The organism is Achromobacter insuavis (genome assembly GCF_902859645.1).
GTDB classification, from domain to species: domain Bacteria; phylum Pseudomonadota; class Gammaproteobacteria; order Burkholderiales; family Burkholderiaceae_B; genus Achromobacter; species Achromobacter insuavis.
The window spans coordinates 115,344-226,740 of record NZ_CADIJR010000001.1 but is presented as its reverse complement, the minus strand read 5'-3'; the positions used below and the strand labels follow the sequence as shown (position 1 = coordinate 226,740).

At 67.6% G+C, this 111,397-nt stretch carries 108 protein-coding genes, 4 tRNA genes and 1 riboswitch (1 of these 113 running past the window's edge); of the genes, 63 read left to right on the top strand and 49 right to left on the bottom strand.

All coding sequences use genetic code 11. The features are described 5' to 3' along the window. The 9 genes from H0523_RS01045 to H0523_RS01005 form a co-directional block, all read left to right on the top strand. Window positions 1–193: the end of an amino acid deaminase gene (locus H0523_RS01045; RefSeq protein ID WP_054433050.1), read on the top strand. 1,079 nt of this gene lie to the left of the window's left edge; only the last 193 of its 1,272 coding nucleotides appear in the window; its start codon lies beyond the left edge, outside the window; its stop codon occupies window positions 191–193. A gap of 143 nt (window positions 194–336) precedes the next feature. Then, on the top strand, window positions 337–1,896 hold the full coding sequence (locus H0523_RS01040; protein WP_054433048.1) for an ABC transporter substrate-binding protein: 1,560 nt from the start codon (window positions 337–339) through the stop codon (window positions 1,894–1,896). Between the two features lie 84 nt (window positions 1,897–1,980). Continuing rightward, entirely contained in the window at window positions 1,981–2,922 is a 942-nt protein-coding gene (locus tag H0523_RS01035) for an ABC transporter permease (protein ID WP_054433046.1), read from the top strand. Window positions 2,923–3,042: 120 nt separating this feature from the next. Then, a complete protein-coding gene (locus H0523_RS01030) occupies window positions 3,043–3,912 on the top strand; it encodes an ABC transporter permease (RefSeq protein WP_054433045.1) in 870 nt (289 codons plus the stop codon). Window positions 3,913–3,914: 2 nt separating this feature from the next. After that, on the top strand, window positions 3,915–4,922 hold the full coding sequence (locus H0523_RS01025; RefSeq protein WP_054433042.1) for an ABC transporter ATP-binding protein: 1,008 nt from the start codon (window positions 3,915–3,917) through the stop codon (window positions 4,920–4,922). Further along, window positions 4,919–5,920: an ABC transporter ATP-binding protein gene (locus H0523_RS01020; protein WP_054433040.1), complete on the top strand. Its 1,002-nt coding sequence runs from the start codon at window positions 4,919–4,921 to the stop codon at window positions 5,918–5,920. The genes H0523_RS01025 and H0523_RS01020 overlap by 4 nt, the downstream gene beginning before the upstream one ends. 31 nt (window positions 5,921–5,951) lie before the next feature. Further along, complete coding sequence (locus H0523_RS01015) at window positions 5,952–6,824, top strand: MurR/RpiR family transcriptional regulator (RefSeq protein ID WP_054433037.1); 873 nt, start codon at window positions 5,952–5,954, stop codon at window positions 6,822–6,824. Between the two features lie 14 nt (window positions 6,825–6,838). Further along, on the top strand, window positions 6,839–8,320 hold the full coding sequence (locus H0523_RS01010) for an N-acyl-D-amino-acid deacylase family protein (RefSeq protein WP_054433035.1): 1,482 nt from the start codon (window positions 6,839–6,841) through the stop codon (window positions 8,318–8,320). Window position 8,321: 1 nt separating this feature from the next. Next, entirely contained in the window at window positions 8,322–8,756 is a 435-nt protein-coding gene (locus H0523_RS01005; protein ID WP_054433033.1) for a RidA family protein, read from the top strand. 440 nt (window positions 8,757–9,196) lie between these two features. Here the strand turns inward: H0523_RS01005 and lolA are convergent, their stop codons facing one another. Both lolA and H0523_RS00995 read right to left on the bottom strand, forming a co-directional pair. Next, complete coding sequence (lolA, locus tag H0523_RS01000; RefSeq protein WP_054433031.1) at window positions 9,197–9,832, bottom strand: outer membrane lipoprotein chaperone LolA; 636 nt, start codon at window positions 9,830–9,832, stop codon at window positions 9,197–9,199. Next, entirely contained in the window at window positions 9,832–12,210 is a 2,379-nt protein-coding gene (locus H0523_RS00995; protein WP_156350367.1) for a DNA translocase FtsK, read from the bottom strand. The genes lolA and H0523_RS00995 overlap by 1 nt, the downstream gene beginning before the upstream one ends. Window positions 12,211–12,252: 42 nt before the next feature. Between H0523_RS00995 and trxB the strand changes: the two genes are divergently transcribed. From trxB to H0523_RS00980, 3 genes are read left to right on the top strand one after another with little or no spacing between them, the layout of a single operon-like run. Continuing rightward, the gene (gene trxB, locus H0523_RS00990; RefSeq protein ID WP_054433026.1) at window positions 12,253–13,212 is read left to right on the top strand and encodes a thioredoxin-disulfide reductase; all 960 of its coding nucleotides are present in this window, start codon (window positions 12,253–12,255) and stop codon (window positions 13,210–13,212) included. Further along, window positions 13,199–13,885, top strand: coding sequence for a Smr/MutS family protein (locus tag H0523_RS00985; RefSeq protein ID WP_054433024.1), 687 nt, complete (start codon window positions 13,199–13,201; stop codon window positions 13,883–13,885). Before trxB ends, H0523_RS00985 begins: the two co-directional genes overlap by 14 nt. Beyond that, window positions 13,882–14,211 (top strand): DMT family transporter, encoded by a 330-nt coding sequence (locus H0523_RS00980; RefSeq protein ID WP_054433023.1) that lies wholly within the window; start codon window positions 13,882–13,884, stop codon window positions 14,209–14,211. Before H0523_RS00985 ends, H0523_RS00980 begins: the two co-directional genes overlap by 4 nt. Window positions 14,212–14,283: 72 nt before the next feature. Here H0523_RS00980 and H0523_RS00975 read toward each other — a convergent pair whose 3' ends face one another. Both H0523_RS00975 and H0523_RS00970 read right to left on the bottom strand, forming a co-directional pair. Further along, window positions 14,284–16,377, bottom strand: coding sequence for a sodium:solute symporter family protein (locus H0523_RS00975; protein ID WP_054433021.1), 2,094 nt, complete (start codon window positions 16,375–16,377; stop codon window positions 14,284–14,286). Further along, entirely contained in the window at window positions 16,377–16,652 is a 276-nt protein-coding gene (locus H0523_RS00970) for a DUF4212 domain-containing protein (RefSeq protein WP_054433018.1), read from the bottom strand. The genes H0523_RS00975 and H0523_RS00970 overlap by 1 nt, the downstream gene beginning before the upstream one ends. A 738-nt stretch (window positions 16,653–17,390) precedes the next feature. On the opposite strand from H0523_RS00970, the gene kdpF reads away from it, so the two are divergent. From kdpF to dapA, 9 genes are all read left to right on the top strand, one after another. Further along, window positions 17,391–17,480 carry a K(+)-transporting ATPase subunit F gene (kdpF, locus tag H0523_RS00965; RefSeq protein ID WP_035360036.1) on the top strand — a complete coding sequence of 30 codons (90 nt, stop codon included), beginning with the start codon at window positions 17,391–17,393 and terminating at the stop codon, window positions 17,478–17,480. Beyond that, window positions 17,480–19,276, top strand: a complete 1,797-nt coding sequence (gene kdpA / locus H0523_RS00960) for a potassium-transporting ATPase subunit KdpA (RefSeq protein ID WP_054433015.1) — start codon at window positions 17,480–17,482, stop codon at window positions 19,274–19,276. The genes kdpF and kdpA overlap by 1 nt, the downstream gene beginning before the upstream one ends. Window positions 19,277–19,298: 22 nt before the next feature. Next, a complete protein-coding gene (gene kdpB, locus H0523_RS00955) occupies window positions 19,299–21,458 on the top strand; it encodes a potassium-transporting ATPase subunit KdpB (RefSeq protein ID WP_054433013.1) in 2,160 nt (719 codons plus the stop codon). 30 nt (window positions 21,459–21,488) lie between these two features. Further along, complete coding sequence (kdpC, locus tag H0523_RS00950) at window positions 21,489–22,097, top strand: potassium-transporting ATPase subunit KdpC (RefSeq protein WP_054433009.1); 609 nt, start codon at window positions 21,489–21,491, stop codon at window positions 22,095–22,097. A gap of 51 nt (window positions 22,098–22,148) precedes the next feature. Further along, complete coding sequence (locus tag H0523_RS00945) at window positions 22,149–24,935, top strand: DUF4118 domain-containing protein (protein ID WP_054433007.1); 2,787 nt, start codon at window positions 22,149–22,151, stop codon at window positions 24,933–24,935. A gap of 9 nt (window positions 24,936–24,944) precedes the next feature. Further along, on the top strand, window positions 24,945–25,637 hold the full coding sequence (gene kdpE, locus H0523_RS00940; protein WP_054419958.1) for a two-component system response regulator KdpE: 693 nt from the start codon (window positions 24,945–24,947) through the stop codon (window positions 25,635–25,637). Window positions 25,638–25,755: 118 nt separating this feature from the next. Next, entirely contained in the window at window positions 25,756–26,517 is a 762-nt protein-coding gene (locus tag H0523_RS00935; RefSeq protein ID WP_054433001.1) for a TorF family putative porin, read from the top strand. 221 nt (window positions 26,518–26,738) lie between these two features. Further along, entirely contained in the window at window positions 26,739–26,984 is a 246-nt protein-coding gene (locus H0523_RS00930) for a hypothetical protein (RefSeq protein WP_054433090.1), read from the top strand. 2 nt (window positions 26,985–26,986) lie between these two features. Next, window positions 26,987–27,886, top strand: a complete 900-nt coding sequence (gene dapA, locus H0523_RS00925) for a 4-hydroxy-tetrahydrodipicolinate synthase (RefSeq protein WP_054432997.1) — start codon at window positions 26,987–26,989, stop codon at window positions 27,884–27,886. Here the strand turns inward: dapA and H0523_RS00920 are convergent. The 4 genes from H0523_RS00920 to icd all read right to left on the bottom strand — a co-directional run bounded on the left by H0523_RS00920 (window position 27,864) and on the right by icd (window position 33,550). Next, the gene (locus tag H0523_RS00920; protein ID WP_054432995.1) at window positions 27,864–29,408 is read right to left on the bottom strand and encodes a methyl-accepting chemotaxis protein; all 1,545 of its coding nucleotides are present in this window, start codon (window positions 29,406–29,408) and stop codon (window positions 27,864–27,866) included. The two genes, dapA and H0523_RS00920, sit on opposite strands and share 23 nt — an antisense overlap. A gap of 246 nt (window positions 29,409–29,654) precedes the next feature. Then, window positions 29,655–30,926 (bottom strand): O-antigen ligase family protein, encoded by a 1,272-nt coding sequence (locus H0523_RS00915; RefSeq protein WP_054433089.1) that lies wholly within the window; start codon window positions 30,924–30,926, stop codon window positions 29,655–29,657. 130 nt (window positions 30,927–31,056) lie between these two features. Further along, on the bottom strand, window positions 31,057–32,034 hold the full coding sequence (locus tag H0523_RS00910; RefSeq protein WP_054432993.1) for a glycosyltransferase family 9 protein: 978 nt from the start codon (window positions 32,032–32,034) through the stop codon (window positions 31,057–31,059). A gap of 259 nt (window positions 32,035–32,293) precedes the next feature. After that, the gene (icd, locus tag H0523_RS00905) at window positions 32,294–33,550 is read right to left on the bottom strand and encodes an NADP-dependent isocitrate dehydrogenase (protein ID WP_006393232.1); all 1,257 of its coding nucleotides are present in this window, start codon (window positions 33,548–33,550) and stop codon (window positions 32,294–32,296) included. 205 nt (window positions 33,551–33,755) lie between these two features. Here icd and H0523_RS00900 point away from each other — a divergent pair, with 205 nt between their 5' ends. Continuing rightward, the gene (locus H0523_RS00900) at window positions 33,756–34,181 is read left to right on the top strand and encodes a DUF1841 family protein (RefSeq protein WP_054432991.1); all 426 of its coding nucleotides are present in this window, start codon (window positions 33,756–33,758) and stop codon (window positions 34,179–34,181) included. A gap of 77 nt (window positions 34,182–34,258) precedes the next feature. On the opposite strand, the gene H0523_RS00895 is transcribed toward H0523_RS00900, so the two are convergent. Both H0523_RS00895 and H0523_RS00890 read right to left on the bottom strand, forming a co-directional pair. Beyond that, a complete protein-coding gene (locus H0523_RS00895) occupies window positions 34,259–34,621 on the bottom strand; it encodes a c-type cytochrome (protein ID WP_006393230.1) in 363 nt (120 codons plus the stop codon). A 14-nt stretch (window positions 34,622–34,635) separates the two neighbouring features. Continuing rightward, window positions 34,636–34,989 carry a c-type cytochrome gene (locus H0523_RS00890; protein WP_035360031.1) on the bottom strand — a complete coding sequence of 118 codons (354 nt, stop codon included), beginning with the start codon at window positions 34,987–34,989 and terminating at the stop codon, window positions 34,636–34,638. Window positions 34,990–35,167: 178 nt separating this feature from the next. On the opposite strand from H0523_RS00890, the gene H0523_RS00885 reads away from it, so the two are divergent. Both H0523_RS00885 and H0523_RS00880 read left to right on the top strand, forming a co-directional pair. Beyond that, window positions 35,168–36,049, top strand: coding sequence for an AAA family ATPase (locus H0523_RS00885; RefSeq protein ID WP_054432989.1), 882 nt, complete (start codon window positions 35,168–35,170; stop codon window positions 36,047–36,049). A 22-nt stretch (window positions 36,050–36,071) separates the two neighbouring features. Continuing rightward, window positions 36,072–37,244 (top strand): vWA domain-containing protein, encoded by a 1,173-nt coding sequence (locus tag H0523_RS00880; protein ID WP_054432987.1) that lies wholly within the window; start codon window positions 36,072–36,074, stop codon window positions 37,242–37,244. Window positions 37,245–37,285: 41 nt separating this feature from the next. Here the strand turns inward: H0523_RS00880 and H0523_RS00875 are convergent, their stop codons facing one another. The 3 genes from H0523_RS00875 to H0523_RS00865 form a co-directional block, all read right to left on the bottom strand. After that, window positions 37,286–37,843 (bottom strand): GNAT family N-acetyltransferase, encoded by a 558-nt coding sequence (locus H0523_RS00875; protein WP_054432984.1) that lies wholly within the window; start codon window positions 37,841–37,843, stop codon window positions 37,286–37,288. 92 nt (window positions 37,844–37,935) lie between these two features. After that, window positions 37,936–38,316: a hypothetical protein gene (locus H0523_RS00870; RefSeq protein WP_006393225.1), complete on the bottom strand. Its 381-nt coding sequence runs from the start codon at window positions 38,314–38,316 to the stop codon at window positions 37,936–37,938. Between the two features lie 294 nt (window positions 38,317–38,610). Beyond that, on the bottom strand, window positions 38,611–39,210 hold the full coding sequence (locus H0523_RS00865; RefSeq protein ID WP_054432982.1) for a GNAT family N-acetyltransferase: 600 nt from the start codon (window positions 39,208–39,210) through the stop codon (window positions 38,611–38,613). Window positions 39,211–39,321: 111 nt separating this feature from the next. Between H0523_RS00865 and H0523_RS00860 the strand changes: the two genes are divergently transcribed. Both H0523_RS00860 and H0523_RS00855 read left to right on the top strand, forming a co-directional pair. After that, window positions 39,322–42,075, top strand: coding sequence for a M16 family metallopeptidase (locus H0523_RS00860; protein WP_054432981.1), 2,754 nt, complete (start codon window positions 39,322–39,324; stop codon window positions 42,073–42,075). 290 nt (window positions 42,076–42,365) lie between these two features. Then, window positions 42,366–42,752 carry a DUF4148 domain-containing protein gene (locus tag H0523_RS00855; RefSeq protein ID WP_054432978.1) on the top strand — a complete coding sequence of 129 codons (387 nt, stop codon included), beginning with the start codon at window positions 42,366–42,368 and terminating at the stop codon, window positions 42,750–42,752. Window positions 42,753–43,085: 333 nt separating this feature from the next. On the opposite strand, the gene dnaJ is transcribed toward H0523_RS00855, so the two are convergent. From dnaJ to hrcA, 8 genes are all read right to left on the bottom strand, one after another. Continuing rightward, on the bottom strand, window positions 43,086–44,216 hold the full coding sequence (gene dnaJ / locus H0523_RS00850; protein WP_054432976.1) for a molecular chaperone DnaJ: 1,131 nt from the start codon (window positions 44,214–44,216) through the stop codon (window positions 43,086–43,088). 109 nt (window positions 44,217–44,325) lie between these two features. After that, the gene (gene dnaK / locus H0523_RS00845; protein ID WP_006393220.1) at window positions 44,326–46,251 is read right to left on the bottom strand and encodes a molecular chaperone DnaK; all 1,926 of its coding nucleotides are present in this window, start codon (window positions 46,249–46,251) and stop codon (window positions 44,326–44,328) included. An 81-nt stretch (window positions 46,252–46,332) separates the two neighbouring features. Then, a complete protein-coding gene (locus H0523_RS00840; RefSeq protein ID WP_054432974.1) occupies window positions 46,333–46,737 on the bottom strand; it encodes a thioredoxin family protein in 405 nt (134 codons plus the stop codon). A gap of 14 nt (window positions 46,738–46,751) precedes the next feature. Next, window positions 46,752–47,309 (bottom strand): nucleotide exchange factor GrpE, encoded by a 558-nt coding sequence (gene grpE, locus H0523_RS00835; RefSeq protein WP_054432973.1) that lies wholly within the window; start codon window positions 47,307–47,309, stop codon window positions 46,752–46,754. A gap of 59 nt (window positions 47,310–47,368) precedes the next feature. Further along, a complete protein-coding gene (locus H0523_RS00830) occupies window positions 47,369–47,518 on the bottom strand; it encodes a hypothetical protein (protein ID WP_156333329.1) in 150 nt (49 codons plus the stop codon). A 10-nt stretch (window positions 47,519–47,528) separates the two neighbouring features. Beyond that, entirely contained in the window at window positions 47,529–47,762 is a 234-nt protein-coding gene (locus H0523_RS00825; RefSeq protein WP_054432971.1) for a hypothetical protein, read from the bottom strand. Between the two features lie 12 nt (window positions 47,763–47,774). Beyond that, window positions 47,775–48,866 carry a ferrochelatase gene (hemH, locus tag H0523_RS00820; protein WP_054432969.1) on the bottom strand — a complete coding sequence of 364 codons (1,092 nt, stop codon included), beginning with the start codon at window positions 48,864–48,866 and terminating at the stop codon, window positions 47,775–47,777. Window positions 48,867–48,911: 45 nt separating this feature from the next. After that, window positions 48,912–49,916: a heat-inducible transcriptional repressor HrcA gene (hrcA, locus tag H0523_RS00815; RefSeq protein ID WP_006393215.1), complete on the bottom strand. Its 1,005-nt coding sequence runs from the start codon at window positions 49,914–49,916 to the stop codon at window positions 48,912–48,914. Between the two features lie 130 nt (window positions 49,917–50,046). On the opposite strand from hrcA, the gene H0523_RS00810 reads away from it, so the two are divergent. Both H0523_RS00810 and recN read left to right on the top strand, forming a co-directional pair. Beyond that, window positions 50,047–50,946: an NAD kinase gene (locus H0523_RS00810; RefSeq protein WP_054432966.1), complete on the top strand. Its 900-nt coding sequence runs from the start codon at window positions 50,047–50,049 to the stop codon at window positions 50,944–50,946. Between the two features lie 13 nt (window positions 50,947–50,959). Then, the gene (gene recN / locus H0523_RS00805) at window positions 50,960–52,621 is read left to right on the top strand and encodes a DNA repair protein RecN (RefSeq protein ID WP_054432964.1); all 1,662 of its coding nucleotides are present in this window, start codon (window positions 50,960–50,962) and stop codon (window positions 52,619–52,621) included. A 222-nt stretch (window positions 52,622–52,843) separates the two neighbouring features. On the opposite strand, the gene fur is transcribed toward recN, so the two are convergent. Then, window positions 52,844–53,263, bottom strand: coding sequence for a ferric iron uptake transcriptional regulator (fur, locus tag H0523_RS00800; protein ID WP_006223539.1), 420 nt, complete (start codon window positions 53,261–53,263; stop codon window positions 52,844–52,846). Between the two features lie 156 nt (window positions 53,264–53,419). Here fur and H0523_RS00795 point away from each other — a divergent pair, with 156 nt between their 5' ends. Next, window positions 53,420–53,956 carry an outer membrane protein assembly factor BamE gene (locus H0523_RS00795; protein WP_054432962.1) on the top strand — a complete coding sequence of 179 codons (537 nt, stop codon included), beginning with the start codon at window positions 53,420–53,422 and terminating at the stop codon, window positions 53,954–53,956. Window positions 53,957–53,972: 16 nt separating this feature from the next. Beyond that, complete coding sequence (gene dapB / locus H0523_RS00790; protein WP_054432960.1) at window positions 53,973–54,764, top strand: 4-hydroxy-tetrahydrodipicolinate reductase; 792 nt, start codon at window positions 53,973–53,975, stop codon at window positions 54,762–54,764. Between the two features lie 59 nt (window positions 54,765–54,823). On the opposite strand, the gene murB is transcribed toward dapB, so the two are convergent. After that, window positions 54,824–55,858: a UDP-N-acetylmuramate dehydrogenase gene (gene murB, locus H0523_RS00785; RefSeq protein ID WP_054432959.1), complete on the bottom strand. Its 1,035-nt coding sequence runs from the start codon at window positions 55,856–55,858 to the stop codon at window positions 54,824–54,826. A gap of 284 nt (window positions 55,859–56,142) precedes the next feature. Between murB and H0523_RS00780 the strand changes: the two genes are divergently transcribed. Next, a tRNA-Gly gene (locus tag H0523_RS00780) sits at window positions 56,143–56,218 on the top strand. Window positions 56,219–56,333: 115 nt separating this feature from the next. Then, the gene (locus H0523_RS00775) at window positions 56,334–56,666 is read left to right on the top strand and encodes an immunity protein Imm33 domain-containing protein (RefSeq protein WP_054432957.1); all 333 of its coding nucleotides are present in this window, start codon (window positions 56,334–56,336) and stop codon (window positions 56,664–56,666) included. Here H0523_RS00775 and H0523_RS00770 read toward each other — a convergent pair. Together H0523_RS00770 and H0523_RS00765 are read right to left on the bottom strand one after the other, a co-directional pair. Continuing rightward, window positions 56,663–57,343 carry an FMN-dependent NADH-azoreductase gene (locus H0523_RS00770; RefSeq protein WP_054432956.1) on the bottom strand — a complete coding sequence of 227 codons (681 nt, stop codon included), beginning with the start codon at window positions 57,341–57,343 and terminating at the stop codon, window positions 56,663–56,665. The genes H0523_RS00775 and H0523_RS00770 overlap by 4 nt on opposite strands. Next, complete coding sequence (locus tag H0523_RS00765) at window positions 57,340–57,786, bottom strand: GNAT family N-acetyltransferase (protein ID WP_054432954.1); 447 nt, start codon at window positions 57,784–57,786, stop codon at window positions 57,340–57,342. Before H0523_RS00765 ends, H0523_RS00770 begins: the two co-directional genes overlap by 4 nt. A gap of 110 nt (window positions 57,787–57,896) precedes the next feature. Between H0523_RS00765 and pdxR the strand changes: the two genes are divergently transcribed. Next, entirely contained in the window at window positions 57,897–59,312 is a 1,416-nt protein-coding gene (gene pdxR, locus H0523_RS00760; protein WP_054432952.1) for a MocR-like pyridoxine biosynthesis transcription factor PdxR, read from the top strand. A gap of 54 nt (window positions 59,313–59,366) precedes the next feature. Here the strand turns inward: pdxR and H0523_RS00755 are convergent, their stop codons facing one another. Continuing rightward, entirely contained in the window at window positions 59,367–59,846 is a 480-nt protein-coding gene (locus H0523_RS00755) for a carboxymuconolactone decarboxylase family protein (protein WP_054432950.1), read from the bottom strand. Between the two features lie 231 nt (window positions 59,847–60,077). Here H0523_RS00755 and H0523_RS00750 point away from each other — a divergent pair. From H0523_RS00750 to H0523_RS00730, 5 genes are all read left to right on the top strand, one after another. Then, window positions 60,078–60,153: transfer RNA gene (locus H0523_RS00750), tRNA-Gly, on the top strand. A 382-nt stretch (window positions 60,154–60,535) separates the two neighbouring features. Next, window positions 60,536–60,611: transfer RNA gene (locus H0523_RS00745), tRNA-Gly, on the top strand. A gap of 54 nt (window positions 60,612–60,665) precedes the next feature. Next, window positions 60,666–60,739: transfer RNA gene (locus tag H0523_RS00740), tRNA-Cys, on the top strand. Window positions 60,740–60,831: 92 nt separating this feature from the next. Continuing rightward, window positions 60,832–61,170 (top strand): hypothetical protein, encoded by a 339-nt coding sequence (locus tag H0523_RS00735; protein WP_054433088.1) that lies wholly within the window; start codon window positions 60,832–60,834, stop codon window positions 61,168–61,170. A 2-nt stretch (window positions 61,171–61,172) separates the two neighbouring features. Continuing rightward, window positions 61,173–61,763 carry a DUF2946 family protein gene (locus H0523_RS00730; protein ID WP_054432948.1) on the top strand — a complete coding sequence of 197 codons (591 nt, stop codon included), beginning with the start codon at window positions 61,173–61,175 and terminating at the stop codon, window positions 61,761–61,763. A 47-nt stretch (window positions 61,764–61,810) separates the two neighbouring features. On the opposite strand, the gene H0523_RS00725 is transcribed toward H0523_RS00730, so the two are convergent. Both H0523_RS00725 and H0523_RS00720 read right to left on the bottom strand, forming a co-directional pair. Then, on the bottom strand, window positions 61,811–62,263 hold the full coding sequence (locus tag H0523_RS00725; protein WP_156333330.1) for a nuclear transport factor 2 family protein: 453 nt from the start codon (window positions 62,261–62,263) through the stop codon (window positions 61,811–61,813). Between the two features lie 97 nt (window positions 62,264–62,360). Next, window positions 62,361–62,762 (bottom strand): DoxX family protein, encoded by a 402-nt coding sequence (locus tag H0523_RS00720; RefSeq protein WP_054433086.1) that lies wholly within the window; start codon window positions 62,760–62,762, stop codon window positions 62,361–62,363. Window positions 62,763–62,885: 123 nt separating this feature from the next. Here H0523_RS00720 and H0523_RS00715 point away from each other — a divergent pair, with 123 nt between their 5' ends. The 5 genes from H0523_RS00715 (at window position 62,886) to H0523_RS00695 (ending at window position 67,124) form a co-directional block, all read left to right on the top strand. Next, complete coding sequence (locus H0523_RS00715; RefSeq protein WP_054432946.1) at window positions 62,886–63,818, top strand: LysR family transcriptional regulator; 933 nt, start codon at window positions 62,886–62,888, stop codon at window positions 63,816–63,818. 10 nt (window positions 63,819–63,828) lie between these two features. Continuing rightward, on the top strand, window positions 63,829–64,410 hold the full coding sequence (locus H0523_RS00710; RefSeq protein ID WP_054432945.1) for an NUDIX hydrolase: 582 nt from the start codon (window positions 63,829–63,831) through the stop codon (window positions 64,408–64,410). Next, the gene (gene aat / locus H0523_RS00705) at window positions 64,407–65,156 is read left to right on the top strand and encodes a leucyl/phenylalanyl-tRNA--protein transferase (protein ID WP_054432943.1); all 750 of its coding nucleotides are present in this window, start codon (window positions 64,407–64,409) and stop codon (window positions 65,154–65,156) included. The genes H0523_RS00710 and aat overlap by 4 nt, the downstream gene beginning before the upstream one ends. Before the next feature lie 113 nt (window positions 65,157–65,269). Beyond that, on the top strand, window positions 65,270–66,019 hold the full coding sequence (locus H0523_RS00700) for an arginyltransferase (protein ID WP_054432941.1): 750 nt from the start codon (window positions 65,270–65,272) through the stop codon (window positions 66,017–66,019). 58 nt (window positions 66,020–66,077) lie between these two features. Continuing rightward, window positions 66,078–67,124 (top strand): quinone-dependent dihydroorotate dehydrogenase, encoded by a 1,047-nt coding sequence (locus tag H0523_RS00695; RefSeq protein ID WP_054432939.1) that lies wholly within the window; start codon window positions 66,078–66,080, stop codon window positions 67,122–67,124. A gap of 206 nt (window positions 67,125–67,330) precedes the next feature. Here H0523_RS00695 and phaP read toward each other — a convergent pair whose 3' ends face one another. Beyond that, complete coding sequence (phaP, locus tag H0523_RS00690) at window positions 67,331–67,909, bottom strand: TIGR01841 family phasin (protein WP_054432936.1); 579 nt, start codon at window positions 67,907–67,909, stop codon at window positions 67,331–67,333. A gap of 383 nt (window positions 67,910–68,292) precedes the next feature. On the opposite strand from phaP, the gene H0523_RS00685 reads away from it, so the two are divergent. Continuing rightward, the gene (locus H0523_RS00685; RefSeq protein ID WP_006393194.1) at window positions 68,293–69,270 is read left to right on the top strand and encodes a tripartite tricarboxylate transporter substrate binding protein BugD; all 978 of its coding nucleotides are present in this window, start codon (window positions 68,293–68,295) and stop codon (window positions 69,268–69,270) included. A gap of 132 nt (window positions 69,271–69,402) precedes the next feature. Here H0523_RS00685 and H0523_RS00680 read toward each other — a convergent pair whose 3' ends face one another. The 3 genes from H0523_RS00680 to H0523_RS00670 form a co-directional block, all read right to left on the bottom strand. Further along, on the bottom strand, window positions 69,403–70,266 hold the full coding sequence (locus H0523_RS00680; RefSeq protein ID WP_006393193.1) for an IclR family transcriptional regulator: 864 nt from the start codon (window positions 70,264–70,266) through the stop codon (window positions 69,403–69,405). 158 nt (window positions 70,267–70,424) lie between these two features. Further along, window positions 70,425–71,237, bottom strand: coding sequence for a competence/damage-inducible protein A (locus H0523_RS00675; RefSeq protein WP_054432935.1), 813 nt, complete (start codon window positions 71,235–71,237; stop codon window positions 70,425–70,427). Between the two features lie 46 nt (window positions 71,238–71,283). Beyond that, window positions 71,284–72,087 carry an EI24 domain-containing protein gene (locus H0523_RS00670; protein ID WP_054432933.1) on the bottom strand — a complete coding sequence of 268 codons (804 nt, stop codon included), beginning with the start codon at window positions 72,085–72,087 and terminating at the stop codon, window positions 71,284–71,286. A 63-nt stretch (window positions 72,088–72,150) separates the two neighbouring features. Between H0523_RS00670 and H0523_RS00665 the strand changes: the two genes are divergently transcribed. Next, window positions 72,151–72,534, top strand: a complete 384-nt coding sequence (locus H0523_RS00665) for a thioredoxin family protein (protein WP_054432930.1) — start codon at window positions 72,151–72,153, stop codon at window positions 72,532–72,534. 57 nt (window positions 72,535–72,591) lie between these two features. Here H0523_RS00665 and H0523_RS00660 read toward each other — a convergent pair whose 3' ends face one another. Continuing rightward, on the bottom strand, window positions 72,592–73,368 hold the full coding sequence (locus H0523_RS00660) for an IclR family transcriptional regulator (RefSeq protein WP_054432929.1): 777 nt from the start codon (window positions 73,366–73,368) through the stop codon (window positions 72,592–72,594). 174 nt (window positions 73,369–73,542) lie between these two features. Between H0523_RS00660 and H0523_RS00655 the strand changes: the two genes are divergently transcribed. From H0523_RS00655 to H0523_RS00645, 3 genes are read left to right on the top strand one after another with little or no spacing between them, the layout of a single operon-like run. After that, on the top strand, window positions 73,543–74,448 hold the full coding sequence (locus H0523_RS00655; RefSeq protein ID WP_054432926.1) for a polysaccharide deacetylase family protein: 906 nt from the start codon (window positions 73,543–73,545) through the stop codon (window positions 74,446–74,448). Between the two features lie 13 nt (window positions 74,449–74,461). Next, a complete protein-coding gene (locus H0523_RS00650; RefSeq protein WP_054432925.1) occupies window positions 74,462–75,460 on the top strand; it encodes an asparaginase in 999 nt (332 codons plus the stop codon). Between the two features lie 28 nt (window positions 75,461–75,488). Next, a complete protein-coding gene (locus H0523_RS00645) occupies window positions 75,489–76,709 on the top strand; it encodes an MFS transporter (RefSeq protein WP_231689868.1) in 1,221 nt (406 codons plus the stop codon). Between the two features lie 100 nt (window positions 76,710–76,809). Here the strand turns inward: H0523_RS00645 and H0523_RS00640 are convergent, their stop codons facing one another. Both H0523_RS00640 and H0523_RS00635 read right to left on the bottom strand, forming a co-directional pair. Then, a complete protein-coding gene (locus H0523_RS00640; RefSeq protein ID WP_156330720.1) occupies window positions 76,810–78,270 on the bottom strand; it encodes a DEAD/DEAH box helicase in 1,461 nt (486 codons plus the stop codon). A gap of 243 nt (window positions 78,271–78,513) precedes the next feature. Then, the gene (locus H0523_RS00635; RefSeq protein ID WP_054432923.1) at window positions 78,514–79,467 is read right to left on the bottom strand and encodes a helix-turn-helix transcriptional regulator; all 954 of its coding nucleotides are present in this window, start codon (window positions 79,465–79,467) and stop codon (window positions 78,514–78,516) included. Between the two features lie 128 nt (window positions 79,468–79,595). Here H0523_RS00635 and H0523_RS00630 point away from each other — a divergent pair, with 128 nt between their 5' ends. Genes H0523_RS00630 through H0523_RS00620 form a run of 3 tightly spaced genes read left to right on the top strand, consistent with a single transcriptional unit; the run spans window position 79,596 to window position 84,097 of the window. After that, the gene (locus H0523_RS00630; protein ID WP_054432922.1) at window positions 79,596–81,671 is read left to right on the top strand and encodes a TonB-dependent receptor; all 2,076 of its coding nucleotides are present in this window, start codon (window positions 79,596–79,598) and stop codon (window positions 81,669–81,671) included. A 10-nt stretch (window positions 81,672–81,681) separates the two neighbouring features. Next, the gene (locus H0523_RS00625; RefSeq protein ID WP_054432920.1) at window positions 81,682–82,938 is read left to right on the top strand and encodes an MFS transporter; all 1,257 of its coding nucleotides are present in this window, start codon (window positions 81,682–81,684) and stop codon (window positions 82,936–82,938) included. After that, window positions 82,931–84,097: an FAD-dependent monooxygenase gene (locus H0523_RS00620; RefSeq protein WP_054432918.1), complete on the top strand. Its 1,167-nt coding sequence runs from the start codon at window positions 82,931–82,933 to the stop codon at window positions 84,095–84,097. Before H0523_RS00625 ends, H0523_RS00620 begins: the two co-directional genes overlap by 8 nt. 6 nt (window positions 84,098–84,103) lie before the next feature. On the opposite strand, the gene H0523_RS00615 is transcribed toward H0523_RS00620, so the two are convergent. Both H0523_RS00615 and H0523_RS00610 read right to left on the bottom strand, forming a co-directional pair. Then, window positions 84,104–84,439 carry an AzlD domain-containing protein gene (locus H0523_RS00615; RefSeq protein ID WP_054432916.1) on the bottom strand — a complete coding sequence of 112 codons (336 nt, stop codon included), beginning with the start codon at window positions 84,437–84,439 and terminating at the stop codon, window positions 84,104–84,106. Then, window positions 84,436–85,185, bottom strand: a complete 750-nt coding sequence (locus tag H0523_RS00610; RefSeq protein WP_054432915.1) for an AzlC family ABC transporter permease — start codon at window positions 85,183–85,185, stop codon at window positions 84,436–84,438. Before H0523_RS00610 ends, H0523_RS00615 begins: the two co-directional genes overlap by 4 nt. Window positions 85,186–85,371: 186 nt before the next feature. On the opposite strand from H0523_RS00610, the gene H0523_RS00605 reads away from it, so the two are divergent. The 4 genes from H0523_RS00605 (at window position 85,372) to H0523_RS00590 (ending at window position 88,154) form a co-directional block, all read left to right on the top strand. Beyond that, window positions 85,372–86,292 (top strand): branched-chain amino acid transaminase, encoded by a 921-nt coding sequence (locus H0523_RS00605; RefSeq protein WP_054432913.1) that lies wholly within the window; start codon window positions 85,372–85,374, stop codon window positions 86,290–86,292. 79 nt (window positions 86,293–86,371) lie between these two features. Continuing rightward, on the top strand, window positions 86,372–86,584 hold the full coding sequence (locus H0523_RS00600; protein WP_054432911.1) for a zinc-finger domain-containing protein: 213 nt from the start codon (window positions 86,372–86,374) through the stop codon (window positions 86,582–86,584). A gap of 34 nt (window positions 86,585–86,618) precedes the next feature. Further along, window positions 86,619–87,041 carry a YybH family protein gene (locus H0523_RS00595; protein ID WP_006393176.1) on the top strand — a complete coding sequence of 141 codons (423 nt, stop codon included), beginning with the start codon at window positions 86,619–86,621 and terminating at the stop codon, window positions 87,039–87,041. Between the two features lie 12 nt (window positions 87,042–87,053). Further along, window positions 87,054–88,154, top strand: a complete 1,101-nt coding sequence (locus H0523_RS00590; RefSeq protein WP_054432908.1) for a YheT family hydrolase — start codon at window positions 87,054–87,056, stop codon at window positions 88,152–88,154. A 33-nt stretch (window positions 88,155–88,187) separates the two neighbouring features. On the opposite strand, the gene H0523_RS00585 is transcribed toward H0523_RS00590, so the two are convergent. Further along, window positions 88,188–89,711, bottom strand: coding sequence for a M48 family metalloprotease (locus H0523_RS00585; protein WP_054432906.1), 1,524 nt, complete (start codon window positions 89,709–89,711; stop codon window positions 88,188–88,190). A 58-nt stretch (window positions 89,712–89,769) separates the two neighbouring features. Here H0523_RS00585 and galU point away from each other — a divergent pair, with 58 nt between their 5' ends. Continuing rightward, entirely contained in the window at window positions 89,770–90,621 is an 852-nt protein-coding gene (galU, locus tag H0523_RS00580) for a UTP--glucose-1-phosphate uridylyltransferase GalU (RefSeq protein WP_006393172.1), read from the top strand. Between the two features lie 74 nt (window positions 90,622–90,695). Here the strand turns inward: galU and H0523_RS00575 are convergent, their stop codons facing one another. The 5 genes from H0523_RS00575 to H0523_RS00555 all read right to left on the bottom strand — a co-directional run bounded on the left by H0523_RS00575 (window position 90,696) and on the right by H0523_RS00555 (window position 97,886). Beyond that, complete coding sequence (locus H0523_RS00575; RefSeq protein ID WP_156350364.1) at window positions 90,696–91,568, bottom strand: cytochrome c oxidase assembly protein; 873 nt, start codon at window positions 91,566–91,568, stop codon at window positions 90,696–90,698. A 98-nt stretch (window positions 91,569–91,666) separates the two neighbouring features. After that, the gene (locus H0523_RS00570; RefSeq protein ID WP_054432905.1) at window positions 91,667–92,773 is read right to left on the bottom strand and encodes a porin; all 1,107 of its coding nucleotides are present in this window, start codon (window positions 92,771–92,773) and stop codon (window positions 91,667–91,669) included. A gap of 92 nt (window positions 92,774–92,865) precedes the next feature. After that, complete coding sequence (mgtA, locus tag H0523_RS00565) at window positions 92,866–95,673, bottom strand: magnesium-translocating P-type ATPase (protein WP_054432901.1); 2,808 nt, start codon at window positions 95,671–95,673, stop codon at window positions 92,866–92,868. Between the two features lie 420 nt (window positions 95,674–96,093). Further along, window positions 96,094–96,426, bottom strand: a complete 333-nt coding sequence (locus H0523_RS00560; protein WP_054432900.1) for a hypothetical protein — start codon at window positions 96,424–96,426, stop codon at window positions 96,094–96,096. 455 nt (window positions 96,427–96,881) lie between these two features. Next, entirely contained in the window at window positions 96,882–97,886 is a 1,005-nt protein-coding gene (locus H0523_RS00555) for a sodium:calcium antiporter (protein WP_054432898.1), read from the bottom strand. A gap of 78 nt (window positions 97,887–97,964) precedes the next feature. After that, window positions 97,965–98,120: riboswitch (yybP-ykoY riboswitch) on the bottom strand. 143 nt (window positions 98,121–98,263) lie between these two features. Between H0523_RS00555 and H0523_RS00550 the strand changes: the two genes are divergently transcribed. After that, window positions 98,264–99,607, top strand: a complete 1,344-nt coding sequence (locus H0523_RS00550) for an aminopeptidase P N-terminal domain-containing protein (protein WP_054432897.1) — start codon at window positions 98,264–98,266, stop codon at window positions 99,605–99,607. A gap of 58 nt (window positions 99,608–99,665) precedes the next feature. Here H0523_RS00550 and H0523_RS00545 read toward each other — a convergent pair whose 3' ends face one another. Further along, on the bottom strand, window positions 99,666–100,130 hold the full coding sequence (locus H0523_RS00545; protein WP_054432896.1) for a TM2 domain-containing protein: 465 nt from the start codon (window positions 100,128–100,130) through the stop codon (window positions 99,666–99,668). Between the two features lie 79 nt (window positions 100,131–100,209). Between H0523_RS00545 and H0523_RS00540 the strand changes: the two genes are divergently transcribed. From H0523_RS00540 to ruvA, 6 genes are all read left to right on the top strand, one after another. Then, window positions 100,210–101,379 carry a UbiH/UbiF/VisC/COQ6 family ubiquinone biosynthesis hydroxylase gene (locus H0523_RS00540; RefSeq protein ID WP_054432895.1) on the top strand — a complete coding sequence of 390 codons (1,170 nt, stop codon included), beginning with the start codon at window positions 100,210–100,212 and terminating at the stop codon, window positions 101,377–101,379. Window positions 101,380–101,461: 82 nt separating this feature from the next. Beyond that, complete coding sequence (gene dusB, locus H0523_RS00535; protein WP_054432894.1) at window positions 101,462–102,487, top strand: tRNA dihydrouridine synthase DusB; 1,026 nt, start codon at window positions 101,462–101,464, stop codon at window positions 102,485–102,487. A gap of 36 nt (window positions 102,488–102,523) precedes the next feature. Further along, entirely contained in the window at window positions 102,524–102,763 is a 240-nt protein-coding gene (locus H0523_RS00530; RefSeq protein ID WP_006217670.1) for a helix-turn-helix domain-containing protein, read from the top strand. 103 nt (window positions 102,764–102,866) lie between these two features. Next, window positions 102,867–104,456, top strand: coding sequence for a bifunctional phosphoribosylaminoimidazolecarboxamide formyltransferase/IMP cyclohydrolase (gene purH, locus H0523_RS00525; RefSeq protein WP_054432893.1), 1,590 nt, complete (start codon window positions 102,867–102,869; stop codon window positions 104,454–104,456). Then, complete coding sequence (gene ruvC / locus H0523_RS00520; protein WP_054432892.1) at window positions 104,456–105,004, top strand: crossover junction endodeoxyribonuclease RuvC; 549 nt, start codon at window positions 104,456–104,458, stop codon at window positions 105,002–105,004. Before purH ends, ruvC begins: the two co-directional genes overlap by 1 nt. Before the next feature lie 91 nt (window positions 105,005–105,095). Beyond that, window positions 105,096–105,668, top strand: a complete 573-nt coding sequence (ruvA, locus tag H0523_RS00515) for a Holliday junction branch migration protein RuvA (protein WP_006393160.1) — start codon at window positions 105,096–105,098, stop codon at window positions 105,666–105,668. Window positions 105,669–105,718: 50 nt separating this feature from the next. On the opposite strand, the gene H0523_RS00510 is transcribed toward ruvA, so the two are convergent. The 5 genes from H0523_RS00510 to H0523_RS00490 form a co-directional block, all read right to left on the bottom strand. Next, the gene (locus H0523_RS00510) at window positions 105,719–106,639 is read right to left on the bottom strand and encodes a complex I NDUFA9 subunit family protein (RefSeq protein WP_054432891.1); all 921 of its coding nucleotides are present in this window, start codon (window positions 106,637–106,639) and stop codon (window positions 105,719–105,721) included. A 113-nt stretch (window positions 106,640–106,752) separates the two neighbouring features. Next, the gene (locus tag H0523_RS00505) at window positions 106,753–107,718 is read right to left on the bottom strand and encodes a threo-3-hydroxy-L-aspartate ammonia-lyase (RefSeq protein ID WP_054432890.1); all 966 of its coding nucleotides are present in this window, start codon (window positions 107,716–107,718) and stop codon (window positions 106,753–106,755) included. Window positions 107,719–107,753: 35 nt separating this feature from the next. Then, window positions 107,754–108,827, bottom strand: coding sequence for a Holliday junction branch migration DNA helicase RuvB (gene ruvB, locus H0523_RS00500; RefSeq protein ID WP_054432889.1), 1,074 nt, complete (start codon window positions 108,825–108,827; stop codon window positions 107,754–107,756). Window positions 108,828–108,923: 96 nt separating this feature from the next. Next, window positions 108,924–110,492, bottom strand: coding sequence for a sensor histidine kinase (locus H0523_RS00495; RefSeq protein WP_054432888.1), 1,569 nt, complete (start codon window positions 110,490–110,492; stop codon window positions 108,924–108,926). After that, on the bottom strand, window positions 110,492–111,193 hold the full coding sequence (locus H0523_RS00490; RefSeq protein ID WP_006393155.1) for a response regulator: 702 nt from the start codon (window positions 111,191–111,193) through the stop codon (window positions 110,492–110,494). The genes H0523_RS00495 and H0523_RS00490 overlap by 1 nt, the downstream gene beginning before the upstream one ends. Between the last annotated feature and the right edge of the window lie 204 nt (window positions 111,194–111,397).

Below are 111,397 nucleotides of genomic sequence, written 5' to 3'. Positions count from 1 at the left end.
GGCGCACTGGAAACTCACCGCCATGATGGACCAGCACGCCTTCATGCAGATCGGCGACGCGGACGACATCCAGGTCGGCGACATGATCGCTTTCGACATCTCCCACCCCTGCCTGACGTTCGACAAGTGGCGCCAGGTGCTGCTGGTGGACGAGCAGTACCGCGTCATCGACGTGGCCGACACCTTCTTCTGACCGCCGCACCCGCGCGCCCCGCGCGCGGCTCCCTTGCGATACGAACAAGCCCCACGTCCCGGGGGGGCAAGACAGCACTCGGGCACCCGGCGCCTTTTCCGAATTACGCGACAACCTGTTTTTGACCCTCTGGAGAGAGAATCATGAACTTCCGTACCTCCCGGCGAGGCGGTGGGCTGAAGAGCCTGCTCGCGGCCGGCGCAATTGGCTTGACCGCATTGTCGACCCCCGCCCTCTGTGCCACGCCGGTCAAGGGAGGCACGATTTCCGTCGCCACCATCGGCGAGCCGCCGACGCTCGACCCGATGAGCAGCACCGCCGACCTGGTGGGCATCCTGACCCAGCACTTCTTCGAAACGCTGTACACCTTCGACGCCAAGTGGAACCTGACGCCGCTGCTGGCCGACAAGATGCCGGATGTGACGCCGGACGGCCTGGTCTACACCATCGCGCTGCGCCAGGGCATCACCTTCCATGACGGCTCCAAGATGGATTCGTCGGACGTGCTGGCCTCGCTCAAGCGCTGGACCGAGACCGCCACGCGCGGCAAGATGGCCGCCAAGGTCATCGCCAACATCGAGGCCCCCGACGCCAACACCATCCGCATCACGCTCAAGCAGCCCTACGCGCCGCTGACCGCGCTGCTGGCCATGAACAACGCCGCCGCCGTGATCATGCCCAAGGGCAAGATTGCCCCGGTGCTGACCGAGATCGTCGGCACCGGCCCCTACCAGCTCAAGGCGCGCGTGCCGGACCAGTACATCCAGCTGACCCGTTTCGAGGGCTACAAGCAGCGCGAAGGCGAGCCCGACGGCTACGGCGGCGCGCGCAAGCAATACCTGGACGAGATCCGCTTCGTGCCGGTCGGCAACGCCAACACCCGCTCCGAAGCCGCCGCCGCGGGCCAGTTCGATTACGTCGACTCGCTGCCGGTGGAAGCGCTCGACAAGCTCAAGGGCGGCCGCTCCGACCCGGTGATGCTCAAGCCCTTCGGCTGGCCGCGCCTGGTGCTCAACACCAAGCAGGGCATCATGTCCAACCTGGCGGTGCGCCAGGCCGTGCAGCTGGCGCTGAACGAAGAGGACATGCTGTACGCCGCCTTCGGCAACAAGGACTTCTACAAGCTCAACGGCGACCTCTATCCGGAAGGCTACCCGTGGGCCACGTCGCTGGGCGGCAAGGTCTACAACAAGGGCGACGCCGCCGCGGCCAAGAAGCTGCTGGACAGCGCCAACGTGGCCGACAAGAAGATCCGCATCCTGACCAGCCAGCAGTACGAGTTCCACTACAAGATGGCGCTGGTGGCCGCGGAATACCTGAAGGCCGCCGGCTTCACGGTGGACATGCAGGTGGTGGACTGGGCCACGCTGACGCAGCGCCGCCAGGATCCGGCCGTGTGGGACATCTTCATCACCCACAGCGTGTTCCTGCCCGAGCCCGCGCTGATCGACTTCCCGTCCAAGGACGCGCCGGGCTGGTGGGACACGCCGCGCCGCGCGCAGGTGATGGATGCCTTCAACCAGGCCCGCACCCAGGAAGAGCGCGTCAAGCGCTGGGCCGACGTGCAGCAGGCCGTGTATGACGAAGTGCCGTTCGTGAAGGTCGGCGACTTCAATGCGCAGGCCGCCCGTTCGCCGTCGCTGCAAGGCGTCAAGCCGGCACCGTGGCCGTTCTTCTGGAACGCCTGGAAGGCGCCGAAGTAAGCCGCGCCGCGGGGCGGGCCGAGCCGGCCTGCCCCGCCGCCATCCCAGCGCCCGCGTCGGCGCGCCGATCTTTAGGATGCCACTGTGTTGCGTTATCTCTTGAACCGGCTGGTCGGGCTGGTGGCCGTGATGTTCATCGTCGCGACCATCGTGTTCGTCATCATCCGCGTCACGCCCGGCAACCCCGCCGCCGTGATGCTCGGCCCCCAGGCCAGCCAGGCCGACATCGCCGCGCTGGAACACCAGCTAGGGCTGGATCGCCCCCTGCCCGTGCAATACGTGTCATGGCTGGGCAAGCTGGCGCAGGGCGACCTGGGCCAATCCATCTTCATGAACAAGCCGGTGCTGGCGGCGCTGGCCGACCGCGCCGAGCCGACCCTGCTGCTGACGCTGATGTCGCTGTTCATCGCCACGCTGATCGCGTTGCCGGTGGGCATCCTGTCGGCGGTCAAGCGCGGCACCACGCTGGACCAGTCGGTGCTGTCGTTCTCGATGTTCACCTCCAGCGTGCCGAGCTTCTGGCTGGGCCTGCTGCTGATGCAGCTGTTCTCCGTCAAGCTGGGCTGGCTGCCGGTGTCGGGCTATGGCGGCCCGGACGCCTCGTTCGCCACGCGCGTGTCGCACCTGATCCTGCCGGCGGTGGTGCTGGGGCTGGTGAACTCGGCGCTGATCACCCGCTTCATCCGCGCCAGCATGCTGGACGTGCTGCGCGACGACTATGTGCGCACCGCGCGCGCCAAGGGCCTGACCGAGACCCGCGTGATCCTGAAGCACGCCGTGCGCAACGCGCTGATCCCGATCCTGACGGTGCTGGGCCTGACCACCGCCCTGCTGATCAGCGGCGCCGTCGTCACCGAGACCGTGTTCGGCCTGCCGGGCGTGGGCAGCCTGGTGGTGTCGGCCGTGCTGCGCCGCGACTATCCCGTCATCCAGGGCGCCCTGCTGATCATCGCGGCCATCTACGTGCTCATCAACCTGTTCATCGATCTGCTGTACCTGCTGGTCGATCCGCGCGTCCGTTACTGATGATGAACCCACCCTCGACGCGCCTTCGGCGCCTCCCCCTCAAGGAGGCGCCGCGGGCGGCCCGGCAAAGCCGGCTCCGCGGTGGCCCCGCTTGGAAGTGTTGCGAACGAAACGACCGAAATGACTAATCCAACTACCGTTAACGCCGGCGCGGACCGCTGGCAGGTGTTGCGCCTGCTGGTGTCCCGCAAGACCGTGCTGATCAGCCTGATCGTGCTGATCGTGCTGGTGGCCGCGGCGCTGCTGGCGCCCTGGGTCAGCCCCTACGACCCGTTCAAGCTGTCCATCATGAACCGCCTCAAGGCGCCCGGCGCCGTGCACTGGTTCGGCACCGACGACTTCGGCCGCGACGTGTTCAGCCGCGTCATCTATGGCGGCCGGCTGTCGCTGCTGGTCGGCTTCTCGGTGGTGATCGTGTCCAGCGTGCTGGGCATCGCGCTGGGGCTGATCGCCGGCTTCTTCCGCTCGGCCGACAAGTTCGTGTCGCGCCTGATCGACGCCATGATGGCCTTCCCCGACATCCTGCTGGCGATCTCGCTGGTGGCCGCGCTGGGGCCGTCGCTGGTGAACGTGGTGATCGCGCTGGGCATCGTCTACACGCCGCGCCTGGCCCGCATCGTGCGCGCCTCGACCCTGGTGATCCGCGAGCTGCCGTTCGTCGAGGCCGCCCGCGCGCTGGGCGTGTCGACCTGGCGCATCGTCACCGTGCACGTGCTGCGCAACCTGCTGTCGCCGATCCTGGTGCAGGGCACCTTCATCTTCGCCTACGCGATCCTGGCCGAAGCCGGCCTGTCGTTCCTCGGCGTGGGCGTCTCGCCCGACATCCCCACCTGGGGCACCATGATCAACGCCGGCCAGCAATACATGGGCTCGGCCGACTGGATCATGATCTTCCCTGGCATCGCCATCGTCCTGTCGGTGCTGTCGCTGCAACTGGTCGGCGACGGCCTGCGCGACGTGCTCGATCCGCGCCTGCGCAAGGAGCTGTAATCATGACCGCAAGCACCCGAGACATCGTGCTGTCGGTGGAAGGCCTGAAGACCTGGTTCCACAGCCGCGACGGCGTCGCCAAATCGGTCGACGGCGTCACCTTCGACCTGGCCCGCGGCGAAACGCTGGCCATCGTCGGCGAATCCGGCTCCGGCAAGTCCGTCACCAGCCTGTCCATCATGGGCCTGCTGCCCAAGCCGGCCGGCCGCATCGAAGCGGGCAAGATCCGTTTCCGCGACCGCCGCGGCCAGGAACACGACCTGGCCCACGCCTCGCCGGCCACGCTGCGCCGCATCCGCGGCGCCGAGATCGCCATGATCTTCCAGGAGCCGATGACCAGCCTGAACCCGCTGTACACGGTGGGCGACCAGATCGCCGAGGCCGTGCTGCAGCACGAGGGCGGCTCGCACGCGGCGGCCATGAAACGCGCCCGCGACATGCTCGACCGCGTCGAGATCCCTGCGGCCGACCGGCGCGTCAACGAGTATCCGCACCAGATGTCCGGCGGCATGCGCCAGCGCGTCATGATCGCCCTGGCGCTGGCCTGCAATCCGGCCGTGCTGATCGCCGACGAACCCACCACCGCGCTGGACGTGACGGTGCAGGCCCAGATCCTGGACCTGCTGCGCCGGCTGCAGGCCGAGATGAACATGAGCATCCTGTTCATCACCCACAACCTGGGCGTGGTGGCCGAGATCGCGCATCGCGTGGCGGTGATGTACGCCGGCCGCGTGGTCGAGGACGCCGGCGTCTACGACCTGTTCGAAAAGCCCACCCATCCTTACACCCGCGGCCTGCTGTCCTGTCTGCCGACCGCGGCGCTGCTGGCCTCGGGCGAGCGCCTGCGCGCCATCCCGGGCAACGTGCCGAGCGTGCTGTCGCTGCCGGCCGGCTGCACCTTCGCGCCGCGCTGCGCGCAGGCCGACGACAGCTGCCGCCGCGACGTGCCCGAACTGGTGGCGGTGCAGGACCAGCACCGCGCCCGCTGCATCAAGGTGACCCCGCTATGACCGCAAGCCCCCAACCCGCGCGCGCCGCCGAGCCGCTGGTGCGCATCGAGGACCTGAAGGTCCACTTCCCCACCTCGCAGGCGCGCAACGCGCCGGTGGTGCGGGCGGTGGACGGGGTCAGCTTCGACGTGCCGCGCAACACCATCGTCGGCCTGGTGGGCGAGTCCGGTTCCGGCAAGACCACCACCGGCCGCGCCCTGCTGCGCCTGTTCGCGCCCACCGCCGGCCGCCTGCTGTTCGACGGCCAGGACCTCACCAAACTGTCCGAGAAAGAGATGCTGCCGTGGCGCCGCCGCATGCAGATCGTGTTCCAGGACCCCTACGCCAGCCTCAACCCGCGCATGACGGTGGCCGAGATCCTGGGCGAGGCGCTCGACACCCATCGACTCGCGCAGCACCGCCGCGAGGCCCGTATCGGCGAACTGCTGGAACGCGTCGGCCTGAACGCCGATCACAGCCGCCGTTATCCGCACGAGTTCTCGGGCGGCCAGCGCCAGCGCATCGGCATCGCCCGCGCCCTGGCGGTCGAGCCCGACTTCATCGTGGCCGACGAACCGGTCTCGGCGCTGGACGTGTCGGTGCAGGCGCAGGTGCTGAACCTGCTGCAGGACTTGCAGCGCGACCTGGGCCTGACCATGCTGTTCGTGGCGCACGACCTGGCCGTGGTCGACTACCTGTGCGACGAGGTGGTGGTGATGTACCTGGGCCGCGTCATGGAACGCGGCCCGACCAGCGAGGTCTACGCGCGGCCGCGCCATCCCTATACCCGCGCGCTGCTGTCGGCCGCGCCGGTGCCGGATCCGCGCGCGCCGCGTTCGCGTATCCTGCTCAAGGGCGACATCCCCAGCCCGGTCAACCCGCCGTCGGGTTGCGTCTTCCGCACCCGCTGCCCGCACGCCATCGATGCCTGCGCCACGACCGAGGCGCGCGACGTCAACGTCGGCCCGGGCCATTTCGCGGCCTGTTCGCGCCTCGGCGATCCCGAACTGGCCGCGTAGCGCCCCGCCCGCATCGATCCAGGAACACCACATGAACATCATCCGCGACATCGTCTTCCAGATACGCAGCCGCCGGGACGACCTGAGCGTGACCGAGCGCAAGGTCGCCGACGCCATCCTGGACAACATCATCTGGAGCGCCAGCGCCACCGTGGACCAGCTGGCGGCCAAGGCCGGCGTCAGCATCGCCACCATCTCGCGCTTTGCCCGCACCGTGGGCTGCGACGACACCCGCGACCTGAAGATGAAGCTGGCGCAGGCCAGCACCGTGGGCAGCCGCTTCCTGGACCAGGGCACGCCGGCCGAGGAAAGCACGTTCTACGCGCGCATCTACGCCGACATCGAAAGCACGCTGCGCGCCCACCTGCCGACCTTCACCGAGCCGCTGTTCGAGGCCGCCGCCGCCATCGTCGACGGCGCCCGCATGGTCTACGTGTTCGGCATGGGCGGCGCCTCGGCCGTGCTGGCGCAGGAAGTGCAATCGCGCCTGGTGCGCCTGGGCTATCCGATCGCGGTCTACAGCGACGCCGTGCTGCTGCGCATGGTGGCCGCCACGCTCGACGAGCGCGATGCCGTGGTGATCCTGTCGGCCTCGGGCCTGACGCCCGAAATCGTCGGCGCGGCGCGCATCGTCAAGCAGTACCGCGCCCGCATCGTCGCCGTCACCGACGCCACCTCGGAACTGGCCAAGCTGGCCGACGTGGTGCTGCCGATCCGCACCGACGAAACCGACTTCATCTACAAGCCCTCGGCCTCGCGCTACGCCATGATGCTGGCGATCGACCTGCTGTCGACCGAGCTGGCGATGCTGAACCAAGAAGAGAACCGCGAACGCCTGCGCCGCATCAAGCTGGCGCTGGACGAACACCGCGGCGGCCCCAACCGGCTGCCGCTGGGCGACTGAACCTGGAAATCAAGATGTACGACACCCTCATCGGCAATGTCCGCGTGCTCGACGGCTCGGGCGGCGCCGAATACACCGCCGACGTCGCGCTCTCCGGCGGCCGCATCGCGGCGATCGGCGACCTGTCCGGCCAGCCGGCGGGGCAGATCATCAACGGCGCCGGCCTGGCGCTCGCGCCCGGCTTCATCGACGTCCACACCCACGACGACACCAACGTCATCCGCACCCCCGGCATGCTGCCCAAGCTGTCGCAGGGCGTGACCACGGTGGTGGTGGGCAACTGCGGCATCAGCGCCTCGCCGGTCTCGCTGCGCGGCGAGCCGCCCGACCCGATGAACCTGCTGGGCCAGCGCGACGACTTCGCCTACCCGACCTTCGCCGACTACACCCGCGCCATCGAGGCCGCGCATCCCGCCGTGAACGTGGCCGCGCTGGTCGGCCACACCGCCCTGCGCAACAACCACATGGACCGCCTCGACCGCAGTGCCACGCGCGACGAGGTGCTGGCCATGCGCGAGCAGCTGCGCGAAGCCCTGGCCCATGGCGCCATCGGCCTGAGCACCGGCCTGGCCTACGGCTCGGCGATCGAGGCCGACACCGCCGAGGTCAAGCTGCTGGCCGAAGTCCTGGACGAATTCGGCGCGCTCTACACCACCCACCTGCGCTCGGAATTCGCCGCCATCCTGGAAGCCATGCAGGAAGCCTTCGACATCGCCCTGCACGCCCGCGTGCCGGTGGTGGTGTCGCACCTGAAGTGCGCCGGCGCCGGCAACTGGGGCCGCACCAAGGAAGTGCTGTTCAAGCTGGAGAACGCCGGCCGCATGCAGCACGTGGGCTGCGACTGCTATCCGTACTCGGCCAGCTCGTCCACGCTCGACCTCAAGCAGGTCACCGACGAATTCGACATCGACATCACCTGGTCGGTGCCGCACCCCGAACAGGCCCGCCGCAAACTGTCCGCCATCGCCGCCGACTGGGGCGTGACGCTACTGGAAGCGGCGAAGCGCCTGCAACCGGCCGGCGCCGTGTACCACAACATGCACGAGGACGACGTGCGCCGCGTGCTGTCGAACCGGCTCACCATGGTCGGCTCCGACGGCCTGCCCAACGATCCCATGCCGCACCCGCGCCTGTGGGGCGCCTTCCCGCGCGTGCTCGGCCACTACAGCCGCGACGTCGGCCTGTTCCCGCTGCCCGAGGCCGTCCACAAGATGACCGGCCTGTCCGCCGCCCGCTTCGGCCTGGCCGAACGCGGCCTGGTGCGCACGGGCTTCCACGCCGACCTGGTGCTGTTCGACCCCGCCACCGTCATCGACCGCGCCACCTTCGCCGCCCCCGTCCAGACCGCCGCCGGCATCGAGGCCGTCTGGGTCAACGGCGTCCTGTCCTACCGCCACGGCCAACCCACCGGCGACCGCGCCGGCCGCTGGCTGCCCCGCAACGGCGACCTGCGCGCCAGCTTCGCCGCCTCCACCCCCGCCCTCCAGGAGCCCTGACATGAGCAGCACCACCCCCACCGCCGACAACAACGGCATCACCCGCTACGGCGTCGCCGGCGGCACCGGCCAAGGCGGCTCCCACATGCCCTTCGCCCGCGCCGTCGCCGCCGACGGCTGGCTCTACGTCTCGGGCCAGGTCCCGATGGAAAACGGCGAAGTCATCGAAGGCGGCACCGTCGCCCAGTCCCACAAGGCCATCCAGCAGGTCCTCGCGATCCTCAAGGAAGCCGGCTACGGCCCCGAACACGTCGTCCGCTGCGGCGTCTGGCTCGACGACGCCCGCGACTTCCCCTCGTTCAACAAGGTCTTCAAGGAATACTTCGGCGCAAATCCCCCCGCCCGCGCCTGCGTGCAGTCGCCGCTGATGGTGGATGCGAAAGTAGAAATCGACTGCGTGGCCTATAAACGCCCCCACGCCGCGCTCACTGCGTGAGCTAGCTGGCCCCCCAAGGGGGCTGCCCGGCCTTCGGACGGCCGGGCGTCCCTCCTGGCACCAGCCATCCGCTGCGCGCTTCAGGTAACACCGCCCACACCTCGCCGCAAGCGCGCAGCGACCAGCATCACGACGCAAGACGCCACGTATGCAAAAAAAGGCCGCCCGGGCGGCCTTTTTTTGCGGGCAACGCAAACCTCTCTCATCCCCCTGCGATCCAGCAGCGCCGCATTTCTCGAAACCCGTAGCCCGGCGCGGGGCGCGCAGGCGGTGAGCGCGCCGTCGATGCGCCCGAGGGAATCTGAAGGCAGTCGCCGCAGGCGACAACGAAGATGACAAAGGGAAAGTCCGGAGCGAACGCTCCGGACCGCAATCGTTGGCGCGCTCACCGCCTGCGCGCCCCGTGCCGGGCGGCCTACGAAGCAAACACCACCGCCCAACTACATCTTGACAACATCCACGCCCTTAGGCGCCACAAACCGAAACTCCCCCTCCCCAAGCTTGGGATTGGGAACGATCCCGGAAAGATCCACCCGCGTCGTCTGCCCGAACGAATCCAGCAGCTCCACCCGCACCGGCAGATTGTCCTTCATGCCGATATCCACCCGGGAGAACCCCGCATCCGCCGTGCGCGGCTTCGCCCGCAGCCAATCGATGCCATCCTTGGACGGCAACGCCGACACATCGAACGATTGCTCCAGCGACCCCGACCCGAACAGGATCGCCGCCGGCGACGTCCCGATGGCGGCATCCACCTTGCGCTCGGTCACCTGCGCCAGGTCCGGATCGAACTGGAACACCTGCTTGCCGTCCGAGATCACCAGCTGCTCGTAGGGCTTCTGCACCGCCCACTTGAACTTGCCCGGCCGCTGGAACGAGAACACGCCCGTCTGCGCCGGCTGCGTGCGCCCCTGCGTATTGACGGTGTATTGGGAAAACGCGCCCGTCGCCGCCGTCACCGACCCCACGAACGCGCGCAACTGTTCCTGCGCGCTGGCGGCCATCGCCGCGGCCGGCGTCAACGCCGGGACCAGGCAGAAGGCCAGGCCGGCGGCCAGGCCACGAAACGTCTTCATCATGCTTCCTCTCGAGCGGCGGCGGGCACCAGGATCTCCCGGTTGCCATTGGACTGCATCGCCGACACGATACCCGATTGCTCCATCTGTTCCAGTAACCGCGCCGCACGGTTGTAACCAATGCGCAGGTGGCGCTGCACCAGCGAGATCGAGGCGCGGCGATGCTTGAGCACCACCTCGCAGGCCTGGTCGTACATCGGGTCCGACTCGGCGTCGCCGCCGATGCCGGTGACGCTGCTGGCGCCTTCGCCGCCGTCGCCGTCCAGCCCGCCTTCCAGCAGGCCCTCGACATAGTTCGGCTCGCCCTGCGCCTTCAGGCTTTCGACCACGCGGTGCACTTCGTCATCGCTGACGAAGGCGCCGTGCACGCGCACCGGCAGGCCGGTGCCCGGCGGCATGTAGAGCATGTCGCCCTGGCCCAGCAGGGTCTCCGCGCCCATCTGGTCGAGAATGGTGCGCGAGTCGATCTTGGACGACACCTGGAAGGCGATGCGGGTCGGGATGTTGGCCTTGATCAGGCCGGTGATGACGTCGACGCTGGGACGCTGCGTCGCCAGGATCAGGTGAATGCCGGCCGCGCGCGCCTTCTGCGCCAGGCGGGCGATCAGTTCTTCGATCTTCTTGCCCACCACCATCATCAGGTCGGCCAGCTCGTCGATGACCACCACGATGGTGGGCAGCGGCGACAGCGGCTCGGGCTGGTCGTGCGTCAGCGAGAACGGATTCGGGATCGGTTCCTCGCGCTTGATGGCGTCGCGGATCTTGGTGTTGTAGCCGGCCAGGTTGCGCACGCCCATCTTGCTCATCAGGCGGTAGCGCTTCTCCATTTCGCCCACGCACCAGTTCAGCGCATTGGCGGCATGGCGCATGTCCGTGACCACCGGCGCCAGCAGGTGCGGAATGCCTTCGTAGACGCTCATTTCGAGCATCTTCGGGTCGATCAGGATCAGGCGGGTGTGCGAGGCGTCGGCCTTGTACAGCAGCGACAGGATCATGGCGTTGATCCCGACCGACTTGCCCGATCCGGTGGTGCCCGCCACCAGCAGGTGCGGCATCTTGGCCAGGTCGGCCACCACCGGGTTGCCGGCGATGTCCTTGCCCAGCGCCATGGTCACCACCGAATGGCTGGCGTGATAGGTCTGCGACCCCAGGATCTCGGACAGCTTCACCACCTGGCGGCGCGGGTTGGGCAGTTCCAGGCCCATCAGGTTCTTGCCCGGAATGGTTTCCACCACCCGGATGCTGACCAGGCTGAGCGCGCGCGCCAGGTCCTTGGCCAGGTTGACGATCTGGCTGCCCTTGACGCCGGTGGCCGGCTCGATTTCGTAACGCGTGATGACCGGGCCGGCCTGCGCCGCCACCACGGTGACGGACACGCCGAAGTCGGCCAGTTTCTTTTCGATCAGGCGCGAGGTGAATTCGATGGTCTCGGCCGACACGGTTTCCTGGTTGGCCAGGGGCGGATCCAGCAGGCTGATGGCCGGCAGGTCGCCCTCGCCGCCCGGCGGCGGGGCGAAGAACAGCGATTGCTGCTTTTCCTTTTCGACGCGTTCGGACTTGGGCACCACGGTGATCGCCGGCTCGATGCGCACCGGTTGTTCATGCACCAGCTTTTCCTGCTTGGCCACCACCTGCTCGGTGCGCACGGCCTTGGCCACCTCGCCGACCTTGCGGTCTTCGCGCGCGGCGTAGGAATTGCGCACCCGGCGCACCAGGCCTTCGAGCCAGGAGCCGACGCGCTCGGCCACGGTCAGCCACGAGAACGAGAAGAACAGGCTCAGGCCGATCGCCAGCATCACCAGGAAGGCCAGCGTGCTGCCGGTGAAACCGATGCTGCGGCCCATCAGGTCGGCCAGGGTGTGGCCGATGACGCCGCCGGCGCCGCTGGCGCTTTCCGAGGCGCCCGGCAGGTGGGTGCCGCGGCTGGCCAGACGCAGGGCTTCCATGCCCAGCGAGCCGATCAGCAGCAGGAAGAAGCCGATGCCCTCTTCCCAGTGGACGCGCGGCAACACTTCCGGCTGCTTACCATTGGTAACGCGAAGATGGCTGGCGAGGCGGCGGTAACCCGCCCGCACCCGGTGCAGCAGCAGGATGACCCACCACCAGGCGGAGAAACCGAACAGGTACAGCAGGATGTCCGCCAGGTAGGCGCCGAGGGTTCCGCCCCTGTTATGGATGGTCCCGGCGGGGACGGAATGGGACCAGCCCGGGTCGGCGGCGCTCCAGGTGGCCAGCACCAGCGTGAGCCAGGCGGCCAGGGCGGCGAAGAGGATCCAGCGGGCTTCGCGCAGCAACGCGGAGATACGCGTCTGCAGCGGCGAAGGCCCGTTGCGGGTGTTGCGCGAAGCGCGCGGAGAAGCAGTCGAGATACGCGGCATGCGGCTCATTATAATTGGGCGTTAACCTAAAGATACCCGCCCATGTCCACGCCTACGCACGCTAAAGTTTTGATACTCGGATCCGGCCCCGCCGGTTACACGGCGGCCGTCTATGCGGCACGCGCCAATCTGAGCCCCGTCCTTGTTACAGGTTTGGCCCAAGGCGGCCAGCTGATGACCACCACGGACGTCGACAACTGGCCGGCCGACGCCGATGGCGTGCAGGGTCCGGACCTGATGCAGCGCTTCCAGAAGCACGCCGAGCGCTTCAACACCGAAATGCTGTTCGACCACATCGCCAAGGTCGACCTGTCCAAGCGTCCGTTCACCCTGACCGGCGACACCGGCAAGGTCTACACCTGCGACGCCCTGATCATCGCCACCGGCGCCTCGGCCAAGTACCTGGGCCTGCCGTCCGAAGAGGCCTTCATGGGCCGCGGCGTGTCCGGTTGCGCCACCTGCGACGGCTTCTTCTACCGCAACCAGGACGTGGTCGTGGTCGGCGGCGGCAACACCGCCGTCGAGGAAGCCCTGTACCTGTCCAACATCTGCCGCAAGGTCACCCTGATCCACCGCCGCGACAAGTTCCGCGCCGAGCCGATCCTGGTCGACAAGCTGATGAGCAAGGTCGAGAACGGCAACATGGAACTGAAGGTGTTCCATACGCTGGAAGAAGTGCTGGGCGACGACAGCGGCGTCACCGGCGTGCGCGTGCGCCACGTCGACACCGGCGCCACCGAAGACCTGAAGGTCACCGGCGCCTTCATCGCCATCGGCCACCAGCCCAACACCGAGATCTTCCAGGGCCAGCTCGAAATGAAGGACGGCTACATCGTCACCAAGAGCGGCCTGTCCGGCATGGCCACCATGACCTCGGTCCCGGGCGTGTTCGCCGCCGGCGACGTGCAGGACCACGTCTACCGCCAGGCCATCACCAGCGCCGGCACGGGCTGCATGGCCGCCCTGGACGCACAACGGTGGCTGGAGAATGCGGGGCAATAAGGTCGGCGCGGCCGACCTGAAACGCCTCAAGAAAGACCTGCAGGCCGAGCAAGAGCGCGCCGCCCTCGCCCAGCGGGTGGCGGCGCTGAAGAAAACCGCGCCGGCGCCCGGCGCGGACACCGATCCGGCCGACGACATGGCCGCGTTCCGGCGCACCATGCAGTCGGTCAAGCCGATCAAGCAGGCCGCGCGCGTCGAGCACAAGCCGGCGCCGCAGCCGGCCCCGGCGCTGCGCCGCGCCAACGCGCTGGGCGAAACGTCCACGCGCGCGGATGTGGGCGTCTCGGACAGCGGCGAAATCACGCACCTGCTGTCCGAAGGCGGCACGGCCTTCGTGCGCAGCGACGCCGCGCCCGACACCGCGCGCAACCTGCGCCGCGGCCAGTGGCGCGCCGGCGCCGAACTCGACCTGCACGGCCTGCGCGTGGAGCAGGCGCGCCACGCCATGCTGTCGTTCCTGGACGAGTGCCAGGAACACGGCATCCGCTGCGTGCGCATCGTGCACGGCAAGGGCTACGGCTCGGAAGGACTGGAGCCGGTGCTCAAGGACAAGGCCCGCACCTGGCTGGTGCAGAAGACTGAAGTCCTGGCGTTTTCCGAGGCGCCCGAGCGCGAAGGCGGCGCCGGCGCCCTGCTGGTGCTGCTGCGCCAATCCGAGGGATCGCGCAAATGAAGTGGCTCTACCTGGGCATCGCCATCATCGCCGAGATCTTCGCCACCAGCGCCCTGAAAAGCTCCGACGGCTTTTCGCGCCTGCTGCCGTCGGTCGTGACGGTGTTCGGCTACATGATCTCGTTCTACTTCCTGTCGCTGACGCTGCGCGAGGTGCCGGTCGGCATCGCCTACGCCATCTGGTCGGGCGTGGGCATCGTGCTGATCTCCATCGTCGGCGCGTTGTTCTTCAAGCAGCACCTGGACACCCCCGCGCTGATCGGCATCGGCCTGATCATCGCCGGCGTGGTGGTCATGAACGTCTTCTCGAAGTCCGTGTCGCACTGAGCCGTCCCGGGCGCAAGCCCGGGTCCGGCCGCCGCCGGCGCGTGTCCGGGCCGCCCGGCGCCCCCGCCACGCTCAGGCCGTGCCGTTTTCCGCGGGCGGCTTCGGCGCGCCCGGATGGCGCAGGTAGTCCACCAGCGCCAACGTGGCGCGGTCGGGCGGCGGCGTCAGCAGCGACACCACGATGATCGTCAGGAACGCCACCGGCGCGCCGAACACCCCGGCCGCGATCGGCTGGATGCCCCACCACAGGTCCACCGGCTGGGTCCGCGAGATCCCCAGCACCCATTCCCGCAGCCACGGATGCGTGTGTGTCATGTAGGCAAACGTCACCAGCAGGCCCGCCGCCATGCCGAGCGTGGCGCCCCACTTGTTGGCGCGGCGCCAGAACACGCCCATCACCAGCGCCGGGAAGAACGACGAGGCCGCGAACGAGAACGCCGCCGACACCATGAAAAGGATGTCGGCCGGCTTGCGCGCCGCCACCCAGGCCGCGCCGAACGCCACCACCAGCAGCAGGATCTTGGACACCATCACCCGCCGCGCCGCCGACATGCGCGGCGACACCATCCGGTACCACATGTCGTGCGACAGCGAATTGGACAGGGTCAACAGCAGGCCATCGGCGGTGGACAGCGCCGCCGCCAGGCCGCCCGCCGCCACCAGCCCGGAGATCACATAGGGCAAGCCGCCGATCTCGGGCATGGCCAGCACCACCACGTCCGCGCCGATGCTGATCTCGCTGAGCTGCACCACGCCATCGCGGTTGATGTCGGTGACGTCCAGCAGATTGCTGTCGACCGCGCTCCAGGCATGCACCCAGTTCGGCAGGCTGAGGAAATTCGACCCCACCACCTGCGTGTAGACCTCGTACTTCACCAGCAGCGCCAGCGCCGGCGCCATGAAATACAGCAGCAGGATGAACAGCAGCGACCAGCACACCGAGCGGCGCGCCTCGATCACCGACGAGGTGGTGTATGAACGCATCAGGATGTGCGGCATGCCCGCGGTGCCCAGCATCAGGCACAGCACCAGCGCCAGGAAATTGATGCGCATGTTGCGCCGTTCCTCCGGATCTTCAGATGGAAAGGGCTCGGCATGCGGGGTCAGCGGCGCGGCGCGCGCCTCGAAGGTGGCCTTGGCCTGAGACCAGGCGATCCTGGCCTCCTCCACATTGGGCGGAAAGGCCGCCAGTTCGCGTTCGACCGAACGGATCTCGACCATCGGCGCGTCGCCGGCGTTGAGCTGGGCCAGGCGGCTGCGCAGCTTGTCCTTTTCCAGCGCCCAGGACTCGGGCAGGTCGCGCACCCGCTGCGCCATCTCGTCGGCGCGCTCCTGCCACAGGCGGCGCACCTCGATCTCGGCCGGATCGTTCTGCAGGTAGACCTCTTTTTCGGTCACCTGCTGCAGCACCGCGCCGGCCGACAGCTGCGGCACCGGCATGTCGGTGTGCTTGATCGACAGCCACACCACCGGCACCAGGTAGGCGATGACCAGGATGATGTACTGCCCCACCTGGGTCCAGGTGACGGCGCGCATGCCGCCCAGGAACGAACAGACCAGCATGCCGCCCAGGGCCACGAAGATGCCCAGCTCGAACGAAATGCCGGTCATGCGCGTGGTGATGATGCCCACGCCGTAGATCTGCGCCACCAGGTAGGTGAACGAACAGAGGATGGCGCAGGCCACGCCCGCCAGCCGCGGCAGGTTGCCGCCGTAGCGCGCCCCCATGAAATCGGGAATGGTGTATTGGCCGAAGCGGCGCAGGTACGGCGCCAGCAGCATCGCCACCAGCACGTAGCCGCCGGTCCAGCCCATGATGTAGGCCAGTCCGCCGTAGCCCGTCAGGTACAGCGTGCCGGCGACGCCGATGAAGGAAGCCACCGACATCCAGTCCGCGGCGGTGGCCATGCCGTTGTAGAAGGCCGGCACCCGCCGGCCGGCCACGTAGTATTCGACCTGGTCCGAGGTGCGGCAGACGATGCCGATGCCCGCGTACAGGCTGACCGTGACCAACAGGAACACGTAGCCGATCCAGTTGCGCGGCAGGCCCAGGATCTCGGCCAGCGCCATCAACAGGATCATCAGCGCGAAGCCGGCCGTGTACAGCACGTAGATGCGGCGCAGCCGGATGCTGAATTGCTGCGGGGTATCTCCGCCGAACGGCATCAGGCGTCCCCCTTGGCCTCTTCCGAGCGCTGGTCGGCGCGGTTCATGATCCGCGCATAGATGCCGATGATGATGAGATAGGCCAGCGGCGCGCCGTAGGCCGCCATCCAGAACGAGAACGGCCAGCCGATGAAGTCGAACGACAGGCTGCGGGCGAAATAGGATGGAACGAAGGTCAACGTCGCCCAGACGACCAGCAGCAACACGATCAGCCGCACATTGCGGCGCCAGTAGCGCGTGGGGACGGGTTTGGAGGAAACGCGGGATTCCGGCATAGCTAGCGTGAGCGAAACCTGGGGAATATCGCGAAACGCGGCGCTGGAAAAAACCCTGGCGTGCGGAATACGGGCTTTTTATGCGACAACGGCCGGCACTGCCTGGTGCCAGCCGTTGTGCGTTTTGCTTTTCTTGAGTACTGCTACTTTTTTATGTACCGGTGCCGCCGGTAATTGCCCATGCAGGGCTTTGTCTCCTCACCTGCATGGGAAGAGATTCTGCACCAGATGCGGGAATGCCACACTAGGGGAATGCCCTAATTCGGCGCATTCATTTACATATTCCATGCACCACAGTAGTGCATCTTGGCGTCTCTGTTCTAAATATTGGGATTTTTTCGACCCAAACCCGCTTTCCGGAGGCTGCCGGCGGGCCCGATTTTGAGCCAGCCTCAACTCCCCCCGGCCCCGCCGCCCGCTTCCGGGCACTCGCGCCGCGCCATCGCGGCGCATCCGCAGACCGGATGATGCCAGCGCGTCTTTACGTTCCGTTTACACCCCCCCGCCAAAGCTATACCCCGTTTTTACCCCCTGCTCCGTAACCTGCCGGTGTCCTGATTGGTCACTTCGCCCGCGCGGTCCGCATCCCCTTTTGCCGCCCGGGCCCGTCGTTCGAAGGGAGCCCGCTCCCGGGAGGAAAAACGTGGATGCCATCTATATCGCGATCTTCGCCGTCATGGCCGGGCTGACCTACGCCCTGGTCTCGTTCTGCGAAGCCTTGTCCTCGGGAGAGCAACCATGAGCTGGCTCTACTGGCTGAGCGGCATCACGTCCGCGCTGCTGTTCGTGTACCTGCTGGTCGCCCTGTTCAAACCGGAGAAGTTCTGATGACTGCCGAATTCGTCGGACTGCTGGTCGTGTACCTGGTGGTCCTGCTCGCGATCGCGCCCTTTCTGGGGCGCTATATCCGCATCGCCATGGAAAACGGGCAATCCCGGCTGACCGCCTGGGGCCGCCCGCTGGAACGTGGCATCTACCGGCTGGCGGGCATCGACCCGCAGGCTGAAATGGGCTGGAAGCGCTATGCGCTGGCCGTGCTCGCCTTCAACATCCTGGGCATCGTGGCGGTCTACGCGCTGCAACGCCTGCAGGGCCTGCTGCCGCTGAACCCGGCCGGCATGGGCGCCGTCTCGCCCGATTCCTCGCTCAACACCGCCATCAGCTTCGTGGCCAACACCAACTGGCAGGGCTACGGCGGCGAATCGACGATGAGCTACCTGACGCAGATGCTGGCGCTGACGGTGCAGAACTTCGTCTCGGCCGCCACCGGCATCGCGGTGCTGTTCGCGCTGATCCGCGGGCTGGCGCGCCATTGCTCGGCCACGGTGGGCAACTTCTGGGCCGACATGGTGCGCAGCACGCTGTACGTGCTGCTGCCGCTGTCGCTGGTGCTGGCGCTGGCGCTGGTCAGCCAGGGCGTGATCCAGAACGTCAGCCCCTACCAGGACGTGCAGACGGTCGAAGCCCTGCATTACGACCAGCCGCGCGTGGATGCCCAGGGGCAGCCGGTGCTGGACGCCAAGGGCCAGCCCGTGACCGACCCCGCGGTCACCCAGACGCAGACGCTGGCCATGGGCCCGGTCGCCTCGCAGGAAGCGATCAAGATGCTGGGCACCAACGGCGGCGGCTTCTTCAACGCCAACTCCGCGCATCCCTATGAAAACCCGACGGCCCTGTCGAACTTCCTGGAGATGCTGGCGATCCTGGTGATCCCGGCGGCGCTGTGCTTCACCTTCGGCGAGATGGTCGGCAACCGGCGCCAGGGCATCGCCATCCTGGCGGCCATGACGCTGCTGTTCGCCGTGTTCGCCTTGAGCACCGCCTATTTCGAGCAGCAGCCCAATCCGATGACCGCCCAGACCGGCGTCGACAGCGCCATGAGCGCGCTCTCGCCGGGCGGCAACATGGAGGGCAAGGAGACCCGCTTCGGCATCGCCGCCACTTCGCTGTTCGCCACCATCACCACGGCGGCCTCGTGCGGCGCGGTCAACGGCATGCACGATTCGCTGAGCGCCATGGGCGGACTGTCGCCGATGCTGCTGATGCAGCTGGGCGAAGTGGTCTACGGCGGGGTCGGCTCCGGCCTCTACGGCATGCTGGCGTTCGCCATCCTGGGCGTCTTCATCGCCGGGCTGATGATCGGCCGCACGCCCGAGTACCTGGGCAAGAAGATCGAGGCCTACGACATGAAGATGGTCTCGATCGTGATCCTGGCGACGCCGCTGCTGGTGCTGGGCGGCACCGCGCTGGCGGTGTCGGTGACGGCCGGCCAGGCCGGCGTGCTGAACCCCGGCATCCACGGCTTCTCCGAGATCCTGTACGCCCTGTCCTCGGCCGCCAACAACAACGGCAGCGCCTTCGCCGGCCTGTCCGCCAACACGCCCTTCTACAACGTGTTGCTGGGCATCGCCATGTGGTTCGGCCGCTTCGCCGTCATCATCGCGGTGCTGGCGATGGCCGGATCGCTGGCGGCCAAGCGCCGCCTGCCCGCCGGGCCCGGCAGCATGCCGACCACCGGTCCCCTCTTCGTGGTGCTGCTGATCGGCGCGGTCCTGCTGGTAGGCGCCCTGACTTATGTGCCCGCGCTGGCCCTGGGCCCGGTCGCGGAACACCTGCAACCCTGAATGCAACAGGCTAGGAAAGAAAATGGCCAAGATTGATATGCCAACCCAAGGCGCCGGCGGCGGCGCCGCCCGCGCGCCGTCGGCCGCGCCGCTCGAACGCAAGTTCGGCATGTGGTCGGGCGCGCTGGTCGGCCCCGCGCTGCTGGACAGCCTGCGCAAGCTCTCGCCCGCCGCGCAACTCAAGAACCCCGTGATGTTCGTGGTCTACGTGGGCAGCATCCTGACCACGATCCTGTGGATCATGGCGTTGCGCGGCCAGGCCGAGGCGCCCGCGGGCTTCATCCTCGCGATCTCCGTGTGGCTCTGGTTCACGGTGCTGTTCGCCAACTTCGCCGAAGCGCTGGCCGAGGGCCGCGGCAAGCAGCAGGCCGCGACCCTGCGCGGCCTGCGCACCACCATCGATGCGCGCCTGCTCAAGGGTTTCCGCGATGAGGATGCCGCCCGCGCCGAACCGGCGCTGTGGCGCAACCAGGCCGTCAAGCAGGCCTCCGGGCTGCTGCGCCGCAATGACGTGGTGCTGGTGGAAGCCGGCGAAACCATCCCGGGCGACGGCCAGGTCATCGCCGGCGTCGCCTCGGTGGACGAAAGCGCCATCACCGGTGAATCGGCGCCGGTCATCCGCGAATCGGGCGGCGACTTCTCGTCCGTCACCGGCGGCACCCGGGTGCTGTCCGACTGGATCTTCGTGCGCATCGCCGCCGATCCGGGCGAGAGCTTCCTGGACCGCATGATCGCCATGGTCGAAGGCGCCAAGCGCCAGAAGACGCCCAACGAGCTGGCGCTGACGATCCTGCTGGTCGGCCTGACGGTGGTGTTCCTGCTGGTGGTCGCGACGCTGATGCCGTTCTCGATCTATTCGGTCACGGCCGCCGGCGGCGGCACCGCCGTCACCGTCACGGTGCTGGTGGCGCTGCTGGTCTGCCTGATCCCCACCACCATTGGCGGCCTGCTGTCGGCCATCGGCGTGGCGGGCATGAGCCGCATGATGGGCGCCAACGTCATCGCCACCTCGGGCCGCGCGGTGGAAGCCGCCGGCGACGTCGACGTGCTGCTGCTGGACAAGACCGGCACCATCACCTTCGGCAACCGCCAGGCCTCGACCTTCCTGCCCGCGCCCGGCGTAGCGCCGCGCGAACTGGCGGACGCGGCGCGCCTGGCCTCGCTGGCCGACGAAACGCCCGAAGGCCGCAGCATCGTGGCGCTGGCCGACAAGGCCATCCACGCGCCGGCCGTGCGCGCCGCCGATGCCGAGTACGTGCCCTTCACCGCGCAGACCCGCATGAGCGGCGTCAACCTGAAAGACCGCATGATCCGCAAGGGCGCGGTCGACGCGGTGCGCGCCTGGCTGGCCGAGCAGGACGCCACCGTGCCCGAACAGGTGCTGCGCCTGGCCGAGGACGTGGCGCGTCGCGGCAGCACGCCGCTGATGGTCAGCGACGGCAACCGCGCGCTGGGCGTGGTCGAGCTCAAGGACATCGTCAAGCCCGACATCCAGTCGCGCTTCGCCGAGCTGCGCCGCATGGGCATCAAGACGGTGATGATCACCGGCGACAACAAGCTCACCGCCGCCTCCATCGCCGCCGAAGCGGGCGTCGACGACTTCCTCGCGGAAGCCACGCCGGAAGCCAAGCTCAAGCTGATCCGCGCCTACCAGAGCGAAGGCCGCCTGGTGGCGATGACCGGCGACGGCACCAACGACGCGCCGGCGCTGGCGCAGGCCGACGTCGCGGTGGCGATGAATTCGGGCACCCAGGCCGCCAAGGAGGCGGGCAACATGGTGGACCTGGATTCCAACCCCACCAAGCTCATCGAGATCGTCGAGATCGGCAAGCAGATGCTGATGACGCGCGGCGCGCTCACCACCTTCAGCATCGCCAACGACGTGGCCAAGTACTTCGCCATCATCCCGGCGGCGTTCGCCACGGTGTATCCGCAGCTGAACGTGCTGAACATCATGGGCCTGTCCACGCCGGCCTCGGCCATCCTGTCGGCCGTGATCTTCAACGCGCTCATCATCATCGTGCTGATCCCGCTGGCGCTCAAGGGCGTGCGCTACCGCCCGCTGGGCGCCTCGATCCTGCTGCGCCGCAATCTGCTGATCTATGGACTGGGCGGCCTGCTGGTGCCGTTCGCCGGCATCAAGCTGGTCGACATGGTGCTGGCCGCCCTGGGCTGGGTCTGACCCGCGCCCGTCACTGGAAAGGAACTCATCATGAAACAAGCTCTTCCCCTGCCGCGCCAAGGCGGCATCCTGCGCCCCGCCCTGGTCGTGTTCGCCGCCCTGTCGCTGGTGACCGGCCTGGCCTACCCCTTCCTGACCACCGGCATCGCCGCCGCCGTGTTCCCGCACGAAGCGTCGGGTTCGCTGATCCGCCAGGGCGACAAGGTGGTCGGCTCGGAATGGATCGGCCAGTCGTTCAGCGCCCCGCAGTACTTCTGGGGCCGGCCGTCGGCCACCTCGCCGATGCCGTACAACGGCGCCAACTCCGGCGGCTCCAACCTGGGTCCGCGCAATCCGGCGCTGGCCGAGGCCGTCCAGGCGCGCATCGCCACCCTCAAGGCCGCCGATCCGGACAATCCCACGCCGGTGCCGGTGGACCTGGTCACCGCCTCGGGCAGCGGCCTGGATCCGCACATCAGCCCCGCCGCCGCGGCCTATCAGGCCGCGCGCGTGGCCCGCGCCCGCCATCTGCCGCGCGACAAGGTCGACGCCCTGATCGAAGCCAACACCTCCAAGCCCTGGCTGGGCGTGCTGGGCGACCCGGTCGTCAACGTGCTCAAGCTCAATCTGGCGCTGGACCAGCTGGCGCCGCTGAAATGACACGCCGGCGTATAGTATTGCCAGCCGTTCCCCCACTTCACTTGCGCGTTCATGGCTGACAATGCTGACGAGCGTCCCGATCCGGACGCGCTCTTGAAAGACCTCGACGATGCCGCGCGCCAGGCGGTGCGCGGCAAGTTGCGGGTCTACTTCGGCTCGTCCGCCGGCGTCGGCAAGACCTACGCCATGCTGGTGGCCGCCCGCGCCCACGCCGCGCAAGGCGCCCGCGTGCTGGCCGGCATCGTAGAAACGCACGGCCGGCGCGAGACCGCCGCCCTGCTCGAAGGCCTGGCGGTCCTGCCGCTCAAGGACGTCGCCTACCGCGGCCACGCGCTCAAGGAATTCGACCTGGACGGCGCGCTGGCCGCCCACCCCGACCTGGTGCTGGTCGACGAACTGGCGCATTCCAACGCGCCCGGCTCGCGCCACGCCAAGCGCTGGCAGGACATCCAGGAACTGCTGGCGGCCGGCATCGACGTCTGGACCACGCTCAACGTGCAGCACCTGGACAGCCTCAACGAGGCCGTCGGCAGCATCACCGGCGTGCGGGTCTGGGAAACCGTGCCTGACGAAGTCTTCGACGCGGCCGACGAAGTCATCCTGGTGGACCTGTCGGCCGACGAACTGCTGCGCCGCCTGCGCGAGGGCAAGGTCTACCTGCCCGAGCAGGCGCGCCACGCCACCCGCAACTTCTTCCGCAAGGGCAACCTGATCGCGCTGCGCGAACTGGCGCTGCGCCGCACCGCCGACCACGTCGACGACGACGTGCAGGCCTATCGCCGCGACCGCGCCATCGAGCCGGTCTGGCGCACGCGCGAAGCGGTGGTGGCCTGCATCGGCCCGGACGCCGACGCCGAATACGTCATCCGCAGCGCCCACCGCCTCAGCCAGCAGCTGGAATGCGACCTGCACGTGGTCACCATCGACGTGCCGCGCGCCGCGCCGCCGCCGCAGGCCGAACAGGAACGGCTGCAGCGCAGCCTGGCGCTGGCCGACTCGCTCGGCGCGCGCTGCGAGACCCTGGCCGGCGGCGACATGGTCGACGCGGTGGTGCGCTACGTGCGCCGCCACAACATCACCAAGGCCATCGTCGGCCGTACCCGCGCCAGCGGCCTGCAGCGTCTGCGCCTGTCGCTGTCGGCGCTGCTGACCGCGGCCATCAGCCCCGGCTGGCTGTGGCGCCGCCACAGCTTCGCCGACATGCTGGCCGCCGGCTGCCCCGAAATCGACATCATCCGCCTGGGCGCGCCGCCGCTGCCCGCCGCCAGCGTGCCGGGCCGCGATCCGCTCACGCTGGGCCGCCGCGGCCGCCTGAACGGCGACGAGCGCAGCCCGCTGGCGCTGGGCGGCTACGCCTGGGCGCTGTGCTATTGCGCGCTGGCCACCGCGCTGTCGGCGCTGGCGTTCCCGGCGCTGCACCAGACCAACATCGTCATGCTGTTCCTGCTGGCGGTGGTGGCCGTGGCGCTGCGCCATGGCCGCGGCCCGGCCGCGCTGGCCTCGATCGTCAGCGTGGGGCTGTTCGATTTTTTCTTCGTGCAGCCGCTGGCCTCGTTCGCCGTGTCGGACGTGCAATACCTGCTGACCTTCGGCGTGCTGCTGGCCGTGGGCCTGCTGATCGGCCAGCTCACCGCCGGCCTGCGGCTGCAGGCCCAGGCCTCGGTCAAGCGCGAGGCCGATGCGCGCAGCCTGTATGAATTCGCGCGCGAGCTGTCGTCGGCGCTCCTGCCCGAGCAGATCGTCGCGTCCGCCGGCGCCTTCGTGCACGCCACCTTCGGCTCGCGCTGCGCGCTCTACATCCTCGGCCTGGACGACCGCCTCAAGCTGGCCTCGCCCGCCGCCGACGACATGCCGCCGCTGGAGTCGGCGCTGGCCCAATGGGTCTACGACCACGGCCAGCCGGCCGGCGCCGGCACCGCCACGCTGTCCAACAGCGACCTGCTGTACCTGCCGCTGAAGGCGCCGATGCGCACCCGCGGCGTGCTGGCGCTGGCGGCGCCGCGCCGCAGCCTGTTCTCGCAACCCGACTCGCGCCGCCAGATCGAGGCCTACGCCACGCTCATCGCCATCGCCCTGGAGCGCCTGCATTACGTCGAAGTGGCGCAGCAGGCGCTGGTCAGCATGGAATCCGAAAAGCTGCGCAACTCGCTGCTGGCCGCGGTCTCGCACGACCTGCGCACGCCGCTCACCAGCCTGGTCGGCATGACCGACACGCTGATGCGGCGCCAGGACGCGCTGCCGGCCGACATCCAGGACACCATCCGCGCCATGCGCGACCAGGCGCAGCGCATGCACGCGCTGGTCGCCAACCTGCTCGACATGGCGCGCCTGCAGAGCCGCGACACGCCGCTGCGGCTGGAATGGCAGTCGATCGAGGAACTGGTCGGCGCCTCGCTGGCCGCCATGCGCGAACCGCTGGCGGCGCACCAGGTCGCGGTCGACAGCCTGTCCGGGCTGCCGCTGGTCGAATGCGATGGCGTGCTGATCGAGCGGGTGCTGTGCAACCTGCTGGAAAATGCCGCCAAGTACACCCCGGCCGGCAGCGTCATCCGCCTGCACGCCGCGGCGCAGGACGGCGAGCTGCGCGTCGCGGTGTGCGACAACGGCCCCGGCGTCGCGCCCGGCGCCGAGCGCCGCATCTTCGAGAAATTCACCCGCGGCGAACGCGAATCCGCCACCCCCGGCGTCGGCCTCGGCCTGGCCGTGTGCGAGGCCATCGTCAGCGCGCACCACGGCCGCATCTGGGTCGAGCACGCGCCGGGCCAGCCCAGCGGCGCGCAATTCGTCTTCACGCTGCCCCTGGGTACGCCGCCCCCGATCCACCCCGAAATCGCCTGAGTCCATCGCATGTTCGACTTTCAGCCCACCGTCCTCATCATCGAGGACGACGCCAATATCCGCCGCTTCGTGCGCCAGGCCCTGGAGAGCGAAGGCTGCGCCGTGTTCGAAGCCGACACCGTCAAGCGCGGCCTGATCGAGGCCGGCACCCGTCAGCCCGACGCCGTGGTGCTGGACCTGGGCCTGCCGGACGAGGACGGCATGACCCTGATCCGCGAACTGCGCGGCTGGACCGAAGTGCCGGTGCTGGTGCTGTCGGCGCGCACGGCCGAGGCCGACAAGGTGGCGGCGCTGGACGCCGGCGCCGACGACTACCTGACCAAGCCGTTCGGCGTCAGCGAACTGCTGGCGCGGCTGCGCGTGCTGCTGCGGCGCCATGCCCGCGGCGGCGCCGGCAGCGCCGCCGAGATCAGCTTCGGCGACGTGCGCGTGGACTTCGCCAAGCGCGTGGTCGAACGCGGCGGCCAGCACGTGCACCTGACCGCCATGGAATACCGCCTGCTGGCCGCGCTGCTGGCCCATCGCGGCAAGGTCATGACCCACCGCGAACTGCTGCGCGAGGTCTGGGGCCCGTCGCACGTGGAAAGCAACCACTACCTGCGCATCTACATGGGCCACCTGCGGCAGAAGCTCGAGGCCGATCCGGCGCAACCGGTCTACCTGCTGACCGAGATCGGCGTGGGCTACCGCTTCGCGGGCTGAAGGCAGGCGCGGCATGCCGCGCCATTGATGCGCCTTTTACGCGGGCCGCGCGAGTCTTGTCTCGCCGTTTATGCCGCTTCTCCTATTGTGGCGATCCCGTCCAACACAGGAGAATTCCATGTCCCGCAACACCCTGGCCGCGCTCGCGCTGTTCGCCCTTGCCACCCCCGTGCACGCCGCCGATGCGCCCGCCGCCGGTGAGCCGGCTCCCGAGTACTCGCTGACCGCCAACGTCACGCTGGCCAGCCAGTACCGCTACCGCGGCCTGATGCAGACCAACAACCAGCCCGCGATCCAGGGCGGCTTCGATTTCACGCACGCCAGCGGCCTGTACCTGGGCAACTGGAACTCCAGCATCAGCTGGCTCAACGACGGCAACAGCAAGGTCTCGGCGCCGGTGGAGATGGACTTCTACGGCGGCTACAAGGGCAACCTGGCGCCGAACGTGCCGTTCGACCTGGGCGTGCTGCAGTACTACTATCCCGGCGACTACCCGTCGGGCTACACCAGCCCCGACACCACCGAGCTGTATGCCGGCCTGGGCTACGGCCCGGTGCTATTCAAGTACTCGATCGCCATGACCAACCTGTTCGGCTTCGCCGACAGCAAGTACAGCCAGTATTTCGATCTGAGCGGCAACTTCGACACTGGGTTCTGGGGCCTGACGGTCAACGCCCACGTCGGCCGCCAGACGGTCCGCAACGTCACCGACGGCGCCTACACCGACTGGAAACTGGGATTGACCAAGGACTTCGGCCAGGGCCTGGCGGTCTCGATCGCCTATATCGACACCAATGCCGACCGCGCCGTCTACACCAACAGCCGCGGCCGCTACATGGGCCGCGCCACCGGCCTGCTGTCGCTGACCAAGACGTTCTGAGCGCGTCCGGGCGTTGACGCGCTTTTTACGCGCCGCGCCCGCATTTATCGGCAGGTTTTACGGCCCGCTTTCTATAGTGGAATCGTCATCAACCAACCGGATACGCGCAAGCCCACCCCCCGGCTGCGCCCCCCCCGACCGCCATGATTCCCCGCCAAGAACGCAGCACGTACGCCTCGTTTGACCGCTCCGCGCCGGCCCCCGCGCCGCAGCCCGCGGAAATGGTTTCCCTGACCGTCAGGATCGACACGCTGGACGCCCTGAAGGTGCGGTTGGCCCTGCACCGCGAACTGGGCGAACGCATCGGCGTCTACGTGCTGTCGGTGGATCACGCGCATGGCCAGAGCATCCTGCAGCTGCATTGCGACCGCGGCCAGGTCGACGCCCTGATGCACGCGGTGATGTGCGGACTGCCCCAGGCCGAGTTCGGCCCGCTGCGCCCCGCCGCCGCCATCACGGTGCAGTGACCATGGATACCCCGCTCCCCCCCGCTTTCGACGGCCTCTGGCTGCCGATGGTCACGCCGATGCGCGGCGGCTATGTCGATTGCGAGGCCGCCCAGGCGCTGGCGCGCTACTACCGCAACGCCGGCGTGGCCGGCCTGGTGCTGTTCGGCTCCACCGGCGAAGGCAACCTGCTCTCCATTCCCGAGAAGATCGAGATGATCGAGGCCATCCGCCGCGATCCGCACGCCCTGCCGCTGGTGTTCGGCGCGGGCGGCGTCGACACGCGCGGCGTGGCCGCCGCCATCCGCCGCCTGGACAAGTACGCGCCCGCCGGCTACCTGGTGCCCCCGCCCTACTACCTGGGCCCGTCGCAGCAGGGCATCCTGTGGCATTACCGGCAGATCGCCTGGGCCACCGAGCGTCCCATCATTCTCTACAACATTCCCAAGCGGGCCGGCGTCACCATGACGGTCGAAACCATGGAATCGCTGGCGCTGCTGCCCAATTTCCACGCCGTCAAGGAATGCAATCCACCGGTGCTGATGGCGCTGAATGCGCGCGGACACCTGGCGGCCCTCTGCGGCGAGGACATGGCGCTGCTCGACCATTTCCTGGCGGGCGGGCGCGGCGCCATTCCGGCGGCCGCCCACCTGTTCCCCGAACGCTTCGTCGAAGTGATGCAGCTGGCGCGCGACGGCCACGCCGAAGCGGCGCGCGAATTGTTCGAGCCGCTGCGCGGCCTGATCCGCGTGCTGTTCGCCGAACCCAACCCGGCGCCGATCAAGCGCGCGCTGGCCCTGCAAGGCCTGATCGCCGACGAACTGCGCCTGCCCATGACCAGCGCCAGCCGCGAGCTGACCCCGCGCCTGCAGCGGGCCATGAGCGTGGTGCAGGGCTCGCCTAGTAGGCTGCAGACAGCTTGAACACCGCCACCGCGCGCGCCAGGTCGTCGGCCTGATCGTGCAAGGTGGCGGCCGACGCCGCGAACTCCTCGACCAGCGCCGCATTCTGCTGCGTCACGCTGTCCAGGTGCGTCACCGCCTGGTTGATCTGTTCGATGCCGACGCTCTGCTCGGACGAGGCGGTGGCGATCTCGCCCATCAGCGGCGCGCTACTCGCCGCCGACTGCAGCACGCTGCTCATGGTGGCGCTGGCCTGCTCGACCCGCTGGCTGCCGCGTTCGACCGAATCCGACGACGCCTCGATCAGCGTCTTGATTTCCTTGGCGGCGGTGGCCGAGCGCTGCGCCAGCGCCCGCACCTCGCCCGCCACCACCGCGAACCCGCGCCCCTGCTCGCCGGCGCGCGCGGCCTCCACCGCGGCATTGAGCGCCAGGATGTTGGTCTGGAACGCGATTTCGTCGATCAGTCGGATGATCTCGTCGATCCGCTGCGAGCTCTGCGAGATCTCGCGCATCGCGTCGATCGCGTGCTGCGTTTCTTCGCTGCCCTGCCGCGCCAGTTGCGCCGACTGGCCGGCCAGCGAACTGACCTCGCGCACGTGGTCGGCGCTCTGCTTGGCGGTGGCCGTGATCTGCTCGACGCTGGCCGCGGTCTGCTCCAGCGCGGCCGCCTGTTTCTCGGTGCGGTCGTGCAGGTCCATGCTGCCCGCGGCGATCTGGCGCGAAGCCGCCGCGATCGAACCGGTGGAGTGCACGATGGTGCGCACCGCCACGTCCAGCCGTTCCTGCATCAAGGCCATGGCGTCGAACAGCCGGCCGATCTCGCCGCGATGGTGGCGCGAGATGATGCTGGACAGATCGCCTTGCGCCACCCGCTCACAGACCGCCACCGCCTCGTCCAGCGGACGGATGATGTGGGAACGGAAGAACCGCAGCGCCGCCGCCAGCAGCGCCACCAGCAGCGCCAGCGTCACGCCGCCCTGGCGCCACAGCGTCGCGCGAAAAGCCGCATCGACGTCGTCCACGTACAGGCCGGTGAACATCAGCCACCCCCATTCCGGGTCGTAGACGGCGTAGCTGGCCTTGGGCAGCGCCTCTTCGGCCCCCGGCCGCGGAAAGTGATACTGGACGAAGCCGCCGCCCGCCTTGCCCTGCGCGTAGAGATTCTCGAAGATCGGCAGACCGTCACTGTCCGTGACCGCGCGCACATTGGTGCCGGTCATCTTGGCGTCGGGATGCACCAGCAGCGTATAGCTGTCGTCGAACACGCCGACATAGCCGTCCGCGCCATAGCGCAGCTGCGCCAGGCGCTGCGCCACGTTACGCTTGGCCTGCTCGGGCGACAGGTGCTCGTCGAGGGCGCGCTGCTTGCCATTGCGCACGATGCCGGCGGCCAGGTCCAGCACATTGCGCAGTTCCGTCTTGCGCTCTGCCAGCATCTCGGCGCGCCGTTCCCAGGCATCCCATCCCCCCAAGGCCAGCACCGCGACCCCGATCGCGAGCACGAACCACAGCAGCTCCCTGCGCAAGCTTGAATTCTTCATAGACCCTCTTTCTCCATGCCCACCCGCATCCGAAACCAAAGACGGCGAAATGTGACGATTTATCTATTGCGTCTGATCAGAATAAGGGGGAGCGACAGGGTTTTCACCGACGAGAGGGGCCGGGCTTGATCTACGTCAAGCCCGGCAAGCATTTGGATGCGCCACGCGCGCGCGAAAAAAAAGCAAGGCCGCCGGGGCCTTGCTTTTCAGGATGACGGCGCGGCCGCGACGGGCCGTCCGGATCCGCTATCGTTTCGCCGCGAGGCGCTGCTGCGCCAGCCCGGTGCGGGCCGAGGTCAAGGCATACAGCACCACCACCGTCAACGCATAGATCGGCACGCTGCGCATGTTGCGGAACATCATTTCCGACAGGCTGAAGACGAAGTAGCCCAGGCAGAACAGCATGCCGATCTGCGAGCCCACGTGCACCACGGGGTCGTCGCTGGCGGAACGGCGCCAGAAGACCGCGGCGGGGATCAGGTACAGCGCCAGGATGCTGAGCAGCCCCAGGAGGCCATAACCCGCCAGCGCCCCGAGCATGTCATTGTGGGGTTCGCCGTAATCGGTCGAGACCAGCTCGGTCACGATGCCCTGCTTCTGCAGCTTGACCAGTTCCGGCCGGAAGTTGGGCACGCCCACCCCCACCAGCGGGCTTTCCCTGAACATCAGCCAGGAGGCCTTCCAGAGCTGGATGCGAATGCCCACCGAGGTGTCACGGTCATGCTGCTCATAGCGGCTCACGTCCGACACCATGTTCTTCCAGCGGCTTTCCTTGCTGTTCCAGGACAGCACTGCCCCCACCGCCATCACCACGACCAAGGCCGCCACGAAGATGAGCTTGGTACGGCGTTGCCACTGCCGTTTGGTCAACAGGTAGACCAGGCCGAACACCAGCAGAAGCGCCCAGCTGCTGCGCGTCTGTGAAACCCAGACGCCATACAGGCTGACCGGCACCGCGGCGATCTTGAGGGCGGCTTCCAGCCTGGGCCAGGGCGACAAGCGCCAGGGCAGCGTCAGCAAGGAGGCGAAGCCAAACAAGATCGTCAAGTCGGCGAATGCCACCGCGTTGTAGCGGCCGCCATACTCGGACACCGCGCCACGGCCCAGGCTGGGTTCGTAGATGATGTACACCAGCATGAGCGACCCGGCAAAAGCGCCGAACAACAGGCTCCACTGCACTTGCTGCAACCAGTTGCGGGGCACGCGCAACAGCATCCAACAGACGGGCACCGCGAGGGCGAAACGCAGCAGCTTTTCAATTTCGGAAGAGCTCCAGACGCCCAGGTAGCTGCTGCTGATCAGCATCGCGATGAGCGGCGCCATCAGCGCCACGGCCATCGCCGACATCTCCTTCAGCGCGAAAGGTTCCCGGTGCTGGACAAGATTGGCCGCCATTGCCACCAGCGCGATCAATGCAGTCAGGTAGAGGATGGCGGGCCCCCCCACGGCACTGGTCAGTGCCAAGGCGGGGATCAGCAGTGTCAGGAACGCGACACCGCGCAGGCATGGAATGGACATCATGGGATTCAGTTCGGCCTTTGGCAGGACCAGTGATACTTTAGGGGAGAGAATTGGCGGACGCGGCAGGCTATGACACGTTATGCGGATCCGGCAGGCCATCCCGCGAAACCGTCGCGCAGGGTCGGAGTCAAGAACGGACGACCTTTGCAGCCGCCATGGATTTTTTGTAGTCCCGCGTCAGGCTTTCAAACGCCGACATGACGCTGCCCGGCCGCAGCCACTCGCGCCACAGGCGGTCACGCCAGCGGCCTCCGGGAATATAGACGGGATACGCGATGCGCGACATCGACCAGCCCGGACGCCAGGCCTTGGTCCGGGTGGGCCGGCCGGTCAACGTCAAGGTTGGCACGCCGACGCTGGAGGCCAGATGGCCAATGCCGGACTCGTTACCGATGAACCAGCCACATTCGTGGATGAATGCGGCCACGTCGGCCAGGGAGGGGGACTGCTGGATCGCCAGGCCGGCCTCGGTCAGGCAGGTCCATCCGGCGCGCTCATGAGGCGCCAGGATGAAGACGGGCTCATAGCCCTGGCGCTGCAGGCGCAACCCCAGTTCGACGAAATGCCGCGGCGCCCAGCAACGCTGCGCCCCGGTGGACGACGGATGCACCGCAACCCTTTTGTCGAACGCGCGATGCCGCCCCGCCATCGGTGGACGCAGGCCGATATCGGTGCCCGCCAGCGACAACCCCAGCGCATCGCGGCAATAGTCCCGGATCTGGTTGAGCTTGATGAACCCCTTGCCGGTGATCACCACGTGGGCGTCGTAATAGAAATAGGACGCGGCACAATCATGCAGGGCGTATGGCCAGCCGACGTGCATCTGCGCCGCGCAATCGTAGTCGGCCAGCACCGCCGACGCCTGCTCCTGCGGCAGTGACGGCCGGATATCCATGCCGGGAAACCAGCTGCGCAGGCCGTAGGCGAAATCGCCAAAGACCGTGACCTGGCGCCCGTGCGCGACCAGGTTGAACGCCATGGTCATCATCAACAGCGTGTCGCCCAGCCTCGGGGCCATCAATAGCGCTACCCGCCCGGCATCGCGCAGGCTGCGGACGCACGCCGAAGCATCATAGGGCGGCATATTGGGAGCGGGTTGGGCCATGTCTAGGAAATATCAGCGGAACCGGGTCAGCAAAACTGAGCCAAGAGTATCAGCGGTGGAGGGAAAAATGCAGCATTGCTGAACATATAAATTATACCGCCGTAACAATAACAATTTGATTCGTTTTGTCTTGTGTTGGTATACGAGGCGCTAAGGAATTCCCTTATTTCCGATATAGATCTTCACATGGACCGCCGTAAAAAAAGCCCGCGAGCCTTGCGGCTTACGGGCTTTTCAAAGACTCACCGATAAGGCCCGGTCACATATTCTCGATCATCACCTGCCCGAAACCGGAGCACGACACCTGCGTCGCGCCCTCCAGCAGCCGGGCGAAGTCATACGTGACCTTCTTCGACAGGATCGACTTCTCCATGCTGGAGATGATCAGGTCGGCCGCCTCGGTCCAGCCCATGTGGCGCAGCATCATTTCCGCCGACAGGATTTCCGAGCCCGGGTTGACGTAGTCCTTGCCCGCGTACTTCGGCGCCGTGCCGTGGGTGGCTTCGAACATCGCGACCGAATCGGACAGGTTGGCGCCCGGGGCGATGCCGATGCCGCCCACCTGCGCGGCCAGCGCGTCGGAGATGTAGTCGCCGTTCAGGTTCAGGGTGGCGATGACGTCGTATTCGGCCGGGCGCAGCAGGATCTGCTGCAGGAACGCGTCGGCGATGACGTCCTTGACGATGATCTCGCGGCCGGTCTTGGGGTTCTTGAACTTGCACCACGGGCCGCCGTCGATCAGCTGCGCGCCGAATTCCTTCTGCAGCAACGCATAGCCCCAGTCACGGAAGCCGCCTTCCGTGAACTTCATGATGTTGCCCTTGTGCACCAGGGTCAGCGACGTGCGGTCATTGTCGATGACGTACTGCGCCGCCTTGCGCACCAGGCGCTCGGTGCCCTCGCGCGACACCGGCTTGATGCCGATCGACGAGGTGTTCGGGAAACGGATCTTCTTGACGCCGAGCTTGGTCTGCAGGAACTGGATCAGCTCCTTGGCCTGCTCGCTGTCGGCCATGTATTCGATGCCGGCGTAGATGTCTTCCGAGTTCTCGCGGAAGATCACCATGTTGGTCTTTTCGGGTTCGCGCACCGGCGAGGGCACGCCCTTGAAATACGCCACCGGGCGCAGGCAGACGTACAGGTCCAGCTGCTGGCGCAAGGCCACGTTGAGCGAACGGATGCCGCCGCCCACCGGCGTGGTCAGGGGGCCCTTGATCGAGACCACGTAGTCCTTGACCACGTCCAGGGTCTCGTCGGGCAGCCAGACGTCCGGGCCGTAGACCTTGGTGGCCTTCTCGCCGGCGTAGACCTCCATCCAGTGGATCTTGCGCTTGCCGCCATAGGCCTTCTGCACGGCGGCGTCCACCACCTTGATCATGACGGGCGTGATGTCGGCGCCGGTGCCGTCACCCTCGATGTAGGGCACGATGGGCTGATCCGGCACATTCAGCGAGAAATCAGCGTTGACCGTGATCTTCTGGCCCCCAGCGGGCACCTTGATATGTTGATAGGACATGAATGCTCCATTTGCTCCGAGTGGTTTTTCTGCACGCGCGCCGCATCGGCTGGCGTGTGGTCCGCGGGCCGCGCGGCCCTGGCGAAACGCACACTGGATAGCGGATAGCAACCAATTCTATATCGCATTGCGGCCCGCGGGCGGGCGGCGCCCCGGCGGGCGGTAAAATAAAGCCCTCTCTGGCCAGCATGGCATCCGTCTGACAATGTTCAACCCTTCCCGCGACCAAGTCCGCGAATTCTTCATCGAAACCTGGCGCAAGCACCGCGCCAACGAGGTCCTGACCCCGCTGGAGGCCATGGCCCTGGACTGGATCATCGAGCATCCGGAATACCACGCCGATCTCGAAAGCCCCGAGGCCATGACCGCCGAATACGCGGTGGAAAAGGGCCGCACCAACCCGTTCCTGCACCTGTCGATGCACCTGGCCATCGCCGAGCAGCTGTCGATCGACCATCCGCCCGGCATCCGCAGCGCCTACCAGCGCCTGGTGGCGCGCAGCGACGCGCACCAGGCCGCGCACGAGATCATGGAGTGCCTGGGCCGGGTCGTCTGGGAAGCGCAGCGCCTGGGCACCCCGCTGGACAGCGATACCTACATCGACCTGATCCGCCAGCGCGCCGAGCGCTAGCCCCTGGCGCGACACGAGCGCCCAAGAAAAAACCCTCGGTCTCCCGAGGGTTTTTTGCATGCGGCCGGACCGTCGCGCTATTTGCGCACGCCCAGGTCGCTGGGCTGGGCCGACAGCCACGCCGCCACGTTGCTGATGTCCTGGTCGGACAGCTGGGTGGCGAAGGCGCCCATGATGGGGTTCTTGCGCACGTTGGCCGTGGCCGCGCTGCCCGAGGCGCCGCGGCGATAGGCCTTGAGCGCATGCACCAGGTAGTCGGCGTGCTGGCCGGCCAGCGTCGGATAGGCCGGGTCCACCGCCGTCTTGGCGTCGGCGCCGTGGCATGAGGCGCAATTGAATTTGTCGAAGACGGCCTTGCCGGCCGCCAGATCCTGGGCCTGGGCAGTCGCGCCCGAAATGGCCAGCGTCGCGCCCGCGAGGGCAAGCATGATGCGGTTCATGTGATTGCCCCCGGTTATTTCAGGTTCGAGTAGTAAGCGGCCAGGTCGGCGATGTCCTGGTCGGACAGGCTGCCGGCAATGGCATCCATCGTGGGATGGCTGCGCGCGCCTTTTTTGTACTCGTTGAGGGCGGTCTCGATGTACTTGGCGTTCTGGCCAGCAATCATCGGTACGTGATAAAGCTCGGGGAAGGTCGCCTTGTAGCCTTCGATGCCATGGCAACCGATGCACATGGAAACCTTGTCACGGGCATTCTGGACATTACCGACCGGCGCTGCATCCGCAGCTACTGCCTGGCCGGCGATCGCACAGGATGCCAATGCGGCCAGCAGGGAAACCGAGTACTTCAGAGAGAATCGCAACTTCATTGGGATGGCTCTTCTTGGTATGGCTTGAGGACTAGGGCCTGCTCACACGGAAAGGCCCCCGGCAAACACGTTGCGGGTCGAACCCAACTGCAAAACCGCCTGATTGTACGATAATTGTCTAGGATTAATACCCAAAAATGGCCTTGATCCCCATCAACCCTGAGAAGTCCGCTGATCCATGTCCGCTGCCCAGACCGCTCCTTCCGCACCGCACGCACGCTTCGATGGCACCGACCGATACGTCGCCACCGATGACCTCAAGCTCGCCGTCAACGCCGCGCTGACGCTGCAGCGCCCGCTGCTGATCAAGGGCGAACCCGGCACCGGCAAGACCATGCTGGCCGAGGAAGTGGCGCGCGCGCTGGGCCGCCCTTTGCTGCAGTGGCACATCAAGTCCACCACCAAGGCGCATCAGGGTCTTTACGAATACGACGCGGTGTCGCGCCTGCGCGACTCGCAGCTCGGCGACGAGAAAGTCCGCGACATCCGCAACTACATCGTGCAGGGCACGCTGTGGCAGGCCTTCGACGCCGAGCAGCCGGTGGTGGTGCTGATCGACGAGATCGACAAGGCCGACATCGAATTCCCCAACGACCTGCTGCGCGAACTCGACCGCATGGAATTCCATGTGTACGAAACGCGCCAGACCATCGCCGCGCGCCATCGGCCGCTGGTCATCATCACCTCCAACAACGAGAAGGACCTGCCCGACGCCTTCCTGCGCCGCTGCTTCTTCCACTACATCCGCTTCCCCGACCGCGACACCATGCGCGACATCGTCGCGGTGCACTTCCCCGAACTCAAGCAGGACGTGCTGCGCGCCGCGCTCGACACCTTCTTCAGCCTGCGCGACGCGCCCGGCCTGAAGAAAAAACCGTCGACGTCCGAACTGCTGGACTGGCTGCGCCTGCTGCTGGCCGAGGACGTCAGCGCGGCGCAGATCGACGCGCACACCGCGACCGCGGTGCCGCTGATGGCCGGCGCGCTGCTCAAGAACGAACAGGACGTGCATCTGCTGGAGCGGCTCGCCGCCATGACCCGCGGCGCGCCGCGCCGCTGACGCATCCTTCACGGCGCCTGCCATGCTGATCGACTTCTTCTACCACCTGCGGGCGCACAAGCTGCCGGTCTCGGTGCAGGAATACCTGACGCTGGTGGACGCGCTGCGCCAGGACGTGATGACGCCCACGCTGGACGACTTCTACTTCCTGGCGCGCACCGCGCTGGTCAAGGACGAATCGCTCTACGACCGCTACGACAAGGCCTTCGGCGCCTACTACAAGGGCATCGAGGCCGCGCTGCCGGCCGGCAAGGACATCCCGCTGGACTGGCTCATCAAGCAGTTCGAGAAAAGCCTGTCGCCGGAGGAAAAGGCCGCCATCGAGAAGCACGGCTGGGACAAGCTGATGGAGCTCTTCAAGGAGCGCATGGAAGAGCAGAAGGAACGCCACGCCGGCGGCAGCAAGTGGATCGGCACCGGCGGCACCTCGCCCTTCGGCAACGGCGGCTACCATCCCGAGGGCATCCGCGTCGGCGGCCAGTCGGCCGGCAACCGCAGCGCGGTCAAGGTCTGGGACATGCGCCAGTTCAAGGACTACGACGACCAGGTCGAGCTGGGCACGCGCAATTTCAAGGTCGCGCTGCGCCGCCTGCGGCGTTTCGCGCGCGAAGGCGCCGAACTCGAACTGGACCTGGACGACACCATCGCCAGCACCGCGCGCAACGCCGGCCACCTGGACCTGCGCATGGTCCCGGAGCGCCACAACACGGTCAAGGTGCTGATGCTGCTGGACGTCGGCGGCAGCATGGACGACCACATCGGCCGCGTCGAGGAACTGTTCTCCGCGGCCCGCAGCGAGTTCCGCAATCTCGAGGTCTACTACTTCCACAACTGCCCCTACGAGAGCCTGTGGCAGAGCAACCGTCGGCGCCAGAACGAACGCTTCGACACCTGGGACGTGCTGCGCAAGTACAACCCCGACTGGCGCCTGATCATCGTCGGCGACGCCACCATGAGTCCCTACGAGATCCTGCAGCCGGGCGGCTCGGTCGAGCACTACAACAAGGAAACCGGCGCGCAGTGGATGCGCCGGCTGCTGGACGCCTGGCCCAAGTCGGTGTGGCTCAATCCCGAGCCCACCGCGTCATGGCAGTACCGCCAGTCGATCGCGCTGATGCGCGACATCATGCAGGACCGCATGTACCCCGTGACGGTCGCGGGGCTGGAACAGGCGATGCGGGTGCTGTCGAAGTAAGGCGCCAGCCGCGCGCCGCGGCGCCGTTGCGGCGACGCGCGTCAGCCATCGACCGGCCGCGCCGGCGTGTCCAGCGTCAGCTGGTAGAACGCCAGGTCGAGCCAGCGGCCGAACTTGAAGCCAGCCTCGCGGATGGTGCCGGCGTGCGCGAATCCCAGCTTCTCATGCAGCTTGATGCTGCCCTGGTTGGCCGCGTCGATGCCGCCGATCATCACGTGCACCTGGTTGGCGCGGGCGCGCTCGATCAGCACGCGCATCAGTGCCTCGCCCAGCCCCTGCCCGCGGAAACGGCCGTCGACATACACGGAATGCTCGACCGAATACTTGTAGGCCGGCCAGGCGCGGAACGTGCCGTAGCTGGCGAACGCCATCAGCTCGCCCGCCGCGTTCTCGAACCCCACCACCGGGAAACCGCCGCCCGCCTTGGCCTGGAACCAGCCCAGCATCGCCTCGCGCGGGCGCGGCTTGTAGTCGTACAGCGCGGTCGAGGTGACGATGGCCTCGTTGAAGATGGCCAGGATCTGGTCCGCATGGCGTTCATGCGTGCAATCGACCAGGATAGCGCCGCGCGGGGCGCCGTTGTCAGCGTGCGTAGTCATGGCGCGGATTGTAGCGAGCCGCCCTGACCGCCAGATAAAAAAAACCGGCGATGTCGCCGGTTCAGTGAGGGGACTGCCGCTTCTGGCCACTCTCAGGCGGCGCGGCTCTCCACAGATCGGTTGGCGCTGCCGGCCATGCTGCGCATCCCCGGGCACTGGCGCCAGGACAGTTCGTCCGCATCCATGTCCAGGTCGAACAGGTCATTGGCCGCGGGCCACGGATGCTGGCGCGCCTCGGCGCCCTCCATCTCGAGCACATGCCCGGCAAAGCCTCGCGGCGATCCTCCGCACTCGGCGAAATAGCGCTGGGCGCGCAGGTCCACCACATAGGTGGTCATGTCATGGGTCAGTATGGCCACGAATTGGCCGTCATCACTGGCATAAGCGTACTGAAACTGCCCTTTGATGCGGTCGCCGCTCATGGGGCTGCCGGTCAATTGGGACAAGGCACGCGTGACGATCTCGGTCAGCATGGGTCGTTCCTCCGAAAGATGCGCCGGCAGGATGCCGGCGGCGAAGGCGCGAACAACAAGCACCGTCGTCGCCCGTGGGGCGCGAGGCGCAATCCGGCATGCGGCCGGTCTGCGACCCGGCAGGGCGGCGGCTGGCGTTGGACGGGAAACCTGTAGACGGCTGTCGCGCATCCCGTCGACAACAGCAACTACGTTCCGCAAAGCTTACACCCGCGCCCGCCCCGATCTCAAATCGGCCGCGCCACGCCAGGGTGTTGCAACGCAACATTCCGGCATGGCGCGGCCTGCCGACGCTTATGCCGCCGCGAACGGCCCCATGCCTGCGCCTGCGTCACCATTTTTCTGCGCATGCCAGGCCTCGCGCGCCAGCCGGTACAGCACGTGCGTCTTCAAGGGATGGCCGTCCGGCACCGCCGGATGCTCGAAGCGCTGCGTATCCTCACGCATGCCCAGGCGCCGCATCACCGCGCGCGACGGCGCGTTTTCCGGCACCGTGAACGCCACGATCTCGGGCGCGCCGACCTGTTCGAACCCCACCCGCAGCGCGGCCTGCGCCGCCTCGCTGGCATAGCCCCTGCCCCAATAGGGCGCCGCCAGGCGCCAGCCGATTTCCACGCCCGGCGCGAAGGGCAGCGTCGGCGCCAGCGCCTTGATGCCGACGAATCCGATGAACGGCGCCACGCCGGGCGCTTCCACCGCCCAGAAACCCCACCCGTATTCATCGATGCCCGCGGCCAGGCGATCGGCCAGCGCATCGCTTTCCTGGGCGGTCATCGGCAGCAGATAGCGGGTCACGCGCGCATCGGTGTTCATGTCGGCGAACGGCTTGCGGTCGGCCGCCAGCCACTGCCGCAGCACCAGGCGGGGAGTCTCGATTTCAAGGGATAGCGACATGCGCGGTTTTCCAGACAGAACGACGGACCGGCGCGCCAGGGGCCGCGCCCCTGAACCATTCACACCGTATACACTCCAACGGATTCTGCCATGCCAAAGGAATAGTCCGCCATGCGCCTGTCCATATCGAAGCTGCCGCGTCCGCTGGGCGCGCTGCTGTTCTCATCCTTCCTGGCCTTCCAGGCCGGAGCCGCCAGCCTGCCGGCCGGCGTCACGGAGGCCGCCTCGATTGAGGGCATCACCGAATACCGCCTCAGCAACGGCCTGCGCGTCCTGCTGGTTCCCGACGAATCCAAGCCCTCGACCACGGTCAACATGACCTACCTGGTCGGCTCGCGCAACGAGAACTACGGCCAGACCGGCATGGCCCACCTGCTCGAACACATGCTGTTCAAGGGCACCTCCACCACCCGCAACGCCATGGGCGAGTTCTCGCGCCGCGGCCTGCAGGCCAACGGCTCGACCTCCAGCGACCGCACCAACTATTTCGCCAGCTTCGCCGCCAACCCCGACACCCTCAAGTGGTATCTGGGCTGGCAGGCCGATGCCATGGTCAATTCCCTGATCGCCAAGGAAGACCTCGACTCCGAAATGACCGTCGTGCGCAACGAGATGGAAAGCGGCGAGAACAGCCCCTTCCGCATCCTCATGCAGAAGATGCAGGCGGCCGCGTTCCAATGGCACAGCTACGGCAAGAACACCATCGGCGCCCGCTCCGACGTCGAGAACGTCGACATCGGCCAGCTGCGCGCCTTCTATCACGAGTACTACCAGCCCGATAACGCGGTGCTGATCGTGGCCGGCAAGTTCGATCCGCAGGCCACGCTGGCCGACATCGAATCGACGCTGGGCAAGCTGCCCAAGCCCGACCGCAAGCTGCCGCCGGAATACACCGTCGAACCGGCCCAGGACGGCGAGCGCACGGTCACGCTGCGCCGCACTGGCGGCACCCCGCTGGTCGCCGCGATGTACCACATCCCGGCCGCCGGCAGCACCGACTTCGTGCCGTTCGACCTGGCCACCACCATCCTGGCCGACACGCCCTCGGGCCGCCTCTACCACGCGCTGGTGCCGACCAAGCTGGCCTCGGGCGTGTTCGGCTTCACCATGGAAAACCTGGATCCGGGCCTGGCGATGTTCGCCGCCCAGCTGACCCCGGGCAAAAGCCAGGACGCCGCCATGAAGGCGTTGACCGCCACGCTGGAAACGCTCGGCAAGAAGCCCTTCACCCAGCAGGAACTCGACCGCGCGCGCAGCAAGTGGCTGACCTCATGGGAGCAGACCTACAGCGATCCCGAGCAGGTCGGCGTGGCGCTGTCCGAAGCCATCGCCGCCGGCGACTGGCGCCTGTTCTTCCTGCAGCGCGACCGCGCCCGCAAGGCCACGCTGGCCGAAGTGCAGCAGGCCGCCACCACCTACCTGGTGCAGAGCAACCGCATCGAGGGCCGCTACATCCCGACCGACAAGCCGGTGCGCGCGCCGCAGATGCAACGCGTCGACCTGACCGCGGTGTTCAAGGACTACAAGGGCGATCCCGACTTCAAGGCTGCGTCCGCCTTCGACCCCACGCCGCAGAACATCGACCGCCTGACCCAGCGCAAGACGCTCGACCTGCCCAACGGCCCGGTACAGCTGGCGCTGCTGCCCAAGGCCACGCGCGGCAACCGCGTGCAGGCGCAGATGCTGATCCAGTTCGGCAACGAGAAAGACCTGCTGGGCCAGCGCGTGAATTCCAGCGCCGTGGCCGACCTGCTGACGCGCGGCACCGCCAAGCTGTCGCGCCAGGACATCCAGGACCGCCTCGACAAGCTGCAGGCCGAGCTCGGCTTCAGCGGCGGCGGCACCACGCTCAAGATCGCCATGTCGACCAAGCGTGAAAACCTGCCCGAGCTGACCCGCCTGGCGCTGGACATCGTGCGCAACGCCAACTTTCCCAAGGAACAGCTCGAGGAATACCAGCGCCAGCTCGAGACCTCGATCCAGAACGCCATGACCGAGCCGCAGGCCCTGGCCGGACGCGCCCTGGCCCGCCAGGACAATCCGTGGCCCGCTGACGACCTGCGCTACGTGCCCACGTTCGACGAATCGCTGGCCAGCATCCGCGCGCTGAACCGCGACGCGCTGGTCAAGTTCCACGCCAAGTTCTACGGCGCCGGCAAGATCGAGTACTCGGCGGTCGGCGATTTCGAGCCCGAGGCCGTCGAAAAGGCCGTCAAGGATGGCCTGGCCGGCTGGAAGCGCGCCCCCGCCTACACCCGTGTCGGCAATCCGTACCGCGACATTCCCGCCAAGCAGTTCGACATCGAGACCCCGGACAAGGCCAACGCGTTCTACATCTCGCGCATGCCCTTGAAGCTGCAGGACAGCGATGCCGACTACGCCGCGTTGTACCTGGCCAACTACCTGTTCGGCGCCTCGGAAACCTCGCGCCTGTGGAACCGCGTGCGCGAAACCGAAGGCCTGTCCTACAACGTGCGCAGCTCGCTGTCGGTCTCGTCGTTCGAACCCAGCGCCAGCTGGACCATGTACGCCATCTACGCGCCGCAGAACCGCGAGCGCCTGGAAAAGGCCATCGGCGAGGAACTGGCGCGCGTGCTCAAAGACGGATTCAGCGACAAGGAAATCTCCGACGGCATCACCGCCCTGCTGAACTACCGCAACCTGGCCCGCGCCCAGGACGACGTGCTGGCCGGCACCTGGCTCGACTACCTGCAGCGTGGCCGCACGTTCGAATGGTCGGCCGAGATGGACAAGAAGATCACCGCCCTCACGCCCGACGTGGTCAACGCGGCGCTGCGCAAGTACCTGCGCCCGGATGGCTTCAGCACCGCCGTCGCCGGCGACTTCAAGAAAAAGGCGCCCTGAGCGCCACGCCCTCCCGGCGTCCCCAGCCCCTGCCCCGGCAGGGGCTTTTTTTTGCCCGTGCGTTCCGCTCCCCCGGGTCGCTTCCGCAGTCGGACAGGAAAGACCATGCCATACGCGGGGAGATATCCCTATACGGCATTTATTACACGGTTATTTGGAAAGATGTTTTCAAGATATCAGGGTTTATCCCAAGTGGGATGCCGCGCACAATTCAGTCATCGGGAACAAACAACGAACCACGACGGAGGGCCGCCGGATTCGGCCCCGTTTAAAACGAATTGGAGGTCATTATGAAAACCCTGACAACTACCCTGCTGATTTCCCTAGCCCTGGTGGGCGCTGGCGCCCAGGCCGCCGGCGTCGAGCAAGCCAAGTCGAGCGCCCAGGTGGCGACCGAACTGCAACAAGCCAAGATCAGCGGCCAATACACCTTTGGCGAGCTGGACTACCCGCCCGCCCTGCCCCAGGCCGCCAGCCTGAGCGCGCAGGAAGTGCAGGCCCAGCTGCAACAAGCCAAGACCAGCGGCGAGTACACCTTCGGTGAACTGCAATACCCGCCCGTCAAGGCGGCGGCCAGCGTCAAGACGCGCGCCGAAGTCCAGCAGGAACTCGCCCAGGCCAAGGCCAGCGGCCAATACACGTTCGGCGAACTCGAATATCCGCCGATCACCCGGTGAGCTGCTTGCTGTAGCCCGGCCGGCCCCGGGCGGCATCATGGTTCGGGGTCGGTTTTTTCAGGCCACAGCGGCGGAGCAGTAGCAGTGCGAAGTAGCAGTACCTGTAGTTGCAGTAAGAAGTCTGTTTTGGAAGATGCAGCACCTGTAGTTAGCAGTACGAAGTCTGAAGCAAGAAGTTGCAGTACCTGCAGTAAAACCGCGGCGCAAGCCGCGGTTTTTTTTGCCCTGACCATTATTCGGCCATTGCCCGACCAATGAAATCGGCCCAGGCTCCGGACGCTTCCGGAGCCTGGGCCGAGAACCGCCGGTACGGCGGGATTCAGCTCAGCCGATTCAGCTGAAGAACTCCTTGACGCGATCGGTCCAGGACTTGCTTTGCGGCGAGTGGCGGTCGCCCCCGTCGTTCAGCGAGGCCTCGAACTGGCGCAGGATGTTCTTCTGGTCGTCGCTCAGACGCACCGGCGTCTCGACCACCACGTGGCAGTACAGGTCGCCCGGATAGCTGCCGCGCACGCCGCGGATACCCTTGCCGCGCAGGCGGAAGGTCTTGCCGGACTGCGTGCCTTCGGGAATCGAGATCTCGGCCTTGCCGCCCAGCGTCGGCACCTGCAGTTCGCCGCCCAGCGCCGCCGTGGTGAACGGGATGGTCAGTTCGCAGTGCAGGTCGTCGCCGTCGCGCTGGAAGATCTTGTGCTGCTTGATGTGGATTTCCACATACAGGTCGCCCGGCGGGCCGCCATTGATGCCGGGCTCGCCATTGCCGCTGGAGCGGATGCGCATGCCGTCGTCGATGCCGGCCGGAATCTTGACCTGCAGGGTCTTGTTGCGGCGGATGCGGCCGACGCCATCGCAGGCCGTGCACGGATCGGTGATCTCCTTGCCGTTGCCATGGCAGGTCGGGCAGGTCTGCTGCACGCTGAAGAAACCCTGCTGCATGCGCACCGCGCCGGAGCCGCCGCAGGTGCGGCAGGTCTTGGGCGAGGTGCCGGGCTTGGCGCCGGAACCGTGGCAGGTGTCGCAGTTTTCCCAGCTGGGCACGCGGATCTCGGTGTCGAAGCCGGCCGCGGCCTGCTCCAGCGTGATCTCCAGCGCGTACTTCAAGTCGGCGCCGCGATAGACCTGCGGACCGCCGCCGCGGCGGCCACCGCCGCCACCGCCGAAGATCTCGCCGAAGATGTCGCCAAAGGCGTCGGCGAACCCGCCGCCCATGCCGCCACCGCCCATGCCGGCGGCGTTGGGGTCAACGCCCGCATGGCCGTAGCGGTCGTACGCGGCGCGCTTCTGTTCATCGCCCAGGACCTCGTAGGCTTCCTTGGCTTCCTTGAACTTCTCTTCGGCTTCCTTGCTGTCCGGATTGCGGTCCGGATGGTACTTCATGGCCAGCTTTCGATAGGCCTTCTTGAGTTCGTCGTCCGAGGCGTTTTTCGCCACGCCCAGGACTTCGTAATAGTCGCGTTTTGCCATGATCGGTGGGCTCGGGGGAGAGCCTTCTTTTCAGTGCTACAGAATGAGTTCGCCCGGTAGGCGGATTTCTCCGGCTACCGGGCGGCAGAGGCAGGTCAGCGCCCGGCCATTATTGGTCGCGCTTGACTTCCTTGAAGTCGGCGTCGACGACATTGTCGTCCACCGGCTTCGCGTTGTCGGCGGCCTGCTGCTGGCCGGCGGCTTGCTGCGCCTGCATGTCGGCGTACATCTTTTCGCCGAGCTTCTGCGAGGCGGTCGACAGGGCTTCGACCTTGGCGTCGATGGCGGCCTTGTCGCCGTCCTTCAACGTTTCTTCCAGCGCCTTGATGGCCGCCTCGATGCCTTCCTTCTCGGACGCCTCGAGCTTGTCGCCGTATTCGGTCAGCGACTTGCGGGTGGCGTGCACCAGGGCATCGGCCTGGTTGCGCGACTGGGCCAGTTCGGCGACGCGGTGATCTTCCTCGGCGTTGGCCTCGGCATCCTTGACCATGCGCTGGATCTCGTCTTCCGACAGACCCGAGTTGGCCTTGATGGTGATCTTGTTTTCCTTGCCGGTGCCCTTGTCCTTGGCCGACACGTGCAGGATGCCGTTGGCGTCGATGTCGAACGTGACTTCGATCTGCGGCATGCCACGCGGCGACGGCGGGATCCCTTCGAGGTTGAACTCGCCCAGGGCCTTGTTGCCCGCGGCGATTTCACGCTCGCCCTGGAACACCTTGATCGTCACGGCCGGCTGGTTGTCGTCGGCGGTCGAGAAGGTCTGCGAGAAGCGGGTCGGGATGGTCGTGTTCTTCTGGATCATCTTGGTCATCACGCCGCCCAGGGTTTCAATACCCAGGGACAGGGGGGTGACGTCCAGCAGCAGCACGTCCTTGCGGTCGCCCGACAGCACGGAACCCTGGATGGCGGCGCCAGCGGCGACGGCTTCGTCGGGGTTCACGTCCTTGCGCGGATCCTTGCCGAAGAATTCCTTCACCTTTTCCTGGACCTTGGGCATGCGGGTCATGCCGCCGACCAGGATCACGTCGTCGATGTCGGAAACCTTCACGCCGGCGTCCTTGATGGCCACGCGGCAGGGCTCGATGGTGCGTTCGATCAGTTCCTCGACCAGCGCTTCCAGCTTGGCGCGCGTGATCTTCAGGTTCAGGTGCTTCGGACCCGAGGCATCGGCCGTGATGTACGGCAGGTTGATCTCGGTCTGCTGCGCCGACGACAGTTCGATCTTGGCCTTTTCAGCGGCTTCCTTCAGGCGCTGCAGGGCCAGCACGTCCTTGGACAGATCGACGCCTTGTTCCTTCTTGAACTCGGAGATGATGTAGTCGATGATGCGCTGGTCGAAGTCTTCGCCGCCCAGGAAGGTGTCGCCGTTGGTCGACAGCACTTCGAACTGCTTTTCGCCATCGACGTCGGCGATTTCGATGATCGACACGTCGAACGTGCCGCCGCCCAGGTCATACACGGCGATCTTGCGGTCGCCCTTTTCGGTCTTGTCCAGGCCGAAGGCCAGCGCGGCCGCGGTCGGCTCGTTGATGATGCGCTTGACTTCCAGGCCGGCGATGCGGCCGGCGTCCTTGGTGGCCTGGCGCTGGCTGTCGTTGAAGTACGCCGGCACCGTGATGACGGCCTCGGTCACTTCCTCGCCCAGGTAGTCCTCGGCGGTCTTCTTCATCTTGCGCAGCACGTCGGCCGACACTTGGGGAGGCGCCATCTTCTTGCCGCGCACTTCCACCCAGGCGTCGCCGTTGTCGGCCTTGACGATGGCATAGGGCATCAGGTTGATGTCCTTCTGCACCGCCTTTTCCTCGAACTTGCGGCCGATCAGGCGCTTCACCGCGTACAGCGTGTTGCGCGGGTTGGTCACGGCCTGGCGCTTGGCGGGCGCGCCAACCAGCGTTTCGCCGTCGTCCATGTAGGCGACGATCGACGGGGTGGTGCGGGCGCCTTCGGCGTTTTCGATGATCTTGACCTGACCGCCGTCCATGACAGCCACGCAGCTGTTGGTCGTGCCCAGGTCGATGCCAATAATTTTGCTCATGGTCGGGTTACCTTGGATAAATCTGTGAAATTGGAGAGAAATTTCCTGTCCCCACATAACTGGGGCTGCCCGCAGGGTTTTTCAAGACGCCTGGCTGGAATTTTCCGCCGGCGTTTCCTGCAGGCGCCGGATCGCCGCCGTGAACTGGGGCAATCCGGGCCAACCGGTAATGCGGCCGAGCCGTTTTCCGGCCCGGTAAAGCACAAAAGTGGGGACACCATGCAGGGAAAAGCGGCGGCCCAGCGGCTCGTCGGCATACACATCCGCCTCGAACCAGCTCAGCCCCAGGCCCAGCAGGGTTTCCTGGTGCAGCAGCGCCGCCTGCTTGAAGAGATTGCAGTTATAGCAATCCTGGCCCCACAGGAACACGCAGCGCAGGTCCGATCCCGGCGCCTGGACCACGGCGGCGTCGAATCCCGCGGTATCGACATGACGCATGCCGAACACCGCGAAGACCTGGGCCGGGTCGAACCTGGGATCGGTCATGGCGCGCGGTCCGTTCAGCCTTGGCCGGCGGACACCACCACCAGGGCCGGACGCAGGGTGCGGTCGGCGATGGCGTAACCTTTCTGCAGCACCTGCACCACCGTGTTGGCGGGCTGGTCGGTCGGGATCGACGAAATCGCCTGATGCTGGTGCGGATCGAACTTGTCGCCCTGGACCGGCGCGATTTCCTTGAGCATGTTGCGCTCGAAGGCGGCCGCCAGCTGCTTGAGCGTGACTTCGACGCCTTCGCGCAGCGTGTCCACGGTCTGGTCGGCCTGGGCCAGCGCGGCCTCGAGGCTGTCCTTGACCGGCACCAGGCTCTCCGCGAACGACTCGATGCCGAACTTGCGTGCCTTGGACACTTCTTCCTGGGCACGGCGGCGCACGTTCTCGGCCTCGGCGCGAATGCGCAGAAGCTGGTCATGCTGCTCATTGACGGTAGCCTGGGCCGCGTCCAGCTGGGCGCGCAACTCGTTCAGCTCGGCCTGCGCGGCGTCCTGGGCGGCGGGGGCCGCATCGGCATCATTGCCGAATCCGGGCGTCTGATCTACAGGCTCGTTGGGTGCCGTCATGGGGAATCCTCCAAAAAGAATGGCTTTCGCAGACATGAATGGGGGCCAATACCCCTATTTCAAGCCCGGGAAAGCAAATATTCCCCGCCGCGCACCGCTGCCGCGGCAATGGGCGGCAATACTGAAAAATCCGGCAAAACCCACTGAAAACTCAGCATCAGCGGCAAAAAACCGCCCAGAATCCGGATTTCCGACGCAGCCGGCGCCATCAGGAACCGATCATTTCTTGTGCGGCTGCGCCGGGGCGGCGGCGTCACTGGCGGGAAAGCTCTCTTTCAGGGCGCGGTCGACGCGCGGATCGTCGTCGGGTTCCGGGTTGATCGCGATGGGATCGCTGGCGGGGAAGGTCTCGGCCAGCGCCTCGTCCAGCTCGTGCTCGACCTGATCCTCGTCCACCGGGGTGCTGACGTTCCCCTTTTTCACAATCTTGCCCGTCTTGGGATCATGGTGCATGCGCCCTCTCCTTCAAGTCCGTGAATGTGTGGGCCATCCCTGCAAGTGCCGTTCCGTCAGGGTGGCCAACCCCGCGATCCAGGCCGGATCGTCATTGAGCGCCGGGATGTAACGGAACTGCTTGCCGCCGGCGCCGAGAAAGGCGTCGCGGCACTCCAGGCTGATCTCTTCCAGGGTTTCCAGACAGTCTGCCACAAATCCCGGACACACCACATCCACCTCGGTGACACCCGAGGCGGCCAGCGCCTTGAGGGTCGGTTCAGTGTAGGGCTCGAGCCAGCGGGCGGTGCCGAAGCGGCTCTGGAAGGTCACCTCGATCTGCTCGCGCGGCAGCGACAGGCGCTGCGACAGCAACCGCGCGGTTTCCATGCAGTCGCGGTAGTACGGATCGCCCAGCTCGATGGAATAGCGCGGCAGGCCGTGGAAGCTCATGACCAGCTTCTGCGGCTTGCCATGCTCGCGCCAGTACGCCTCGATGCGGGCGGCCAGCGGATCGAGATAGATGGGATCCTCATGGAACCGCTTGATGAAGCGCATTTCCGGCTGGTCGCGCAGCCGGCCGGCGTGGCGCGTGACGGCGTCGACCACGGTGGCCGAGGTGCTGGCGGCATATTGCGGATACAGCGGCACGGTCAGGATGCGTTCGCAGCCCTGCGCCCGCAGCCGCGAGATGGCGTCGGGAATCGACGGGTTGCCGTAGCGCATGCCCAGTTCCACCACCGCCTCGACGCCGGCCGCGGTCAACGCGGCCTGCACGCCTTCGGCCTGGCGGCGGCTGTAGACCATCAGCGGCGAGCCGTCCTTGAGCCAGACGCCGGCGTAGCGCGGCTCCAGCTTCTTGGGCCGCATCGTCAGCACCAGGCCGTGCAGGATCGGCTTCCACAGATAGCGCGGAATCTCGATCACGCGCGGGTCCGACAGGAATTCGCCCAGGTACTTGCGGATGTCCTTCTTGCCCGGGGTGTCGGGCGTGCCCAGGTTCACCAGCAGCACGCCGACCTTGCCCGGCGCGCGCGGCGGCGGGTCTTCATTGAAAGGGTCGTCCTGCTCCGTTTCGGGCAGGTAGCGTTCAGGCCAGAGATACTTGAACAGGCGAAGAAACACAAAAACTCCCCTTCCTCCGCAAGGAGGATGTCGGTTCGAATGGAACTACTGGTTGTGGCTGAGGGCGTTGGACAGCAGACGCGCCGTGATGTCCACGATGGGAATCACGCGTTCGTAGGCCATGCGGGTCGGACCGATCACGCCGAGCGTGCCGACCACCTTGCCATCCACGCCATAGGGCGCGGTGATCACCGAGACTTCTTCCATCGGCACCAGCTGCGAATCGCCGCCGATGTAGATCTGCACGCCTTGCGCGCGGCTCGACACATCGAGCAGCTGCAGCAGGTCGGTCTTCTTCTCGAACAGCGAGAACATCTTGCGCAGGCGATCCATGTCGGACGCGATGTCAGTGACGTCGAGCAGCTTGCGCTCGCCCGAGATGACCACGGCGTCGCCGTCCTCGGCCGCTTCGGCGCTGGCCTCGACCGCCGCCTGCATCAGCCGCGAGATGTCTTCGCGCAACTGGGCCAGCTCGGTGGACAGCGTGCGCCGCACCGCGTCGAAGGACTTGCCGGCGAAATGGATGTTGAAGAAGTTGCCGGCCTCCAGCAGCTCGGCCTCGGCGTAGTCGCGCTGCACGAACAGGATGCGGTTCTGCACGTCGCCGTCGGGGGTGACGATGATCAGCAGCACGCGCTTGTCGGACAGGCGGATGAATTCGATCTGGCGGAACACCTGGGCGCGCTTGGGCGTCAGCACCACGCCGGCGAACTGCGTCAGGTTCGACAGCAGCGCCGCCGCGGCATTGACCGCGCGGGTGGGTTCGGCCGCCGCCAGCATGTCGCCCATGTTGTGGGGCTCGAGCTGGTAGGACTGCACCGCCAGCAGCGAATCGACGAACATGCGGTAGCCGCGCGGCGTCGGAATGCGCCCCGCGGAGGTGTGCGGACTGTGGATCAGGCCCAGCTCTTCCAGGTCCGCCATGACGTTGCGGATGGTGGCGGGCGACAGGTCGAAGACCTTCGATAGCGTCCGCGAGCCGACTGGTTGCCCATCGGCGATGTAGCGTTCGATCAACGCTTTCAGTAATGCGCGTGCGCGGTCATCCATAGCGGGTATTTTAGGGAATCTTTTCCAATTAAGGCGATTTTTGTCCCGCAAGCCAATATGCGGCCCCATATAATCGGCTAACGGGCCCGATTCCGGACCCATTTCGCTTTTTCTGATTCGCCTCGCCACCATGCACTTTCCTACCGTCGCGCTGATCGGCAGATACCAGGACGCCGGCCTGGCCACTCCGCTAAGGGCGCTCGCGCACGCGCTCACGCAGGCCGGGCGGCAGGTGCTCGTCGACGCCGACACGGCCCGCAATACCGGGCTCACGGAATACCCGGTCGCCACCTACGAGCAGATCGGCCAGGACGCGTCGCTGGCGGTGGTCATGGGCGGCGACGGCACGGTGCTGGGCGCGGCGCGCCATCTGGCGCCGTTCGGCGTGCCGCTGGTCGGCATCAACCACGGCCATCTCGGCTTCATCACCGACATCCCGGTGCAGGACGCGCACGACGCGCTGGCGCGCGTGCTCGAAGGCAACTTCCAGATCGAGGAACGCATGCTGCTGGAAGGCAGCGTCTGGCGCGGCGACCAGCAGATGTACGCGGCCTCGGCGCTCAACGACGTGGTGCTGAACCGCGCCGGGCGCGGCGGCATGATCGAAGTGCGCGTCGAGCTCGACGGCGCCTTCATGTACACGCAGCGCGCCGACGGCCTGATCATCGCCACGCCCACCGGCTCGACCGCCTATGCGCTGTCGGCCAACGGCCCCATCCTGCACCCCGGCATGAACGCCATGGTGCTGGTGCCGGTGGCGCCGCAGACTTTGTCGAACCGCCCCATCGTGATCCCCGACAGCGGCGTGCTCAACATGACGCTCACCGCCATGGGCCGGGTCGAGGTCGGCGCCAGCGTGCACTTCGACATGCAGACCTGGTCCGACCTGCAGCCCGGCGACCGCATCGTCGTGCAGCGCGCGCCCTACACCATCCGTTTCGTGCATCCGGAAGGCTACAGCTTCTTTTCCACCCTGCGCCGCAAGCTGCACTGGAACCTGATGCCGCAAGCCACCGACAACGTAGAGTAGTAAGCGCCCCGACATGCTGCGCACCCTGCACATCCGCGACTTCGTCATCGTCGAGCAGACCGAGATCCATTTCGGTCCCGGCTTCACCGTCTTCTCCGGCGAGACCGGCGCGGGCAAATCCATTCTCATCGACGCGCTGGCGCTGGCGCTGGGCGAACGCGGCGACGTCAGCGTCCTGCGCGAAGGCGCCGCGCGCGCCGACATCACCGCCGTCTTCGACACGCCGCCGGCGCTGAACGCCTGGCTGGCCGAACGCGAGATCGACGCCGACGAGGAACTGTCGCTGCGCCGCGTGATCGACGCGCAGGGCCGCAGCCGCGCCTACATCAACGGCACGCCCGCCACGGTCGCGCAACTGCGCGAACTGGGCGACAGCCTGGTCGACATCCACGGCCAGCACGCGCACCAGAGCCTGATGCGGCCCGAGGCCCAGCGCGACCTGCTGGATGCGCACGGCGGCCACGGCGACCTGCGCCAGGCCGTCGGCCAGGCCTGGAAGCAATGGCGCGCGCTGGCGCGCCAGCTCGAATCCGCCGAAAAGGATGCCGCCGGCCTGGCCACCGAACGCGAACGGCTGCAATGGCAGGTCGACGAACTCGACCGCCTGGGCCTGGCGCCGGACGAATGGGAATCGCTGCAGGCCGAACACACGCGCCTGTCGCACTCGCAATCGCTGCTGGACGGCGCCACGCAGATCCTCGATGCGCTCGACGGCGAGGGCGATTCGGCCCACCATCGGCTGACCTCGGCCAATCACCGCATCCAGCAGATGCTGCGGCACGACACCGGCCTGCAGGGCATCTACGACGAACTCGAGTCGGCCCGCATCGCCATTAGCGAAGCCGTGTCCGACCTGAACAACTACGTCAGCCGCGTCGATCTCGATCCACGCCGCCTGGCCGACCTCGAAGCTCGCCTGAGCGCCGTGTTCGAGACTGCGCGCAAGTTCCGCACCGAACCCGACGGGCTGTGCGCGCTGCGCGACAGCCTGCACGCCGAACTCTCCGCATTGCAGGCCGCCGCCGACATCGACGCGCTGCGGGCCCAGGCGCAGGCGGCGCAGGCGCAGTACGACGCCGCCGCCGCCAAGCTCACCACGGCGCGCCGCAAGATCGCCAAGGACCTCGGCAAGCAGGTCACCCAGGCGATGCAGACGCTGGCCATGCAGGGCGGCAAGTTCGAACCCACGCTGGCTGCGGCCGCGCCGTCGGCGCATGGTAACGAGCAGGTCGAATTCCTGGTGGCCGGCCACGCCGGCACCACGCCGCGGCCGCTGGCCAAGATCGCTTCCGGCGGCGAACTGTCGCGCATCTCGCTGGCGCTGTCGGTCATCGCCAGCCGCGCCGCGCGCGTGCCCACGCTGATCTTCGACGAAGTCGACAGCGGCGTCGGCGGCGCGGTGGCCGAAGCGGTCGGCAAGCTGCTGCGCGAACTGGGCGAACGTCACCAGGTGCTGTGTGTCACCCACCTGCCGCAGGTCGCGGCCTGCGGCAACAACCAATTCCTGGTCAGCAAGACCGAATCGCGCGGCACCACCCGCTCGCGCATCGAGGAACTGGACGACGGCGCCCGGGTCGAGGAAATCGCCCGCATGCTGGGCGGCATCAAGCTCACCGCCACCACCCGCGAACACGCCCGCGAAATGCTGGCCGGCATCGGCCGCGCGCCGGCCTGAGCCGGTTGCCGTCCAGGCCTCAGCCCCGCAGCCTCGCCGCCCGCAGGCCGGTTTTCGGTCGTCCGAATCCAGGGGCTGCCCCCGCGCCGGCAGCCCATATCCCGCCAGCCTGTCGCCCCGATTCAGTCCGGGAATAAAAAAAGCCCCTTCTTGAAGAAGGGGCTTTTGCTTTCACTGAACCACGGCGAGCGCGGCCGTGGTCAGGGTCGAACGCGGAAAAGCTCAGCGGCCTTTCAGGCAGCTGCCGCAGATGCCGTACAGCACCATGGCGTGGCTTTCCAGCGCGAAGCCGTTGTCCTTGGCGATCTTCTGCTGGCGCTTTTCGATGTCCGGGTCCGAGAATTCGACCACTTTGCCGCAGTTCGTGCAGATCAGGTGATCGTGGTGATCGCCGTCATTGAGCTCGAACACGGCCTTGCCGCTGTCGAACTGGCTGCGGGCAAGGATGCCGGCCTGTTCGAACTGGGTCAGCACGCGATAGACGGTGGCCAGGCCGATTTCGACGTTTTCGCCGATCAGGGCCCGGTAGACGTCTTCGGCGCTGAGGTGGCGCTGGTCAGACTTACGGAAGATATCAAGAATTTTCAGGCGCGGGAAAGTCGCCTTCAAACCCATGTTTTTCAGTTCGCTTTGGTCGCTCATGGTGTAATCGCTCTCCGTCCGCGTTGGCATGGGCAAGGATACCGGGTAACCGCGAGCCGGCTTCCCAGAATTCCTGCCGCCCCGCAGAACTATCCTTATGAAACCTTTATGATAACGGTTTTGTCTGCTTCCAAATAATAGGGGCGCGTAGTGTCCATGATTGCACGAATTCCTTCCCGCTCGCTCAAGACCGGATTGGCCATCGCCGCCCTGGCCGTCGCCCTTGCCGGCTGCACGGGGGACAAGTGGGGCTTCCCCTATAAGGCCGGCGTCCAGCAAGGCAACTGGATCACCCAGGAGCAGGTCGCGCTGCTGCAACCGGGCATGACGCGCGAACAGGTGCGCTTCGCCCTCGGCAGCCCCACCCTGACCAGCGTGCTGCACGCCAACCGCTGGGATTACCCCTACTACTACAAGCCCGGCTACGGCGACGCCCAGGAACGCAAGTTCACGGTCTGGTTCGAGAACGACCGGCTGACCCGCTGGGAAGGCGACAAGCAGCCCGACCTGCAGCCCTACCAGCTGAACACCCCCAGCGCCACCGCCGACGAAAAGGCCGACAAGCGCCTGAGCGAGGACGAGGCCCGGATCAAGCAGGAAGAAGAGCAGAAGAAGCGCGACGCCGCCGCGCCCGCCAACCCCATCACCCAGTACCCTGGCCAGCCCGGCAACGCGCCCGAGCCGCTGCGCTAACCCAAGGATTTTCTTCATGCGTATTGCTATCGCCGGCGCCAGCGGCCGTATGGGCCAGATGCTGATCGACGCCGTCCTGAAGGCCGACGGCCTGCAACTGGCGGTCGCGCTCGACCGCCAGGGTTCGCCCTCGCTGGGCCAGGACGCGGGCGCGCCGCTGGGCCAGCAGACCGGCGTCGCCATCACCGACGACCTGGCCGCGCTGGCCAACGCCGACTGCCTGATCGATTTCACCCGCCCCGAAGGCACGCTGGAACACCTGCAGGCCTGCGCCAAGCTGGGCGTGAAGGCCGTCATCGGCACCACCGGCTTTGACGACAACGGCCGCGCCGCCATCGAAGTGGCCGCGCAGAAAACCGCCATCGTGTTCGCGCCCAACATGAGCGTGGGCGTGAACGCCACGCTCAAGCTGCTGGACATGGCCGCCCGCATCCTGAATTCGGGCTATGACGTCGAAGTGTTCGAAGCGCATCACCGCAACAAGGTCGACGCGCCCTCGGGCACCGCGCTCAAGATGGGCGAGACCATCGCCTCGGCCTGGGACGTCGCGCTGCCCGACGTGGCCACCTGGAGCCGCCACGGCGACACCGGCGTGCGCAAGCCCGGCACCATCGGCTTCTCGGTACTGCGCGGCGGCGATATCGTCGGCGATCACACCGTGTCGTTCTGCGGCATCGGCGAACGCATCGAGATCACCCACCGCTCGGCCAGCCGCGCCACCTATGCCGAAGGCGCATTGCGCGCCGCGCGCTTCCTGGAAGGCAAGCGCAACGGCCTGTACGACATGCAGGCGGTGCTGGGTCTCTGATCCCGCCGCGCCAACAAAAAAAGGACCCGCGAGGGTCCTTTTTTTCGTGGCGCGTCCGCTCACACCACCACGGGTTCCGGCTCCAGCGCCACGCCGTAGCGTTCGGCGACCGCGCCCTGGATCGCGCGCGCCAGCGCCAGGATGTCGGCGGCGGTGGCGCCGCCGCGGTTCACCAGCACCAGCGCCTGCCGGTCATGCACCCCGGCCGCCCCGAGGGCGCGCCCCTTCCAGCCGCACTGGTCGATCAGCCAGCCAGCCGCCAGCTTGTAGCCGCCGTCCGGCTGTGGATACGACACCAGGCCGGGATAACGGGCGGCAAGCGCTTCGCGCTGCGCGGCCGATACGATGGGGTTCTTGAAAAAGCTGCCGGCGTTGCCGGTGACCGCCGGGTCCGGCAGCTTGGCGCGCCGGATCTCGCAGACCGCCTCGAAGATGGCGCGCGCCGACGGCTCGCCCGCCAGCCCGGGATGACGCTGCAGATCCGGATACGACAGCACCGGCCGCCACGGCCGCGGCAAGCGCAAGCGCACCGCCACGATCACCCAGCGGCCGGGCGGCTGATGCTTGAAGACGCTGTCGCGATAAGCAAAGCGGCAATCGGCCGCGCTCATCTCGACATACCTGCCGGCCAGCACGTCCCAGGCGGTCAGGCTGTCGAAGCGATCGGCCAGCTCGACGCCGTAGGCGCCGATGTTCTGCACCGGCGCCGCGCCGACCGTGCCCGGGATCAACGCCAGGTTTTCCAGGCCGTCCCAGCCCTGCTTCACGCATTCGGCGACGAAGCCATGCCAGGTCTCGCCGGCGGCCGCTTCGACCAGCCACGCATCGGCCTCGGCCCGCAACAGGCGCACGCCGCGCAGCGCCACGCGCGCCACCAGGCCCGGCACGGTCTCGGGCAGCACCACATTGCTGCCGCCGCCCAGCACCAGCAGCCGGTCGTGCCGCGCGGCCAGGGCCGACAGCGCCGGCAGTTGGGCCACATCGTCGAGCGTGACGCAGGCCTGGGCCGTGGACGCCAGGCCCAGGGTGTTCAAGGCGGAAAGGTCCCGCGCCTCGGGGGTCAGGACAGGCGCGGTGGCAGAGGAATTTGACATGGATACTACCGGGTGTGCTATATTTTCTGTCTTCGCTCATATTACTTGATTGAGCTTGGCAGCCAGGCGGCACTCAGTGCAACCTTGGCCACGCGAAGTTCAGCGCGATCCGCCTGCCCCGGCAATCTGCCAGCGGCAAGCACGATTGAAAAAAATCATGTAGAATGCGCGCCTTCTGATCGATAACCAAGTTGATCAGGCAACCGCGAAAGTGGTTGGCAATAAGAAATGGTTTGCACTGGCACTGCGTGGAGTTTTCACCAAGCCAGAAATTGCGGACCCATGCGGGAGTAGCTCAGTTGGTAGAGCGCAACCTTGCCAAGGTTGAGGTCGCGAGTTCGAGACTCGTCTCCCGCTCCAGATTTTATGGGCAGTGTCTTCACACTGCGCATGTTGCAAGAAAGGGCCTGCGGGCCCTTTTTTCATTTCCGCGGCGACAATCACACATTCGCGACAACAACCGGAAATGGCCTGCATGACGACACCCCCGCGAACGGCTGCACAGGACGAGATCTGCGCCCGATACGGCATGCAGGGCATGGCGCCGGAAGAGATGGTCGCGGTCGCCCTGCATACCCTTGGCGCCACGCCGATTTACGGCACGCGCATCGCGTTGCCGCGCGACGGCACCGTCAGCTGGTTCATCCACGGCGGCGAATACTCGGACGCCGACGACTTCTACCAGCCCCTTCACACCGCGCATCTGGCGACGCTGCTGCCGCGGGTCGTCGATTACCTGCGCCTGCCGCCAGGCGCGAAGTTCATCATCGACGACCAGGGCTACGAAGACGTGTGGATGGACGCCTAGGGCCTATCTGTGCTGAAAAGGGAGCCCCCGCGCGGCGCCTGAACGGCAACCTCGGCCAGGGTGTCGGCCGCATCCGCGAAGTACGCCGCGATTTCCGCCTGAGTCCGCAGCCGTGCCGCCTCCAGCGCCTGTCCCCCCATCGCGGTGCCTTCCACCGAAAAGAACGTCAGGCGCTTCAGGCCGATGGTGGCCAGCGCCACTTTCAGATAGGGCGTCAGGAAATCCGGCTGGCGCGCCTCGCCCCCGGAGAACAGGCCGCCCGACGACACCGCCACGAACACCGGCTTGTCGGCCAGCACCCCGATCTTGCCTTCGCGCGTCACGGTGAACGTGCTGCGCACCCGCACCACGTGATCGATCCACACCTTCAAGGCCGAAGGCACGGTGTAGTTGTGCATCGGCGTGGCGATGACGACGTAATCGGCGTCGGCCAGCGATTGGATCAAGCGGTCGGACTGATGCAACGATCCGGCGGGATCGCCGTCCGGATCGGAGGGCGATCCCAGCGCCCACGCGTATTCGGCATCCACATGCGGCAGCCGGTTGGCGTCGATCTCGACGAGGTCGCGGCCACGCGCGGCATCCGCCCGCGCCAGGCCATCGACGACGAACTGCGACAGCCGGTGGCTTTCCGATTCCGCGCCGCGCGGGCTGCAAGTCAAACGCAGGACGCTCATGCCGCTTGCTCCCCCAGCACCTTGCTGAAACGCATCGCCCCGGTTAGCAATCCCTGACGGAAGTAGAAGCGCTGCGCCAGCGCATTGGCCAGCCCGGTGTCCAGCACCAGCTTGGCGCAGCCGGCCTCGCGCGCCATGCGTTCGAGCGCCTGCAGCAGGGCGGCGCCATGACGCGCGCCACGGCTGCGCTCGGTGACGACCAGGTCGTCGACATAGAGGAAGCGGCCATAGATCAGGTTTTCCTGGAAGCGGTAGCCGGCCAGCGCGACGGGCGCGTCGTCCTCCCACACCGCCAGCAGGGCGTAATGCTCGTCGCGCATGCGCGCGACGCGGTCGGCGAAATCGCGCTCGTCGGCCAGGTGCGGGCGCAACTCGCGCATGACCGGAAAGCAGGCGCGCAGCGCCTCGGCGGATTCGATAGGGCGGATGTCCTGTTGACTCATGAGGATCCTGTCTTGAAAGAAACCACCCGCCGCCAGGGCGGGCACAACCATGATGCTAAGGAAGCCATGCCATAATTTGAAGAACCATAAATTGACCTTTCGACTAGGCCATGACGCCCTCTTCCCTTGCCAGCCTGCCGCCCGCCGCTTCCGGCGACGAACCGCTGTACCGGCAGGTCTACGAGCGCTTCCGCGGCGCGATCGCCCAGGGCACGCTCAAGCCGGGCGACCGCATCCCGTCGGCGCGCGCGCTGGCCAAGGACCTGGGCGTGGCGCGCGGCACCATCGAGATGGCCTATTCGCTGCTGCACGCCGAAGGCTATGTGCAGCCGCGCGGCCAGGCCGGCACCGTGGTCACCCCCGGCCTGCAGGCGCAGGCCGCGCCCCGGCCGCTGCCGCCGCCCGCCAAGGCGGACCCCGACATCTGGCGCCAGCCGCCGACGCTGCTGCCGTTCCAGATGGGCCTGCCGGCGCTGGACGCCTTTCCGCGCAAGATCTGGGCGCGGCTCGGCGCCCGCCACCTGCGCGCCACGCAGGCGGCCGACCTGTCCTACCCGCCCGCCGACGGCCTGCCCGCGCTGCGCACCGCGATCGCCGCGCACCTGCAGGTCGCGCGCGGCATCCACTGCTCGCCGGCGCAAGTGTTCATCACGTCCGGCTATCGCGAGAGCCTGAACCTGGTGATCCAGGCGCTGCTGCAGCCCGGCGACGAGGTCTGGGTGGAAGACCCCGGCTACCCGCCGACGCGTGAGCTGTTGAAGCACTCGGGCCTGACGCTCGCGCCGGTGGAAGTCGATGCCGAAGGCATCATGGTGGCGCAGGGCATCGCGCAGGCGCCGCAGGCGAGCGCCGCGGTCGTCACGCCCGCGCACCAAAGCCCGCTGAGCGTGACGCTGTCGCTGACGCGCCGTCAGGCGCTGCTGGAGTGGGCCGAGCGCAATCAGCGCTGGATCGTGGAAGACGACTACGACGGCGAGTACCGCTACGTCAGCCGGCCGCTGCCGGCCCTGAAGAGCCTGGACCGCCAGGGCCGCGTGCTCTATGCGGGCACCTTCAGCAAGGTCATGTTTCCCGGCATCCGCCTGGCCTACCTGGTGGTGCCCGAGGCCCAGGTGCGGCGCTTCGAGGATGTGAACCGGGTGCTGGGCAACGGCATTCCGGGCCTGACCCAGGCGCTGGTCAGCGCCTTCATGCTGGAGGGCCACTTCGCCCGCCACATCCAGCGCATGCGGCGGCTCTATTCGGAGCGCCGCAACGCCACGGCCGCGGGACTGGCCAAGGTGTTCGGCCCCGCCATGCCGATCAATCCGCAACCGGGCGGCATGCATCTGCTGGTGCGGATGCAGGGCCACCAGACGGACCGCCCGCTGGCGCAACGCATGGTCGAGCACGGCATCTATGCGCACGCCCTGTCGCGCTGGACGACCGCCGCCCCATGCGGCGCCGGACTCTTGATGAGCTTCACCAACATCGAGTCCCAGGAGCGCGCCGAGCAGCTCGGGCGCCGCATCCTGGAACTTATGTAGCGACCCGCGTCTTGCCCATGGGCAAGACGACGCCGCCGTCCGCCTCAATCCCGCTTACTTCAACCCGGCCTTGTCCAGGCCGAACGCGGCGTCGGCGGAGCCCGGCTCGGTGCGGAAGGCGACGTTCAGGCGGTTCCAGCCGTTGATGCCCACCACCAGGAAGGTGAGGTCCGAGATTTCGGCTTCGGACAACTGGCCGCGGACCTGTTCGTACACCGCGTCGGACACGCCATGCGGGTGCAGCGTGGTCAACGCCTCGGTCCATTCCAGCGCGGCGCGCTCGCGCGGGCTGAACAGGGTGGACTCACGCCAGATGGCGATGTGGTGCAGCCGCAGCTCGCGCTCGCCGCCGATCTTGGCCTGCTTGATGTGCATGTCCAGGCAGAAGCCGCAGCCATTGATCTGCGAGGCGCGGATAGTCACGAGGTCATTGAATTCCCGGATCACGGCCGTCTTTTTCAGCGCGGTGCTGAAGTCGAGGTAGTGCTTGGACAGTTCGGCGGAAACCTGGAAGTAATTCAAACGCTGGGTCATGTCACGGATACCTTTGTGGGAGCGATTGCGGACGACATCGCCGCATGCCCACATAGTGCCGCCAGCGGCCGCGGCGAAAAAGCGCCAAGAATCACCATTTGGCCTGGGCCATGCTGCTTGGGCCATGCTGCTTGGGCCATGCGGTCTGGGCCATGCGGCCTGGGCACGTCCGCTTGCCCCGGCCGAAAATTACGGTATACTCTCGCCTCTTCGCAGTACAGCAGTATCCGCGCGGGAGTAGCTCAGTTGGTAGAGCGCAACCTTGCCAAGGTTGAGGTCGCGAGTTCGAGACTCGTCTCCCGCTCCAGCAGATGCGCCGTTTCATGAACGTCGCCGCATTGGTGGAACAGCCGCCGGATTTGCTGATTGAATCGGATCGCCAGGCTTCATCGGCACCGCTTTCCCCCTCGACGGATTCCTGTCGCTCCCCCCTCCCCCCGTATTGCCTTGTTGTTCGCGTCGATTCCGCATCGTCAGCGCTCAGCCATCCCGCGTTCCGCACGCCTGCGCAACGTTGCGGCGCCGCTCACGAGGCGCCGCGGGCGCGCGACATCATCCGGCAACTTTTTTTGCCGGACGCCCGGCGAGCCCGCACAAGTCCTAAAAACTGTGTATAATCGCTGTCTTTGGTGGACACGGCCTCTTTCAAAAGCAGCCGACAAAACAGGTTCATCAAACGCAGTGCCCCCGCGGGAGTAGCTCAGTTGGTAGAGCGCAACCTTGCCAAGGTTGAGGTCGCGAGTTCGAGACTCGTCTCCCGCTCCAAATACAAAAAGGAAGCACCGGCCTATACCGAGCTTCCTTTTTTCTTGCAGTACTGGCGCAATGGCAGAGTGGTTATGCAGCGGATTGCAAATCCGTGTACGTCGGTTCGATTCCGGCTTGCGCCTCCAGTATTTCTCCCCCTGCATCTCGTTACCCATCCCTACGCCCAGTCAATCGTTTGATTGCTAAGGTGACGCCGTTTTCATTTGACGACGATCCCATGCACAGCAATCAAAAATCGCGACGCGCCCGCCCCACCCTGCTGGCCTTGTCCGCCGCCACGCTGATGACGCTGGCGCCGCTGGCCGCCGAGGCCGATTCCGACCGCCATCACCGCCATGGCCATGGCCATGGTCATGGCCGCGGCGAGTATAAAGAGAAGTACTGGGACGGCGCCTGTGAAGTCGAGCGCAAGTGGAAACGCAACGGCGACTACCGCGAAAAGCGCAAGTGCCGCGACGACTACCGCTACGGTTACGCGCCCCAGCCCGTGCTGGTGCCGGCCATGCCCGCGCCCGCCATCATCATCAACCCGCCCCCCATCATCATCCGCCCCTGACCATGGATCCCTCGGTGAAAGACGCCATCGCCCGCTGGCCCGACGTGCCCGCGGTGTTCGGCTGGCTGTCGCTGGATCCGCGCGGCCGCTGGCGCCTGCATCCGCAAGGACAGGCCGCCGCGGGCGGGCCGGGCGAGTCCATCACCAATCCCCAGATCCAGGGCTTCATCGACCGCAATTACGAACACGACGAGGCCGGTCGCTGGTTCTTCCAGAACGGGCCGCAGCGCGTCTTCCTGCGGCTCGATGCCGCGCCGTACGTGCTGCGTCTCGATGACGCCGGCCGCGCCCTGCTCACGCACACCGGCCAACCGGTGGGCGCGGTCAGCGGCTGGTGGCTGGATGACGCCGGACAGTTGTACGCCATGGCATCGCAGGGCCCCGGCGTGGTGCTGGATCGCGACCTGCCGCCCCTGATGGAACGGCTCGTCACGGACGACGGCGCCGCCCTGCTGGACGTCATCGATCGCCTGGCGCCCTCGCAATCGCTGCGCATCGCGCTGCCGGGCGTCTACGACGCGGCGCCGCTGCGCCTGATCGACCGCGCCCAGGTGCCGGACAGCCTGGGTTTCCAGGCCAACCCCACCGCCTGATCCGGCGCGTTCGCGCAAGACGGCGCGCCGGCGGCAAGCCGCCCGCTTCAGAACATGCCGTTGCTGTTGGCGGATTGCTCGGGAATCGGCTGCACCGCGTCCCAGTGCTCGACGATCTTGCCCTGCTCCAGCCGGAAGATGTCGATGATGGCGTTGCCGCGCGACCCCGGTTCGCGCACCGCGTGCACATGCAGGATCACATAATCGCCATCGGTGAAGACGCGCTTGATCTCGCTTTTCGACTGCGGGTATTTGTCGCGCAGGAAGGCGACGAACTTGCGGAATCCCTCGGGTCCATCAGCCGCGTTTGGATTGTGCTGGATGTAGCGGTCGCCCAGGTACTTCACGGCGGCGTCCGCGTCTTTCTGGTTCAGGCCCTTTTCATAGAAGGCCAGCACGGCCGCCTTATTGGCGGCCTCTTGTTCGGTCGAGGCCTGGACGGCGGGCGACAGGGCGACGGCAAACAGGACTGCGCCGAGGACACGCGTGATGAACGACATGGAATCTCCAGAAAAGCCAAGGCGGCCGGCCCATTCTAGGTGCCGGCCGCCTTGCGGGCGATGCCCAATCCAGTAGACAGTTTGATGCGCGAGCCGATCAGCCGCGGCCGCTCTTGAGCAGCGCGAACTTGCCGTCGCCCAGCAGCGCCAGGACCGCGGCGGCCACCGACAGGAACACCGGATACTCCCAGCCGCCGTTGGGGTTGCTGAAGCCCCAGCCGTTGCCGAAGTGCACGGTGGAGGCAACGAACAGCTGCACCGCGGCGATCACGGCGATCCAGCGCGGCCACACGCCCAGGATCAGCAGCACGCCGGCGCCGATCTCGAAGAAGGTCACCGGATACGCCAGCCAGCCGGCAAAGCCGATCTTGGCGAAGAACTGCGCGGTGCCCGGCAGGGTGAACACCAGCAGCTTGGTCAGGCCATGGGCCAGGAACATCACGCCCAGCGCGATGCGAAGCAGGAGCGCGGCATAGGGCGCGGTACGGGTATCGATCATTGCATTCTCCGTGAGCGAATCGCCCAGGACGGGAAGATTCTTCATGGCCGCTATTCTTGCGATTCCAAAAACAAAGATAAACATGCAAAATCGCAACTTATTGTTCCCCGTTAGGTAACAATCATGGACACCCATACCGCCATGCAGACCTATGCCCGGGTGGTCGAACTGGGCTCGTTCGCGGCTGCCGCGGACAAGATGGGCCAGGCCCGTTCCGTGGTCACGCGCCAGATCGCGCACCTGGAAGAGAAGTACGGCGTGCGGCTGCTGAACCGCACGACCCGCAAGCTCAGCATGACCGACGCCGGCCGCGCCTTCTACGAGCGGGTGCGGCCGATCCTGGCCGAAGTGGCCGACCTGGAACTGTCGCTGCAGGCCGAGGGCCAGGCGCCCAGCGGACGCCTGCGCGTCAGTGCGCCGGTGTCGTTCGGCATCCTGCACCTGGGGCCGGCCATCGCCGAATACCTGCTGCGCTATCCCGACGTCATCATCGACCTGGACCTGAACGACCGCGTGGTCGACCTGGTCGAGGACGGCTACGACGTCGCGGTGCGCATCGGCCCGCTGCAGGACTCGTCGCTGGTGGCGCGGCCGCTGGCGCCGCAGCAGTTGCTGGTGTGCGCCGCGCCCGCCTACCTGGCGCGCCATGGCGTGCCGCAAACGCCCGACGACCTGAAGCAGCACCGCTGCCTGCATTACGCCTACGCCAGCACCGGCAACGAATGGCATTTCGAGAAGGACGGCGTCACCCACCTGGTGCGGGTCAACGCCGCCCTGCGCGCCAACAATGGCGACGTGCTGCGCACCGCCGCGCTGGCCGGACACGGCGTGATCCTGCAGCCGGAATTCCTGGTGGGCGAGGACGTGCGCGCCGGCCGCCTGACCGCCCTGCTGCAGGACTACGCCCACACGCCGATTTCCATGTACGCCGCCTATCCGCACCGGCGCTTCCTCTCGCCCAAGGTGCGTTCCTTCGTCGAACACCTGGAAGAACGCTTCGGCAGCCGCGCGCCGATGGCGCCCGCGCGACGCGCCAGCCGTCGCCGCAGCCGTTAGAATCGTAGCCATGACCGCCAAATCGCCCCTCGAATACTTCCCCGCGCCGCGCCGTGCGAACTTCTGCAGCCAATGCGGCTCGCCCGTGAACCGCCGGGTGCCCGAGGGCGACAACCGCGAACGCGACATCTGCGATCACTGCGGCGCGATCCACTACCAGAACCCGCGCCTGGTGGTGGGCACGGTGCCGGTGCTGGACAACCGCGTGCTGCTGTGCCGGCGCGCGATCGAGCCGCGCTACAACACCTGGACGCTGCCGGCCGGTTTCATGGAGCTGGGCGAGAGCACCGCGCAGGGCGCCGGCCGCGAAACGCTGGAGGAATCCGGCGCGCGCATCCGGCTGGGCGAGATCTACACCATCATCGACGTGCCGCAGATCGAGCAGGTGCACGTCTTCTACCTGGCCGAAGTGCTGGGCCCCGAGCTGGATCCCGGCCCGGAAAGCCTGGAAGCCCGCTTCTACGACGAGGCCGAGATTCCCTGGGACGACCTGGCGTTCCGCACCGTGGCGACCACGCTGCAACGCTATTTCGAGGACCGCAAGCGCGGCACGTTCGGCCCTCACCACTACACCCTAGAATCGCACCGTTGAAGCTGCCCTGGCTCGCCGCCGACACGCCCTTTCCGCCGGCGGAATTCGCCCTGACGGATCCGGACGGCCTGCTGGCGGCCGGCGCCGACCTGTCCACGCCGCGCCTGATCCAGGCCTACTCGAACGGCATCTTCCCCTGGTATTCCGAGGGCGAGCCGATCCTGTGGTGGAGCCCGGATCCGCGCATGGTGCTGGCCTGTCGCGACTTCGCGCCCTCGCACTCGCTGCGCAAGCTGCTGCGCCAGATCGCCAGCCACGAACACGAGGCCGCGCCGCGCATCGAGGTGCGGGTCGACACGGCCTTCGCCACGGTGATGGCGCACTGCGCCGCGCCGCGCGATGGCCAGCCGGGCACCTGGATCACCGCCGCCATGCGGCAGGCCTACCTCGCCTGGCACGAGGCCGGCTACGTCCACAGCATCGAAACCTGGATCGACGGCGAACTGGCCGGCGGCCTGTACGGCATCAACCTGGGCCGCATGTTCTTCGGCGAATCGATGTTCACGCGCGCGCCCAACGCCTCCAAGATCGCGCTGGCCTACCTGGTGCGCTACGTCAGCGCGCAGGGCGTGCAGTGGATCGACTGCCAGCAGCAGACCCGCCATCTGGCCAGCCTGGGCGCGCGGCCGGTGCCACGCTCGCGCTTCCTGCAACACGTGCGCGCCGCCACCGTGCAGCCGCCGCTGGCCTGGTCGCGCGGACGGCTGGACAGCACGGGGCGGCTGCTGCCCCTGGCGGCCGCCTGACGGCCGCCCCGGCGCCTGGCGCCGCGCTCCGTCCCCCCACATCGCGAGCCGGGTTAGGCGTTAATATGTAGTCGTCCCCGTCACGGACTTGGCGCCGGACACCGGGATCCCACATGAGCCAGCTCAAAGAATTACCTTTCTCCACGCTGCAGTTCTACGCGACCGCTCCCTACCCTTGCAGCTACCTGCCGGGACGCCAGGCACGGTCGCAGGTTGCCGCGCCCGGCCACCTGATCAACGCCGGCACCTACTCGCAACTGGTCGAGCAGGGTTTTCGCCGCAGCGGCCTGTTCACCTACCGCCCGCACTGCGACAGTTGCCACGCCTGTGTGCCGGTGCGGGTCGACACCGCCGGCTTCGCGCCCAACCGCAGCCAGCGCCGCGCCTGGCGCGACCACCGCAACCTGCAGTCGTTCGTGGCCGAGCTGGCGTGGTCGCCCGAGCATTACCGGCTCTATACCCGCTACCAGCAGGGCCGCCATCCCGGCGGCGGCATGGATGAGGACAGCCGCACGCAGTACGCGCAATTCCTGCTCACCAGCCGCGTCAACACCCGCCTGGTCGAATTCCGCGATCCCGCGGGCGTGCTGATGATGGTCTCGATCATCGACGTGCTGGACGACGGCCTGTCGTCCGTCTACACCTTCTACGATCCCGACGTGCCGGGCAGCCTGGGCACCTACAGCATCCTCTGGCAGATCGAGCAGTGCCGCACGCTCAACCTGCCCTGGCTCTACCTGGGCTACTGGATCGCCGACAGCCAGAAAATGTCGTACAAGGCCAGCTTCCATCCCGCCCAGTACCTGATCGACGGCGCCTGGGGCGAACCGCCCGCGCCCGCCACGCCCGGCCCGGCCGCCTGATCCGCCCCGGCGGCGGCGGCCCGCAAGGGCGGCCAAAGACGCTTTACAATCCCGCTCCATGTCGATCCTCTTCCACGCCTATCCCCTGGCCCGCCCGGCGCTGTTCGCCATGGACGCGGAAACCGCCCACGAAGTCACCCTGTCGGGGCTGCAGCGGGCCTACGAATGCGGCGCCACGCGCAAGCTGCTGCACGCGCAGCCCAAGGCGCCCTGCACCCTGATGGGCATGCAGCTGGCCAACCCCATCGGATTGGCGGCGGGACTGGACAAGAACGGCGCCTATATCGACGCGCTCGGCAATCTGGGTTTCGGTTTCGTCGAGGTCGGCACGGTGACGCCGCGGGCACAGCCGGGCAACCCCAAGCCGCGCATGTTCCGCCTGCCGCGCGCCAACGCGCTGATCAACCGCCTGGGCTTCAACAACCAGGGGCTGGACGCGTTCCTGGCCAACGTACAGCGCAGCCAGTGGCGCAAGCAGGGCGGCATCCTCGGCCTGAACATCGGCAAGAACGCCGACACCCCGATCGAGCGCGCGGCCGACGACTACCTGATCGGCCTGGCCGGCGTGTACCCGCACGCCGACTACGTCACGGTGAACATCTCGTCGCCCAACACCAAGAATCTGCGGGCCCTGCAAGGCGGTGACGAACTGTCGGCGCTGCTGGCGCAACTGGCGGACAAGCGCCGCGCGCTGGAAGACCAGCACCAGCGCCGCGTGCCGATGGCCGTCAAGATCGCTCCCGACCTGACCACGGAACAGATCGACGCCATCGCCGACGCCCTGCCGCGCCATGGCATCGACGGCGTCATCGCCACCAACACCACCCTGTCGCGCGATGCCGTCACCGGCATGGCGCACGCCGAGGAAGCGGGCGGCCTGTCCGGCGCGCCGGTGCATGAGCTGTCGCTAGCGGTGATCCGCCGGCTCAAGCAGCAGCTGGGCGACAGCCTGGCGATCATCGGCGTGGGCGGCGTGCTGTCGGGCCAGCAGGCCCGCGAAAAGATCGAGGCCGGCGCCGACGCGGTGCAGTTGTACACAGGCCTGATCTACCGCGGCCCCGCCCTGGTGGGCGAGTGCGTGCGGGCGGTGGCCCGCCGGGCCTGATCCCGCGCCCCGGCCACGCCGGGGCTTTCCAGGACGAACCTCGCGGGCGGCCATGCTGCCCGGGCGGCGCCCGCGCGCGCCCGTCATCCCGCGGGGAAAATGGGCAAAAAAAGAGGCCACCCGAAGGGTGGCCCTAATTCCAGCTCTGCTCTGTCACTCAACAGTACTACATTACTGCGATTTGCGCAGCATCGCGCGCCAAATACTTAGGCGCTGCGACGGCTGCGGCTGGCGACCTTGGTGGCGGCGTCGGCGGCATCCGTCGCGGCCTTGAAGGTCGCGTTGGCGGCGGCATTCAGGTTGGACTCGGCGACTTCGGCGGCCTGCTTGGCGGCCTTGGTCAGCGAATCATAGGCGCTGTTGGCGGTGGCCAGCGACGACTTGATCAGGGCGACGGCGCTTTCCGAACCCGTGGGGGCGTTCTTGGAGAACTGCTCGACGGCGTCGCTCAGTTGCTGTTGGCCTTCGGCGATTTGTTCTTCGGTCAGCTTGACCAGGTTGCCCTGCACGCCGGCGACGATGTCGTACACGTGCTTGGTGTAGGCCAGGGCCTTTTCGGCGCCCGGCTGCAGCAGGCCCGAGGCGAACGCCGCGGCTTCCTGCGGGTCCTTGACTTCGGCGGCTTGCTGCGACTTCTGGGCGACTTCGTCCAGGGTGGCGCGCACGACCTTCAGGTTCAGTTCGACCAGCTTTTCGAAGCCGGCGAACACGGCCGATTGGGCGGCCACGAAGGTGTTGATGCTGGCTTTTTGACGGTCCAGGACTTGTTGCGGGATAGCGCTCATAGAATTGCTCCTTTTAGGGGTAGCCGGAGGCTCTCCGGCAAGTAAGGATGGTGTCTGCGACGAAATAAGGAACGTGCGCGGAAACTGGTACTACAAGCTACCGCCGGCCCGTTTGATGCACTGCACAATTGATATTCTACGGGCCTAAAAAACCTTGTCAAGCAATATTGGTGCAACGCAACAACTATTTGCACATTAACAGTGCAAGCGCCGGTGCGGGGTTGATCCAGCACAAGGATTTCCCATGATTCGGGAAATACCGGACATGACGGCGTATCAATTCTTTTCTACACTGCTTGCACGCTGATGACAGACAAACACAAACGATAAGTCAGCGGTCAAAAACACATCGCAGCAAGCAAAACCCTGCAATTGGAGACTTCATGACCCTCATCCCCCGCACGCTTTCGGCCCTGCTCGCGGCCAGCGCCATGCTCGCGGCCGGCGCCGCCCACGCGGAATTCCCGGAACGCCCCATCAACATGGTGGTGCCTTTCGCCGCCGGCGGTCCGACGGACAACGTCGCGCGTTCGCTGGCTGAAGCCATGCGGCATTCGCTGGGCCAGACCGTCGTGGTCGAAAACAAGGGCGGTGCGGGCGGCACCATCGGCACCACCCAAGTGGCCCGCGCGCAGCCGGACGGCTATTCCGTGCTGCTGATGCACGCCGGCTTCTCGACCGCGCCGTCGCTCTACAAGAATCCGGGGTACGACCCCTACAAGAGCTTCGAGCCGATCGGCCTGGTGGTCGACGTGCCGATGACCATCATCGCGCGCTCGGACTTCCCGCCCAACAACATCCAGGAACTGGCCGACTACGTCAAAAAGAACAAGGACAAGGTCTCGCTGGCCAACGCCGGCATCGGCGCCGCCAGCCACCTGTGCGGCACCATGCTGGTCGAGGCGCTGGGCGTGCAGTTGCTGACGATCCCCTACAAGGGCACCGCGCCGGCCATGAACGACCTGTTGGGCAAGCAGGTCGACCTGCTGTGCGACCAGACCACCAACACCACGCAGCAGATCGACAGCGGCAAGGTCAAGGCCTACGCCGTCACCAGCCTGCAGCGCGTGCCCACGCTGCCCAAGCTGCCGACCATGGACGAGTCCGGCTTCAAGGGCTTCGAAGTCGGTATCTGGCACGGTATGTGGGTGCCGAAGGGCACGCCCAAGCCGGTGGTCGACAAGCTGGTCAAGAGCCTGCAGGCCGGCCTGGCGGATCCGAAGTTCCAGGAACGCATGAAGCAGCTGGGCGCCACGGTGCTGACCGCCGACGCCAATCCGCAGGCCCTGGACGCCAAGGTCAAGCAGCAGGTCCCGCAGTGGGCCGAGCTGTTCAAGAAGGCCGGCGTCGAACAGCAGTAATTCAGGGCGGGCCCCGCCAGACGGGGCCTGCGCTGCGCATCGCGCCTGACGGATAGTTTCGCCACGGCCATGAAAAAGCCCCTCGGTTGCTGAAACCGGGGGGCTTTTTCATGGCCGTGGCAACGCAGTCGATCAGGTGCGCATCGCTTCGGCCGCCATGCCCAGGCCGTTGAAGCCGCTGGACACCGAGGGCTCGTAGCCCAGCGCCTCGGAAATGCTGGCGGCCGTGTCCACCAGGGCCTTGATCCAGTCGTCCTGCAGGCGCTCGGCGGGCGCCGAGATCGACAGGCCGGCGACCAGCTTGCCGGTGTCGTCGAAAATGCCCGCGGCGATGCAGCGCACGCCCAGTTCCAGTTCCTCGTTGTCGCGCGCGTAGCCGTGGCGGCGCACCAGCGCCAGCTCGCGCTCGAGGCGGTCGAGGTCGGTCAGGCTGTTGCGGGTGTGGCCGGCCAGGCCGGTGCGCAAGGCGTAGGCGCGCACCTGGCGGGCGTCGCCGGTCGACAGGAACAGCTTGCCGGTGGAGGTCAGGTGCAGCGGCGCGCGGCCGCCGATGGCGCGCACCACCTGCATGCCCGAGCGCTCGCTCCAGGCGCGGTCGATGTAGACGATTTCGTCGCCCTGCTGCACCGACAGGTTGATGGTCTGGCCCGTGAGCTTGTGCAGCGACCGCATCGCCGAAATGGCCGCCTCGCGCACGTTCAGCCGTCCCTTGACCAGCGAGCCCAGCTCCAGCAGGCGCATGCCCAGCTGGTACAGGCCGTTGTCGACGCGCTCGACATAGCGGCCCACGACCAGGTCGTTCAGGATGCGGTGCGCGGTGGAGGCATGCAGGCCGGTGGTCGCGGACAATTCCTTGAGCGTGACGGGATCGGGCTGCGCGGCCAGCGCATCGAGCAGGCGCATGGCGCGCTCGATGACCTGGATGGCAATGGGACTGCCCGAAGCGCCATCGGCCTCGGCGTCCAGGGCGTTGCGGGTGGAAGAAGGACGGGACATAGGAAGGAAGGGCTAGCGCGGCGCCACCGAAAGAGACCAGACTTGCGGCAGCGCAGCAAACAGTTCTTTCCCGTATTGTGAAATTTACCGGGCTATTTGGCAACCGTTTTTTGGCTCGCAAACGGGGGACGCGCCCCGTTTCCCTTGCCGCCGCCGGCTCAGGCCGCGGGCGGCGCCAGCTTGCCGCCCAGGCGCAGCACCTCGGCCCGCAGGAAGGCCAATGCCTCGGCCGCCGCCTCGGGTTCGCCCTTCACGCCCAGGTCGATATGCGGCGTGCCGCCGGCTTCGCCGACGCTCGGCAGGCTGAAGGCGCGCACGCCCGGCCAGCGGCTTTCGACGGTCTGCATGGCCGGCGTGATGCGCGATTCCGGCATGCTGAACACCAGGAACGAATGCTCCGCGTGGCGGCGCGTATGCTGCAACGCACGATAGCGCGTATCCAGGGTCCATTCGAGCATCGGCCAGGCCATCACGGGAAAGCCCGGCACGAAGGTATGGTCGCGGATGAAGAAGCCCGGGATGCGGTTGTACGGATTGGGCACGATCTCGCAGCCCTCGGGGAACACGCCCATCTGCAGCCGTTGCTGGTTCTCGGGCGCGCTCATGTCGGCCGTGCCCTGCCCCTTGGCCGCCATCTCGGCGGTGCGCAGCGCGATCGCCTGCTCCGCCTCGGGATGCAGGGCCAGCGGCAGGTCCAGGGCCGCCGCCGCGGCCTGGCGGGTATGGTCGTCCGGCGTGCCGCCGATGCCGCCGCAGGAAAACACCACGTCGCCGGTGGCGAAGCTGCGCCGGTAGGCGGCCACCAGCACCTCGCGGTCATCCGGCAGGAACTCCGCCCAGGCCAGTTGCATGCCGCGCGCGCCGAGCAGCTCGACGACCTTGGAAAAATGCTTGTCCTGGCGGCGGCCCGACAGGATTTCGTCGCCGACGATGATGAGGCCGATGCGGCGGGAGGCGGATTCTGCTGCCATGTCCGGTTCCAGAATTTGGCGGTTGAATGAAGGCGAAGGCGCCGCGTCAGGCGACGTCGATGGTGCGTTCCTGGCGCAGCCGCTGGAGCGCGTCCAGGCCGTAGTGCGCGTAGACCAGCGCCGAGAACACGGGCAGGATAATCCAGGCGGGCGGCAGCAGGTTCAGCAGCGAGCAGATCAGGCCGATGATCCAGAAGCCGCCGTTGTGGCGCTCCAGGATGAGCTTGCGCTCGGCCGGGCTGGCGTGCTCGACGATGGCGTCGACCCGCATCATGCGCGAAAAGGCGAAGGTCCACCAGAAGATCGGCAACACCAGGGCCATCGGCGGCACCAGCCACAGCGGCATGGTGAACAGCCAGCCGAGCACGAACGCGCCCGACACCCAGATCGCGTTCCAGACGCTGACGGAAGTGGCCAGCTTGCCCTGCCGGCCGAGGCCGGCGTACTCGCGGTGGCCGACGTGGCGCAGCACCAGCGGCATGACGAACACGGCCGCGATCGCCAGGCCCAGCACGCCCGACAGCGGCAACAGGATCGACACCGCGATCACCGGCACCAGGTAGATCTTGAGCGAGAACAGCCCCATCGCCAGCAGCCATTCCTCGGTGCGGTTGATGAAGTCCCAGTGTGAAGCCTGGGCGGCGAGCCAGTCGGTCAGGGGCGTCCAGAACAACCAGAACAGCAGCACCACGCCGACCAGCGCGATCAGGAATGGCAGCAGCACCGCGAACAGCATCGTCGGATGGCATTGCGACACCAGGGCGCGCTTGAACGCCAACCCGACGCCGCTCGCGGCACGGGCGAAGCGGCCGGTTTCGGGCGGCGGGGAATCAGTGCGCAAAGCGGTCATCGTAGGACGAAAGGAAGGTGATCATCCCGGGTATGATAGTCAAACACGCCCCCCTGCGCTCGTATGACATTACTTGTACCCGGCTCCGACCTCACCGCCTTGCGCGCCCAATTGGCGGCCTCGCCCGACGCCTGGCTGGTCGCCTGTTTCTGCGCCGCCTGGTGCGACACCTGCGAAGAATACAAACCCAAGCTGCGCGCCCTGTCCAGCGCCCTGCCGCGGCATGTCTTCGCCTGGATCGACATCGAAGACCACGCCGAATTGCTGGGCGAGGTCGACGTCGAGAACTTCCCCACGCTGCTGATCCAGATCGGCGGCCGCGTGGTGTTCTACGGCCCGATGCTGCCGCACATCGGCCATCTGGAACGTCTGCTGGAAAGCCTGGACGAACGCAGCGCGGCGGTCACCTCGGCGCTACCCGATTTGCCCCGCCTGCTCGCCGCCTGACGGCCACGCCGGGCCGGAGATCCACGCCCCCCGGGGGAGGCTCGGCCCAATTCGCCGTTATTGCTGCAACAAGGCGCCGATGGCTTGCGCCGCCCCGCGCAGCAGCGGCACGATCTCACGCACCCGGGCGTCCGTCATGCGGTTGTGGGTCGCGGCGACCGTGACAGCGGCCAGCAACAGGCCACTCTCGCCATACACGGGGACACCCAGCGCGCTGATGCCGGGCACCGCGCGATTGGCGATGTGCGCGTAGCCAACCTTTGCCACCAGCGCGCAATGCGCGCGGACATCGTCGGCATCCAATTCCCCATATGCCCCGAGCCGCGGCGCAACGGCCTCGATGATGCGTTTCTGTTCCGCGGCCGGTAACGCCGCCAGCAGCGCCAGGCCGCCCGCGCTGACCCCCAGGGGTTGGCGGCTGCCCAGCGGCAGTGCCGGCGTCTGCACGGGATAGGTCCCCTGGATGCGATTGATGCAGACGGCGTCGTCGCCGCTGCGCACAAACAGGAACGTCGTATCGCCCGTCACGCGGGCAAGGTCCGCCAGGGTGGCCGTGCTCAGGTCGCGCAGATTGAAACGATGCGCCGCCGCCAGGCCCAGCTCGAACACCAGGGGACCCAGCCGGTAACGACGGGTCGCGGCATCCTGCACCGCCATCCCTTGCGCGACGAGCGCCTTCAGCAGCCGATGCATGGTGGGCCGCGTCAATTGCGCGGCCTGCGCCAGATCGACCAGCCGCAGGCCGACATCGGCCTGGCGCGCCAACAGCTTGAGCACCAGCACCGCCCGGGTAATGCCTTGGGCGCCATCGACCCGCGCAAGGGAATCATTCATGCCATTCCAATTAGTGGAATTATTTTCGGTTGTGTTGCGAGCGAATTTATCGCAACGCTAGCATTTATCGCCAGTAGCAGGAGTATTTCACTGAATCATTGGTCTCCATTTAATTCCAAATAATGGAATCAAACGTGAATTGCTCCCGCGTGTTTCCCCACATGGAGCCTGCCGATGAATCACCCCTCGCCCGTCTGGTCCGCTCGCGATCGCGTCGCCTACGAGCCGATTACCCAACGTCGCCCATTCGTGCTGCCCGACGGCGCGCGCGTTGCCGTCTGGACCATCGTCAACGTGGAAAACTGGCTGCCGCAACACGCGATGCCGCGCGCCGTCCTGCCTCCGCCGATGGGACAGCCGTTGCTGCCGGACATTCCGAATTGGTGCTGGCACGAGTACGGCATGCGCGTCGGCTTCTGGCGCTTCCTCGAGACCTTGGGCGCGCGCGGGCTGAAGGCCACGCTGGCGGTCAATGGCACCGCCTGCCGCGAATACGCCCAGGCTTGCCAGGCGGCGCTGGCGGCCGGCTGGGAATTCATGGGCCACGGCCATGTGCAGCAACCGATGCACCGGGTGGCGGACCAGGCCGCGGCGATCCGCGACACGATCGCGGCCATCCGCGATGTCACCGGCCGGGCGCCGCGAGGCTGGGAAAGCCCCGGCCTGACCGAGACGGATGACACGATCGACCTGCTGGCCGCCGCCGGCATCGAATACGTGGCCGACTGGGTGCTGGACGACCAGCCGGTGCCCATCAGGACACGCACGGGAAGCATGCTGTCGGTGCCCTACACCGTCGAACTCAACGATGTCGTCATCTCCGCCGTGCAGCAGCACCGGTCCGAGGAATTGCTGATCCGAGGCCGCGACCAGTTCGACCAGCTCTACCGGGAAGGGGCGAGCATCCCGCGGGTCATGGCGATCTCGATCCACCCTTATCTGACGGGCGCGCCACATCGCATCCGCTACCTGGCCGAGCTGTACGACCACATCCTGTCGCACCCGGATGTGTGTCTGTGCACCGGCGGCGACATTCTCGATATCTATCGGAATCAAGCCGACCAACCCGAGCAGGCCTAGCCCGGAGCCGAACATGGACCTTCCCCGCGTTCTCCTGCTGGCCACTGGCGGCACCATCGCCATGACGCCCGGCGCCGATGGCGGCATCGCGCCCGCATTGGACGCCCATGCCCTGGTCGCCGCCGTTCCGGACCTGGCCGCGGTGGCCAGCCTGGAGGTCATCGCTTTCTCCAACAAACCCGGGGCGTCCCTGACGCAGCAAGATCTCGCGCAGCTGGCGGCGTTGATCGAGGAAGGATTCGCCCGCGGCTGCCAGGGCGCGGTGGTGGTCCAGGGCACCGACACCATCGACGAGACTGCCTTCGCCTTGGAATTGCTGGCGCGCCGCCCGCTGCCCATCGTCGTGACCGGAGCGATGCGCGGCGCGGCGGCGCCGGGCGCCGACGGCCCCGCCAATCTGCTGGCGGCGGTCACCGTGGCTGCCGCCCCCGCGGCGGCCGGCATGGGCGCGCTGGTGGTGCTTGGCGACCAGGTGCATGCCGCCCGCCATGTGCAGAAAGCGCATACCACGCTGCCGTCGGCCTTCCATTCGCCCGGCCGGGGACCGCTGGGCACGCTGTGCGAGGGGCGCCTGCATCTGCACGCCCGGCTGACGCCGCTGCCCGCGCTGCGGTCTCCGCGCCCATTGCAGGAAGCGCCCATCGCGTTGCTGCGCATCGGCCTGGACGACGACGGCAGGTTGCTGCCCGCGCTACCTGACCTGGGCTTTCGCGGCGCGGTCATCGAGGCGATGGGGGCCGGCCATGTGCCGGGCCACCTGGCCCCGCTGCTGGGCGACCTGGCGGCGCGGATGCCCGTCGTGCTCAGCACCCGGGTGGCCGCCGGTCCGGTGCTGCGCGCCGCCTATGCCTTCCCCGGATCGGAAAAGGATCTGCTGTCCCGCGGGCTGATCCATGGCGGCGCGCTGGGTGGCCTGAAGGCGCGCCTGCTGCTGCGCCTGCTGCTCGCCACAGGCGCTTCCCCGGAGGCGCTGCCCGCCGAATTCGCCCGACGCTGCGACGCGCTCGCCTAGGGCCCATCGACATTCAAAGGAGACTGCCATGCAAACGCGCCGCTACGCGCTCGGGATGTTCGCCGTACTGCTTTTCTCATATGTCATCAACGCCATCGACCGGCAGCTGTTTTCAGTCCTTGCCACGGATGTACGCAACGCCCTGGGCCTGACCTTGCCGCAGGTCGGCCTGGCTTCGACGGTCTTCACGCTGGGCATGGGCCTGGCCGGCATACCCACCGGCTATCTGCTGGGCAAGGTGTCGCGCAAGTCCGTCACGCTGATCGGGCTGGTCATCTTTTCCGTGGCCACCTTCCTCACCGCCTATGCGAAAGGACTGCCGGACCTGCTGGCCTACCGGTTCATTTCCGGCCTGGGCGAAGCCATGCAGCTGACGGCGCTGCTCGCCATTGGCACGAGCTACTTCCTGCAGCACCGGGCGGTCGCCGCGAGCTCGCTGAATTTCACATTCGGCATCGGCGCCATCATCGGCCCCAACCTCGGCGCCGCGATCCTGGCCGCAAGCCACTGGCAGATGCCCTTCATCGTTTTCGGGCTGTCGGGCATCATCGCCATCATCCTGATCGTGCCGCTGGTCAAACCCTGGTTCAGCGAAGCACAGGCGCTGCCGACGCAGGCCGAAGACACCGCCAGCCCGGCGGCCGGGACAAGCCTGTGGGCGCGCACGCCGGTCATGCTGGCCATCGCGACCGCGTTCGCCGGTCTGTCGATCTATGGCTATCTGGGCTTGTATCCCACCTACCTGCGCGAAGCCCTCGGTTTCAGCCCCAAACAGGCGGCGGGCGCAGTCAGCTTCTACGGCCTGGGCGCCCTGCTATCGTTGCTGGGAGGCTGGCTCGGAGACCGCTACGACTACCGCAAACTGTTGTTCGGGTCGCTGCTGTTGTCGGCGTTGGCCGGAGGACTGCTGTTCACCGACCTGGAGAAATCGCTGAGCGCGCACGCCGCCATGTCGTTCATCTTCGGCGCCGCCATCAGCGGCATGGTGTATGCCAACCTGTCGGCTGGCATCATCAAATCCGTCAGCCGGGCCAAGGCGGCGCAGGCCTCGGGCCTGTTCGTGGCCAGCCTGTATGTGCCCGCGGCCTTCGCCGGGTATCTGCTGGGCCAATTGAAATTGACGCTGGGTTGGACTCAGGCCGGCATTCTCCAGGTAACGGGCTGCGCGATCCTCGCGGCATTGTTCTCGATCGCGGCCGGCGTGCGACGCCCGGATCCGATCCCCACAACGACAACGAGCGCCCCATGAACGCCGCATCACCGTTGTCTTGAAACAAAAAAAGCGTCCATCAAGGACGCTTTTCCTTTGGCGCGGGCCGCATCGGCGATGCGGGCGCGCAGCGCTGCCGCTACTTGCGGCTGCCGCCCAGCAGGACGGCGATCTGGCGCTTGGGCGCGGACGAATTGCCACCCTGGCGCGGCGCGTCGGGCTCTTCTGCCGGGGCCGACGACGTCGACGGCTCGTAGGGCTTGAGGAAGAAATCGTCCACCGGCTGGCGCGACGATCCGCCGCTCGAACGGCGTTCCGACGAACGGCCACGCTCGCGGCCGCCTTCGCGCGGCGATGCGGCGCGCTCTTCGCGGCGGCCATGGCCATGATGGCTGCGCGCGACCAGGTCGGCGGGCAGTTCCAGCGTGCCGCGCGGCACTTCGCGCTTGATCAGCTTTTCGATGTCGAGCAGGAAACGCTCTTCGTCGCCCGTGAACAGGGCGATGGCTTCACCGGTGGCGCCGGCGCGGCCGGTACGGCCGATACGGTGCACGTAGTCTTCGGCGTTGTACGGCAGGTCGTAGTTGATGACGCAAGGCACGCCGGCCACGTCCAGGCCGCGCGCGGCCACGTCGGTGGCGACCAGCACTTCCAGTTCGCCGGCCTTGAAGGCTTCGAGCGCCTTCATGCGGTCGGCCTGGGTCTTGTCGCCGTGGATCGATTCGGCCTTGACGCCGTCACGCTCGAGCTCGCGCGCCAGGCGCGCGGTGCCGATCTTGGTGTTCGAGAACACGATGACCTGCTTCAGGCCGCGCGACTTCACCAGGTGCACCACCGCCGCGCGCTTCTGGTCGCCCGACATCTTGTAGGCGATCTGCGTGATGGTGTTGGCCGTGGCGTTGCGCGCCGCGACTTCGATTTCGACCGGGTGGTTCAGGTACGAACGGCCGAGCTTGCGGATTTCGTTGCTGAAGGTGGCCGAGAACAGCAGGCCCTGACGCTGCGCGGGCAGCAGGCGGATGATGCGTTCCAGGTCGGGCAGGAAGCCCATGTCGAGCATGCGGTCGGCTTCGTCCAGCACCAGGATGCCGACCTGGCTCAGGTTCACGTTCTTCTGCTCGACGTGGTCGAGCAGGCGGCCGGGCGTGGCCACCAGCACTTCGCAGCCACGGCGCAGCGCTTCTTTCTGCGGACCGATATCGACACCACCGAACACCACCGCGGAACGCAGCGGCGTCTGCTTGCTGTAGCGCTTGACGCTTTCGTAGACCTGGTCGGCCAGCTCGCGCGTGGGCGTCAGGATCAGCGCGCGCACCGGGTGCCGCGCGGGCGAGGCGCTGGTGTTGGCCAGCGGCATCAGGCGATGCAGGATGGGCAGCGTGAAGGCCGCCGTCTTGCCGGTGCCGGTCTGGGCCGCGCCCATGACGTCGCGCCCTTCGACCACGACGGGAATGGCTTGCGCCTGGATCGGGGTGGGCGTGGTGTAGCCGGTTTCGGCGATCGACTGCAACAGCAGGGGATGCAGCCCGAAGTCGGAGAACGTGGGCGTAGGCGCGGGCGCTTCGGCGGTGGGTGCTGCGGATTGAGTGGATTCAGTCATCAGGGTTTGGCAGATACCGGGACCAGTGGAAAAGAACAAAACGAGAGTGCTGCGAGCACTGCACGACATATGCATCGGGACAACCGGAACGCGCGCCACGCTCGCGCGGCCACGTGCAAACCACCCCGAGGCACAAGCGCGTCGCGGGCAATCAGCACCCTGCCTTGCAGGCCAGGTGGCGCATTCTGGTTTCGATACTTATGAGGGCAGTACCAGGCCCGGATTGCTGTGGATAACTTAATTTTAGCGCAGCCGGACGCCGGGGCGGTCAAGCCAGTGCCTGGGGGCGACTCCTTTGGCCTGGCGGAAGCTCTTGCTGAAATGGCTCAGGTTGGCGAATCCGGCGGCCAGCGCGGCGTCCGTGACGCTGTAACCGGCCTCCAGCATGGACGCCGCGGCCTCCAGCCGGACGGACTTCAGATAGGCATGGACCGAACGGCCGGCCACCTGGCGAAAGCCCGCCTTGAGCTTCTTTTCGCTCAGGCCGACCTCGCGCGCCAGCCGCGATACCGTCCATTCCTCGCCGTAGCGGACCTCTATCAGGCGCCGCGCCTGCCCCAGCTGGCGCCGTTCGCGCGGCGCCACCGGGGGCTCGCCAGCCGCGTCGCTCATGGTTTCCAGCACGATGGCCAGGGCTTCGAGCGCCTTGGCGCGCATGTACAGGCGGCGCGCGGTGTTGTCCTCATGGAGGCAATCCAGCACGTCGCCGGCCAGCCGCAGCAGGCCGGGCGGCGCGGGAAAGCCGGCCATGAGCGACCCCATGGCCGGCACGCTGTGATCCAGCACGAAGGCGCCGCGCAACGCGGCCAACGGCCTGCCGCCGGCGCGCAACAGCCCGGCGGGTGAATAACGGATGTCCACCAGGCGGACATTCTGCCCGCCCGCCATCTGGAAACGGCCCCGCGCGCCGCGTTCGCCGGTCTGCACCACGGCCATGCCGGGTCCGACCGCCAAGGGTGCCCCGCCCTCGATCGACATGCGGGCATGGCCGTCCAGGAAAACGGCGATGCAGAACATCGGCGGACCCTCGGCATCGACGTCGAGCCCGACGGCGGGGGCGCCGTTCCAGGCGGTCAGGGTCAGGTCCTCGTCGAACGCTTCCTGGCGCGACAGGGCGATCCATTCGCTCGGTATCGATACCGCGGGCAACAGCGGGTGGCCGGAACGGACGGACGATCCGGCGGAGGTACGCGTCATGGCGGCAATGGCGGAATCCAAATTTAGGCCCCGATTTGAACAACGGCAGCACTGAAAACGTCAGCGCGGCGCCCATCAAACAACAATAATTCTCATTAATGATTCTACCGAAAGCCCGGGCCGACAACATGACGACAGCGTTCCCTTTCCGACACACCGCCCTGGCGGCCGCCCTGTGCGCCTTCGCGGCGCCCGCCGCGGCACAGTCCGTCAGCGAGCTGGCCCCCATCACGGTCACCGCCAGCAAGCAGGAACAGTCGCTGCGCGATCTCAACGGCGCCGCGATCGTCGTGCCGGCCGAGGCCCTGCAGGCCGCCCAGGTCGACAACACCATGCAGTTGTCACGCGTGCTGCCCGGCGTGCAGATGTCCAGCAGCGGCTCGCTCCTGTATCCCATCATCTCGGTGCGCGGCATCACGTCCGCGCAGGACTTCTACAACCCCGCCCTGACGGTCTACGTTGACGGCGTGCCGCAATTGCCGACCTTCACCTCGCAGCTGCTGACCGACGTCGACCGCGTCGAGCTGCTGAAAGGCCCGCAGGGCACGCTCTACGGCAAGAGCGCCATGGGCGGCGTCCTCAACATCGTGTCGCGGCAGCCGGGCGACGATCCCTACTTCCGCGCCAGCGCCGGCGTCGCCAGCCGCGACGGCTACCTGTTCAAGGCCAGCGGCGGCGGGCCGCTGGTCGACAACCTGCTGTACGGCTCGGTCACCGCCGTGACGAACGACGCGCCCGGCCGGCTGGACAACCCCGCCACCGGCGCCAGCCGCGTCGGCGGCGCCTCGGCCAATGCGGGCGCCGCGCGCCTGCGCCTGGCGCCCGCCGGCAGCCCCTGGGAACTGGGCCTGGCCATCAGCGGCGAATGCACCCGCGCCAGCCAGGACGCCTACGTCCCGTTCGACGATCTCCAAGCCAGCCACGCGTACACCGCGCCGGGCATGCCGGCGTCGCTGGCGGATTTCTACCAGAAGCGCTGCGGCAACAGCCAGGCGCTGACCGGCCGCTACGATTTCGACGGCTGGCGCCTGAACGCGGTGGCGGCCTGGCAGGCCCTGCACTATGACCGCCACTACCCCATCGGCCCCAGCTACACCAGCCAGCCCGAGCGCTGGCGCCAGCAAGTGCAGGAACTGCGCCTGTCCACCACCGGCCAGCGCGCCGTCGACGGCGTGCTGGGTCTGTATCGCCAGCGCGTCACCCAATCGCGGGCGGTGTTCAACCAGATGCAGGGCCCGATGCCGCTGGACACGCTCCAGGTCGACTCGCGCAACACCAGCGAATCGCTCGCCGCCTATGCCGACGCCACCTGGCATGCCACCGACGCGCTCGATCTGTCGGCCGGCCTGCGCTATTCCCGCGACAAGGCGGCCACGCGCTATGACGGCCAGACGCTGGATTTCGCCACCTTCGGCCAGGCGCCGTTCGGCGGTTCGGGCTCCAGCGCGGGCAACAGCGTGCTGGGCAAACTGTCGGCCGGCTACCGGCTGTCGCCCGAGTGGCGCGTGTATGCCAACGCCGCGCAGGGCTACAAGCCGGGCGGCTACAACCTGGCGCCGTCCAATCCCAGCGACGCCCGCCCCTACGGCAAGGAAAAAGGCATGAGCTACGAGGTCGGCACGCGCTATGACGGCGACACGCTGCGCCTGGGCGCCGCCGTCTACCGCACCGACATCCGCGACGCGCAGCTCTATGTCGGCGGGCTGGGGCAGCAACACCTGCAGAACGTCGGCAACACCCGCGCCACGGGCGTCGAGTTCGACCTGGGCTGGGACGTCTCCGCGCAGTGGACGTTGGGCCTGGACGGCTTCGTCAACCACACCACGTTCCGCAGCTTCGGCGACGCCTCCGCCTGCCAGGGCTGCGACGGCAACCGAGTGCCGTTCTCGCCGGGCTATGGCTTGACCGCCAGCGCCCGCGGCCACTTCGACACCGGCATCGGGCGGCTGTCGCCGACCTTGGCCGTGCGGCGCATCGGCGCGCAGTTCTTCGACATCGCCAACACGCTGCGCCAGGACGCCTACACGCTGGTAGACCTCAGCCTGGCCTGGCGCATCCGGCCGCAGGTCGAGGCCACGCTGTATGCCAACAACCTCACCGACAAGCGCTACCGCACCTTCGCCTTCACTGGCGGACCGATGGGCAACTTCGCCCAGGTCGATCCGGGCCGGACGGTCGGCCTGAACGTCGCCTTCGAATACTAGGATCGGCTTCATGCGCCCAGATGTGCCCGCGCGCCTGCCCACGGCGCAGGTGATCGCCGCCATCGGCGGCATCTGCATGGCCCAAAGCCTGGTGAGCGGCATCGCCTTCCAGGGCGTGCCCGCCTTGCTGCGCGACAGCGGCGCGCCGCTGGACCAGATCGGCCTGGCCTACCTGGCGTTCCTGCCCTGGGCGCTCAAGTTCCTGTGGGCGCCCTGGATCGAACGCTACCGGCTGCCGGCGGGCCATGCCGAGCGGCGCACCCGCCGCATCGTGCTGCCCGGGCAATGGTTGCTGGCCGCGCTGCTGTTCCTGCTGGCGGGCCTGGGCCAGCCTTCCATGCCCATGCTGTTGGCCATCCTGGGCCTGATCTCGTTGACCGCGGCCACGGTGGACATCGCCGGCGACGCGTTCGCCGTCGAACAGCTGGCGGAGAACCGACGCGGCTGGGGCAACGCCACCCAGGTCGGCTCCAGCTATCTGGGCATGTTCCTGGGCGCCGGATTGTTCGTCATCCTGGCAGGCAGCTACGGCTGGCGCGTGGCGGCGGCCACCATGGGAGGACTGGTCCTGCTGTTGACGCTGCCATTCGCCCTGGTGCGCGAGCCGGCGCGCGCGGCCCAACCGTCCGCGCACCGCCCCAGCCTGGCGCATGCGCTGGGCCGCCCCGACGTGCGCCTGGGCCTGGTCATCACGATCGTGTTCCAGGCCGGCTCCCGGCTGGCCTATGGCATGACGCCCCTGCTGCTGCTAGATCGCGGTGTGCCGCTGGCGTCGGTGGGCTGGATCAATGGCGCCGGCGCGGTCGTGGCGGGCCTGGCCGGCACCCTGCTCGGCGCCTTGATCCTGCAGCGCCTCGCGGCGGCGCGGGCGGTGGTCGTGGCCTTGGCCCTGCAGACCATGGCGCTGGTCCTCTTCCTGGCCGCCGTGTTGGCGTCATCCTGGCTGCCGCACGCCGGCCCGCATTGGCTGGTGGCGCTGGCGTTGCTGAAAGCGGCGACGGCGGCCACCGGCTTCGTGGCCTTGTACGCCTTCCTCATGGGCCGGGCCTCGCCAGCGCAGGCCGGCGTCGACTTCACCCTGTTCCAGTGCGCCGACGCCATGATCGCCACGATCGGCGGCGTGGCCGCCGGCTGGCTGGCGCAGCACTGGGGCTATGACGTCTGCTTCGGCGCCGCGGCGGCCTTCGGCGCTGCCGGGTTGCTCGCCCTTCCTATCCTGATGCGGCACCTGGCGCCGCCCTTTCCCCCGGAGAATGAACATGTCTGAACGCACCGTGGTCATCGCCGGCGCCGGCGTTGCCGGGCTGGCCTGCGCCTGGTGGCTGACGCGGCACGGCTGGCGCGCCGTCATCGCGGAACGCGCCGCGCACCTGCGCGATGGCGGCTACATGATGGGCCTGTCCGGCCCGGGCCTGCTGACCGCGCGCCGCATGGACCTGGTACCGGCGCTGCGCGCCGTGGAACGCGAGATCGGCGAAAACATCTACCGAGACCGCCGGGGCCGCGAAGTCATGCGGATCCGCTATCGCGAACTGCTGAAGGAACTGGACTGGATCACCTTGCGCCGCACGGACCTGGTGCAGGTCCTGCATGGCGCGGTGCGCGACCACGCCGAGATCCGGCTGGCGACCACGGTCGCCCACTGCGCCCAGGACCCGGATGGCGTGGACATCACGCTGTCGGACGGCAGCCAGTTGCGGGCCGACCTCCTGATCGGGGCGGACGGCGTGCGCTCGGCATTGCGCGCCCAGGTGTTCGGCGCCGACGATCCCCCGCTGTCCGCGCTGGGCTATCGCTACGCCGCCTACGACACCGAGGACGACACCGGCATGGCGCGGGACTTCGTGTCCTACGCGGCACCCGGCCACCAGGTGGAATACCACGGGCTCGGCGGCGGCCGCAAGGCGGCCCTGCATGTGTGGCGCAGCCATGAGCACGGCTGGGTCGAGGCGCCGCAACGGCTTGGCCTGCTGCGCGAACTGTCCCGCGACACGCACGCGGAAGTCGGCCGGCAGCTGGCCATGCTGGCGCAGGACACCCCCATCGTCATGGACGACCTGGCGCTGGTCGAACTGCCCTGTTGGCATCGGGGCCGCATCCTGCTGGCGGGCGACGCCGCACATAGCCTGTCCCTTATTTCTGGGCAGGGCGCGGGGATGGCATTGGCTGGCGCCTACGTGCTGGCCCAGGAACTGGGCAGGCTGCCGCTAGAACAGGCGTTGGCGGCCCACGAGCGGCGGTTGCGGCCGGTGATCGACAGCCTGCAGCAGCGCAGCCGCAAGCTGGCGCCCGTCTATGTCCCGGAATCGGCATTCGCCTTCGGCTTGCGCAACACAGCCTTGCGGCTGCTGCCCAGGCTGATCCTGAAGCGCTATTTCCTCAGTGGGCTGAAGTCCGAAATGGAAGCCGCCGCCGCGCTGGGCTGACCGGCCTCAACCCGCCAGCCAGCGCAGGCCCCACAGCATCAGCATGCCGACCACGATGACCAGCACCGCGCTGCGGGTGCGCAGGAAGACCAGGATGGCGACGATGCCGGCCACCAGCTTGTAGTCGAAGATGGGGCCCAGCCCCGCCTTCCAGGGCAGCAGGTCGGGCACCACGATGGCGGTGAGCGCGGCGGCCGGCGCGTAGCGCAGGGCGCGCCGCACGCCGTCGGGCAGCGGAATGTAGTCGCCAAATAGCATGAAGCCGGCGCGCGTCAGCACGCTGCACAGCGCCAGCAGCAGGATGGCGGAATAGACGTAGATCTCGGAGGGCCAGAGGGTCATGCGCGCGCCTTGAAGAAGCGTTCGGCCCACATGCCGGCCACCACGCCGGCGATGACCGCCGCCGCCAGGCCCAGCCGCAGCGGCAGCACCTGGCCGGTCCAGGCGACCACGCCGGCGGCCAGCATCGAGACCAGCATGGGCTTGGAATTGGCCAGCGGCACCGTGATCGCCAACAGCGCCAGCACCGCCGCGAAATCCAGCGACCAGGCGGCCGGCACCATGGTGCCCAGGTAGATCCCCACGATCGACGACGCCTGCCAGACGAACCAGCCCGGGGCGATGGTGCCGATGAAGTACCAGAGCTGCTCGCGGGTGCCGCGCTCGGCCGCGTCGCCGAAACGCGGCATGAACAGCACGAAGCCCATGTCGGTGGTGAAGTAGCCCAGGCCCAGGCGCTTGGGCCAGGACAGGTGGCGGAAATAGGGTTGCAACGCCGCGCCGAAGATCAGGAAGCGCAGGTTGACCACGCAGCCGGCGGCGAAGATCAACCACAGCGGCGCGCCGGTGGCGATCAGCGGCAGGGACGTGAGCTGGGCCGATCCGGCGTACAGCAGCAGGGTCATGGCCAGCGCCATGGATTCGGTCAGGCCCGACTTGACCATGGCCACGCCGGTCACCAGCCCCCAGGTCGCGGTGGCGATCAGGGCCGGCACGATGGCATGCACGCCGGCGCGGAAGGCGGCGACGCGCTCCTGGCGGACCTCCCGGGGGTCTTCGGTTTCGGGAAACGCTGACTCAGAGGACAACGGCGAGCCCCTGGGGATTCAGACAGAACGACATGGACACTCTGTGGGGAAGGAACCGCACGACAAGCTGCTAGCCCGCCGGGCCCGCGGACGCCAGCAGGCACCGCGCCGGTGCACGAATGGAGCGCTATTGTAACCTCGTCGCTTGATACAATACGGCCCTCAGGTTTAGTGAGGGAGCAAACCATGTCGATGGCTGACCGCGATGGCTTCATCTGGTATGACGGCAAGCTCGTGCCCTGGCGCGACGCGACCACGCACGTGCTGACGCACTCCCTGCACTATGGCCTGTCGGTATTCGAGGGCGTGCGCGCCTATCGCTCCGAGATCGGCACCGCCATCTTCCGCCTCGAAGACCACACCAACCGCCTGTTCAATTCGGCGCACATCTACCAGATCCCCATGCCGTTCGATCGCGACACGATCAACGAAGCCCAGCGGATGGTGGTGCGCGAGAACCAGCTCGAATCCGGCTACCTGCGCCCGCTGGTGTTCTACGGCCCCGAAAAGATGGGCGTGTCGCCCAAGGGCGCCAAGGTGCACGTGGCGATCGCCGCCTGGCCCTGGGGCGCCTATTTGGGCGAAGAAGCCTTGTCGCAGGGCATCCGGGTCAAGGTGTCGTCGTTCGCCCGCCAGCACGTCAACGTGACCATGCCGCGCGCCAAGGTCGCCACCACCTACGCCAACTCGATCCTGGCCAACACCGAGGCCCTGCAGGACGGCTACGACGAGGCCCTGCTGCTGGACACCGAGGGGTTCGTGGCCGAAGGCTCCGGCGAGAACCTGTTCCTGGTCAAGGACGGCGTGCTGTGCGAACCCGAGATCGCCTCCGCCCTGACCGGCATCACCCGCTCGACCATCCACGCCCTGGCGGCCGATTTCGGCCTGCGCGTGGTGACCAAGCGGCTGACCCGCGACGACGTCTACATCGCCGACGAGGCCTTCTTCACCGGCACCGCCGCCGAAGTCACGCCGATCCGCGAGGTCGACAACCGCCAGATCGGCTCGGGCCGCCGCGGCCCCATCACCGAGAAGCTGCAGAAAGCGTTTTTTGACATGGTGAATGGCCGCAACCCGAAGTACCATCACTGGCTGAGCAAAGTCTGATCCACGCCGCCCTGCCCGGCAGGGCGGCATTACTGCCCCAACCTACCGATTTACCGGTATTTTTTATTCAGGAAATTCCATGACCGCCGCTGCCCCGGCCGCCGCCCCCCACGAAGTCATCGAAGTCGGCGCCGAAGACCTGCCCGTGTTCTGTCCGGGTCCCAAGGCCCCGCTGTGGAGCATGCACCCGCGCGTCTTCCTGGACGTCGCCCGCAACGGCTCGGCGCGCTGCGCCTACTGCGGCGCCGAGTACAAGCTCAAGCCCGGCACCGTGCTGCACGGTCACCACTGAGACCCGCCGCCCAACAGCCATCCGTCCCGCCATCATGTTCGCCACGCCCGAAGAAGCAGAACACGCGTTCTACGAAGCCCTTGAGCAGGGGGACACCGTCCGCCTGATGCAAGTGTGGGCGGACGACGAGGAAGTCGTCTGCATCCACCCGGGAGGCCTGCGCATCGTCGGCCACTCGGCCGTGCACGAGTCCTGGCAGCACGTGCTGGCGAACGGGCCGCTGCACATCCGGCCATTGCGCCCGCTGGTCATGCTGAGCATGATGTGCGCGGTGCACGTGCTGGTCGAGCAGGTCGCGGTGCGCACGCGGGAAGGCACGCAGTTCGCCAACTGCTACGCCACCAACATCTATCACAAGGGTCCCACGGGCTGGCGCATGGTCATGCACCACGCTTCGTCGGCGCCCACCGAAGCCGGGGTGCTCGACTTGCACGACGTGCCCGACATGCTGCACTGATCCGGGTCGACTTTGGCTGCTGCACGTTTCGACACAACGCCCTGCCCTGTTCCCTCCTGGCTGCCCGGAGGCGATGCCCAGACGGTGTACGCCGCGCTGTTCGCGCAGTACCACCGCATCGCCTTCGTGCGCGACCGGGTCGAGACGCCCGATACCGATTTCGTCGATTTCGACTGGACCGGGCCGGGGCTGTTCCCGCACAAGGCGGCCGACGGCGCGCCCGTGAGCGGCCAGCAGCCCGTGGCCAACGGCAAGACCGCCGCCGCGCGCTGGATGACCGACGCCGACTGGAAGTCGCTGCCGCAGACCGCCGACACGCCGGCGCTGCTGCTGTTCCACGGCCTGGAGGGCGGCAGCACCAGCCGCTACGCGCAATCCATCGCGCATCATTTCCGGGCGCGCGGCTGGATCGTGGTCATCGCGCACTTCCGCGGCTGCTCCGGCGTGCCCAACCGCCTGGCGCGGGCCTATTACTCGGGCGATTCGGCCGAGGTCGGATTCCTGCTCAACACGGTGCGCAACCGCATTCCACACGCGCGCTGGCACGCCGTGGGCGTGTCGCTGGGTGGCAATGCACTGCTGAAATACCTGGGCGAGCACCAGGAAGACACCGGCTGGCTGACGGCCTGCGCGGGCGTCTCGGTGCCGCTGGACCTGGTGGCCTGCGGCAAGACGCTGTCCACCGGGTTCTTCAACCGCAAGGTGTACACGGGCCACTTCCTCAAGACCCTCAAGCACAAGGTGCTGGAGAAGGCCCACCGCTACCCCGGCGCCATCGACGTGATGCGCATCGCCCACGCGCGCGATCTGCGCGACTTCGACGACGCCTACACCGCGCCGATGCATGGATTCCGCAATGCGCTCGACTACTGGACGCGGGCGTCCAGCAAGCCGTGGCTGCCGCGCATCTCGGTGCCGACGCTGGTGCTGAACGCGCTGAACGATCCGTTCATCCCGGCCAGCGCGCTGCCCAAGCCGGACGAGTGCTCGCCCACCATCCTGCTGCACCAGCCCACCGATGGCGGCCATGCGGGCTTTCCGACCGGCGCCTTTCCGGCCCACCTGGGCTGGCTGCCGCAACGGCTGGGCCGCTTCTTCGAGACCGGGCTGTAGGCGCCGGGCGGCGCCCGCGGCCCGCCCGCGGCGTCAGCCCGACTTGAAGCGTTCCAGCAGCTGGCGTTCCTCGGCCAGCTTGTCCTTGACTTCCTTGATCTGCACGTCGATCTGCGATTGCTCGTAGAAATCGCTCGACATGCCGCGCGCCTGCTGCAACTGCGATTCCGCCGCCGCGAAGGCGCCGGTCAGGACGTAATAGCGCGCCAGGTCGCGGCGCGCCTGCACCGGCTTGCCGGTGCGTTCTTCGCTGTGCGCCAGCATCTGGTAGAGGCTGGGCTCGTCGCTGCCCCATTGCTTGATCCTGCCCCGCAGGTAGTCCTGCGCCTCGGCGTGGCGGCCGTTGCTCTGCAAGGCAGCGGCGTAGGCGATGCCCAGCGCCCGCTGCTCCGGCCAGCGCTTGGTGGCGGCCTGCGCCAGGTCCAGCGCGCGCCGGTTGTCCTTGCGCGCCAGGGCGATGTCGACGGCCAGCTTGGCCATCTGCGCCGAATCGCGCCCGTCGGCGGCGGCCTGGCCCAATTGCCGTTCGGCCTCGTCCAGGTTGTTGCGCTGGAACGCCTGCAACGCCAACCCGTAATAGGCGGCGGAGCGGCGCACGCCGGACAGGGCCTGGGCCTCGTCCTGCAGCTGCTGCGTGGCCGAACGCAGGCTGACCGCGTCACGGCCCTGCACCACGCGCATCTTGGCGCGCACGTACCAGAAGTCGTCGCTGTCGACGTGGCGCGACGGCGGCAGCGAGCGCACGCGGTTCTGCACGTCGGACATGCGTTCGATCGACAGCGGGTGGGTGCTGGCCCAGGAGCCGCCGCCCGCCCCTTCGTTCAGGCGCGAGGCGTTCATCAGGCGCGAGAACATCTGCGCCATGCCCTGGGCGTCGTAGCCGGCCTTGGTCAGCATGGTGAAGCCGGCCCGGTCGGCCTCGCGTTCGGCATCGCGCGAGAAGCCCAGTTGGCGGTTGATGGCGGCGGCCTGGCCGAACGCGGCCACGCCCATCGCCAGGTTGCCGCCGCCGCCGGCCAGCGCCGCCAGCAGCGCGCCCGCCAGGCTCGCCAGCATGACCATGCTGTTCTGGCTCTGCTGCGTCATGCCGCGCGCGATGTGGCGCTGGACCACGTGGCCGATTTCGTGCGCCAGCACCGCCGCCAGTTCCGACTCGCTGCCGGAGGAGACGATCAGCCCGGTATTGACGCCGATGAAACCGCCCGGCATGGCAAAGGCGTTGATCTCGGGATCGCGCACGCCGAACATCTCGACCTCGGGCACCGCGCCGGGCGCGAAGGCCGCCAGCTTGCGCCCCATGGTGGTGAGGTACTGGCTGAGTTCGGGATCATCGACATAGGTGGGGTCGCGGCGGCCCTGCGACATGATCGCCTCGCCCAGGCTGCGCTCCAGCATGGGCGAGAGCTCCGCCGAGGAAGCGGCGCCCATCGACGGCAGCCCCACGGGTTGGGCCCAGGCCGTGACCGGCAGGGCCGGCGCGACCAGCGCGACACAGAGTCCGACGATCACGCCCCGCTGCGCAATCGAGCAAATGGATGGCATTTTTCTGCGATTCATGAACCTATGATAGCGATGCGCTTAAAATGTTTCACCGATTGCCCCTTATGAGGTTTCAATGCGCCCCGTCCGTAAAGCCGTTTTTCCTGTCGCGGGCATGGGTACGCGCTTCCTGCCCGCCACCAAGGCGATGCCCAAGGAAATGCTGCCCGTCGTCGACAAACCGCTGATCCAGTACGCCGTTGAAGAAGCCGTCGCCGCCGGCATCACCGACCTGATTTTCGTTACCGGCCGCAACAAGCGCGCCATCGAAGACCATTTCGATTCCGCTCCCGAGCTCGAATCCGATCTCGAAAGCAAGGGCAAGCATGAGCTTCTGGCAATGGTGCGGGGCATTCTACCTGCCCACGTCAATTGCCTCTATATCCGCCAGTCGGCCCCGCTGGGCCTGGGCCATGCCGTGCTGTCGGCCGCCCCGGCCGTGGGCGATGAACCCTTCGCCGTGCTGCTGGCCGACGACCTGATCGACGCCGACACGCCGTCCATCAAGCAGCTGGTGGACGTGGCCGTGGCCCGCAGCGCCAGCGTGCTGGGCGTGCAGGACGTGCCGCGCGAAGACACGCGCAAGTACGGCATCGTCGCCGCCCAGGCGGACGACAGCCACGCCGACGGCCGCACCGAGCGCGTGACCCATATCGTGGAAAAACCCGATCCGGCGGACGCGCCCTCGACGCTGGCGGTGGTCGGACGCTACGTGCTCGAAGCGGCGATCTTCGACCACCTGCGCTCGACCAAGCGCGGCGCGGGCAACGAAATCCAGCTGACCGACGGCATCGCCTCGCTGATGCGCGAGCGCGCGGTGTACGCCCACCGCTACGAAGGCACGCGCTACGACTGCGGCAACAAGGCCGGGATGTTCGAGGCGACGGTGGCGCTGGGCCGGAAGTACCACGGCCTGCTGCCGCAATAAGGCGGCTGGCGCCCCCCTCCCGCAGCATCGGAAGCAAGCGCCCCTGTGGCGCTCGCGGACTTTTGGGCGGGCGTCTAGGCGGAGGCCGCGCGGCGGCCGCGGGCCCGCGCCATGGCATCGCGGTCGGCCTTGCGCAGGCGCCCCTTGGCGGACAGCCGCATCAACGTGCCCAGGGCCACCATCAGGCCGATCACCTCGACCAGCGCGGCCGGGATCCACATGGTCAGGCCGCCGATGGTCTGGTCGGTCTGCGCGGACATGGCGATGGCGCGGCCGCACAGTTCGAACAGGGGATAGATGTCGCTTTCGGTGAAAGCGATGACCGCCCCCGCCACCATCTGCGGCAGCATGGTCAGGATCGGCGAGATCACCCGGCCGCCCGGCGTCATCGCGGCCGGCGGCGCGGGCCGGCGGTCCAGGATCAGGTTCCAGTACATGAAGCCGCTGATCACCACCGACCAGTTCATCACGCGGTACAGCCGCCAGTCGAGCATGGAATAGAACTGCACCGACGGAATCAGCCAGACCAGCACCAGGAACACGAACAGGGTCGGCACGAAGATCTTGTTGGTCAGCACCGCCACGGTGGCGCGGCCGGCGCCGGTGCGCAGGAAATCACGCAACCGGATGCGCCACGACATCGGCAACCCGCCGCGCATGACCTGCCCGGGAAAGGCCGCCATCACCAGCAGCGGGCCAAGGTGATGCAGCACCAGGTGCTGGATGCGGTGGATGAAGAACATGCGCTCGGCGTAGTAGTCCAGGCGCGTGTGCATGGACAGGTACAGCAGCACCATGCCCAGCCAGAACAGCGCGCGGCGCGCGCCCGTCACGTGATGCACGCGCTGGCCGCGCACGAACAGCACGATGGCCACCAGGAAGGAGGCCACCAGCGTGGGAGAGAACTCCCAGGGTATGAGCCATTCGAGACTGTCCATGCGGGTCATCCGGAAAATGCCGACGGGGGCGTGGCGGGCCCGGGCCTGGACGGGCCGGAACACGCAGCCGGGTCGATTGTAGTAGACCCGGCCGCCCCCTGTACGGCTCAGAACCGGTGCGAAATACCCGTACCGAAGCGCGACGTGTGGGAATGGCCAGGGTCGAACTGGTTGTCCAGGGTGTAATTGGACGTGTAGCCGGCGAACGCATAGAGCGTGGTGCGCGGCGACAGGTCATACGTATACCCCAATGTCACCAATTGCGCATTGCGCGCGCTCGAACCGTCCTCCCATTTCCAGTCGGGACGCGCCAGCGACCACTGCACCACCACGGCGCCGTGGCCGACCGGCACGCTGGCGCCCAGCAGCCAGGCGTCGACGGTGCCGCCGCGCGCGAAGGCCGCCGGCCCCAGGTTCCGGCCCAGGTTGTCCGGATCGCCGCCGTCCAGGCCAACGTAGCCGTTGCGCTGGCGCGACCATCCCGCCGACACCTTGAACAGCTCGAAGTCATAGGAAGCGCCCAGTTGCACCGCCTGCGGCCGGCCGCTGCTGCCCTGGATCGGCTCGGCCAGGCGCAGCTGGTCCCAGGTGGCGACCGCCAGCAAGGGGCCTTCCTCGTATTTCAGGCCCAGGCTGAGGGCGCGGTTGTTGGCCGCGGTCTTGAAGCGGTTGCTGTCGTCGGCGTCGAACGAATAGCCGATGCCCGCCTGGAAACCCTGCCAGGTGGGCGTGTAGTAGTTGACCAGGTTGCTGAACTGGTAGTTGTCCGAGGCCTTGAAGGTGGCGCCCATGCCCATTTCCTTCCAGGAGGCCAGCTCCAGCGCGTTGCCGTAGGTCTTGCCGACGGTGTACTGGCGCCCCAGGCGCAGGTCGCCGTAGCTGTCATGGGCCAGTCCGACCCAGGCGCCGTAGTTGAACATGCGGTCGTCGTCGGCGCGCTTGCCGGTGGACGGGTCGAAGCCGCTTTCGAGCTGGAAGCGGGTGCTCCAGCCGTCGCCCAGGTCCTCGGAACCACGCAGGCCCCACAGGGAGTCGGTCAAGCCGCCGTTGAGGACGCCATTGTGGGTGCCCTGCCCGGAGGTATGGGTGGTGGCGATGCCCGCATCGACCACGCCGTAGAGTTGGATGCCCGGGCCATCACCGGCCGCATTGGCCGCCAGCGGAAGCCAGGCGGCGCCCGCCATGAGCGTCGTGGCAACAGTCGAGATTTTCATGCTTCTCTCCAGAATCCGGGGTGGCGCCGCCACCACCGGAGGTATTGAATCCGCGGCGGGCGCCTGCCCGCCGCCAGGTGTATCAATAGTGACTATTGCCAGCCATAGCGACGCACCCAGATGCCCTTGAGCAATTGGGTCAGCACGCAGTAGCTCAGCAGGATGCCGACCAGCCAGGGGAAATAGCTCCACGGCAGCGCCTGCAGCTGGAAGTACTCGGCCAGCGGCGAGAACGGCAGGAACAACCCCAGTCCGACCACCATGACCGTCATCAGCATCAACGGCCACGCGGCGCGGCTTTGCAGGAACGGGATCTTGCGTGTGCGGATCATATGCACGATGAGCGTCTGCGACAACAGCCCTTCGACGAACCAGCCGGATTGGAACAACGTCTGGTGCTCGGGCGCATTGGCCTGGAATACGTACCACATGAGCGCGTAGGTGGTGATGTCGAAGATGGAGCTGATCGGGCCGAAGAACACCATGAATCGACCTAGTCCTGCGGGGTCCCATTGCTGCGGTTTTTTCAGCAGTTCCTCGTCGACATTGTCGAAGGGAATGGCGGTCTGCGAGATGTCGTACATCAAGTTCTGCAGCAGCAGGTGGATCGGCAGCATCGGCAGGAACGGCAGGAACGCGCTGGCCACCAGCACCGAGAAGACGTTACCGAAATTGGAGCTGGCGGTCATCTTCAGGTACTTGAGCATGTTGCAGAAGGTCTTGCGGCCTTCGATCACGCCGTCCTCCAGCACCATCAGGCTCTTTTCCAGCAGGATGATGTCGGCGGCTTCCTTCGAGATATCCACCGCCGAGTCCACCGAAATGCCGACGTCGGCGGCGCGCAGGGCCGGCGCGTCGTTGATGCCGTCCCCCATGAAGCCCACGGTGTTGCCCTGGGCCCGCAGCATGCGGACGATGCGCTCCTTGTGCGCCGGCGTCAGGCGCGCGAACACATTGGCCTCGCGCACCGCCACGGCCAGCCCGCCGTCGTCCATGGCCTCGATGTCGGCGCCCAGGTAGACCTTGCGCACCTCGAAGCCGACTTCGCGGCAGACCTTCTGCGTCACCAGTTCGACGTCGCCGGTCAGCACCTTGACCTCGATGCCGGAACCGCGCAGCGCGGCCAGCGCCGGGCCGGTGGACTCCTTGGGAGGATCGAGGAAGGCGATGTAACCGACCAGCACCAGCTCGGCCTCGTCGGCCACGCCATAGGCCTGCTGGGTGGGCGGCAGTTCGCGCACGCCCACGGCGATCACGCGCAGCCCGTCACGATTCAGGTCAGCGGTCACGCGGCGGATGTCGGCGCGGCGCGCGTCCGTCAGCGGATGCACGTCCTTGCCGACCCGCAGGCGGGTGCACACGGAGAGCATTTCCTCCAGCGCGCCCTTGCAGATCAGTTCATGATGCTCGCGGCCGTTCTCGGTTTCGCTGACCACCACCGACATGCGGCGGCGCGAGAAGTCGAACGGGATCTCGTCGATCTTGCGGTAGCGCGCGGCCAGGTCCAGCTTGCGCTCCACTTCGGCATGGCGCAGCACGGCCACGTCGAGCAGATTCTTCAGGCCTGTCTGGTAGTAACTGTTGAGGTAGGCATAGGCCAGCACGTCGTCGCTGGTGGCGCCGTACACGTCGGTATGACGCTCGAGCACGATGCGGTCCTGGGTCAGCGTGCCGGTCTTGTCGGTGCACAGCACGTTCATGGCGCCCAGGTTCTGGATCGCGTCCAGCCGCTTGACCACCACCTTGCGGCGCGACATCCGCACCGCGCCCTTGGCCAGCGTGGCCGTGACGATCATCGGCAGCATTTCCGGCGTCAGGCCGACGGCGATCGCCAGCGCGAACAGCAGCGCCTCGAGCCAGTCGCCCTTGGTGAAGCCGTTGATCAGCAGCACGATGGGCGCCATCACCAGCATGAAGCGGATCAGCACCCAGCTGACCCGGTTGATGCCCTGCTGGAACTGCGTCGGCATGCGCGAGGTCTGGGTCACGCGCCCGGCCAGCTGGCCGAAGTAGGTGCCGGAGCCGGTCGCCACCACCAGGGCGGTGCCGGAGCCGCTGACCACGTTGGTGCCCATGAAGGCCATGTTCTCGAGTTCCAGCGCGTTGGCGGTCTCGACGCGCTGCATGGCGTATTTCTCGACCGGCAGCGATTCGCCGGTCAGGGCCGCCTGGGCCACGAACAGGTCCTTGGCGCCCAGGATGCGGCAGTCGGCGGGGATCATGTCGCCCGCGGACAGCAGCACCACGTCGCCCGGCACCAGTTCGGCCAGCGGCACCTCGATCTGACGCGAGCCCGAGGCGTGCAGCGTGGCGCCGAAGAAGCGCCGCGCGTCGCCCTCGGCCATGCCGGCGGCGTCGCTGCGCAGCACCGTGGCGGTGTTCTGCACCATGGCCTTCAGGGCCTCGGCGGCGCGATTGGAACGCCGCTCCTGCACGAAGCGCAGCAGCGTCGAAATCACCACCATCGAGCCGATGATGATGACGCCCTTCCAGGACTGGTCGTCGGGCTCGGCCATGTACACGTCCGTCACCCACGACAGCGAGGCCAGGCCGGTCAGCAGCAGGTTGAAGGGATTGCGGAACGACTGCCAGAGGTGGGCGTACCAGGTCAGCGGCTTTTCGTGATCGACCTCGTTGGCGCCGTAGCGGGCGCGGGCCTCATCGGCCTGGGCTTCGGACAGGCCGCCGCGGCCGCTGCGGAACATCGAGAACAGCGCGTCGAAATCCATGCGCGCCACATCGAGCATGCGGCGGTTGGCGCGGCGCGCGGCATCGGAGGAGTCGGCGGAAGCGGCAAGCTGCCCGCCGCCCTGCTCCAGCATGGGGGAACGCCGGAAGTGGCGCCCCGATCGCCGCAGCCCGGCCGCGGAGGAAAAGAAGGTCTTCAGGAATTTGAACATCGGAGTGTTCCCGTTATTGGTGTTGTTCTGGAAGACACGGGCTGGCCGCCGCCATGCCTTTGCGCGGGCAGCACGGGGCCGCGGCCTGCTCAGGGCAGGCCGTTTCCGCCACGTACAGGCGTGCGCAGGCACCGGGGCGATGTTGCCGGTGTCCGGATCGCGTCGAGGCGCGCCGGGTGCGGAAGGCGGAACGGGAAACTAGCGGAAGAACCGGGGCCGGCGGAACCGGCGCGCGTCGAGCGGGCCTGGCCGGGGGTTCAGGGCTGCGGATTCCGTACGGACCGGGTGACTATCCGGCCAGTCGGCTCGCAAGGGAGAGGACGGGTCAGACAGGCAGGCCGGCGCCGCGCACAAGGCGCAATCGAGGCTCGGGGTCTAAGGCACTGGGCATGGTCTCTCCTGGGGTGGCGGGCGGCGGCGTCAGGCCGCCAGCGGTTGCGCGCCGAAATGCACGTGGCGCACAGCGGGGTTGGCGCTCAGCCGGCGGGCTTGCGACATCAGTTCGCCGCGCAGCTCGGGCGGGCAGTTCACGGTGATGCAGGCCGACGCCATGTTGGGGTCGCGGCCCTGGTCGATCTGCACTTGCGACACGTCGAGTCCGGCCGCGCTGAAGTCCAGGCAGATCTGCTTGCGCAGGGCGCCCAGTTCGTCGCGCGGGCAGATGACCGTCAGGCGCGAGGTGCCGCGGCGGCGGCCCATGGCGGTGGCGCGGTCCACGCCGGCGCGGCGCAGGAACAAGTCGAAGAAACGCATAGCGGCCTCCATTGCGTAATGGGGAGCGGCTTTCGCGCATACGCGCGCACGCAGGCACTCGGCGCATGGCGGGCGGGCACGAAAAAGGCGTGCACGAACGCGGGCGCTGCGACTAGCGGCGGTTCTGGCGGTTTACGTTGGGGAGAATCCCGGCAAGCCGTGGGCCTGCACTGCTGCCCGGAAAGAAGCCCGGGGCTTGGGATACAACCGCAACCTGTTCAACAGGCTGCGGCAGACGGAGTTCTGCGTGGTCCTGTCAAACAGCGACGTCGATGCAAGATCGACTACTTTCGCCGGAATCGGTATTCACGAAGACTGCTCCTGGGATGGATAACGGGCGGAATTTTACGCGGGTTTCCACTGATGGACAAGGTTTATGGGCAGAAAAGGCCGCTTTTGTGCAAAAAAGGCGCGGGGCCGTTCCACCCCGCGCCTTCCAACCCAAGCCGCGTCCGTCAGGCGTAGAAATGCCAGCCCAGGTAGGCCGCGAACAAGGCATAGAAACCGCCCACCGCGGACAGCGCCGGCACGCTCATGCCGGCGCGGCGGAAGCGCAGCCACAGCAGGCCGATCGACAGCATGGTGAACAGGCCGGCGGCCAGCAGCGGACCGTCGAGCAGCCAGGGCGTCAGGAAGATGCCGAGCGCGCTGGGGATGGTGGCCTGGATCATCATGGCGCCGGAAATGTTGGCCAGCGCCAGGCGCTCCTTGCCCTGGCGCACCCAGATCAGGGCGTTCATGATCTCGGGCAGTTCGGTGGCGACGGGCGCCAGCAGCAGCGCGGCCACGTGCGGCGAAGCGCCCATGGCGATGCCCAGCACTTCGATCTGGTTGACGAAGACGTGCGAGGCGCCGGCGATCACGGCCAGGGCCAGCAGCGTCTGGGTCGCGGCCCAGAACATCGACGGATTGTCATCGCGCGGCCGCAGCTTGAGCGGTTCGAGGTCTTCGCAATCGATGCATTCCTCGTCGTTGCTCAGTTCGCGCTTGATATACAGGCCATAGGTGGCCAGGAACAGGATGCCGAGCCAGGGCTTCCAGGCGAAGGCCAGCAGGCCCAGCCCCACCTTGAAAATGAAGATGCCCATGAACCAGGCCTGGTCGCGGGCCAGCCGGCGCTGGTCCGCGTTGATACAGTTGGCCTGCGCGGGTTGGCCGCGGCGCGCGCGCCACAGGGCCAGGCCGACCACGGCGTAGGCCAGCGTCGCCAGCACCAGCGGGCCGCCCATGGCGGCGCCGACGCCGATGTCCTTCTGCTCGGGGGTTTCGCCGAACACCACGGCCATGAAGGTCACGGCGCTCTCCGGCAAGGCGGTGCCGAACGCGGCCAGCACGGTGCCGGTCGCGGTGGCGCCAAGCTGGAAGCGATGTCCGACCCATTCGACGCCATTGACGAAGAATTCGCAGGCGAGATAGATCACTGCCGCGGACAGGAAAAACAGAAACAGGGTGAGCAACATATAGACGAGCCGGACGAGCAGAAACCAATTGGCGCGACGCTGCGGCTCGCCCGGCTAGGGTGAACGCAACGCGGCCAAAGGTCTCGCCTGGCTGATCCATGCGCGGGCGGGCCGCGACATGGAGACCGTTAGCGCCATGGAGTTCTGGCGACCGCTACGCGGTACCGAACCACCAAGTCTGTTGACGCTAACTCCTTTGGGGACAAAGGATGGCTACTCCCCAATGACAGTGCGGCGATTGTAGCAGCGCGTCCATGACAGTCCAATGAATCCGCGCCCGCGGCGGGGAAATGGGCGCGGACTGTCGCATCCGCGGCACGGCGAGTAAAGTAAACGGCATCTCAGCTTCCCGCCGGGCCGCGCGCCCCCTGCCCCTCATGAGCCTGCCTCCCGTCGATATCGCCCCCTTCGCCGCCCGGCGCCAGCGCCTGATGGAGCGGATGCGCGCCGACGGGGGCGGCATCGCCATCCTGGCCACCGCGCCCGAGGCCATCCGCAACCGCGACGCCGAATATCCCTACCGGCACGACAGCGACTTCTTCTACCTGACCGGCTTCACCGAGCCCGGCGCCTGGCTGGTGCTGATCGCAGGCGCCACCGACCGCGCGCTGCTGTTCTGCCGCCCGCGCCATATCGAGCACGAGATCTGGGAGGGCCGCCGCTTCGGCCCGGAAGCCGCGGCCGAGCATTTCGGCTTCGACGACGCGCATGCGCTGGACGCGCTCGATGAACTGGCGCCCCAGCTGCTGCTGGACCAGCCGACCCTGTACGCGCCGCTGGCCGGCGACAAGCGCACCGACGGCCGCCTGCACCGCTGGCTGGCGGCGGCGCGCGAGGCCAGCCGCGGCGGCCATCAGCCGCCCATGCGGCAACAGGACATCCGGCCGATCCTGGCCGAGATGCGCTTGATCAAGGACGCCAGCGAGATCGCCGCGATGCGGCGCGCGGCCAAGATCTCCGCCGGCGCCCATGCGCGCGCCATGCGGGCGGCGCGCGCCGGCATGCGCGAATACGAACTGGAAGCGGAACTGCTGTATGAATTCCGTCGCCATGGCGCGCAGGCGGTGGCCTACAACAGCATCGTCGCGGCCGGCGCCAATGCCTGCGTGCTGCACTACCCGGCCGGCGAGGCGGTGCTGCGCGACGGCGACCTGGTGCTGATCGACGCGGGCTGCGAAGTCGACAGCTACGCCAGCGACATCACCCGCACTTTCCCGGTCAACGGCCGCTACAGCGGTCCGCAGCGCGCGCTGTACGACCTGACGGTGGCGGCGCAGGAGGCCGCGGCCCAGGCGACCGCGCCCGGACGCGGCTGGAACGACGGCCACGAGGCCGCGGTGCGGGTGCTGGCGCAGGGCATGCTGGACCTGAAACTGCTGAAGGGGTCGCTGGATGGCGTGATCGAGTCGGGCGACTACAGCCGCTTCTACATGCACCGCACCGGCCACTGGCTGGGCCTGGACGTGCACGACGTGGGCGACTATCGCCAGCCGGGCGGCACGCCCGGCGCGGAACGTCCGTGGCGCAAGCTGGAGAGCGGCATGATGCTGACGATCGAGCCGGGCATCTATGTGCGTCCGGCCGACGACGTGCCCGAGGCCTACTGGAACATCGGCATCCGCACCGAGGACGACGCTCTGGTGACGGACGAGGGCTGCGAGCTGATCACCCGCGGCGTGCCGGTGCAGGCCGGCGAGATCGAGGCGCTGATGCGCGAATGAGCGGGCGGCGCGCGCGGGCCGGCATGGCGCCGGCCGCGCCCGTGATGGCGGCCCCGGCCTACAGCGTCAGGCCGTCCAGCCAGCCCATCGCCACCCACACGTAGACCACCACCATCGCGATCGCGAACATCGACACGGTGGCGCCCACCAGGCAGGCCATGATGGCCACCAGCACCGGCCCCCATCCTGTCTTCGGGGACGGCGGCAGCCCGGGGTTGTAGAGGCGGTCGAACTTCTCGTCCGGCATCAGTGAGAACACCGCGCTCTCGATGAAGCCGTCGATCATCGGGATGAACAGCAGGAAGAAGGCCGGGTTGTCGTACCAGACCGGGTAGTAGCGGAACGCGCAGAACAGGCTGAGCAGCGCCAGCGCCGTCACCAGCCAGGCATGGCGCCGGCCCAGGTACCACCAGTGCGCGCCGAGCCAGCCGAACAGACAGGCCAGCAGGCCGACGGCGACCTTGCCGCGGGGGCGGCGCGGGATTGCGGCGGACAGCGAAGAAGAAGCCTCGAGCTGCGTCATATCAATCAACCGGTAAAGGGTCCCGGGCGCCAAGCCGCGCCGGCAGACCCGGATTGTAGTGGACAGGTAAAATCGCGGCATGACTATCTCCGCCTTCGACATTGCGATTCTCGGCGCCGGCCCCGTGGGGCGTGTCCTGGCGTTGATGCTGGCGCGCGTGGCGCCGGATCCGGCCCGCATCGCCCTGCTGCAAGGCGCCAGCCCGGCGCCCGTGACGCCCGCCGCCGCCATCCCCGCGGCCGATCCGCGCGTGCTGGCCATGAACCACGGCAGCCGGGTGCTGCTCGAATCGCTGCACGCCTGGCCCGCCAAGGCGGCGGACATCCTCAACATCCACGTTTCGCAGCGCGGCCGGCTGGGCCGCAGCGTGATCCGCAACACCGATTTCGACGTGCCGCAGCTGGGCTGCGTGGTCGCCTATTCGGCGCTGCACGCCAAGCTGGAGGAATGCGTGGCCGCCAGCGGCGTGACCCTGCTGTCGGGGCCGCCGGCCACGATCGACGGCCAGGACGCCGACGGCGTGCGCATCCGCCTGGGCGACGCCGCCGTGACCTGCCGGGTCGCCGTGCAGTCGGACGGCGCCGGCGCCAGCGACGTGCGCCGCGACTACGGCCAGCACGCCCTGCTGACCACCGCCCACGCCACCCTGCCGCGCCGCGGCTGGGCCTGGGAACGCTTCACCCCCGAGGGGCCGCTGGCGCTGCTGCCGCACCCGCAGACGCCGGACGCCTATTCGGTGGTCTGGTGCAGCGCGCCGGATCGCGCGGCCGAATTGGCGGCGCTGGACAACGGCGCCTTCTCGCGGGCGCTGTCGGCGGCCTTCGGCGACCGCCTGGGACGCCTGTCGTGCCAGGCGCCGCGCCACGTCTTCCCGCTGGCGCTGAGCGCCCGGCGCGCCCTGGTGCAGGGCCGCGTGGCGGCGATCGGCAACGCGGCGCAGACGCTGCATCCGGTGGCTGGCCAGGGCCTGAACCTGGGGCTGCGCGATGCCGGCCGGCTGGCCCAGACCCTGGGCGCGTGGCTGCCCGCCCCGGATACCAACCCGGCCGCGGCGCTGGCCGACTTCGGCCGCGCGCGCCAGGTCGACCGGATCGTCACCGCCGGCCTCACCGACCTGATGCCGCGCATCTTCGCCACCGGCCTGGCGCCGGTCGAGCATGCCTGCGGCCTGGCCCTGCTGGGCCTGGACCTGGCGGCGCCCCTGCGGGCCCCGCTGGCCCGCCACCTGCTGCAGGGTTTCCGGGCCTGATCCTCCCCTTTTTTCGTCCGCCTGTTACCAAGCTGTTGCGGCCGAAAAAAGAGGGTTCGATCGAGCCGGTTAAAATGTGACCATGCGCATAGGCCCGTGGACCCTTCCCAACAATGTCCTGGTCGCGCCCATGGCGGGCGTGACGGATCGTCCTTTCCGACAGCTTTGCAAGAAATTGGGGGCCGGTTACGCCGTCTCGGAGATGGCCGCCAGCAACCCCAAGCTGTGGGACAGCGTCAAGACCTCGCGCCGCCTGAACCACGACGGCGAGATCGCCCCCATTTCGGTGCAGATCGCCGGCGCCGACCCGGCCATGATGGCCGAGGCCGCCGTGTTCAACGCCAACAAGGGCGCGCGCATCATCGACATCAACATGGGCTGCCCCGTGAAGAAGGTCTGCAATGTGGCGTCGGGGTCCGCCCTGCTGCGCCACGAGGACCTGATCGTCCGCATCCTGGACGCCGTGGTCGAGGCCTGCGCGCCGCTGGGGGTGCCGGTCACCCTCAAGACCCGCACCGGCTGGGACCGCGACAGCCGCAACGCCCTGCGCGTGGCCAGGCTGGCCCAGGACGCCGGCATCGCCGCCCTGACACTGCATGGACGCACCCGCGCCGACCTCTATACGGGCGAGGCGGAATATGACACTATCCGCGCCGTCCGCGCCGAGCTGAAAATCCCGCTGATCGCCAATGGCGATATCGACTCGCCTGAAAAGGCCAGGCGCGTCCTGGATTACACTGGCGCCGACGCGGTCATGATCGGCCGGGCGGCACAGGGCCGTCCCTGGATCTTCCGCGAAGTCGACCAATACCTGCGCACGGGCGAAACACTGGCCCCTCCCAGCTATGGGGAAATGCGCGAACTGCTGCTCGAACATCTCGACGACCACTACCGCTTCTATGGCGAACACACCGGCGTACGCACGGCGCGCAAGCACATAGGGTGGTATCTGGACGGCCTGCCGGATGCGGACTCGTTCCGCGACCGCATGAACCTCATCGACAACACCCGCGACCAGTGGCGGGCGGTGTCGGAATGGTTCCTCAATCTTTCCCGTGACGGCAACCCCAACCCGGCGCCTGTCGCGAAAGCCCTGCTGGCGGCATAACCGCCTCAACACCAACATAAAAATATCTGTACTCCGATGAGCAAGAAAGATGTCCTGGAAGAATGCGTGCGCGCCAGCCTGGAGCGCTATTTCGAAGACTTGGGCGAATCCGAGCCCCACGACATGTGGGACATGGTGATGCGCTGCGTGGAGCGCCCGGTCCTCGAAGTGGCGTTGGAACGGTCTGGCGGCAACCAGTCGCGGGCATCCGAAATGCTGGGCATCACGCGCAACACCCTGCGCAAGAAACTGCTGGCCCACAACATCCAGGTATAGCGCATCGCCGCGCGGGCGGGCCGGCTGGCGCGCCCCGCATGACAGATTTCCCATCCCGACCTGAAGCGAGACAGGCGCCCGCGCCCCACTCCCGTCCCTCACCATGAAAATCGAAACCGCCCTGCTTTCGGTGTCCGACAAGACCGGCATCGTTGAATTTGCCCGCGCGCTGGCCGCGCGCGGCGTGCGCCTGCTGTCGACCGGCGGCACCGCCAAGCTGCTGGCCGAATCCGGCCTGACCGTCACCGAAGTGGCCGCCCACACCGGCTCGCCCGAGATCCTGGACGGCCGCGTCAAGACGCTGCACCCGAAGATCCACGGCGGCCTGCTGGCCCGCCGCGACAGCGCCGAGCACATGGACACCATCAAGGCGGCCGGTATCGATCGCATCGACATGCTGGTGGTCAACCTGTATCCGTTCCGCGAAACCGTGGCCAAGCCGGACTGCACCTTCGCCGACGCGGTCGAGAACATCGACATCGGCGGCCCGGCCATGCTGCGCGCCGCCGCCAAGAACCACGGCACCGAAGCCGGTGGCGTGACGGTGGTGATCGACCCGGTCGACTACTCGCGCGTGCTGTCCGAAATGGATCAGGGCGGCGGCACCTCGTACGGCCTGCGCCTGGCGCTGGCCGCCAAGGTCTACGCCCACACCGCGGCCTACGACGGCGCCATCGCCGCCTACCTGACCAGCCTGACCGAGGCCGAACCGGCGCAGGACGCCGTGCCGGCCCGCCAGGAATGGCCGGGCACCCTGACCCTGCAGGTCAAGCAAGAACAGGCCCTGCGCTATGGCGAGAACCCGCACCAGACCGCCGCGTTCTACGTCGACGCGCAGCGCTCCGCCGGCCTGCTGGGCAACTACCGCCAGCTGCAGGGCAAGGAACTGTCGTACAACAACATCGCCGACGCCGATGCCGCCTGGGAATGCGCGCGCAGCTTCGAGGCGCCCGCCTGCGTCATCGTCAAGCACGCCAACCCCTGCGGCGTGGCCGTGGCGGCCGACACGCTGGGCGCCTACCAGCAGGCCTTCAAGACCGACCCGACCTCGGCCTTCGGCGGCATCATCGCCTTCAACCGCCCGGTCGACGCCGCCACCGCCGAAGCCGTCAGCGCCCAGTTCCTGGAAGTGCTGCTGGCCCCGGCCTATGACGGCGCCGCGCTGGCCATCCTGGCCGCCAAGAAGAATGTGCGCGTGCTGGAAGTGCCGATGGGCACGGGCCAGAACGCCTTCGACGTCAAGCGCGTCGGTGGCGGCTGGCTGGTGCAGAGCCCGGACGCCTACAACGTGCCGCGCGACGCCCTGAAGGTCGTGTCCAAGCGCCAGCCCACCGAACAGGAAATGAACGATCTGGCGTTCGCCTGGAAGGTCGCCAAGTACGTCAAGTCCAACGCCATCGTGTTCGTCGGCGGCGGCATGACGCTGGGCGTCGGCGCCGGCCAGATGAGCCGCATCGACTCGGCCCGCATCGCCTCGATCAAGGCCGAGAACGCCGGCCTGACGCTGAAGGGCTCGGCGGTGGCGTCGGATGCCTTCTTCCCGTTCCGCGACGGCCTGGACGTGGTGGTGGCCGCGGGCGCGACCTGCGTGATCCAGCCCGGCGGCAGCATGCGTGACGACGAAGTCATCGCCGCGGCCGACGAGCATGGCATCGCCATGGTGCTGACCGGCACCCGTCACTTCCGCCACTGATGCGCGTCCTCGGCATCGATCCCGGCCTGCGCCGCACCGGCTTCGGTGTGATCGATGCCGACGGCTCGCGGCTGCGCTATGTCGCCAGCGGCACCATCGTGGTGCCGCCGGCGCTGACGCTGTCCGAGCGCCTCAAGGTCATCCTGGACAATCTGCGCCAGGTGGCGCGCGACACGCAGCCCGACGTCGCCGCGCTGGAAATCATCTTCCTGAACACCAATCCCGCTTCCACCCTGCTGCTGGGCCAGGCCCGCGGCGCGGCGCTGTGCGCGCTGGCCGACAGTTCGCTGGCGGTGCACGAGTACACCGCGCTGCAGATCAAGAAAGCGGTGGTGGGCACCGGCCGCGCGGCCAAGGAGCAGGTGCAGATGATGGTGCAGCACCTGCTGGCGCTGGACGGCACGCCCGCCCCCGACTCGGCCGACGCGCTGGCGTGCGCCATCTGCCACGCCCACGTCGGCCCGCTGCAGGACCGGCTGACGCAGCTGGGCACGCGCCTGAGCCTGAGCGGCAAGACCCGCATCCGCAACGGCCGCCTGCTCGGCTGAGCCCCCCGCCCCCGCCTCGCGCGGACCCGTATAGAATCCCGGCATCCGCCGCGGCTGTCGCGGCCCCCTCTTTTGCCAGGCCACTGCCACCATGATCGGACGCATCACCGGAACCCTGATCGAGAAACTGCCGCCCACCGTGTGCGTGGACGTCAACGGTCTGGGCTATGACATCGACGTGCCCATGAGCACGCTCTATTCGCTGCCGGAAACCGGCGCGCGCGTCACCCTGTACACGCACCTGACCGTGCGCGAGGACGCCCACATCCTCTACGGCTTCGCCACGGCCGGCGAGCGCAGCGCCTTCCGCGAGCTGATCAAGGTCAGCGGCATCGGCGCGCGCACCGCGCTGTCGGTGCTGTCGGGCCTGTCGGTGGCCGATCTGGCCCAGGCCATCACGCTGCAGGAATCGGGCCGCCTGACCCGCGTGCCGGGCATCGGCAAGAAGACCGCCGAACGCCTGCTGCTGGAAATGCGCGGCAAGCTGGGCGCCGACATCGGCGCCACCGCGCATCCGGTGCAGGACAACCAGTCCGACATCCTGAACGCGCTGCTGGCGCTGGGGTACTCCGAGAAGGAATCGCTGTCCGCGCTGAAGACCCTGCCCGAAGGCGTGGGCGTGTCGGACGGCATCAAGCAGGCCTTGAAGGCGCTGGTGCGCTGAAACAGCCGCCGGCGCGCGCCCCGGCCGGCGCCGGCGTGCCCTGTGGCCGGCTAGCGTATCGGCGACAGGTAACCGGGCGCGACCGCTTCCAACCCGGTCGGCACCACGTTCAATTCGGGCGCCATCGGCGCGCCGCAGATGTTGTCGCTGCGTAGCGAATCGAGGTTGTCGCGCGACATCAGGGGCCGGCCCGGCAGGCACTCGAACAGCATGGCCTGCATCCGCCCCAGCCCCATCGGCAGGTTGACCACCGGGCGCGGGTGGCCGCCCCAGCCGGCGCACAGGCGCGCGATCTCGCCCAGGGAGTAGACCTGCGGGCCGCCCAGTTCATAGGTCTTGCCCCAGGCGTGGGTATTGCCCAGCGTCGCCACCATCGCCGTCACCACGTCGCCCACGAACACCGGCTGCATGCGCACGTGCGCGCCGGCCAGCGGCAACATGGGCAGCCAGCGCGCCAGGCGCGCGAACATGTTGGTGAAGTTGTCGTCGGCGCCGAACACCACCGACGGACGGAAGATGGTCCAACCGCCCTCGCGCCAGTCGGCCAGTTCCTGCTTGATGGCGGCCTCGCCGTCGCCCTTGGAACGCTGGTACATGCTGGCGCCGCTGGAATCGGCGCCCAGCGCGCTGACGTGCAGCAGGCGGCGCGCGCCCTGGCGGCGGCAGGCCCGCGCGATGCGCTGCGGCAGGAGCACGTGGGCCCGCGCGAAATCGGAGCCGTAGGGCCGGCCCGAATTGCCGTGCAGGATGCCCACCAGGTTGATCACCACGTCGCAGCCGCGCACCAGGCGGTCGAGCTCGCCGTCGTCATGCAGGTCGCTGGCGAGCAGGGTGACGGTGGGCAACAACTGGAGTTCTCGCCCCTGGCCATAGCGGCGGGTGGGCACCAGGATCTGGTGCTGCCCGCCCGCCAGCCGGGCGATGAGATGACGGCCGATGAAGCCGGTGCCGCCGATGACAAGGATACGCATGGAGCAGCCCCTGTTCTTCAGGATTCAGGTCCGATTCTGCCCTGCGTGCGCCGCCTCCGCAAGCTGGCGGCCAAAGCGCCGGACGATATCCCGCCGGCGCTCCGCCCGTGGGGTCAGCCCGCCAGCAACTTGCCGTAGGCCGGAAGATCGACGTTGCCGCCGCTGATGATGACGCCGACGCGCGCGCCGCGCACCGGCACCACGCCCTGCAGCACGGCCGCGGCCGCCAGGCAGCCAGTGGGTTCCACCACCATCTTCATGCGTTCGGCGAAGAATTTCATGGTCGAGACCAGCTGGTCATCCGTCACCGTGACGATATCGCGCACGTGCTTCTGGATGAGGGGGAAGGTCAGGTTGCCCAGATGGGTGGTGGCGGCGCCGTCGGCCAGGGTCTTGGGCGCCTGGATGCGGACGATCTCGCCCTTGCGCAGCGATTGCTGGCCGTCGTTGCCGGCTTCCGGCTCGACGCCGTAGACCAGGCAGCGCGGGCTGAGCGCGAACGCCGACAGCGCCGAGCCCGACAGCAGGCCGCCGCCGCCCAGGCACACGAACAGGTAGTCGAGCTCGCCGACATCCTCGAACAGTTCCTTGGCCGCGGTGCCCTGCCCGGCGATCACGTCTTCGTGGTCGTACGGCGGGATCAGCGTGGCGCCGGTCTCGGACTGGATGCGCAGCGCGATCTGCTCGCGGTCTTCGGTGTAGCGGTCATAGGTGACGATCTGGCCGCCGTAGCCTTCGGTGGCGGCGCGCTTGGCCGCCGGCGCGTCCAGCGGCATGATGATGGTGGCCTTGACGCCCTGCAGCTTGGAGGCCAGCGCAATCGCCTGCGCGTGGTTGCCCGACGAGAACGTGACCACGCCGGCGGCGCGCTGCTCGGGCGTCAGGCGCGCGATGGCGTTGTAGCCGCCGCGGAACTTGAACGCGCCCATGCGCTGGTAGTTCTCGCACTTGAAGAACAACGAAGCGCCGGCGATGGCGTCGGCCGTGGTCGAGGTCAGCACCGGCGTGCGGTGCGCATTGCCGGCCAGGCGCTCGCTGGCGCGCGCGACGTCGTCGAAGGTGGGCAGTTCGGGCAACATGGAAACAGTCCTTTGTACGCGAAGAAAGTCGGATTTTATTTGCCGAACAGCTCGCCGCTGGAGCTGGCGGCGCCGGCCGGCGGGGTCAGGCCCAGGTGGCGCCAGGTGGTCAGGGTGGCGGTGCGGCCGCGCGGCGTGCGTTGCAGGTAGCCGTGCTGGATCAGGTAGGGCTCGATCACGTCCTCGATGGTGTCGCGCTCTTCGCCGATGGCCGCGGCCAGGCTGTCCACGCCCACCGGGCCGCCATCGAACTTGTGGATGATGGCTTCGAGCAGCTTGCGGTCCATCAGGTCCAGGCCCTGCGGGTCGACCTCGAGCATGGCCAGCGCGCGGCCGGCGACGTCGGCGTCGATGGTGCCGCCGGCCTTGACCTCGGCGTAGTCGCGCACGCGCCGCAGCAGGCGGTTGGCGATACGCGGCGTGCCGCGGGCGCGGCGCGCCACTTCGGCGGCGCCGTCAGGCGTGATGCCGGCATTGAGCAGGCCGGCGCTGCGGGTGACGATGCGGCCGAGGTCGTCGGCGTTGTAGAACTCCAGCCGCGAAACGATGCCGAAGCGGTCGCGCAGCGGATTGGTCAGCATGCCGGCGCGGGTGGTGGCGCCGACCAGGGTGAACGGCTGCAGGTCGAGCTTGACGCTGCGAGCGGCCGGGCCCTCGCCGATCAGGATGTCGATCTGGAAATCCTCGAGCGCCGGATAGAGGATTTCCTCGACCACGGGCGACAGGCGATGGATTTCATCGATGAACAGGACGTCGTTCTTTTCCAGGTTGGTCAGCAGCGCGGCCAGGTCGCCCGGGCGTTCCAGCACGGGGCCGGAGGTCTGGCGCAGCTGCACGCCCATTTCGTGCGCGATGATGTGGGCCAGCGTGGTCTTGCCCAGGCCCGGCGGGCCGAACAGCAGCACGTGGTCCAGCGCCTCGCCGCGCTTGCGGGCGGCCGCGATGAAGATCTCGAGCTGTTCGCGGGCGCGCTGCTGGCCGACGTATTCCTCCAGCGCCTTGGGCCGCAGGGCGCGTTCGATCGATTCCTCGTTGGGCGACGCCGGTTGGGGCGCGACGATGCGAGGCGCGTCGGGGCGGGAGGAAAGCGAATCGGACTGGATGGCCATGGTGCGGGAACGACTGGATACTGAGCGGGATGCTGCATCGTACCGTAACCGCCGGGCCCGGGGCGGGGTCCGGGCCCAAAACGCCCCGGGCCGGAATCAGGCGCCGTCGACGACCGGCAGCTTGACCCGCACGCACAGCCCGCCCGACTCGGCCCGCAGCAGCTCCAGCGAGCCGCCGTGGGCGCGGGCGATGGCCTCGGCCAGCGCCAGGCCCAGGCCAACGCTGCCGGTGCGGGTGCGGGCGTCGTCCAGGCGGCTGAAGGGCCGCAGCGCCTCCAGGCGCCGCTCCGGCACGATGCCGGGGCCGTGGTCGGAGACATCCAGCACCGCGTAGCGGTCTTCGCGCCGCAGGCAGATGTCGACGGGCGGCGCGCCATGGTTCAGGGCGTTGCCGATCAGGTTGTCGAGCAGCCGGCCCAGCGCCACGGCGTCCCCGTGCACGATCAGCGCGTCGTCGCCGCCGGAAGTCTTGAGCGTGACGTCGGTGCCGGCGCCGCGCCAGGCGTTGACGCGTTCGGTCAGCCAGTCGGGCAGCACCATCGACGCGTAGCGGTAGGCGGCGGGATCGGTGCCGCGCACGAAGCCGATGAACTGGTCGACCATGTGCTGCATGTCCTGCAGGTCGGTGCGCAGCCCTTCCTTGAGGGCCGAATCGTCGGCCAGCTCGATGCGCAGCCACATGCGCGACAGCGGCCCCTTGAGGTCGTGCGGCAGGCCCGACAGCAGCGTGCGGCGCACGGAATCGGATTCGGCCAGCGCGTCCAGCATGGCGTTGAAGCGTTCGCCCAGCACCCGCGTCTCGTGCGGCCCGGACGGCTCGACCCGCTGCGGCTGGCCGGCGGCCAGGCGGTCGGCGGCGTCGGCCAGGCGGGTGATGGGACGGGTGATGTGCCAGGAAAAGCCCACCGCCAGCAGCAGCAACAGGCCCAGGCCGCCCAGCCAGGCGGCGATGAACGGCGTGGCCACGGGCGGGTCGAGGCGATCCAGCGGGATCACCAGCCATTCACGCAGGCGCGGCGCATCCTCGCTGGCCGGGTTGGGCGCCAGCGAGATGAAGATTTCCGGCGTGGGGCCGCGCGACAGCGCCACCCGGGTGCCGTCGTTCAGGCGCTCGTTGAGCTGCTGCACCAGCCCGCGCAGGTCGCGGCGGATGTCGTCGGGCTCGGGCTTGTAGCGGCGCATGTGCTCTTCGCGTTCGCGCTCGCGGTCGGCGTGGCGCTCTTCGCGTTCGCGCTCGTGTTCGACTTCGCGCTCGTCGCCGCGCATCTCGGGCGGCAGCGGCGGCCCCTGGATCTGGGCGCTCGGCGGCGGCGGAGGCGGCGGGGGCGGAGGATGCTGCGCATTGCGGGGCGGCGGGCGGCGGCCGTTGAAGCGTTGCAGCTTGGCCTCGGCGGGCAGCACCCGCGACCACAGGCGCCACTGGTTCTGCGAGGCGGCGCGCACGAAGTCGGCGCGATCCTCGGCCGGCACCTGCGACACGGCGGCGCGCAGGGTGCGGATGGTGGTGGTGATGTAGCCGATGGCCACGTCTTCCATGAACTTGTGGCGGAAGTACGAGACCGTCACCAGGGTCGCCGCCTGCGTCAGCAGCACCGACCCGAGGATCAGCAGGATGAGCCGCGCTCGCAGCGAGCGCGGCACCAGGAAGCCGGCAGAGAAGCGCATCAGGGGGAAAACCGGTAACCGATGCCCCAGACGGTCTGGATCCAGCGGGGTTGCTTGGGATCGTCCTCGATGACGCGGCGCAGGCGCAGGATGGCGATGTCGATGGCGCGGTCGTTGCGTTCGCCGGCGTCGTCGTCGCGCGCCAGCGCCAGCAGGCGTTCGCGCGACAGCGGCTTGCCGGCGTTGCGCACCAGTGCCTCGAGCAGGTTGATTTCACCGCCGGTGAGCTTGACCACCGTGCCTTCGCGCGACAGCTGGCGGGTGGAGGGATCGAACAGGAACGGGCCGAACGACACCGGCGCGTCCTTGGTCAGCGCCGACGGGCCGCGCTTGCGCCGCAACACGGCCTCGATGCGGGCCAGCAGTTCGCGCGGGTCGAAGGGCTTGCCGACGTAGTCGTCGGCGCCGGCCTCCAGGCCGATGATGCGGTCGACCGCCTCGTCGCGGGCGGTCAGCAGGATGACGGGGATGTCCTCGCCCTGCTCGCGCAGGCGGCGACAGGCGTCGGCGCCGTCGCCGCCGGGCAGCATGCGGTCCAGCACCAGCAGGTCGGGGGCGTAGCGGGTGATGCGCGACGGCAGGTCGCTCGCGTCCGGCGCCAGCAGGGTGTCGTAGCCGTGGCGGTTCAGGTAGTCGGCCAGCAGTTGCCGCAGGGCCGGATCGTCGTCGACGACCAGCAGCTTGGTGTGGTGATTGTCCATGGATGCCATAGTGGAGCCGTCCCGCGTTGGCGGCAAGAGCCGGGAAATCATCTGAAATATACCTGTTGCACGATGTTTGCCGGCGTTGGCGGTCCTTTCGCGTCGGCATGGCCGTGCGGGGCGGACTGGCCCTAAAATAAATCCCATTGCCCGCATACGCTGGTCCGGTTTACTAAAAATCGTTTACAGCTGGGGCAGCGTCCC

Excerpts from the sequence above, each read along its gene's own strand:
- H0523_RS01040 (WP_054433048.1), top strand. The coding sequence starts at position 337 with ATGAACTTCCGTACCTCCCGGCGAGGCGGTGGGCTGAAGAGCCTGCTC.
- H0523_RS01030 (WP_054433045.1), top strand. The coding sequence starts at position 3,043 with ATGACTAATCCAACTACCGTTAACGCCGGCGCGGACCGCTGGCAGGTG.
- H0523_RS01025 (WP_054433042.1), top strand. The coding sequence starts at position 3,915 with ATGACCGCAAGCACCCGAGACATCGTGCTGTCGGTGGAAGGCCTGAAG.
- H0523_RS01020 (WP_054433040.1), top strand. The coding sequence starts at position 4,919 with ATGACCGCAAGCCCCCAACCCGCGCGCGCCGCCGAGCCGCTGGTGCGC.
- H0523_RS01015 (WP_054433037.1), top strand. The coding sequence starts at position 5,952 with ATGAACATCATCCGCGACATCGTCTTCCAGATACGCAGCCGCCGGGAC.
- H0523_RS01010 (WP_054433035.1), top strand. The coding sequence starts at position 6,839 with ATGTACGACACCCTCATCGGCAATGTCCGCGTGCTCGACGGCTCGGGC.
- H0523_RS01005 (WP_054433033.1), top strand. The coding sequence starts at position 8,322 with ATGAGCAGCACCACCCCCACCGCCGACAACAACGGCATCACCCGCTAC.
- lolA (WP_054433031.1), bottom strand. The coding sequence starts at position 9,832 with ATGAAGACGTTTCGTGGCCTGGCCGCCGGCCTGGCCTTCTGCCTGGTC.
- H0523_RS00995 (WP_156350367.1), bottom strand. The coding sequence starts at position 12,210 with ATGCCGCGTATCTCGACTGCTTCTCCGCGCGCTTCGCGCAACACCCGC.
- trxB (WP_054433026.1), top strand. The coding sequence starts at position 12,253 with ATGTCCACGCCTACGCACGCTAAAGTTTTGATACTCGGATCCGGCCCC.
- H0523_RS00985 (WP_054433024.1), top strand. The coding sequence starts at position 13,199 with ATGCGGGGCAATAAGGTCGGCGCGGCCGACCTGAAACGCCTCAAGAAA.
- H0523_RS00980 (WP_054433023.1), top strand. The coding sequence starts at position 13,882 with ATGAAGTGGCTCTACCTGGGCATCGCCATCATCGCCGAGATCTTCGCC.
- H0523_RS00975 (WP_054433021.1), bottom strand. The coding sequence starts at position 16,377 with ATGCCGTTCGGCGGAGATACCCCGCAGCAATTCAGCATCCGGCTGCGC.
- H0523_RS00970 (WP_054433018.1), bottom strand. The coding sequence starts at position 16,652 with ATGCCGGAATCCCGCGTTTCCTCCAAACCCGTCCCCACGCGCTACTGG.
- kdpF (WP_035360036.1), top strand. The coding sequence starts at position 17,391 with ATGAGCTGGCTCTACTGGCTGAGCGGCATCACGTCCGCGCTGCTGTTC.
- kdpA (WP_054433015.1), top strand. The coding sequence starts at position 17,480 with ATGACTGCCGAATTCGTCGGACTGCTGGTCGTGTACCTGGTGGTCCTG.
- kdpB (WP_054433013.1), top strand. The coding sequence starts at position 19,299 with ATGGCCAAGATTGATATGCCAACCCAAGGCGCCGGCGGCGGCGCCGCC.
- kdpC (WP_054433009.1), top strand. The coding sequence starts at position 21,489 with ATGAAACAAGCTCTTCCCCTGCCGCGCCAAGGCGGCATCCTGCGCCCC.
- H0523_RS00945 (WP_054433007.1), top strand. The coding sequence starts at position 22,149 with ATGGCTGACAATGCTGACGAGCGTCCCGATCCGGACGCGCTCTTGAAA.
- kdpE (WP_054419958.1), top strand. The coding sequence starts at position 24,945 with ATGTTCGACTTTCAGCCCACCGTCCTCATCATCGAGGACGACGCCAAT.
- H0523_RS00935 (WP_054433001.1), top strand. The coding sequence starts at position 25,756 with ATGTCCCGCAACACCCTGGCCGCGCTCGCGCTGTTCGCCCTTGCCACC.
- H0523_RS00930 (WP_054433090.1), top strand. The coding sequence starts at position 26,739 with ATGGTTTCCCTGACCGTCAGGATCGACACGCTGGACGCCCTGAAGGTG.
- dapA (WP_054432997.1), top strand. The coding sequence starts at position 26,987 with ATGGATACCCCGCTCCCCCCCGCTTTCGACGGCCTCTGGCTGCCGATG.
- H0523_RS00920 (WP_054432995.1), bottom strand. The coding sequence starts at position 29,408 with ATGAAGAATTCAAGCTTGCGCAGGGAGCTGCTGTGGTTCGTGCTCGCG.
- H0523_RS00915 (WP_054433089.1), bottom strand. The coding sequence starts at position 30,926 with ATGTCCATTCCATGCCTGCGCGGTGTCGCGTTCCTGACACTGCTGATC.
- H0523_RS00910 (WP_054432993.1), bottom strand. The coding sequence starts at position 32,034 with ATGGCCCAACCCGCTCCCAATATGCCGCCCTATGATGCTTCGGCGTGC.
- icd (WP_006393232.1), bottom strand. The coding sequence starts at position 33,550 with ATGTCCTATCAACATATCAAGGTGCCCGCTGGGGGCCAGAAGATCACG.
- H0523_RS00900 (WP_054432991.1), top strand. The coding sequence starts at position 33,756 with ATGTTCAACCCTTCCCGCGACCAAGTCCGCGAATTCTTCATCGAAACC.
- H0523_RS00895 (WP_006393230.1), bottom strand. The coding sequence starts at position 34,621 with ATGAACCGCATCATGCTTGCCCTCGCGGGCGCGACGCTGGCCATTTCG.
- H0523_RS00890 (WP_035360031.1), bottom strand. The coding sequence starts at position 34,989 with ATGAAGTTGCGATTCTCTCTGAAGTACTCGGTTTCCCTGCTGGCCGCA.
- H0523_RS00885 (WP_054432989.1), top strand. The coding sequence starts at position 35,168 with ATGTCCGCTGCCCAGACCGCTCCTTCCGCACCGCACGCACGCTTCGAT.
- H0523_RS00880 (WP_054432987.1), top strand. The coding sequence starts at position 36,072 with ATGCTGATCGACTTCTTCTACCACCTGCGGGCGCACAAGCTGCCGGTC.
- H0523_RS00875 (WP_054432984.1), bottom strand. The coding sequence starts at position 37,843 with ATGACTACGCACGCTGACAACGGCGCCCCGCGCGGCGCTATCCTGGTC.
- H0523_RS00870 (WP_006393225.1), bottom strand. The coding sequence starts at position 38,316 with ATGCTGACCGAGATCGTCACGCGTGCCTTGTCCCAATTGACCGGCAGC.
- H0523_RS00865 (WP_054432982.1), bottom strand. The coding sequence starts at position 39,210 with ATGTCGCTATCCCTTGAAATCGAGACTCCCCGCCTGGTGCTGCGGCAG.
- H0523_RS00860 (WP_054432981.1), top strand. The coding sequence starts at position 39,322 with ATGCGCCTGTCCATATCGAAGCTGCCGCGTCCGCTGGGCGCGCTGCTG.
- H0523_RS00855 (WP_054432978.1), top strand. The coding sequence starts at position 42,366 with ATGAAAACCCTGACAACTACCCTGCTGATTTCCCTAGCCCTGGTGGGC.
- dnaJ (WP_054432976.1), bottom strand. The coding sequence starts at position 44,216 with ATGGCAAAACGCGACTATTACGAAGTCCTGGGCGTGGCGAAAAACGCC.
- dnaK (WP_006393220.1), bottom strand. The coding sequence starts at position 46,251 with ATGAGCAAAATTATTGGCATCGACCTGGGCACGACCAACAGCTGCGTG.
- H0523_RS00840 (WP_054432974.1), bottom strand. The coding sequence starts at position 46,737 with ATGACCGATCCCAGGTTCGACCCGGCCCAGGTCTTCGCGGTGTTCGGC.
- grpE (WP_054432973.1), bottom strand. The coding sequence starts at position 47,309 with ATGACGGCACCCAACGAGCCTGTAGATCAGACGCCCGGATTCGGCAAT.
- H0523_RS00830 (WP_156333329.1), bottom strand. The coding sequence starts at position 47,518 with ATGGCGCCGGCTGCGTCGGAAATCCGGATTCTGGGCGGTTTTTTGCCG.
- H0523_RS00825 (WP_054432971.1), bottom strand. The coding sequence starts at position 47,762 with ATGCACCATGATCCCAAGACGGGCAAGATTGTGAAAAAGGGGAACGTC.
- hrcA (WP_006393215.1), bottom strand. The coding sequence starts at position 49,916 with ATGGATGACCGCGCACGCGCATTACTGAAAGCGTTGATCGAACGCTAC.
- H0523_RS00810 (WP_054432966.1), top strand. The coding sequence starts at position 50,047 with ATGCACTTTCCTACCGTCGCGCTGATCGGCAGATACCAGGACGCCGGC.
- recN (WP_054432964.1), top strand. The coding sequence starts at position 50,960 with ATGCTGCGCACCCTGCACATCCGCGACTTCGTCATCGTCGAGCAGACC.
- fur (WP_006223539.1), bottom strand. The coding sequence starts at position 53,263 with ATGAGCGACCAAAGCGAACTGAAAAACATGGGTTTGAAGGCGACTTTC.
- H0523_RS00795 (WP_054432962.1), top strand. The coding sequence starts at position 53,420 with ATGATTGCACGAATTCCTTCCCGCTCGCTCAAGACCGGATTGGCCATC.
- dapB (WP_054432960.1), top strand. The coding sequence starts at position 53,973 with ATGCGTATTGCTATCGCCGGCGCCAGCGGCCGTATGGGCCAGATGCTG.
- murB (WP_054432959.1), bottom strand. The coding sequence starts at position 55,858 with ATGTCAAATTCCTCTGCCACCGCGCCTGTCCTGACCCCCGAGGCGCGG.
- H0523_RS00775 (WP_054432957.1), top strand. The coding sequence starts at position 56,334 with ATGACGACACCCCCGCGAACGGCTGCACAGGACGAGATCTGCGCCCGA.
- H0523_RS00770 (WP_054432956.1), bottom strand. The coding sequence starts at position 57,343 with ATGAGCGTCCTGCGTTTGACTTGCAGCCCGCGCGGCGCGGAATCGGAA.
- H0523_RS00765 (WP_054432954.1), bottom strand. The coding sequence starts at position 57,786 with ATGAGTCAACAGGACATCCGCCCTATCGAATCCGCCGAGGCGCTGCGC.
- pdxR (WP_054432952.1), top strand. The coding sequence starts at position 57,897 with ATGACGCCCTCTTCCCTTGCCAGCCTGCCGCCCGCCGCTTCCGGCGAC.
- H0523_RS00755 (WP_054432950.1), bottom strand. The coding sequence starts at position 59,846 with ATGACCCAGCGTTTGAATTACTTCCAGGTTTCCGCCGAACTGTCCAAG.
- H0523_RS00735 (WP_054433088.1), top strand. The coding sequence starts at position 60,832 with ATGCACAGCAATCAAAAATCGCGACGCGCCCGCCCCACCCTGCTGGCC.
- H0523_RS00730 (WP_054432948.1), top strand. The coding sequence starts at position 61,173 with ATGGATCCCTCGGTGAAAGACGCCATCGCCCGCTGGCCCGACGTGCCC.
- H0523_RS00725 (WP_156333330.1), bottom strand. The coding sequence starts at position 62,263 with ATGTCGTTCATCACGCGTGTCCTCGGCGCAGTCCTGTTTGCCGTCGCC.
- H0523_RS00720 (WP_054433086.1), bottom strand. The coding sequence starts at position 62,762 with ATGATCGATACCCGTACCGCGCCCTATGCCGCGCTCCTGCTTCGCATC.
- H0523_RS00715 (WP_054432946.1), top strand. The coding sequence starts at position 62,886 with ATGGACACCCATACCGCCATGCAGACCTATGCCCGGGTGGTCGAACTG.
- H0523_RS00710 (WP_054432945.1), top strand. The coding sequence starts at position 63,829 with ATGACCGCCAAATCGCCCCTCGAATACTTCCCCGCGCCGCGCCGTGCG.
- H0523_RS00700 (WP_054432941.1), top strand. The coding sequence starts at position 65,270 with ATGAGCCAGCTCAAAGAATTACCTTTCTCCACGCTGCAGTTCTACGCG.
- H0523_RS00695 (WP_054432939.1), top strand. The coding sequence starts at position 66,078 with ATGTCGATCCTCTTCCACGCCTATCCCCTGGCCCGCCCGGCGCTGTTC.
- phaP (WP_054432936.1), bottom strand. The coding sequence starts at position 67,909 with ATGAGCGCTATCCCGCAACAAGTCCTGGACCGTCAAAAAGCCAGCATC.
- H0523_RS00685 (WP_006393194.1), top strand. The coding sequence starts at position 68,293 with ATGACCCTCATCCCCCGCACGCTTTCGGCCCTGCTCGCGGCCAGCGCC.
- H0523_RS00680 (WP_006393193.1), bottom strand. The coding sequence starts at position 70,266 with ATGTCCCGTCCTTCTTCCACCCGCAACGCCCTGGACGCCGAGGCCGAT.
- H0523_RS00675 (WP_054432935.1), bottom strand. The coding sequence starts at position 71,237 with ATGGCAGCAGAATCCGCCTCCCGCCGCATCGGCCTCATCATCGTCGGC.
- H0523_RS00670 (WP_054432933.1), bottom strand. The coding sequence starts at position 72,087 with ATGACCGCTTTGCGCACTGATTCCCCGCCGCCCGAAACCGGCCGCTTC.
- H0523_RS00665 (WP_054432930.1), top strand. The coding sequence starts at position 72,151 with ATGACATTACTTGTACCCGGCTCCGACCTCACCGCCTTGCGCGCCCAA.
- H0523_RS00660 (WP_054432929.1), bottom strand. The coding sequence starts at position 73,368 with ATGAATGATTCCCTTGCGCGGGTCGATGGCGCCCAAGGCATTACCCGG.
- H0523_RS00655 (WP_054432926.1), top strand. The coding sequence starts at position 73,543 with ATGAATCACCCCTCGCCCGTCTGGTCCGCTCGCGATCGCGTCGCCTAC.
- H0523_RS00650 (WP_054432925.1), top strand. The coding sequence starts at position 74,462 with ATGGACCTTCCCCGCGTTCTCCTGCTGGCCACTGGCGGCACCATCGCC.
- H0523_RS00645 (WP_231689868.1), top strand. The coding sequence starts at position 75,489 with ATGCAAACGCGCCGCTACGCGCTCGGGATGTTCGCCGTACTGCTTTTC.
- H0523_RS00640 (WP_156330720.1), bottom strand. The coding sequence starts at position 78,270 with ATGACTGAATCCACTCAATCCGCAGCACCCACCGCCGAAGCGCCCGCG.
- H0523_RS00635 (WP_054432923.1), bottom strand. The coding sequence starts at position 79,467 with ATGACGCGTACCTCCGCCGGATCGTCCGTCCGTTCCGGCCACCCGCTG.
- H0523_RS00630 (WP_054432922.1), top strand. The coding sequence starts at position 79,596 with ATGACGACAGCGTTCCCTTTCCGACACACCGCCCTGGCGGCCGCCCTG.
- H0523_RS00625 (WP_054432920.1), top strand. The coding sequence starts at position 81,682 with ATGCGCCCAGATGTGCCCGCGCGCCTGCCCACGGCGCAGGTGATCGCC.
- H0523_RS00620 (WP_054432918.1), top strand. The coding sequence starts at position 82,931 with ATGTCTGAACGCACCGTGGTCATCGCCGGCGCCGGCGTTGCCGGGCTG.
- H0523_RS00615 (WP_054432916.1), bottom strand. The coding sequence starts at position 84,439 with ATGACCCTCTGGCCCTCCGAGATCTACGTCTATTCCGCCATCCTGCTG.
- H0523_RS00605 (WP_054432913.1), top strand. The coding sequence starts at position 85,372 with ATGTCGATGGCTGACCGCGATGGCTTCATCTGGTATGACGGCAAGCTC.
- H0523_RS00600 (WP_054432911.1), top strand. The coding sequence starts at position 86,372 with ATGACCGCCGCTGCCCCGGCCGCCGCCCCCCACGAAGTCATCGAAGTC.
- H0523_RS00595 (WP_006393176.1), top strand. The coding sequence starts at position 86,619 with ATGTTCGCCACGCCCGAAGAAGCAGAACACGCGTTCTACGAAGCCCTT.
- H0523_RS00585 (WP_054432906.1), bottom strand. The coding sequence starts at position 89,711 with ATGAATCGCAGAAAAATGCCATCCATTTGCTCGATTGCGCAGCGGGGC.
- galU (WP_006393172.1), top strand. The coding sequence starts at position 89,770 with ATGCGCCCCGTCCGTAAAGCCGTTTTTCCTGTCGCGGGCATGGGTACG.
- H0523_RS00575 (WP_156350364.1), bottom strand. The coding sequence starts at position 91,568 with ATGACCCGCATGGACAGTCTCGAATGGCTCATACCCTGGGAGTTCTCT.
- H0523_RS00570 (WP_054432905.1), bottom strand. The coding sequence starts at position 92,773 with ATGAAAATCTCGACTGTTGCCACGACGCTCATGGCGGGCGCCGCCTGG.
- mgtA (WP_054432901.1), bottom strand. The coding sequence starts at position 95,673 with ATGTTCAAATTCCTGAAGACCTTCTTTTCCTCCGCGGCCGGGCTGCGG.
- H0523_RS00560 (WP_054432900.1), bottom strand. The coding sequence starts at position 96,426 with ATGCGTTTCTTCGACTTGTTCCTGCGCCGCGCCGGCGTGGACCGCGCC.
- H0523_RS00555 (WP_054432898.1), bottom strand. The coding sequence starts at position 97,886 with ATGTTGCTCACCCTGTTTCTGTTTTTCCTGTCCGCGGCAGTGATCTAT.
- H0523_RS00550 (WP_054432897.1), top strand. The coding sequence starts at position 98,264 with ATGAGCCTGCCTCCCGTCGATATCGCCCCCTTCGCCGCCCGGCGCCAG.
- H0523_RS00545 (WP_054432896.1), bottom strand. The coding sequence starts at position 100,130 with ATGACGCAGCTCGAGGCTTCTTCTTCGCTGTCCGCCGCAATCCCGCGC.
- H0523_RS00540 (WP_054432895.1), top strand. The coding sequence starts at position 100,210 with ATGACTATCTCCGCCTTCGACATTGCGATTCTCGGCGCCGGCCCCGTG.
- dusB (WP_054432894.1), top strand. The coding sequence starts at position 101,462 with ATGCGCATAGGCCCGTGGACCCTTCCCAACAATGTCCTGGTCGCGCCC.
- H0523_RS00530 (WP_006217670.1), top strand. The coding sequence starts at position 102,524 with ATGAGCAAGAAAGATGTCCTGGAAGAATGCGTGCGCGCCAGCCTGGAG.
- purH (WP_054432893.1), top strand. The coding sequence starts at position 102,867 with ATGAAAATCGAAACCGCCCTGCTTTCGGTGTCCGACAAGACCGGCATC.
- ruvC (WP_054432892.1), top strand. The coding sequence starts at position 104,456 with ATGCGCGTCCTCGGCATCGATCCCGGCCTGCGCCGCACCGGCTTCGGT.
- ruvA (WP_006393160.1), top strand. The coding sequence starts at position 105,096 with ATGATCGGACGCATCACCGGAACCCTGATCGAGAAACTGCCGCCCACC.
- H0523_RS00510 (WP_054432891.1), bottom strand. The coding sequence starts at position 106,639 with ATGCGTATCCTTGTCATCGGCGGCACCGGCTTCATCGGCCGTCATCTC.
- H0523_RS00505 (WP_054432890.1), bottom strand. The coding sequence starts at position 107,718 with ATGTTGCCCGAACTGCCCACCTTCGACGACGTCGCGCGCGCCAGCGAG.
- ruvB (WP_054432889.1), bottom strand. The coding sequence starts at position 108,827 with ATGGCCATCCAGTCCGATTCGCTTTCCTCCCGCCCCGACGCGCCTCGC.
- H0523_RS00495 (WP_054432888.1), bottom strand. The coding sequence starts at position 110,492 with ATGCGCTTCTCTGCCGGCTTCCTGGTGCCGCGCTCGCTGCGAGCGCGG.
- H0523_RS00490 (WP_006393155.1), bottom strand. The coding sequence starts at position 111,193 with ATGGACAATCACCACACCAAGCTGCTGGTCGTCGACGACGATCCGGCC.